Source organism: Paenibacillus lutimineralis (genome assembly GCF_003991425.1).
GTDB classification, from domain to species: Bacteria; Bacillota; Bacilli; order Paenibacillales; family Paenibacillaceae; genus Fontibacillus; species Fontibacillus lutimineralis.
Map to the genome: position 1 here is coordinate 5,205,001 of NZ_CP034346.1, position 115,343 is coordinate 5,320,343.

General features: G+C 48.1%; 103 protein-coding genes, 3 tRNA genes, 1 pseudogene and 2 other annotated features (2 of these 109 only partly in view). Of the genes and pseudogenes, 19 read left to right on the forward strand and 88 right to left on the reverse strand.

The features are described from left to right. From EI981_RS30040 to EI981_RS23055, 12 genes are all read right to left on the reverse strand, one after another. Window positions 1-1,564: the 5' portion of a LysM peptidoglycan-binding domain-containing protein gene (locus EI981_RS30040; RefSeq protein ID WP_127002218.1), read on the reverse strand. It extends 131 nt beyond the left edge of the window; the window shows 1,564 of its 1,695 coding nt (coding positions 1-1,564); it begins with the start codon at window positions 1,562-1,564; the stop codon falls past the left edge of the window. A gap of 168 nt (window positions 1,565-1,732) precedes the next feature. Then, window positions 1,733-2,611 carry a branched-chain-amino-acid transaminase gene (ilvE, locus tag EI981_RS23005; RefSeq protein WP_127002220.1) on the reverse strand — a complete coding sequence of 293 codons (879 nt, stop codon included), beginning with the start codon at window positions 2,609-2,611 and terminating at the stop codon, window positions 1,733-1,735. Continuing rightward, window positions 2,611-3,501, reverse strand: a complete 891-nt coding sequence (gene pheA, locus EI981_RS23010; protein WP_127002222.1) for a prephenate dehydratase — start codon at window positions 3,499-3,501, stop codon at window positions 2,611-2,613. Before pheA ends, ilvE begins: the two co-directional genes overlap by 1 nt. Then, on the reverse strand, window positions 3,498-4,466 hold the full coding sequence (gene thrB / locus EI981_RS23015) for a homoserine kinase (protein ID WP_127004929.1): 969 nt from the start codon (window positions 4,464-4,466) through the stop codon (window positions 3,498-3,500). Before thrB ends, pheA begins: the two co-directional genes overlap by 4 nt. 79 nt (window positions 4,467-4,545) lie before the next feature. Then, complete coding sequence (locus EI981_RS23020) at window positions 4,546-5,832, reverse strand: homoserine dehydrogenase (RefSeq protein ID WP_127002224.1); 1,287 nt, start codon at window positions 5,830-5,832, stop codon at window positions 4,546-4,548. Window positions 5,833-5,878: 46 nt separating this feature from the next. Next, window positions 5,879-6,316, reverse strand: a complete 438-nt coding sequence (locus tag EI981_RS23025) for an ACT domain-containing protein (RefSeq protein WP_127002226.1) — start codon at window positions 6,314-6,316, stop codon at window positions 5,879-5,881. 239 nt (window positions 6,317-6,555) lie between these two features. Further along, window positions 6,556-7,869: a GTPase ObgE gene (obgE, locus tag EI981_RS23030; RefSeq protein ID WP_127002228.1), complete on the reverse strand. Its 1,314-nt coding sequence runs from the start codon at window positions 7,867-7,869 to the stop codon at window positions 6,556-6,558. Further along, the gene (locus EI981_RS23035; protein ID WP_127002230.1) at window positions 7,860-8,636 is read right to left on the reverse strand and encodes a Spo0B domain-containing protein; all 777 of its coding nucleotides are present in this window, start codon (window positions 8,634-8,636) and stop codon (window positions 7,860-7,862) included. Before EI981_RS23035 ends, obgE begins: the two co-directional genes overlap by 10 nt. A gap of 191 nt (window positions 8,637-8,827) precedes the next feature. Further along, window positions 8,828-9,139 carry a 50S ribosomal protein L27 gene (rpmA, locus tag EI981_RS23040; RefSeq protein ID WP_068697198.1) on the reverse strand — a complete coding sequence of 104 codons (312 nt, stop codon included), beginning with the start codon at window positions 9,137-9,139 and terminating at the stop codon, window positions 8,828-8,830. A 19-nt stretch (window positions 9,140-9,158) separates the two neighbouring features. Continuing rightward, window positions 9,159-9,491, reverse strand: coding sequence for a ribosomal-processing cysteine protease Prp (locus EI981_RS23045; protein WP_127002232.1), 333 nt, complete (start codon window positions 9,489-9,491; stop codon window positions 9,159-9,161). A 13-nt stretch (window positions 9,492-9,504) separates the two neighbouring features. Then, window positions 9,505-9,816, reverse strand: coding sequence for a 50S ribosomal protein L21 (gene rplU, locus EI981_RS23050; RefSeq protein WP_068778114.1), 312 nt, complete (start codon window positions 9,814-9,816; stop codon window positions 9,505-9,507). 13 nt (window positions 9,817-9,829) lie between these two features. Beyond that, window positions 9,830-9,913: a sequence feature (ribosomal protein L21 leader region), on the reverse strand. Between the two features lie 115 nt (window positions 9,914-10,028). Next, complete coding sequence (locus EI981_RS23055) at window positions 10,029-10,814, reverse strand: DeoR/GlpR family DNA-binding transcription regulator (protein ID WP_127002234.1); 786 nt, start codon at window positions 10,812-10,814, stop codon at window positions 10,029-10,031. 447 nt (window positions 10,815-11,261) lie between these two features. Between EI981_RS23055 and EI981_RS23060 the strand changes: the two genes are divergently transcribed. Beyond that, window positions 11,262-12,206 carry a metallophosphoesterase family protein gene (locus EI981_RS23060; protein ID WP_127002236.1) on the forward strand — a complete coding sequence of 315 codons (945 nt, stop codon included), beginning with the start codon at window positions 11,262-11,264 and terminating at the stop codon, window positions 12,204-12,206. A 21-nt stretch (window positions 12,207-12,227) separates the two neighbouring features. Next, the gene (locus EI981_RS23065; protein ID WP_127002238.1) at window positions 12,228-13,085 is read left to right on the forward strand and encodes a DMT family transporter; all 858 of its coding nucleotides are present in this window, start codon (window positions 12,228-12,230) and stop codon (window positions 13,083-13,085) included. Window positions 13,086-13,231: 146 nt separating this feature from the next. On the opposite strand, the gene EI981_RS23070 is transcribed toward EI981_RS23065, so the two are convergent. The 21 genes from EI981_RS23070 to EI981_RS23170 form a co-directional block, all read right to left on the reverse strand. After that, on the reverse strand, window positions 13,232-14,425 hold the full coding sequence (locus EI981_RS23070; protein WP_127004931.1) for an Rne/Rng family ribonuclease: 1,194 nt from the start codon (window positions 14,423-14,425) through the stop codon (window positions 13,232-13,234). Window positions 14,426-14,489: 64 nt separating this feature from the next. Continuing rightward, window positions 14,490-15,347 (reverse strand): M50 family metallopeptidase, encoded by an 858-nt coding sequence (locus EI981_RS23075; RefSeq protein ID WP_127002240.1) that lies wholly within the window; start codon window positions 15,345-15,347, stop codon window positions 14,490-14,492. Next, entirely contained in the window at window positions 15,340-16,428 is a 1,089-nt protein-coding gene (locus tag EI981_RS23080; RefSeq protein ID WP_227011553.1) for a M23 family metallopeptidase, read from the reverse strand. The genes EI981_RS23075 and EI981_RS23080 overlap by 8 nt, the downstream gene beginning before the upstream one ends. A gap of 44 nt (window positions 16,429-16,472) precedes the next feature. Beyond that, the gene (minD, locus tag EI981_RS23085) at window positions 16,473-17,267 is read right to left on the reverse strand and encodes a septum site-determining protein MinD (protein ID WP_127002242.1); all 795 of its coding nucleotides are present in this window, start codon (window positions 17,265-17,267) and stop codon (window positions 16,473-16,475) included. A gap of 3 nt (window positions 17,268-17,270) precedes the next feature. Beyond that, window positions 17,271-17,930, reverse strand: a complete 660-nt coding sequence (minC, locus tag EI981_RS23090; protein ID WP_127002244.1) for a septum site-determining protein MinC — start codon at window positions 17,928-17,930, stop codon at window positions 17,271-17,273. Between the two features lie 77 nt (window positions 17,931-18,007). Continuing rightward, window positions 18,008-18,535 carry a rod shape-determining protein MreD gene (mreD, locus tag EI981_RS23095; RefSeq protein ID WP_127004935.1) on the reverse strand — a complete coding sequence of 176 codons (528 nt, stop codon included), beginning with the start codon at window positions 18,533-18,535 and terminating at the stop codon, window positions 18,008-18,010. A gap of 2 nt (window positions 18,536-18,537) precedes the next feature. Beyond that, window positions 18,538-19,413 (reverse strand): rod shape-determining protein MreC, encoded by an 876-nt coding sequence (gene mreC, locus EI981_RS23100; RefSeq protein ID WP_127002246.1) that lies wholly within the window; start codon window positions 19,411-19,413, stop codon window positions 18,538-18,540. Between the two features lie 275 nt (window positions 19,414-19,688). Then, entirely contained in the window at window positions 19,689-20,723 is a 1,035-nt protein-coding gene (locus EI981_RS23105; protein ID WP_120463177.1) for a rod shape-determining protein, read from the reverse strand. Between the two features lie 39 nt (window positions 20,724-20,762). Further along, window positions 20,763-21,452: a RadC family protein gene (gene radC / locus EI981_RS23110; RefSeq protein ID WP_127002248.1), complete on the reverse strand. Its 690-nt coding sequence runs from the start codon at window positions 21,450-21,452 to the stop codon at window positions 20,763-20,765. A gap of 129 nt (window positions 21,453-21,581) precedes the next feature. After that, window positions 21,582-22,187 carry a Maf family protein gene (locus tag EI981_RS23115; RefSeq protein ID WP_127002250.1) on the reverse strand — a complete coding sequence of 202 codons (606 nt, stop codon included), beginning with the start codon at window positions 22,185-22,187 and terminating at the stop codon, window positions 21,582-21,584. A gap of 211 nt (window positions 22,188-22,398) precedes the next feature. Next, window positions 22,399-23,694 carry an SPOR domain-containing protein gene (locus EI981_RS23120; RefSeq protein WP_127002252.1) on the reverse strand — a complete coding sequence of 432 codons (1,296 nt, stop codon included), beginning with the start codon at window positions 23,692-23,694 and terminating at the stop codon, window positions 22,399-22,401. A 193-nt stretch (window positions 23,695-23,887) separates the two neighbouring features. After that, the gene (gene murC, locus EI981_RS23125; protein ID WP_237172679.1) at window positions 23,888-25,210 is read right to left on the reverse strand and encodes a UDP-N-acetylmuramate--L-alanine ligase; all 1,323 of its coding nucleotides are present in this window, start codon (window positions 25,208-25,210) and stop codon (window positions 23,888-23,890) included. A gap of 59 nt (window positions 25,211-25,269) precedes the next feature. Continuing rightward, a complete protein-coding gene (locus EI981_RS23130; RefSeq protein WP_127002256.1) occupies window positions 25,270-26,646 on the reverse strand; it encodes a bifunctional folylpolyglutamate synthase/dihydrofolate synthase in 1,377 nt (458 codons plus the stop codon). Between the two features lie 399 nt (window positions 26,647-27,045). Next, complete coding sequence (locus EI981_RS23135; protein ID WP_127002258.1) at window positions 27,046-29,718, reverse strand: valine--tRNA ligase; 2,673 nt, start codon at window positions 29,716-29,718, stop codon at window positions 27,046-27,048. Between the two features lie 111 nt (window positions 29,719-29,829). Next, window positions 29,830-30,101, reverse strand: a binding site (T-box leader). A gap of 504 nt (window positions 30,102-30,605) precedes the next feature. Further along, window positions 30,606-31,871, reverse strand: coding sequence for a LysM peptidoglycan-binding domain-containing protein (locus EI981_RS23140; RefSeq protein ID WP_127002260.1), 1,266 nt, complete (start codon window positions 31,869-31,871; stop codon window positions 30,606-30,608). A 231-nt stretch (window positions 31,872-32,102) separates the two neighbouring features. After that, entirely contained in the window at window positions 32,103-33,008 is a 906-nt protein-coding gene (locus EI981_RS23145) for an RluA family pseudouridine synthase (RefSeq protein ID WP_127002262.1), read from the reverse strand. Continuing rightward, window positions 33,005-34,306 carry a glutamate-1-semialdehyde 2,1-aminomutase gene (gene hemL, locus EI981_RS23150; protein ID WP_127002264.1) on the reverse strand — a complete coding sequence of 434 codons (1,302 nt, stop codon included), beginning with the start codon at window positions 34,304-34,306 and terminating at the stop codon, window positions 33,005-33,007. The genes EI981_RS23145 and hemL overlap by 4 nt, the downstream gene beginning before the upstream one ends. A gap of 46 nt (window positions 34,307-34,352) precedes the next feature. After that, complete coding sequence (gene hemB / locus EI981_RS23155; protein ID WP_127002266.1) at window positions 34,353-35,357, reverse strand: porphobilinogen synthase; 1,005 nt, start codon at window positions 35,355-35,357, stop codon at window positions 34,353-34,355. A 29-nt stretch (window positions 35,358-35,386) separates the two neighbouring features. After that, window positions 35,387-36,943 (reverse strand): uroporphyrinogen-III C-methyltransferase, encoded by a 1,557-nt coding sequence (gene cobA, locus EI981_RS23160; RefSeq protein ID WP_127002268.1) that lies wholly within the window; start codon window positions 36,941-36,943, stop codon window positions 35,387-35,389. A gap of 7 nt (window positions 36,944-36,950) precedes the next feature. Next, on the reverse strand, window positions 36,951-37,916 hold the full coding sequence (gene hemC, locus EI981_RS23165) for a hydroxymethylbilane synthase (protein WP_127002270.1): 966 nt from the start codon (window positions 37,914-37,916) through the stop codon (window positions 36,951-36,953). A 3-nt stretch (window positions 37,917-37,919) separates the two neighbouring features. After that, window positions 37,920-38,567 carry a precorrin-2 dehydrogenase/sirohydrochlorin ferrochelatase family protein gene (locus tag EI981_RS23170; protein ID WP_127002272.1) on the reverse strand — a complete coding sequence of 216 codons (648 nt, stop codon included), beginning with the start codon at window positions 38,565-38,567 and terminating at the stop codon, window positions 37,920-37,922. Here EI981_RS23170 and EI981_RS29105 point away from each other — a divergent pair. After that, on the forward strand, window positions 38,559-38,837 hold the full coding sequence (locus tag EI981_RS29105; protein WP_162616253.1) for a hypothetical protein: 279 nt from the start codon (window positions 38,559-38,561) through the stop codon (window positions 38,835-38,837). The genes EI981_RS23170 and EI981_RS29105 overlap by 9 nt on opposite strands. 52 nt (window positions 38,838-38,889) lie before the next feature. Here the strand turns inward: EI981_RS29105 and hemA are convergent, their stop codons facing one another. The 11 genes from hemA to EI981_RS23225 all read right to left on the reverse strand — a co-directional run bounded on the left by hemA (window position 38,890) and on the right by EI981_RS23225 (window position 52,873). Then, on the reverse strand, window positions 38,890-40,281 hold the full coding sequence (gene hemA, locus EI981_RS23175; protein ID WP_127002274.1) for a glutamyl-tRNA reductase: 1,392 nt from the start codon (window positions 40,279-40,281) through the stop codon (window positions 38,890-38,892). Between the two features lie 256 nt (window positions 40,282-40,537). Continuing rightward, window positions 40,538-40,936 (reverse strand): adenosylmethionine decarboxylase, encoded by a 399-nt coding sequence (gene speD, locus EI981_RS23180; protein WP_127002276.1) that lies wholly within the window; start codon window positions 40,934-40,936, stop codon window positions 40,538-40,540. A gap of 308 nt (window positions 40,937-41,244) precedes the next feature. Next, a complete protein-coding gene (locus tag EI981_RS23185) occupies window positions 41,245-41,832 on the reverse strand; it encodes a non-ribosomal peptide synthetase module (protein WP_127002278.1) in 588 nt (195 codons plus the stop codon). A gap of 205 nt (window positions 41,833-42,037) precedes the next feature. After that, complete coding sequence (yihA, locus tag EI981_RS23190) at window positions 42,038-42,655, reverse strand: ribosome biogenesis GTP-binding protein YihA/YsxC (protein WP_227011554.1); 618 nt, start codon at window positions 42,653-42,655, stop codon at window positions 42,038-42,040. 16 nt (window positions 42,656-42,671) lie between these two features. Further along, window positions 42,672-45,008, reverse strand: coding sequence for an endopeptidase La (lon, locus tag EI981_RS23195; RefSeq protein WP_127002282.1), 2,337 nt, complete (start codon window positions 45,006-45,008; stop codon window positions 42,672-42,674). Window positions 45,009-45,132: 124 nt separating this feature from the next. Beyond that, window positions 45,133-46,854 carry an ATP-dependent protease LonB gene (gene lonB / locus EI981_RS23200; protein WP_127002284.1) on the reverse strand — a complete coding sequence of 574 codons (1,722 nt, stop codon included), beginning with the start codon at window positions 46,852-46,854 and terminating at the stop codon, window positions 45,133-45,135. A 237-nt stretch (window positions 46,855-47,091) separates the two neighbouring features. Next, window positions 47,092-48,237: a flavodoxin-dependent (E)-4-hydroxy-3-methylbut-2-enyl-diphosphate synthase gene (gene ispG / locus EI981_RS23205; protein WP_127002286.1), complete on the reverse strand. Its 1,146-nt coding sequence runs from the start codon at window positions 48,235-48,237 to the stop codon at window positions 47,092-47,094. A gap of 114 nt (window positions 48,238-48,351) precedes the next feature. Beyond that, window positions 48,352-49,608 (reverse strand): ATP-dependent protease ATP-binding subunit ClpX, encoded by a 1,257-nt coding sequence (clpX, locus tag EI981_RS23210; protein WP_127002288.1) that lies wholly within the window; start codon window positions 49,606-49,608, stop codon window positions 48,352-48,354. 19 nt (window positions 49,609-49,627) lie between these two features. After that, window positions 49,628-50,212 (reverse strand): ATP-dependent Clp endopeptidase proteolytic subunit ClpP, encoded by a 585-nt coding sequence (gene clpP / locus EI981_RS23215; RefSeq protein ID WP_068778145.1) that lies wholly within the window; start codon window positions 50,210-50,212, stop codon window positions 49,628-49,630. Between the two features lie 283 nt (window positions 50,213-50,495). Further along, complete coding sequence (gene tig / locus EI981_RS23220; RefSeq protein WP_127002290.1) at window positions 50,496-51,842, reverse strand: trigger factor; 1,347 nt, start codon at window positions 51,840-51,842, stop codon at window positions 50,496-50,498. A 197-nt stretch (window positions 51,843-52,039) separates the two neighbouring features. Next, entirely contained in the window at window positions 52,040-52,873 is an 834-nt protein-coding gene (locus EI981_RS23225; protein ID WP_227011555.1) for a hypothetical protein, read from the reverse strand. A gap of 235 nt (window positions 52,874-53,108) precedes the next feature. Between EI981_RS23225 and EI981_RS23230 the strand changes: the two genes are divergently transcribed. Beyond that, window positions 53,109-53,182 (forward strand) — tRNA-Arg (locus tag EI981_RS23230). A 1,847-nt stretch (window positions 53,183-55,029) separates the two neighbouring features. Beyond that, entirely contained in the window at window positions 55,030-56,490 is a 1,461-nt protein-coding gene (locus tag EI981_RS23235; protein WP_127002294.1) for a phospholipase D-like domain-containing protein, read from the forward strand. A 77-nt stretch (window positions 56,491-56,567) separates the two neighbouring features. Here the strand turns inward: EI981_RS23235 and EI981_RS23240 are convergent, their stop codons facing one another. From EI981_RS23240 to EI981_RS23305, 14 genes are all read right to left on the reverse strand, one after another. Further along, window positions 56,568-56,885 carry a cupin domain-containing protein gene (locus EI981_RS23240; protein ID WP_127002296.1) on the reverse strand — a complete coding sequence of 106 codons (318 nt, stop codon included), beginning with the start codon at window positions 56,883-56,885 and terminating at the stop codon, window positions 56,568-56,570. 58 nt (window positions 56,886-56,943) lie between these two features. Further along, window positions 56,944-59,250: a DUF4962 domain-containing protein gene (locus EI981_RS23245; protein ID WP_127002298.1), complete on the reverse strand. Its 2,307-nt coding sequence runs from the start codon at window positions 59,248-59,250 to the stop codon at window positions 56,944-56,946. A 64-nt stretch (window positions 59,251-59,314) separates the two neighbouring features. Then, window positions 59,315-60,082, reverse strand: coding sequence for an SDR family NAD(P)-dependent oxidoreductase (locus EI981_RS23250; RefSeq protein WP_127002300.1), 768 nt, complete (start codon window positions 60,080-60,082; stop codon window positions 59,315-59,317). Further along, entirely contained in the window at window positions 60,079-61,884 is a 1,806-nt protein-coding gene (locus EI981_RS23255) for a sensor histidine kinase (protein ID WP_227011556.1), read from the reverse strand. The genes EI981_RS23250 and EI981_RS23255 overlap by 4 nt, the downstream gene beginning before the upstream one ends. A gap of 50 nt (window positions 61,885-61,934) precedes the next feature. After that, a complete protein-coding gene (locus tag EI981_RS23260; RefSeq protein ID WP_127002304.1) occupies window positions 61,935-62,972 on the reverse strand; it encodes a response regulator in 1,038 nt (345 codons plus the stop codon). A 77-nt stretch (window positions 62,973-63,049) separates the two neighbouring features. Beyond that, window positions 63,050-64,675, reverse strand: a complete 1,626-nt coding sequence (locus EI981_RS23265; protein ID WP_227011557.1) for an extracellular solute-binding protein — start codon at window positions 64,673-64,675, stop codon at window positions 63,050-63,052. Between the two features lie 113 nt (window positions 64,676-64,788). Continuing rightward, on the reverse strand, window positions 64,789-65,631 hold the full coding sequence (locus EI981_RS23270) for a carbohydrate ABC transporter permease (protein WP_227011938.1): 843 nt from the start codon (window positions 65,629-65,631) through the stop codon (window positions 64,789-64,791). A gap of 56 nt (window positions 65,632-65,687) precedes the next feature. Beyond that, entirely contained in the window at window positions 65,688-66,614 is a 927-nt protein-coding gene (locus EI981_RS23275; protein ID WP_127004939.1) for an ABC transporter permease, read from the reverse strand. Between the two features lie 466 nt (window positions 66,615-67,080). After that, the gene (locus tag EI981_RS23280) at window positions 67,081-68,382 is read right to left on the reverse strand and encodes an MFS transporter (protein WP_127002308.1); all 1,302 of its coding nucleotides are present in this window, start codon (window positions 68,380-68,382) and stop codon (window positions 67,081-67,083) included. A 59-nt stretch (window positions 68,383-68,441) separates the two neighbouring features. Continuing rightward, window positions 68,442-69,599, reverse strand: coding sequence for a winged helix-turn-helix domain-containing protein (locus EI981_RS23285; protein ID WP_162616254.1), 1,158 nt, complete (start codon window positions 69,597-69,599; stop codon window positions 68,442-68,444). Between the two features lie 203 nt (window positions 69,600-69,802). Beyond that, entirely contained in the window at window positions 69,803-71,392 is a 1,590-nt protein-coding gene (locus EI981_RS23290) for a multicopper oxidase family protein (protein ID WP_127002312.1), read from the reverse strand. Between the two features lie 120 nt (window positions 71,393-71,512). Next, on the reverse strand, window positions 71,513-72,391 hold the full coding sequence (locus EI981_RS23295) for a M15 family metallopeptidase (RefSeq protein ID WP_127002314.1): 879 nt from the start codon (window positions 72,389-72,391) through the stop codon (window positions 71,513-71,515). Between the two features lie 101 nt (window positions 72,392-72,492). Next, window positions 72,493-73,602, reverse strand: coding sequence for a HAMP domain-containing sensor histidine kinase (locus EI981_RS23300; protein ID WP_127002316.1), 1,110 nt, complete (start codon window positions 73,600-73,602; stop codon window positions 72,493-72,495). Beyond that, complete coding sequence (locus EI981_RS23305) at window positions 73,595-74,290, reverse strand: response regulator transcription factor (RefSeq protein WP_127002318.1); 696 nt, start codon at window positions 74,288-74,290, stop codon at window positions 73,595-73,597. The genes EI981_RS23300 and EI981_RS23305 overlap by 8 nt, the downstream gene beginning before the upstream one ends. Window positions 74,291-74,514: 224 nt before the next feature. Here EI981_RS23305 and EI981_RS23310 point away from each other — a divergent pair, with 224 nt between their 5' ends. From EI981_RS23310 to EI981_RS23325, 4 genes are all read left to right on the forward strand, one after another. Beyond that, window positions 74,515-74,715: a DUF6199 family natural product biosynthesis protein gene (locus EI981_RS23310; protein WP_127002320.1), complete on the forward strand. Its 201-nt coding sequence runs from the start codon at window positions 74,515-74,517 to the stop codon at window positions 74,713-74,715. A gap of 86 nt (window positions 74,716-74,801) precedes the next feature. Beyond that, window positions 74,802-75,284, forward strand: coding sequence for a glutathione peroxidase (locus EI981_RS23315; RefSeq protein WP_127002322.1), 483 nt, complete (start codon window positions 74,802-74,804; stop codon window positions 75,282-75,284). Window positions 75,285-75,336: 52 nt separating this feature from the next. Further along, window positions 75,337-75,410, forward strand: a tRNA-Gly gene (locus EI981_RS23320). A 155-nt stretch (window positions 75,411-75,565) separates the two neighbouring features. Continuing rightward, window positions 75,566-76,243, forward strand: coding sequence for a phosphatase PAP2 family protein (locus tag EI981_RS23325; protein WP_127002324.1), 678 nt, complete (start codon window positions 75,566-75,568; stop codon window positions 76,241-76,243). A 58-nt stretch (window positions 76,244-76,301) separates the two neighbouring features. On the opposite strand, the gene EI981_RS23330 is transcribed toward EI981_RS23325, so the two are convergent. The 5 genes from EI981_RS23330 to EI981_RS23350 all read right to left on the reverse strand — a co-directional run bounded on the left by EI981_RS23330 (window position 76,302) and on the right by EI981_RS23350 (window position 79,870). After that, window positions 76,302-77,243, reverse strand: a complete 942-nt coding sequence (locus EI981_RS23330) for an ROK family protein (RefSeq protein WP_127002326.1) — start codon at window positions 77,241-77,243, stop codon at window positions 76,302-76,304. 99 nt (window positions 77,244-77,342) lie between these two features. Then, complete coding sequence (locus tag EI981_RS23335; RefSeq protein ID WP_127002328.1) at window positions 77,343-78,023, reverse strand: N-acetylmannosamine-6-phosphate 2-epimerase; 681 nt, start codon at window positions 78,021-78,023, stop codon at window positions 77,343-77,345. 992 nt (window positions 78,024-79,015) lie between these two features. Then, window positions 79,016-79,089 (reverse strand) — tRNA-Arg (locus EI981_RS23340). Window positions 79,090-79,157: 68 nt separating this feature from the next. Further along, window positions 79,158-79,538, reverse strand: coding sequence for a hypothetical protein (locus tag EI981_RS23345; RefSeq protein WP_127002330.1), 381 nt, complete (start codon window positions 79,536-79,538; stop codon window positions 79,158-79,160). A 23-nt stretch (window positions 79,539-79,561) separates the two neighbouring features. After that, complete coding sequence (locus EI981_RS23350; RefSeq protein WP_127002332.1) at window positions 79,562-79,870, reverse strand: hypothetical protein; 309 nt, start codon at window positions 79,868-79,870, stop codon at window positions 79,562-79,564. A 154-nt stretch (window positions 79,871-80,024) separates the two neighbouring features. Between EI981_RS23350 and asnB the strand changes: the two genes are divergently transcribed. Beyond that, entirely contained in the window at window positions 80,025-81,866 is a 1,842-nt protein-coding gene (gene asnB / locus EI981_RS23355) for an asparagine synthase (glutamine-hydrolyzing) (protein ID WP_127002334.1), read from the forward strand. An 89-nt stretch (window positions 81,867-81,955) separates the two neighbouring features. On the opposite strand, the gene EI981_RS23360 is transcribed toward asnB, so the two are convergent. From EI981_RS23360 to EI981_RS23375, 4 genes are all read right to left on the reverse strand, one after another. Then, on the reverse strand, window positions 81,956-85,720 hold the full coding sequence (locus tag EI981_RS23360) for a glycosyl hydrolase family 18 protein (RefSeq protein ID WP_227011558.1): 3,765 nt from the start codon (window positions 85,718-85,720) through the stop codon (window positions 81,956-81,958). Window positions 85,721-86,248: 528 nt separating this feature from the next. Next, on the reverse strand, window positions 86,249-86,881 hold the full coding sequence (locus tag EI981_RS23365) for an XTP/dITP diphosphatase (protein WP_127002336.1): 633 nt from the start codon (window positions 86,879-86,881) through the stop codon (window positions 86,249-86,251). Beyond that, the gene (rph, locus tag EI981_RS23370) at window positions 86,881-87,639 is read right to left on the reverse strand and encodes a ribonuclease PH (protein WP_127002338.1); all 759 of its coding nucleotides are present in this window, start codon (window positions 87,637-87,639) and stop codon (window positions 86,881-86,883) included. The genes EI981_RS23365 and rph overlap by 1 nt, the downstream gene beginning before the upstream one ends. Window positions 87,640-88,011: 372 nt before the next feature. Further along, window positions 88,012-89,076 carry a GerMN domain-containing protein gene (locus EI981_RS23375; RefSeq protein ID WP_127002340.1) on the reverse strand — a complete coding sequence of 355 codons (1,065 nt, stop codon included), beginning with the start codon at window positions 89,074-89,076 and terminating at the stop codon, window positions 88,012-88,014. Between the two features lie 144 nt (window positions 89,077-89,220). Here EI981_RS23375 and EI981_RS23380 point away from each other — a divergent pair, with 144 nt between their 5' ends. After that, window positions 89,221-89,790: a phosphatidylglycerophosphatase A family protein gene (locus EI981_RS23380; RefSeq protein ID WP_418789081.1), complete on the forward strand. Its 570-nt coding sequence runs from the start codon at window positions 89,221-89,223 to the stop codon at window positions 89,788-89,790. Window positions 89,791-89,839: 49 nt separating this feature from the next. Here the strand turns inward: EI981_RS23380 and EI981_RS23385 are convergent, their stop codons facing one another. The 3 genes from EI981_RS23385 to EI981_RS23395 all read right to left on the reverse strand — a co-directional run bounded on the left by EI981_RS23385 (window position 89,840) and on the right by EI981_RS23395 (window position 93,023). Next, window positions 89,840-90,850, reverse strand: coding sequence for an MBL fold metallo-hydrolase (locus EI981_RS23385; RefSeq protein ID WP_193556398.1), 1,011 nt, complete (start codon window positions 90,848-90,850; stop codon window positions 89,840-89,842). After that, the gene (locus EI981_RS23390) at window positions 90,847-91,599 is read right to left on the reverse strand and encodes a class I SAM-dependent methyltransferase (RefSeq protein WP_127002345.1); all 753 of its coding nucleotides are present in this window, start codon (window positions 91,597-91,599) and stop codon (window positions 90,847-90,849) included. Before EI981_RS23390 ends, EI981_RS23385 begins: the two co-directional genes overlap by 4 nt. 176 nt (window positions 91,600-91,775) lie before the next feature. Next, entirely contained in the window at window positions 91,776-93,023 is a 1,248-nt protein-coding gene (locus tag EI981_RS23395; protein ID WP_127002347.1) for a peptidyl-prolyl cis-trans isomerase, read from the reverse strand. Window positions 93,024-93,233: 210 nt separating this feature from the next. Between EI981_RS23395 and EI981_RS23400 the strand changes: the two genes are divergently transcribed. Further along, entirely contained in the window at window positions 93,234-94,589 is a 1,356-nt protein-coding gene (locus EI981_RS23400) for a dipeptidase (protein ID WP_127002349.1), read from the forward strand. Window positions 94,590-94,840: 251 nt separating this feature from the next. Here the strand turns inward: EI981_RS23400 and EI981_RS23405 are convergent, their stop codons facing one another. After that, window positions 94,841-95,065, reverse strand: coding sequence for a helix-turn-helix domain-containing protein (locus tag EI981_RS23405; RefSeq protein WP_009225122.1), 225 nt, complete (start codon window positions 95,063-95,065; stop codon window positions 94,841-94,843). A 282-nt stretch (window positions 95,066-95,347) separates the two neighbouring features. Here EI981_RS23405 and efeO point away from each other — a divergent pair, with 282 nt between their 5' ends. From efeO to EI981_RS23420, 3 genes are read left to right on the forward strand one after another with little or no spacing between them, the layout of a single operon-like run. Next, window positions 95,348-96,220: an iron uptake system protein EfeO gene (gene efeO, locus EI981_RS23410; protein ID WP_127002351.1), complete on the forward strand. Its 873-nt coding sequence runs from the start codon at window positions 95,348-95,350 to the stop codon at window positions 96,218-96,220. Window positions 96,221-96,223: 3 nt separating this feature from the next. Continuing rightward, window positions 96,224-97,564, forward strand: coding sequence for an iron uptake transporter deferrochelatase/peroxidase subunit (efeB, locus tag EI981_RS23415; RefSeq protein WP_193556399.1), 1,341 nt, complete (start codon window positions 96,224-96,226; stop codon window positions 97,562-97,564). Window positions 97,565-97,615: 51 nt separating this feature from the next. Then, window positions 97,616-99,451 carry an FTR1 family protein gene (locus EI981_RS23420; protein ID WP_127002353.1) on the forward strand — a complete coding sequence of 612 codons (1,836 nt, stop codon included), beginning with the start codon at window positions 97,616-97,618 and terminating at the stop codon, window positions 99,449-99,451. 65 nt (window positions 99,452-99,516) lie between these two features. Here the strand turns inward: EI981_RS23420 and EI981_RS23425 are convergent, their stop codons facing one another. Then, window positions 99,517-99,975 (reverse strand): MarR family winged helix-turn-helix transcriptional regulator, encoded by a 459-nt coding sequence (locus EI981_RS23425; RefSeq protein ID WP_227011559.1) that lies wholly within the window; start codon window positions 99,973-99,975, stop codon window positions 99,517-99,519. Between the two features lie 208 nt (window positions 99,976-100,183). Between EI981_RS23425 and EI981_RS23430 the strand changes: the two are divergent. The 3 genes and pseudogenes from EI981_RS23430 (at window position 100,184) to nagA (ending at window position 102,954) form a co-directional block, all read left to right on the forward strand. Next, window positions 100,184-101,048, forward strand: a pseudogene (locus EI981_RS23430) (MurR/RpiR family transcriptional regulator). Between the two features lie 2 nt (window positions 101,049-101,050). After that, window positions 101,051-101,779 (forward strand): glucosamine-6-phosphate deaminase, encoded by a 729-nt coding sequence (gene nagB / locus EI981_RS23435; RefSeq protein ID WP_127002357.1) that lies wholly within the window; start codon window positions 101,051-101,053, stop codon window positions 101,777-101,779. Further along, window positions 101,779-102,954 (forward strand): N-acetylglucosamine-6-phosphate deacetylase, encoded by a 1,176-nt coding sequence (nagA, locus tag EI981_RS23440; protein WP_127002359.1) that lies wholly within the window; start codon window positions 101,779-101,781, stop codon window positions 102,952-102,954. The genes nagB and nagA overlap by 1 nt, the downstream gene beginning before the upstream one ends. A 65-nt stretch (window positions 102,955-103,019) precedes the next feature. On the opposite strand, the gene EI981_RS23445 is transcribed toward nagA, so the two are convergent. After that, window positions 103,020-104,078, reverse strand: a complete 1,059-nt coding sequence (locus EI981_RS23445) for a YhcN/YlaJ family sporulation lipoprotein (protein ID WP_127002361.1) — start codon at window positions 104,076-104,078, stop codon at window positions 103,020-103,022. A 209-nt stretch (window positions 104,079-104,287) separates the two neighbouring features. On the opposite strand from EI981_RS23445, the gene EI981_RS23450 reads away from it, so the two are divergent. Beyond that, entirely contained in the window at window positions 104,288-104,650 is a 363-nt protein-coding gene (locus EI981_RS23450) for an NAD-dependent epimerase/dehydratase family protein (RefSeq protein WP_127002363.1), read from the forward strand. A gap of 183 nt (window positions 104,651-104,833) precedes the next feature. On the opposite strand, the gene EI981_RS23455 is transcribed toward EI981_RS23450, so the two are convergent. The 15 genes from EI981_RS23455 to EI981_RS23520 form a co-directional block, all read right to left on the reverse strand. After that, window positions 104,834-105,169: a hypothetical protein gene (locus EI981_RS23455; protein ID WP_127002365.1), complete on the reverse strand. Its 336-nt coding sequence runs from the start codon at window positions 105,167-105,169 to the stop codon at window positions 104,834-104,836. Window positions 105,170-105,391: 222 nt separating this feature from the next. Continuing rightward, a complete protein-coding gene (locus EI981_RS23460) occupies window positions 105,392-106,507 on the reverse strand; it encodes a CgeB family protein (protein ID WP_127004945.1) in 1,116 nt (371 codons plus the stop codon). A gap of 205 nt (window positions 106,508-106,712) precedes the next feature. Further along, window positions 106,713-106,979: a hypothetical protein gene (locus EI981_RS29810; protein WP_162616041.1), complete on the reverse strand. Its 267-nt coding sequence runs from the start codon at window positions 106,977-106,979 to the stop codon at window positions 106,713-106,715. Between the two features lie 32 nt (window positions 106,980-107,011). After that, entirely contained in the window at window positions 107,012-107,362 is a 351-nt protein-coding gene (locus EI981_RS23470) for a hypothetical protein (protein ID WP_127002369.1), read from the reverse strand. Further along, window positions 107,356-107,667 carry a hypothetical protein gene (locus tag EI981_RS23475; protein WP_127002371.1) on the reverse strand — a complete coding sequence of 104 codons (312 nt, stop codon included), beginning with the start codon at window positions 107,665-107,667 and terminating at the stop codon, window positions 107,356-107,358. The genes EI981_RS23470 and EI981_RS23475 overlap by 7 nt, the downstream gene beginning before the upstream one ends. Further along, a complete protein-coding gene (locus EI981_RS23480; RefSeq protein ID WP_127002373.1) occupies window positions 107,664-108,011 on the reverse strand; it encodes an alpha-helical endospore appendage domain-containing protein in 348 nt (115 codons plus the stop codon). Before EI981_RS23480 ends, EI981_RS23475 begins: the two co-directional genes overlap by 4 nt. A 22-nt stretch (window positions 108,012-108,033) precedes the next feature. Further along, window positions 108,034-108,321, reverse strand: coding sequence for a nucleoside-diphosphate sugar epimerase (locus EI981_RS23485; RefSeq protein ID WP_127002375.1), 288 nt, complete (start codon window positions 108,319-108,321; stop codon window positions 108,034-108,036). 115 nt (window positions 108,322-108,436) lie between these two features. Beyond that, window positions 108,437-109,738 (reverse strand): glycosyltransferase family 2 protein, encoded by a 1,302-nt coding sequence (locus EI981_RS23490; protein WP_227011561.1) that lies wholly within the window; start codon window positions 109,736-109,738, stop codon window positions 108,437-108,439. Window positions 109,739-109,754: 16 nt separating this feature from the next. Beyond that, window positions 109,755-110,717 carry a GT-D fold domain-containing protein gene (locus tag EI981_RS23495; RefSeq protein WP_227011562.1) on the reverse strand — a complete coding sequence of 321 codons (963 nt, stop codon included), beginning with the start codon at window positions 110,715-110,717 and terminating at the stop codon, window positions 109,755-109,757. Then, complete coding sequence (locus EI981_RS30030) at window positions 110,683-110,817, reverse strand: hypothetical protein (protein WP_257792000.1); 135 nt, start codon at window positions 110,815-110,817, stop codon at window positions 110,683-110,685. The genes EI981_RS23495 and EI981_RS30030 overlap by 35 nt, the downstream gene beginning before the upstream one ends. A 214-nt stretch (window positions 110,818-111,031) precedes the next feature. After that, window positions 111,032-111,760: a sugar phosphate nucleotidyltransferase gene (locus EI981_RS23500; RefSeq protein ID WP_127002380.1), complete on the reverse strand. Its 729-nt coding sequence runs from the start codon at window positions 111,758-111,760 to the stop codon at window positions 111,032-111,034. Window positions 111,761-111,789: 29 nt separating this feature from the next. Beyond that, window positions 111,790-112,536: a glycosyltransferase family 2 protein gene (locus EI981_RS23505; protein WP_127002382.1), complete on the reverse strand. Its 747-nt coding sequence runs from the start codon at window positions 112,534-112,536 to the stop codon at window positions 111,790-111,792. Continuing rightward, a complete protein-coding gene (locus tag EI981_RS23510; protein WP_162616255.1) occupies window positions 112,533-113,654 on the reverse strand; it encodes a glycosyltransferase in 1,122 nt (373 codons plus the stop codon). Before EI981_RS23510 ends, EI981_RS23505 begins: the two co-directional genes overlap by 4 nt. Before the next feature lie 10 nt (window positions 113,655-113,664). After that, a complete protein-coding gene (locus EI981_RS23515) occupies window positions 113,665-114,480 on the reverse strand; it encodes a glycosyltransferase family 2 protein (protein WP_227011563.1) in 816 nt (271 codons plus the stop codon). A gap of 138 nt (window positions 114,481-114,618) precedes the next feature. Further along, window positions 114,619-115,343, reverse strand: partial view of a glycosyltransferase family 4 protein gene (locus EI981_RS23520; RefSeq protein ID WP_227011564.1) — the 3' portion only. 466 nt of this gene lie beyond the right edge of the window; the window shows 725 of its 1,191 coding nt (coding positions 467-1,191); its start codon lies beyond the right edge, outside the window; its stop codon occupies window positions 114,619-114,621.

The following is a 115,343-nucleotide window of genomic DNA, read 5'->3' on the forward strand; positions in this document are numbered from 1 at the left end:
TGACTTCTTTTTTCCCTTTTGGCCTGGTCTGTACTTGAGGCTTCGAAGCTTCCGAGGTTTCTGTGTTTTCTTTTTGCTCCGAGATTATCACCTCTTTGAAAGCTTCTGTCTGCTGTTCTCGTTCATTGTTAATCTCATTAAAGGTACCAAATCCACCTTCAAACCAGACGGGCTGTTGTCCCCCTGGAGCTGCAAAATCCGGGTTAAAATTATAATTCGTAGGGTAGGCCTGGAGTGAAGAGCCATAAGAATGTACTGGATATTCATATCCATAAGGATATCTATAGTGACAGCCACAATGCATTGGCCACACAGGTCCTGGTCCACAATGTTGTGGAGATACTCCTGGATAATGGCTGTTCGGCGCCATATTAGGAGACATATTAGGCCCCACATTAGAGCTCATATTTGCGTGTGTATTATTATCACTATAAGGCATAGGTGTTACCCAATCGCCCTGGCCCTGCACCCATGGCTGATTGTCTGAATAGCCCATAGGGTCCCATCCCATACCCATCATTTCATGGCCATGATGCATTTCATGGCTATGATGCATTTCATGACTATGATGCATATGATCATTTCCAATCCCAGGATATCCTCCAATAGAAGCCCCATTATCCATCATATTCCCCATCGTGGACGGCCCTTGGTTAGGAAGCTTCGGAAAATCATAGAAGGATGACACATTCCCGCTTGGCATTTCCTCATGCATAGACATATTTTCTTTCATAGGATGAGTATGGTGCCCGTGTTGAGTCATATGTCCAGTATGCTCGTCGCATCCACATGGAGAAGATGAATGCATCATCCCCCCGCCCCCAAAAGGCTCTACGGAGTAAAATGGCGAAGACCATGGATCCGGGCATTCAGGAACCGGCTTGCATGGCGGCTCTTCTTTTTTGATAGTTTGGATTTGAATCTGCTCCACGAATTCTACTTTGATTGGCGGAAGTGGCGGATTTGGAACTGGCATGGGTGGATTGGGATTCGGCATCGGTGGGTTAGGATTTGGCATTGGCATTGGCATTGGTATCGGCATTGGAGCTGGCGGATTCGGATTTGGTTTCGGAGCTGGAGCGATTGGCTTCGGTTTTGTCATTTCCTCCTTAGGCGGAGCCGGCTTTACTTCTGGTACTGGTGCCGGCAATGGTGTTGGCTTAGGGGCTGTATTCTTCTTGCCTCCCGTTCCTGGAGCAACATTCGAACCACCATGCCCCGGCGGATTCGCCGCGCCTCCCCCCTTAACTGGGATCAAGACGACATCTCCTACCTTCAGTACATTTGGATCACTGATTTGCGGGTTCGCATCGATCAACGTCTGTAGAGGGATCCCCCAGGCTTTGGACAGCTTCCAGAGCGTATCCCCTTCCTTGGCAACATGCTTGTAGCCTTCGCCTTCAACCTGCACTGCACCAGCCGGAATCTTAACCTTCTCTCCGATGCTCAATTGATCTGGATTAGCGATTTGCGGGTTGGCTTCAATTAACTTCTGCAGCGGTACATTGTACTTCTGAGATAGCTCATATAATGTATCGCCTTTTTTCACGATGTGTATTTTCACGCGCTAAAGACCTCCTAGGTTTCTTCTCCGGTACGTGATATTCGCCCGGGGCCCAATTAATACATCCTATGCAAAAAAGCCCAGATTTGACATCCGCGAGAATAAAAAAAGCAAAACAAAAAAAGCCCCGCCATCCACTAGGGATGCGAAGCTCTTCTATGAATTGAATTACCAGACTTTCAATCCGTCTTGATCAACGATGCTGCGGAACTCTTCAAGCAACTTCAGGGTTACAGGGCCGGCCTGACCACTGCCGATAATCCGTCCATCGACTTCACGAACAGCGATAACCTCAGCCGCCGTACCCGTCAGGAATACTTCATCGGCCACATAGATATCGTGCATTGTGAACGGCTCTTCCTTCAGCTTGTAGCCCCTTTTCTCGCAAATTTCAATAATCGCTTGACGAGTGATCCCATCAAGTGCTCCAAGATAGCAAGGAGGCGTCGTAATAACCCCATTTTTGATAATGAAAATATTATCCCCGGATCCTTCAGTAACATAGCCTTGAGCATTCATCATGATCGCCTCACCGGCACCGGCAAGGTTCGATTGAATCTTAACTAGAATATTGTTCAAATAGTTCAGTGATTTGATCTTTGGATTGAGCGCATCCGGGATATTGCGGCGTGTCGATACAGATACCGCCTTAAGTCCATTCTTGTATGCTTCTTCCGAGTAGATAGCGAGCTGTTCCACAATAATAATGACAGAAGCCTTCTCACAACGATTAGGATCGAGTCCCAGATTGCCCGGACCACGTGAGACAATGAGGCGAATGTAGCCATCGCGCATCTCATTGCGACGCAATGTCTCTACCAGCGCTTCTTCCATTTCCTCGTAGCTCAACGGAATTTCCAGCATAATCGACTTCGCCGAATCGTATAGACGATCCAAATGCTCTTTGCATTTGAAGATATTGCCGTTATAGATACGAATACCTTCAAAGATTCCATCACCGTATAAGAAGCCGTGGTCATAGACCGAGACGGTTGCCTTTTCCTTCGTTACATATTGCCCATCTAGATAAATCCATTGTTCTGCCATTAATATTGCACCTCCGAATTTAGTACTTTGCTAGAAAAACTAGGATAGCTTCCAAGCACTCTGACTTGGCATCCTAAGGCCTCGATCTCTTCTATAGCAGAGGGAAGCAACACCGCATCCAGTGCGGCCAACACATCCATATAAAAATAATAACTGCCTAACCTCTTCTTCGTTGGACGCGATTCAATTCTTGATAGATTCAGCTTGCGCCAGGCAAATGCAGATAACACCTGATGCAACGCACCTGGGAAATCCTCAGGCAAAGTGACGAGAATACTCGTCTTCATTTGTGCGCCTTCTTCTAAAACCGGCAGCGGCTTAGGACCAATCAACACGAAACGGGTGTAATTGTTGTCATGATCCGTCACTTTACTCGCAAGCACATCGAGTCCATGCCGCCTGGCTCCAATCGTAGTCCCAATGGCTGCCCAGCCTTCTCCTGGATTATGCTTCACCAGTTCAACAGCCTCCGCTGTACTCCCCACATTCTCCAGTTCTGCATGCGGCATATGCGCTTTAAGAAATTTCATGCATTGCGCCATCGCCACCGGATGGGACAGAACTCGGGAAACCTTGGAATAATCCATTTCTCCATCAGCGTCAACTAACTCACTACGCCGTCCAATCAAATTCTGAATGGAAGGATAGACCCATTCGACCTGCATCGGAACGTCAACCTCGTGGACAAGCCAATCCATATGCAGACTCACTGAACCCTCAATAGTATTCTCCATCGGAATCACGCTGTAATCCGTAAGACCCTTCTCGGTTGCCAGAAAAACATCGGAGATCTGTTTGTAATGAAGCAGCTCTACAGGCTCGTCGCCGAACAATCGAAGAACCGCCTCATGAGACACCGTCCCCTCAGGCAACAATGCTATTCGTATCATGCCTTGACTTCCCCTCTTACATAATCCAATAATGAACTTTCTTTATCCATAGTAAGCTCCTTAGCTCCATGTGTGCAAGGTTTTAACCAAAGCGTTCTTGCTGTTATATCATGGGACTTAAGCACCTTCAGAAGAAAAGCTTCCAACTGCTCCCCCTGTCCTGACTGTGCATTGACTAAGGCGAGTAAAGTAGGTCCAGCCCCGCTAAGCGCTGTACCTAAAGCTCCATGCTGCGTAGCCTCCTCCAAAATTTGCATCATTCCGGGAACGAGTGAAGCCCGGTAAGGCTGATGCAACCGGTCCTGCATAGCCGCGGAGATAAGATCAAGTCTCCCCATGGCCAGAGCCGCGGCAAGCATCGAAGAATGACTGATATTATAAACCGCATCACCCAGACTTACTTGCTTAGGAAGAGCCTCGCGCGCCTTGGATGTGGACAATTGAAATTCAGGGATTGCAACCAGAACTTCCAAATGCTGCGGCGGCTCAATCCGCAATATAACGGCGTGGGTCCCGTCCCATACAGCCGTAATAATTCCGCCGTATAACGAAGCTCCTACATTATCGGGATGGTTCTCCAGTGCCGTGGCCATATCGAGTAGACGGGCAAGTGGCAATGGAGAACCTATCAATGCATTAGCAGCATATAACGCTCCAACAATTGCCGATGCACTACTCCCGAGACCACGGGTCAGCGGAATATCAGAGCACATCGAGATTTCCAGTTCGGGAATCTGGACTCCGGCTTCTGCAAATACGGACTGCGCCACAGTATATATGAGATTACTTTTATCCTTCGGAAGGCCATCCAAATTGTCACCGTATAGATGAAAAACCGTCGTATCGGCCGGCTTCATCTCAATCCATGAGTAGAGGGATAATGCCATGCCTAGCGTATCAAATCCCGGCCCCAAATTGGCTGTACTCGCCGGAACCTGAACCCGGACGCCTGAGCTGCGAACCATACTCATAATCTACCACCTTCATATCTGTCAACAATCATCGTCATCTTGGAATCATTCATGATCTATAAGCTCCTTACTCTTAGCCCTCTACGCGGTACACGCTCTTCACCTTGCGGATAACATCCAACGATTCAAAGTGACTCAGTACCTTATTCATCGCCGCTTTGCTCGCATTATGTGTAACAATAATAATCTCCACATCACTCATACTTGCATTTGGAGACTGTACGACCGATTCCAGGCTTACGTCATATTCAGCGAATACCTGAGTGATCTTCGACAGCACCCCTGCCTTATCGGCTACCTGAAGCAGCAAGTAATTTTTATAAGCAACTTGTTCATCATCCTTCAGCTTCTTCGGTTTGTATGGACCAATTGCTCTCAGGCCATTTACACCGAGCTTCTGATTCTTGATTACAGCGACCAGGTCAGCAACGATCGAAGTCGCCGTCGGCATTTCTCCAGCACCAGGACCGTAGAACATCGTCTCTCCCACTGCTTCGCCATACACATATACTGCGTTAAATACGCCACTAACAGCAGCAATCGGATGGCTATGCTTCACCATCGTCGGCTCAACACTAATGCTGTACTCATCATCTTGCCGTTCCGCGATGCCGAGCAATTTTATCTCATAGCCCATTCTCTTGGCATACAGTATATCTTCCTTAGAGACTGTAGTAATCCCGCGGACCGCTACGTCCTGCAGATCCACATTCGTCCGGAAACCGAGCGAGCCGAGAATAGCCATCTTACGAGCGGCATCCAGTCCCTCGACATCCGAAGTCGGATCTGCCTCGGCATAACCGAGCTCCTGTGCTTCAGCCAGTACGTCATCATAAGAAGCGCCTTCCTGACTCATTTTTGATAAAATATAGTTCGTTGTTCCATTCACGATTCCCATGATCTTCATAATACGATCCGAGGAGAAACCCTCAATCAGCGTACGGATAATCGGAATTCCTCCAGCCACGCTCGCTTCATAGAATATATCGCATTGTTTCTCCCTAGCCACATCCATAATCTCCGCTCCATAGAGCGCCATCAGATCCTTGTTGGCTGTGACGATATGCTTGCCGCGGTTCAGTGCTTCCAGAATGTACTCTTTCGTCTGGTCCACGCCGCCCATAACTTCAACGATGACGTCGATCTCGGGATCACAAATCACTTCCCACGGATCCTCCGTCAACTTGCTGCGTTCGATATCTATGCTGCGGGTCTTCTCTATGTTCTTCACCGCAACCTTCTCAATGACGATCGGCGATCCTACTTGACTGCTCAAGTCCTCTTGATGTCCTTCCACGATACGGACGACGCCAGTTCCAACTGTACCGAGTCCAAGCAAACCTACCTTTACTGATTTCACTCGCTGTCCCCTCCTATATCCCATAATTGGGTAAATTGATTCATTCCTATCCTTGACCGACGATTTCCGTCTTTCTTACGCCGGGAGTTCCTTGTAGCATCTTAATCATCTCATCCAGTTCCTCTGTCAAGCGCGAGGTCTCTACGGAAATAACCACATTCGCCTTGCCTTGCAGCGGGATACTCTGATTTATCGTAAGTACGTTACCCCCAGAGCCTGCGATCAGCCCCAGAACTTTGGATAAAATACCGGAACGATGCTCCAGGTCGAACGATATCGTGACAATGCTCTCACGTTCAATCTGATTCAATAGATGGATTCCGTCCTTATATTTATAAAAGGCGCTCCGGCTAAGTCCAACTCTCGCCACCGCCTCATTGACCGTCTTAACGTCCCCTGAGGCCAGCAGTTGCTTAACCTGAAGCGTCTTGATCACAGCATCCGGCAGAATATCCTCACGAACCAAATAGTAGCGTTCCTTCACAAACGTCCTCTCCTTAGAGACTTCTGTTTTTGTATAGTGGACATTATAACGGAAATCTACCATTTCGGCAATCCATTTTTCGCGTAATTTATGTAGGTATGCATCCAAAAAAATAACTTATAGTGAGTTTTCAAATAATCCGATTTTCAGCACCAAGAAGGTTGGATGCAGCTAGGTATACAGAAAACGGCTACTGTCCCCCTCCAGGGAACGTACCCGTTTCTGCATCCATTTTATGATTAATAATAGTAGCTGCTGCCTTCTACAAATTCAAATTCAAAATCGCCGATCCGCACAATCGTACCGTCTTCAGCTCCACGTTTGCGCAATTCTTCATCCACACCCATATGGCGGAGCGTGCGAGCCAGCTTAAGAATTGCCTCATGCGTATTCAACTGCATCCGCTTCATCATGCGCTCAATCGTCTCACTCTCAACGACGAACATTTCGTTCTCACGGCGGATAGTGAAGCTGTTGTCTTCCTTCTTATCCAGCTTATAAATCTTACGTTCCGTCTGCTCAGCAACCTCTTCAACAGCTGGCTCCTCAGGGATCTGATCCAGCAGATCAGCGGCCTTATACAGTACTTCCTGAACACCTTGCCGTGTCAGAGAGGACATCTCCAAGATTTCAAGCTCTGGGTGAATCTCCCCAATCTGCTTGCGGAATTCTATCAGGTTGTCCGCTGCCTCAGGGATATCCATCTTGTTAGCAACAATAATCTGTGGACGCTTCGCCAGTTCAGCGTTATACTGATCCAATTCAGCATTAATCTTCTGCCAATCATCGAAGGGATCGCGCCCCTCAGAGCCAGCCATATCAATCACATGAACAATCAGCCTTGTACGCTCAACGTGGCGCAGAAATTCATGTCCCAGCCCGACCCCTTCATGCGCGCCTTCAATCAGACCCGGCAGGTCAGCCATAACGAAGCTTCGGCCATCACCAACATCCACAACACCAAGATTCGGTGTAATCGTCGTGAAATGATAGGCTCCGATCTTTGGCTTCGCAGCGGATACAACCGAGAGCAGTGTAGATTTACCTACGCTCGGGAATCCGACCAAGCCAATATCAGCCATGACCTTCAGTTCCAGCACGATCCAACGCTCTTGGCCCTCTTCTCCATGCTCAGCGAGTTCCGGAGCTGGATTATTCGGCGTCGCGAAGCGGATATTTCCGCGTCCCCCGCGCCCGCCTCTGGCTACAACAACCTGTTGACCATGGCGTGTCAGGTCAGCGATGACTTCCTGCGTATCATCATCAATAACGACAGTACCTGGAGGAATTCTTACGATCATATTCTCAGCATTAGCACCGTTCTGGCTCTTGTTGCGTCCCTTCTCACCGCGTGGCGCCTTGAAGTGGCGCTGGTAACGGAAGTCCATCAGCGTACGCAGACCTTCATCTACGCGGAAAATAACGTCCGCCCCTTTGCCGCCATCTCCGCCAGCCGGACCACCTTCTGGAACATACTTTTCACGTCTGAAAGCAACGATCCCGTCTCCGCCGTCGCCCCCTTTTACATATACTTTCGCTTTATCTACAAACATGCGTTCACCTCATTATTATTTTGCACTGAAGCCTTCAGCGGTACTCTTAATCTACAGGAGAAGCGACTTGATTCCATCCGCTCTACTTGAACCCGTCTGTCACGCTGCCATTCATCGATATATCGTTGCAATTTCTCAGCGTTGTCCGCCTCTATCTCTGGATAGAAAGCTGCGATAACCTCACCATTCTCCTGATATAGGCTCATGTGAAGCTCCAACACTTCATCCCATGAAGAGCGCCCTATGAACTGGAACTTCTTAATCGTCTCCACAATCGCTTCCGTCAACTCTTCAGCATCCTCAACCTGAAGCATATGATCCAGCTGCAGTTCATCCCTGATCTCAATTTTGAGATCGATTGATCTGTTCACCTCACGGAAGGATTGCAGGAAGAATACGAGCGCTGGAATGCCCAGCCTTGATATTTTACTCTCCAATGCCATTTGTTCTTTTATTCTTTCCACACAGCTACCCAGTTTATCATATTTTCCAAGCTTCAAATAGCCGTAAATAAGCTGAAGATCATTCATCCAGTCATGGCGATGATGACCCAGCGTAGCTGTGGCCGTTCTCTGTACCGATTCCAGTAAATGCTTGCGCTCATCTGCGGCCCGTCTTTGGATATATCTGACATAGCCCTGAAATAACACTAACAAACATAGACTGATAATGATAAATCCGGTTATAGACTGAATGAAATACATGGACGTTAGACAAGTCAGTACAATCACTGCGAAAAGAGTCGGAATCGCGAATCGATGTTTCATAACCTTCCTCGTTTCTGCACAGATTAAGTAAAATCATTACAACTCGATATATACACAGTATATCACAATCCTTGTCCGAAAACGCTTATTCTCCAGTCGGCCCTGGCAGAAAATGCCGTCTATAAAATCAAAAAATCCTTGGCACCTAGATGCCAAGGACTTTGTAAACCTTCGCTATATTAGCAAAGTTCTTAAGCTTCGACTGCAGCTGCTACTGGAGCAACTTCCACTGGGTAGACGCTCACTTTTTTACGGTCGCGGCCCCAACGTTCGAACTTCACTACGCCGTCAACTTTTGCAAACAGCGTATCGTCTTTGCCGATGCCCACGTTAGTACCTGGGTGAATTTTCGTTCCACGTTGACGAACGAGAATACTTCCGCCAGTTACAACTTGACCATCCGCACGCTTAACGCCAAGGCGCTTAGCGATACTATCGCGTCCGTTCTTTGTGGAACCTACGCCCTTCTTCGAAGCGAACAACTGAAGATCCAATTTCAACATTGTCCATCTACCTCCTTCTTCAAATAATAACGTTCTGTATCTGAATATACGTTCCGTATGAATCCTCGATACTCTTCAGCATTACGACCATAGACGAGAGCAACAGTTGTACCTGCTCCAACACCTCTGTCTTCAGATCAGTTGGCAGCTTTGCATTCAGAAAGCCACTCTTCACCTTCGATTTCATCACAGTACCTGTAAGTTCCTCGATAGAATTAACTGTTCCAACAGTGATGGCCGAGACTCCCGCACACACTATATCTTTCCCACTATCGGCGTAATTAGCATGACCAGACACTTTAAAACCAACGATGTTGTCATCCTTTTGACGCAATATGGACACGATAATCAATTACCGCACCTTCTTACGCTTGGATTTTCTCGATAGTTACTTTAGTGTAAGGTTGACGATGACCTTGTTTCTTGTGGTAGTTCTTCTTAGGCTTGTATTTGTAAACGACTACTTTTTGGCCTTTGCCGTGCTTCTCAACTTTCGCTGTTACACTAGCGCCGGATACCAACGGAGCTCCCGCTACCAAACCTTCACCTTTGGATACTGCCAATACACGGTCGAACGTCACGCTAGCGCCGTCCTCAGCATTCAATTTCTCGATGTAAAGAACATCGCCTTCTTGAACGCGGTATTGTTTACCACCAGTTTCGATAATTGCGTACATTTTCTTGCACCTCCTCATGTCTCAGACTCGCCTAATTCAGGTGCCGCTCTTCAAGAAAGCGGACTTGCATACCTGATCGGAGCGGTTACAGCATGTGTACAAGACTCACTCATAACACATACCATAGTATGATAACATGAGCCAAAACGAAAATCAATTATTTTTAGAGTGCTGAAAACCAGACTTTTTAAACGTCATTTTAGTGTGACTGTTCACCCCGTCACTTCGCTGCTGCTGATTAGCACTTCGACATCCAGCTTATTTAACGCATCGATCCATTCCTGCGAGCAGCCGGGATCGGTAACAATCATGGAAATCTGCTCAAGTGGGGCGATTTGCGCAAAGGTGGTAACCCCGAACTTGGAGTGATCGGCTACGAGAATAGCTTCTTCTGTACGCTGCATCATTTTCCGCGACAATTGCGCCTCTTCCAGATTGTATTCGGTAATTCCATCAACCATCGATATACCCCCGGCAGAAATGAAGGCTTTGTTGACTTTGAACTGGTCAAGTAATTGATGAGCAATCGCATCCGTGGATGCCTGACAGAGCTTGCTAACCTCCCCGCCAGCGAAAATAATTCTTCCCTGGAATTCTTCCAGCGCACAGGTGAGTACAGGCACGGAGTTAGTAATGACGGTCACATCTGCACGATGCTTCAGCTCCCGCATAATCTCCAGAGTCGTTGTTCCATTATCAAGAAGAATGGTCTCCCCTTCTCTAACTAATGAAGCCGCAAGTCTACCGATCGACTGCTTCTCAGCGTGATGCATTTGCGACCGCTTCATAAAGGTCGGTTCTATCCATTCGGAACGAGTCTGTACAGCACCACCGTATACCTTGCGTAATTTTCCTTCCCTTTCTAGTCGATCCAGATCACGACGAATGGTCTCCGTAGAGACATTAAATATTCCCGCCAAATCATGTACCTGGACCTTACCTTCTTTGCTAAGCTGTGCGAGAATGGTCTGACGGCGTTCCTCATAGGTTAAGGACATGTCGTTCCCTCCTGTATTCAACAAGCTATATGATTTAAGAGGTTGTTCAAAAAGTCTGCTTTTGATCACGAAGTAACACTGAGAGCTTATTCGACATCGATCTTGAATTCAGCCTGGCCTTCCGGTGCTCACGTACAAACTACGTACGTTGCGCTCCTCACGCCCTGCTTCATCCAACCTTCTCGGTGCTGAAAATCGGCCTTTTTGAACTCGCACCTTAATGTGTTTTGTTGTTGTTTTTGTTTTAAGTGTATCGTTTGCTTGGAAATTTTGTCAAACTTCAATCTTCAGCTTGCAGCTCGTTTCTTTAATACAGCTTCCCAATATTTACAGAGATTTTACAAACTTCTATAAAAGCATTGACAAAAGTGTTATCAAGGCATAGAATCAACACGAAAACAACATCAATAAACAAGAATCAACATCATAACAATGAGGAGGGGCATTATGAGCCGCCGTTTATCTTATCGTCAGGATGGAACGTTTACGATTGTACAATTTACAGATCTCCATTGGAAAACTGGAACGGATGCCGACCGAAGCACCCGCAAATTAATGGAGCTGGTATTGGACACCGAAAATCCTGATCTGGTCGTATTTACAGGGGATGTCATCTACACAGGGCACAATACTGATTGTGAGGATCCCGTTCAGGCTTTCAACGACGCTGTAGCTGCTGTGGAAGAACGCAGCATTCCGTGGGCCGTTATCTTTGGCAACCACGATACCGAGAGTTTGATTACCCGCAAAGAACTTATGCAGTTAATACTATCTCATCCGCATACCGTGACCGAGGCTGGCCCTGAAGAAATTTATGGTGAAGGCAATTACACCATTGAATTGATCGACTCCAAAGGTAAACCTGCATTTAATTTATATTTCCTGGACTCCGGAAGCACCTCGCCACTGGAGCATGTCCCATACTACAACTGGGTACGCCGAGATCAGCTGAATTGGCTTGCCGGTGAATCGGCTCGGCTTAACCCTGCGGATCAGGCTGAGAAAGTGCCAGCGCTCGCGTTCTTCCATATTCCTGTTCAAGAGTATCAGCAGATGTGGGATACACAGGTCTGCTACGGTAATAAATTTGAACCCGTTTGCAGTGCCCCCGTCAATTCAGGTCTTTTCACCACATTACTTGAAATGGGAGATGTAGTCGGGACCTTCTGTGGCCATGATCATGTTAATGACTATCATGGCAGTCTATATGGCATTCGCCTCTGCTATGGCAGAGCGACAGGCATCAATACCTATGGCCGTGATGGATTCCAGCGCGGCGCCCGAGTCATCCGTCTTACTGAAGGAGAGAAGGACTTCGCGACATGGCTGCGTCTTGAAGACGGTACAGCAGTGACCGAGCAACCTATCCATCAACCTGAAAATGCAAAATAATAGAGAGGCTGCTGTATACACATGTTGATACCTATTTTACTAGTTTTGGCCTCCGGAATGTGTCATGCAGTCTGGAACCTATTTACGAAACGCAGCATTAATAAGGGCGTCTTCCTATGGACGATCATGATGATCCCGTCGGTGCTTCTCCTGCCCTACCTTATTGTGGAACTTTGGAGAACTCCATTATCCTGGGGTAGTTATGGACTATTATTGTTATCCGTTATTTTACAAGGTGTGTATTCCTGGCTATTGTCTAAAACCTATGAACTCGGTGACTTGTCGCAGATTTATCCGATCATGCGGGGTACGAGCACACTGCTCATTCCTCTAATCGGAGTCGTATTTCTCAAGGAATCCCTATCCGTATTTGGATGGACCGGTATAATACTTATGATCTGTGGGTTCTTCGTACTTAGCGGGGCCAGCTTTGGAAAAAGGCAAACGAATAGACAGCCGCAAAGTCTGAAGCCTTTCGCCTTGGCACTGTGTGTAGGACTATGTACAACTAGCTATGTATTTGTAGATAAACTGAACCTTGGCAATATCTCTCCCTTGGCCCTGCTCGAAGTGACCAATATCGGCTTTGTTGCCGGATTGACCCCGCTCGTATTAACTTCGAAGGCGTTGAAGCGAGAGTGGAAGGCCAACCGTAATACAATTCTTCTTGGCGCCATTTTGAACCCCGGCTCATATCTGCTCTTCCTATTTGCCATGCAGCAGGCACCGATGGCTCATATCAGCCCGTTGCGAGAGATTGGAACAGTATTCGCTACTTTCCTCGGAGTTCTAATTCTGAAGGAGCAGCAAGGTTTAAAAAGAATCGCCACCTCCATCATCATCTTCTGCGGAATTTTGATGATAGGAGTATTAGGATAGTAATCACTGTTTCTATGATTTACTTCAGCTATTACTATCCCCTTAAGAATGACGATGATAGAATATTTTTAGCACACAAAGAAACCACATTTCTATTTGAAGTGTGGTTTCATGGTTTTCATATCGTATTAACGATCAGGCACTTATTAATCATTTTGCAGCAATACACTTTCTTCTCGCACCCGCTTGCGGGTCATCTCCAGCAGGCCCAGCTTGGTCCAGCCCAGAACATGATGCTGTGTCCGATCCCCATCCAATGAAGATTCCAGCATGTCCAATACCGCACCCTGATGCTCTTCCCGATCCATATCAATGAAATCGATGATAATAATACCGCCGGCATCACGAAGCCGTACGAGTCTGGCAATCTCCTGCGCAGCTTCCATATTAGTCTGGAATACCGTCTCTTCCAGCGTCTGTCCGCCGGTAAAGCGGCCGGTATTCACGTCAATTACGGTCATCGCCTCAGTATTATCCCATACTATGTACCCGCCGCCTGGAAGCCAGATCTTGCGCTGGAAATCCTTCTCCAACTGCTGACGAATTCCATAATGCTCAAATAATCCGTCCCCCCCCTCATACACCGTAAGCTTGGGGAATTTTCCCGGAAGCATCGTACCAAGAAATTCATTCGTCTGTTCCAACTGCTCTGGACAATCCATAATCAACTCATCCGTCTCAGGACTATAGATATCGCGCATAAGCCGTTGAACCATTCCAAGATCATGATGTAATAGGCTTGGCGCACCGATCTTCTTCGCCGTGGCCTGGATATGGCTCCAACGGTCACGAAGCATACCCAGATCCTCTGCGATTGAAGCTGGATCTGCATTTTCCGCAACCGTCCGCAGAATAAGTCCCTCATCTTCTGTGCGCAATTCCTCGCCAATCGTTCTTAGTCTTGATCTCTCGTCTTCGTGTCCGATTTTCTTAGATACAGCAACATACCCTGCAGTAGGCATATAGACGAGCCATCTACCTGGTAATGAATAATGAGTCGTAACCCGAGCTCCCTTGTTGCCTAACGCATCCTTAACAACCTGGACAATCAGTTCTTGTCCTGCTTTGAGCAGGCTCGTAATCGCTGGCTTTTGCCGCGGCTGTCTCTCCAAATGCGGGTGAAGCAAGTCATCAATATAAAGAAATGCATTCTTCTTCTGTCCAATATCAACAAAAGCAGCCTGCATACCAGGAACAACATTCACAACCTTGCCCTTAAAAAAGCTGCCCACCAGTCCCCGTCTCTGAGAACTCTCTGCTGCATACTCCACCAATCTGCCATCTTCCAGCAGCGCCATTTGGGTGGAATCAGGGCCGCAGTGAACAATCATTCGCTTCATCATCTCACCCTTTGCCTTACTTTCTATCAAAACTGCTCTACCATTATAACATGATATAGTCCTACTAATCCCTAGGCTTGCCCCGTAAATAAGAGGAAATAATTCTCTGTTCTGGCAAGACAGCCACAATATCGCCCTGCCGGTTCATGACATATATAAAATGGTACTTCTGTCTTCTAAATAGACGTAAGATTTGTTCTAAAGGTTTCGCTTTATTCGCTACAATTGGCTGAGCGAGCCCCCCGGTCATCCAGTGGCGAACAAATGACTGGTCCCGATTAACGAGAAAACGCATGAACCGATAAGGGATATTACGGTAATCCGTCCAATTTGAATAGAGCAGAAATAATCCTACCAGCAGTAAATTTAAATTCAGCATACCTTGTCCATGCAGAGGCGGGAGCACAGAGTAGACAACCACCATGAGGCTGAATAACAAGCTTATTCGCAAGGAGTAGACTAGTGTCAGATGAAATGGCAGTATTAAACTGATTAGAGCTTGCGATATCTTTCCTCCATCCAATGGAAGAATCGGAAGTAAGTTAAATAGGGCGATGATGAGATTGCTATTTATAAAATAGAGAAAGAAAGCCCCTTCCCATAATCCACAAACATGTAGCAGCAGCGACACTCCGATTAGAAGAATATTCTGCAAAGGTCCGGCCAAGGCGATTACGATCTCCCTTCGTACCGTGAGGTGGCTCGTGTCCTCCATTTCCGCAACCCCACCGAAGGGTAGCATCTGAATCGCCAACACTTGAACGCCAAAGCATCGGGCGGCGAATACATGTCCTATTTCATGAATGAATACAATTGTAAACAAGGCGATGAGCTCCAGAAAATGGCCAGTTAGTACCGAAGCAAGCATGATGATAACAAAGAAAGGATGTACCGAAATCTTGATGCCGTTCCACTTAATCAAACGAGATCACATCCGCCGGATCGATAAATCGATCATTCTTTTTTAATGCGAAATATAGGGTTGGAAGTGTATCCCCTTCTCCAGAATCAAGGCTTCCGATGGAGTCGCCCCCTTCAACCCAATCGCCCTTGTTGACTATAGCCTGTTCCAGATGTCCATATATGGATTTATAGCCGTTCGAATGCTGTATCGTTACAGTCATTCCGGTCAGGGCGTCTAGCTTCACGTCCAGCACACGTCCAGTATCAACACTTCTCACCATCGTACGATCTGCTTCCAGCTCCTTCGGGATGACCTCCACCCCTTTCAGACTGAGGGCGAAGGGATTGGCTAGATGCCCGGTTAACGGCGATATAAATCCGCCAGCTGCGCCAACCTTCATACCTTTATCCTCATTATGCTTGAAGATGGGAATGAAGGATGGAGCACCGCCGATATTCCTCTCATACCAGGCCTCGATAGCGCCAAAATCAATTTCCTCTGTTAAAGCCCTGGCTACAAAAGCCCTTACCGGAAATGCCCAATCGGGTTCATATCGTTCGATACCCCAAATGCCTACAAATATAAGCGCACTCAACATAAGTCGAAGAAACAGTGATGTCCAGAAGCTAGGCCTCCGCCTACCTCCGAAATAATCATCTCCTTCGCGCCCTCCGGAATTATTGCCGCCAATATCTTGCCAGCGGCCTTGTCCTCTCTTCCAAAGCAATTCCGGATCGGGTTCTACCTCATCCGACACGCTGCTATAGCCGGCAATGTTCCCTTGCCCGGACTGGACGGACGGCCGGTATGGATGATCGTTGCGTATTCTATCCTGGAGAACCGGCTTGTACGCCTCTACCGAGGTTAGCTGTCTGATCCTCTCTTCACGCCGCTTCTTAACATTCGACTTCACATCCATCGTTCTCATTCCTCCGCTCAGGCTGCTTGCTTCTGATAAATGATCTTGCTTCTGCTCCAGCTTAGAACAGCAGCCCGCTTTGTCATACTCTATATTTATGAACAGCAGCGTCAGAATATGAACAAGCTTATCTTCAGTACGAATGAATACTTGCGTAGGGAGTACCTGCAGCCAGGACAAAAAACCGATGCCGCTGGCACCGGTTCATTCATGTATATATAAGATCAGCCCATTCCAAAAAACTTCTTGAAACGTTTGAATCTACCCTGCTTCTGTTCCAAAAGCATCAGCGGCACGGTATCCCCCAGAATTCGACGTGCGATGTTACGGTAGGCAATCGCGGCCATCGATTCCGGATTCATTACCGTAGGCTCGCCTGAATTGGCCGCCTTGATTACAAGCTCATCGTCAGGGACGATACCGAGCAAATCGATATTCAACACTTGAAGAACATCATCGATATCCAGCATGTCACCCGATTTCACCATATTCGTGCGAATTCGGTTCACCACCAGCTTGGGAGAAGAAATTTGCGAATTTTCCAGCAGCCCGATAATACGGTCCGCATCACGTACTGCTGCATTCTCCGGCGTCGTAACTACGATAGCCTGATCAGCGCCAGCAATCGCATTTTTGAACCCCTGCTCAATACCCGCAGGACAATCGATAATGACATATTCATATTCCTTCTTCAATTCCAGAACGATATCCTTCACTTGCTCAGGCGACACAGAATTCTTATCCTTCGTCTGCGCTGCAGGAAGCATATACAATTCATCGAACCGTTTGTCCTTCACAAGTGCTTGATTCAAGCGGCAACGTCCTTCTGCCACATCGATCAGGTCATAGATAATCCTATTCTCCAGACCCATGACGACATCCAGATTTCTGAGACCGATATCTGTATCGACCAGACAGACCTTCTTGCCGAGCAACGCAAGTGCTGTGCCAATATTAGCTGATGTCGTCGTTTTGCCGACGCCGCCTTTGCCAGACGTGACAACGATAGCTTCTCCCATCAATTACACCCCTTTGAACACGTTTAAATCCGGCCTGACCCGGAGCATATTCGTAATCTTGTCTATCTGCATTTTCCCTTCACGTAAAAAAGCGAACTCCATACTTGTCTCTCGATTCTCCCACTCGTCCGGTGGCCTGCTGATGATCTCTGCGATCCTAAGCTGCGTGGGTGCCAAATAAGAGGCGGCTATGACCGCCTCCTCATTGCCAGTATAGCCGGCATGGGCCATCCCTCTAAGAGCTCCCAATATTAAAATATCTCCGGTGCACGTGATCGTCCCCCCGGGATTAACGTCTCCTAGGAAGAGCAGATTGCCTTCATGATGCAGCACCTGCCCGGAACGAATCATTCCGCACATCGTCGTAATCTTCGCCGTATCCTCTTCAGTTACCACGCCCGGCGTGTCTACGGAACGAATGAGCAAGTTTCCTTTTTGCTTCAATATATCAAGCAGCGCTTCCTTCTCTTCGTCCGAGATCACTCTCATTCCGAATTTCACATCAACATGAATAATCGGACCGGTTAGTATGTTCTGATGGCTGTGCTCCAATTTATAACGTAATTCTTCAAGAAGAGCTTCGAATTCGCAATTATCGTCAAACAGGAAAACCAGGCCATCCTTGATGCCCTTAATTGTCACATGGTTGGATTTCACCGTCATAAGCCTGTCCCTCCCTCTTATTCAATTCGCGCAGAGGCAAACAAGTTCCTGCTTGCATTCATTGAAATATACGAAGTTTAGGACTTCTGTTCCGGAGAACGGCGCTTCGTAATAATCTCAAGCTGCCGTCTTAACGGCACATAAATCGCCAGTGCAAATACAAATTGAACGAACAGGTTCGGAATAATGTGATTGACGAACGCCCACGAATAAGGTTGATGAGTGAGCTCGAACAAGGAATAGATGCCAAACAGCGTGGAGTCCAACAACAGACTTCCAAGTATAATGACGATCAGTACCATGGGGAGTGGCATCGGGCGCGACCGCGACGGAACCCCGACCAGATAGCCCGTAAATCCCATCGCAAAAGAATACGACCCGATGATAGCTCCATAGAAAACAATATCATGCAACAATCCGAAGATAATACCAAGAACCAACCCAGTATGGCGGTTCTCAAAGATAGAAAAATACATAATCACGACAAAGACCAGATGAGGAAATAGGCGCGTCTGCCATGAGTAAGGGATCAGCCAGGGGATGATCGTACCTTCTATAATGAACAGGACGAACAGCAGCAAAATCAATACAGATTTCCTATTCATCACTATTCCTCAACCTCCGGAGCAAACACCACGAATAGTTCCTTCCAATCGGTAAAGCTTGCTGCCGGTTCCACCGTGGCTGTATATGTCAGACCATATTGACCAACATCAATGTTTTTCACTGCACCGATCACCATTCCCCGAGGGAATACACCACCGACGCCCGAAGAGACGATCAGATCGCCCTCGGTAAGTGGGGAAGGCGAAGTAATCCGAGACATGAGGAAATTGCCGGTTGCCTGATCATAAGATTCAATGACTCCAAACACATCATTTTCCTTACCTTGAGCAGTTACTGCAATGCCATTGGAATTCGGGTCCTTGGCATCCATCGTTGTCGCTAACTTGACGGTAGAAGTGAAGTGACTCACATGGCTAATTACGCCAACCAATCCTTCTGCAGACGATACAGCCATTCCTTCCTTAACGCCCTCCCGCTCGCCGATGTTCACGACAATCGATCGGTTAATTGGATCATCATTGACGCTTACAACCTGAGCAATCTTCCAAACATAGTTAAATTGTTCTTTCTGGGCCTTGGTAAAATCAAGATCCTTCTTAAGTTGCTCATTCTCCTGCTCGAGTCGGTTAAATCTAACTTTGTCGCGCGTGTAATGAGATAAAGCAATCTTCAGTTGTTCATTCTCTTCCTGGAGAGAGCGCAGGTCGGAGATGTCCTCTACAATACCTGCTATATATGAGGTAGGTTTATAGAATATATATTGCACGAAGCCTACCGTATCCTTCACAAACTTCTCCGGCCAGGATAAGCCTGCTCTTGATCCGAGGGTAAAGCCCATCACCGCAATAAATAGAATAAGTCCTATCAACAAAACAAATAATCTTTTGTTGCCGAGCAGCTTAAACAGTGTAAGCACCCTCCAATCCTTCGTATTTCTTCTAATTGTACCTTGCCACAGGTCGTCTTGAAACAAACAAATTTCCAGAAACACTAATAACAGAGTAACTTCTTTGGCAACCTGGCCGTAAGATATACGGCAATCATGAAATCCGCAATCTTAAACAAGCAGAAACGGCCCCTCGTCTATGACGAACGAATCCGTTTCTGGCAATGGATACAAATAGAAAAGCGGCTTGGCCGCCCAAAATGGACGGCGCCGCTAATCATTATCATCTTCACATTCGCCCGATCTTAACGTCTGGAACGAAGTGTCGAACTGTTCTTGGTCTTAAACAGATGAATATTATCGAGAGCCCGGCCCGTACCAATCGCTACGCAATCCAGTGGATTATCTGCAACGATGACAGGCATTCCTGTCTCACTAGCAAGCAGCTTATCCAGATTGCGAAGCAGCGCGCCTCCGCCTGTAAGCACAATACCGCGATCCATAATGTCGGCCGCAAGCTCTGGCGGACATTTCTCAAGCGTTACTTTTACAGCATCGACAATCGCACTTACCGTATCATTAAGTGCTTCTGTAATCTCATCGGAAGTAATTGTGATCGTCTTTGGCAATCCGGTAACCAAGTCGCGTCCACGGATTTCCATCGTCTCAACCTTCTCCAACGCGAGCGCAGAACCGACATCCATCTTAAGCTGCTCGGACGTTCTCTCCCCGATCATTAAATTATATTGACGTTTAATATATTGAATGATCGATTCGTCCATTTCATCACCGGCTACACGTACCGATTTGCTCGTTACGATCCCGCCGAGGGAGATGACTGCAACCTCTGTCGTACCGCCACCGATATCCACGACCATACTACCTGTCGGTTCCCAAACCGGGAGATCGGCACCAATCGCTGCAGCAAAAGGCTCCTCGATTGTATAAGCCTCACGGGCACCCGCCTGCTTCGTCGCATCTTCTACAGCACGCTGCTCCACCGCTGTAATTCCGGAAGGAACACACACCATTACGTTAGGATGGCGTTGGAACATCGAACGCTGTTTTTGTGCCGAACGAATAAAATATTTAATCATCGTTGCCGTCGTATCGAAATCTGCGATAACTCCGTCCTTCATCGGACGGATCGCACGGATATTGCCCGGAGTTCTGCCGATCATCTTCTTAGCTGACTCCCCTACGGCTACGATATTCTTATTATCAGTATGGATGGCAACCACCGAGGGCTCCCTCACAATAATTCCTTTGCCACGGATATAAACAAGGGTATTCGCAGTCCCCAAATCAATTCCTAAATCCTTCGAAAAGCCACCAAACATGCTGTAATCTTCCTTTCTTCCTGTATCTAATCAATTATATTACATCAAACCCTGCTCCTTCAAACTTACGAATTGACCGTCTCCAATCACGACGTGATCGAGTACATCAATTCCCACAATCTCGCCAGCTTCACACAAGCGACGCGTCATCCGGATGTCCTCCGGGCTTGGTGTCGGATCTCCACTTGGGTGATTATGAGCACAGACGATCGATGCACTGCTGCATTTAATAGCAGCACGAAACACTTCGCGAGGATGAACAATCGATGCGTTCAGGCTTCCTACGGAAAGCGTCTCTTGAGCAATGATATGATTTTTCGTATTCAAAAAAAGACATACAAAATGTTCCTTAGATAAATACCTAAGCTGTTCCATCAGTATATTGGCCGCATCCTGTGGACTACGAATACTTACCGTCTCTGGCAAGCGCGATTTGGCCAGCCTCTGTCCAAGTTCAATCCCAGCCTTGATCTGTACAGCCTTCGCCATACCGATCCCCTTCATCTTGGTCAATTCCTCCAGGCTAAGATCTACCAGAGCGCGAATACCGCCGATATCGGCGAGAATCCGCTGCGCCATGTGGACGGCCGACTCATTCTTCGTTCCGATCCGCAGCAATATCGCTAATAACTCAGCTTGACTTAGCGCCCCTGCTCCATTGTTCATCATCCGTTCACGCGGGCGCTCCTCGCTAGGAAAGTCACGCAGCATATACGGTGTCATATTCATAAATGAATCCCTCTCTTCCGAATATTAGTTGCCCAGTCCTTAACGGACCATTGACACAAACTCAATTCGAAAGGATATGCTTTATCACTTCCTAGAATAAACGGATTTTCAATTGTTTTTGTTACATTTCTACAATACTCTTACTCCAAATTGGCCAAGCATATCTACAAGTAACGATAACGGTAAGCCGACAACATTGAAATAGCAACCTTCTATACCTGTAACAATCGTTGCTCCTAAACCTTGAATCGCGTAGGCACCGGCTTTATCGAGTCCTTCTCCGCTAGCTGCATAAGCTTCAATCTCGCGCTCATTCAGCGGCTTCATCGTGACGATCGTTGAACGATAGTCAACGAGGGCCTCTCCGGTCCGGCTATCTATGCAAGCGACTCCTGTATACACGATATGGCTCCTGCCCTGAAGAGAACGCAGCATCGCAGCAGCTTCCTGCTCATTCTGCGGTTTACCTAGCACGGTCCCATCCCTGACGACAACCGTATCACTCCCGACGATAATTCCTGCAGAATCTCCGTCGAATGATGTAGAATGATATACCGCTTCGGCTTTCCGTCTGGCAAGTTCCTGTACAATCTGCTCTGGTGTCAACTTCTCCGATGTGCTCTCATCAGCATGGCTAGGAACAATGTCAAAGGGAATACCTAAGGTAGCAATCAATTCCCGACGACGCGGTGAGGTCGATGCCAATATAATATGGCGTGGTACATTGGATTCCAAGACTAGGTCTCTCCTTCAAGCATTAAAATAGGGGTAAATATCAAATAATGACGATATAACATACTAATCTGTTGTCAACCTCGCCATTTTTTGACACTTCATTATTATAAGGTTATTTCACCCGCAATACAAACACAAAAAAGGCAGGGGGAAGTATTTCCAATTCCCTTTCCTGCCTGATTCATCATTATTCCTATGCTTTCCATCTATTTTAACTATGAAGCAGTTCTTGCTCGCTTAGAATGAAGTGCATCAGTTCATCTTGTACTTCCCACAAAAGCGATTTGGAAGGCTTCTTGTTGTATTCGGACAACGCTTCAATAGCGCTGTTCATCGCCTTATCCATGGTGCCCGTCATCGCTCCCGAATTTGCCGATATATTACCACGAACCACTGCAGCGCTCTCTGTCCACAGCTGATGCTTTTGGCTTAGCTCCGTAATTTCGTTCGCACTTTGCGGACCTGGGTCGGCTTCACTTAGTCTTGCAGCCGAGAATGTACTGAGAAGCTCCACTAGTTCAGCACTCTGTGCCATATATTGTTCAAGCGGCTTGGTATCCCCCTCATACTCCATCATCGCTGAAGCTGGTAGGGTTATCTCATGCAAGATCAGATTGACTCCCGCTGATTTAAGCTGACTGCTCAGCAGTTTGGCCTGTTCCCGGTCGACGGATAACCCTGCATACACCCGCTTAGTATCTACCGTATCTCTCGCCGCTGCGACTCCCGAAGATTGTAGTTCCTTCTGGGCTAGCTCAACGCCTTGAGCCGTACTGAACACACCATATTGAAGGAAATAATATGTCCCGGACGGCAAGGCGATATTCACTAGCTCCTTGGGGTTAGCATCCCCCTGCTCTTCTTCAATGATCTGTCCCATGACAGGAATATCTGTGGATTGCCCGGCTGCCGACTGCTTCGGCACATTAATGCCGGGAATCGGCAGAGTTATCTCCTGATTGAAGATGGATAGAACTACAAAACCGAATAATGCTCCAGTTACAATGGCTCCAGTTACCGATCCGGCCATCTTCCACCAAGAATTTTTAGGAGGTCTGATAGAACTGGAGGGGACAACGACTCCTCCTGCCCCGGTGTATTCTGAAAATGGGTCGCTATAGTCTACTAGGGTCTCGACAGTACGGAATGTACCCTGTGTATGCTCGAAGCCATATTCGTCATACTCTGAATCCGAATGCTGCGATTCCTCTCGATTAGCTTGTCCCAATACGGGGTAAACCTCGGTGCTGCGAGGCGCTGGCGTCTGGTCTTCTAGGCTAAGATTCGTAGGTGTACGAGCTGCTGATGTTTGAATATACCTATCTTCATCTTGCTCTCTTTCCTGCACTTCCTGCGTCCTATCAAACATTGATGCTTCATCATTCTTATGAATCCATGCCTGATACAATGGTTCCTCAGCTACGATCTCCTTGCCCTGCTTGTCAAACCGAAAGGTCATTTTCGCCTTGTTCACGATCCGCACGCTCCTTGTCCATTCTCCTAACATACCTTATGTCCTGGAGCCGGAATATATGCTCCCCAAAGGACAAGTTGCGAAAAAAAGAACGGTTCCGGCGGCGCAAAAATCTTATAAACGGATACACAAAGTGCAAGCACATATCAAAGAACCTCCATATTCATATGCAAACATATGAACATGAAGGTTCTCTCTCCGAATCAATTTTTCAAATGCGAATAAGCTATTGGGAGATTCGCTTGGATAATTCGTCCCCAACTCTCCAGATATCGCCAGCCCCCATGGTGAGCACAAGATCCCCAGGTTGAAGTCGGTTCTCCAGATCAGCAATCACGTCCTGCTTCGTAGGCAAGTATCTTGCCCCGGCATTGCTGTTCTCCTTAATCAATTCGACCAGCTTCGAGGAGTTAATCCCCTCGATTTGCTTCTCTCCGGCTGGTGAATAAATATCGGTAATGATTACCTCATCCGCACCACCAAAGGCTCTGCTAAAGGCATCTAGCAAGAAGAAGGTTCTCGTATAACGCTGCGGCTGGAACACAGCGATAATCCGCTTGCCGGTCGCTTTAGAGGCAGCGATCGTCGCCTCGATCTCTGTCGGATGATGGGCATAATCATCGATAATGAGGATGCCCTTACTATCGCCAAGGACCTGAAAGCGACGCTTGGCTCCATGAAAATGCTTGATTGCAGCAGCGATCTCCACAAACGGAACTCCTGCCTCCAGACAGACAATAACCGCTGCCATGGAGTTATACACATTATGCTTACCTGGAACCGACAACTCTACCGTTCCAAGCTTCTCGTCGCCACGTTTCATTGTATACGACACATATCGATCGCCAAGCTCCATATCTTCAGCGTTATAATCACAGACAGAGTCAATTCCATAAGTGATGATGTTGCAGTTCAACTTAGGCAATAATTCGCCCAGAATATCGTCATCGCCGCATACGATAGCTGCCCCGTCCGGCTTAATCTGATTAAGGAATTGCACATACGCTTCCTTGAGCCGTCCGAAATCCCCGCCATAATTCTCTAGATGATCCGCCTCAATATTCGTTACAATTCCTAGCGAAGGATGGTATTGAAGAAATGAGCCATCGCTCTCGTCTGCCTCGGCAACGACGTATTTCCCTTGCCCTGCCTTAGCATTTGTACCGATATCCAGGATTTCTCCGCCGATAATATATGTTGGATCAATTCCACATTGCTCCATCACAAGTGCGATCATCGATGAAGTCGTCGTCTTTCCGTGCGCTCCGGCAACCGCCACTCCTGTCCGTTCGTTAAGCAGACGGGCCAGCATTTGTGAACGATGCAGAACCGGGATTCCCCGTTCCTGCGCTTCAACCCGTTCTACATTGTCCTTCGGAAGAGCTGTCGAATATACGACCAGATCGGCGCCGTCAACTTGCTCAGCCGTATGGCCGATATAGACCTTGGCCCCCTTCGCCTTCAGCTTCTCGATCAATTCCTGGGAAGCTACATCCGATCCGGTTACCGTGTAGCCCATCTCCAGCATTACACGTGCAATGGCGCTCATTCCGTAACCGCCGATACCTATAAAATGTACATGTTGTTCTCTAGTATTTAACAATATGGTCACCAGCCTTTTTCAGAATCGGTGTGATGTAAGAGAGTCGCGCGCACGTCAGAAATCATGTACAACGTACCTGTAACCACTCCTAAATCCTCCCGTTCCGTCCGCGACATCAATAGCTCTAAAGCCTTTTTCCAGTCGCGTTCTACGATAATTTCCAAGTTTTCTTTTGCTTTCGTTACTTTAAGCTGCTCCACAATACTATGGAGCGCCTCCACATCCATTTTCTTACGAAAGTCAGGCTCGGTCAAAATAAGCGTATCCACTATTGGTAATATATGCTCCAAGTAGCCACGATGATGCTTATTTGCCAGCATGCCCATCATCAAATTCAGCTTGCGATACTTATAGATGTCCGGAATGCTTCTAGCTAACATCTGAGCTCCTTCCGGATTATGTGCCCCATCGAGCACAATACGAGGCTCACTGTTCACCTGTTCCATTCTTCCCGCCCAAGCCGTACTGTGGAAGCCAGACAGGATCGCTTCATCCTCAAGCACAAAAGCCATATACTGACGAAGCACCTCAAGCACCATCATGACTCCGGCCGCGTTCTTGCATTGATGTTCGCCAAGCAGCGAGAGCCTCAGCACAAGCTCCCGGAACGGACCATGAAAGTTCATGGATTGCTCATGATCATCACCCTCTAGCCGTTCGCAGGTGAACTGTTCTCCAAGCAAGTATAGGGTAGACCGTTGCTCTTGAGCTGTTCTGCGTAGCACTTCGATCGCTTCCGGCTGTTCTACACAGCTCACGACAGGAACACCGGGCTTGATGATCCCGGCCTTCTCTCTAGCAATCTGCTCTATGGTATCGCCTAATACATCGGTATGATCCATGCCGATATTTGTAATCAACGAGACGATAGGCGTAACAATATTTGTTACATCCATCCTTCCCCCGAGACCTGTCTCCCATACTACGACATCAGGATAACATTCTTCTGCAAAATATAAAATCGCAATCGCTGTACTTACCTCGAACATCGTTGGCGAACCTAGCTCAGAATCGGCGATTTCCTCTACGAGAGGCAGGATCCGATTCGATAATGATACCAGAGTAGCCTCCGGAATGTCCTGACCATTAAATTGAAATCGGTTCGTAAACTTGGTGATATAAGGAGAAGTAAAGGTTCCTATATCAAAGCCGGCCTTCATTAATGTAGATGTTAGAAAAGCGCATGAAGACCCCTTGCCATTCGTTCCTGCAACATGGATAAATTTTAACTTGCGCTGTGGGTTGCCGAGACGCTCCATCATGAGCTCAATACGCTCCAGTCCTGGACGGATCCCGAACGCAATTAGCCCATTAATCCATTCTACCGCTTCGTTATAATCCTGCAGAGATTGCTTGTTTCCTTCCTCAGTATGAGCCCCCATGAAATTCACCTTCGTCTATGATTTATAAAAAGGTAGTTCAAAAAGTCCGCTTTGATCACGAAGCAAAATCAGTGAAGTGATCTCGACATCGAATCTTGAATTCAGCGGGGTTTAAGCGAATGCTTACGAAGGAATGTTTCCTCCGGAAACATTCCAGGTGTCCACTACGTACGCTCCGCTCCTCAGACCCTAGCTTCATCCAACTGAAGCGTTTTGAAAAAACGCACATCGGGAGCCTAAGCTTCGGTGCTGAAAACCGACCTTTTTGAACCTATATAGTTAAAATTATGGATTGCCTGTCCCCTGATCCAAATCCTTACGCCTCAGCGCAGAACAATCGGACTGTTACCTCTGATAACAATCCGATTGTTCTATTGCAAGGACGTAGAGGCAACGGCACTAGGCTTTTAATTCATTGATTCGTGCAAGCACCTTGTCGCGTTTGGCAGAGTAATCATCCATCTTGGCGCGCTCTTCTTCAATCACCTTGGCAGGTGCTTTGGAGACAAAACCTTGATTGGACAATTTCTTCTCCACACGTTCTACTTCTTTATTCAAATGGTCAATTTCTTTCTCCAGACGAGCGATTTCCTGACTAATATCAATCAGGCCGGCCAGCGGCAAATACAATTCCGCTCCTGTGACAATCGCTGTCATTGCTTTATCCGGTGCTTCTATCTTCAGTGAGGCTTCGTAATCAGATGTGTTACAGAACCGGCGAACATAATGCCCGTTACGGTTAAGAATGTCAAGCAGCTCGGAGGAGCCCGGCTTAACGATCAACTCGATTTTCTTGCTCATCGGTACGTTCACTTCAGCACGAATGTTGCGAACCGAGCGGATAATGTCGATGAGTAGATTCATCTCCTGAACTGCATCCGGTGCTTCCAGCGCAGGGTCATACTTAGGCCATTCAGCCAAAGTAATCGTATCGCCACTGTGCGGCAAATGCTGCCATATTTCCTCGGAAATATACGGCATGAACGGATGGATCAGTCTCAGCGTACGATCGAGCACATAAGCAAGCACCGATTGTGTCTTGCGCTTGGCATCCGCATCTTCACCATAGAAGCTCAGCTTCGCGAATTCAATATACCAGTCACAGAGATCATCCCAGATGAAATTGTACAATACACGGCCTGTTTCGCCAAATTCATAGGAATCGATTAGACGCGTTACATCCCGAGCCGTCTCATTAAAGCGATGTAAAATCCAGCGATCTGAAGTCGAAAGGTCCCCGTTAATGTCGATGTCCTCATAGGATACTCCTTCCATGTTCATCAGAGCGAAGCGTGAAGCATTCCAGATCTTATTGGCGAAATTGCGTGCTTGTTCTACGCGCTCCCAATGGAAGCGAACGTCCTGACCAGGCGTACTGCCCGTCGAGATCATATAGCGCATTGCATCAGCACCATATCTCTCGATAATATCGAGCGGGTCTACCCCGTTGCCCAGGGATTTGGACATCTTCTTGCCTTCGCTGTCACGAACGAGACCATGCATTAACACATGCTTAAACGGCATTTCGCTTGTGAACTCAAGCGAAGTAAAGATCATACGAGCTACCCAGAAATAAATAATATCATATCCGGTAACAAGTACGTCTGTTGGGAAATAGCGTTTAAAATCCTCGCTCTCCTCATTTGGCCAACCTAGCGTCGAGAACGGCCACAAGGCAGAGCTGAACCATGTATCCAGTACATCCTCATCCTGCTTAAGGTCATCCCGTCCGAGCTTGGCGCGGGCTTCTTCCTCGCTGCGGGCAACAACCATCTCTCCGGTCTCCTCGCTATACCAGGCCGGAATACGATGCCCCCACCATAATTGTCTGGAAATACACCAGTCGCGAACATTCTCGATCCACTGCAGGTAGGTTTTCTCGAACCGTTCCGGAACGAATTCTACACCTTTGCCCGAGTTTTGCGCTGCAATTGCAGCCTCAGCGAGCGGCTTCATTTTGACGAACCATTGCAGGGACAAATACGGCTCTATAACTGCTCCGGTCCGTTCACTATGGCCTACCTGATGCAGGTGGTCCTCAATTTTAATCAATACGCCCATATCCTGCAAATCTTTCACGATCTGCTTACGGCATTCGCTGCGATCCAGGCCCACATACTTGCCAGCTGCCTCGTTCATCTTACCGTTCTCGTCCATGACGATAATCTGCGGCAGATCATGGCGCTGACCTACCTCGAAGTCATTCGGGTCATGAGCTGGAGTGATCTTAACTGCACCGCTACCAAATTCCTTGTCAACATATTCATCAGCGATGATCGGAATTTCGCGGTCTACAATTGGCAGAACAAGCGATTTGCCGATCAAATGGCTGTAGCGCTCATCCTTAGGATGAACCGCGACAGCTGTATCGCCGAGCATCGTCTCCGGACGTGTCGTGGCAACCGTAATATACCCGTCCCCATCCTTAAGCGGATATTGCAGATGATACAAATGTCCGTTAACTTCCTTGTATTCTACTTCAATATCGGACAAGGCCGTACGAGCGACTGGGTCCCAGTTGATGATATATCTGCCTTTATAAATCAGCCCCTTCTCATACAGCTTCACGAATACTTCGCGAACAGCCTGAGACAGACCTTCATCCAGCGTAAACCGCTCGCGTGAATAGTCAAGCGACAGCCCCATTTTGGCCCATTGTTCATGGATCGTATTGGCATACTGCTCCTTCCATTCCCACACTTTCTCAAGGAACTTCTCACGGCCCAGATCATAGCGGCTTATCCCCTGCTCACGCAGCTTCTGCTCCACTTTGGTCTGGGTAGCGATTCCCGCATGGTCCGAGCCTGGCAGCCATAAGGCATCGTAGCCCTGCATCCGCTTGGTACGGATCAGAATATCCTGCAGCGTGAAGTCTAGCGCATGTCCAATATGCAGCATACCCGTTACGTTAGGCGGTGGAATTACGATCGTAAAAGGCTCAGCTTCAGGCCGCATGCCCGCTTTGAAGAACTCATTCTCCATCCAGTAACGGTACCATTTGTTCTCCGCGGCTTTTGGATCATAAGTCGTTGGCATTTCTGCCGTAGTTTGTGATGCTTGGTTTTCCGTCATTTTTGCTTCAACCTCCATTACAATTCAGCGTAGCCTAGGCGAATTCAGGCCAACAAGTTCAAGAAGCCTGTAATGATTCGCGACGGCAGAAAACACAAAAAGCCTCTCGTCTCAAAGGACGAAAGGCTTTATCTTTCGCGGTACCACCTTTGTTTCGCAAGTTGCCTGGCATTGGCCTGGCAATTCAGTCAAGCATAGCTTGTCGCTTGCGACACTTATACAGATAACGGCTGCAACCGGCCCGCTCTAATGGTGAGACATCACCAGTTCAAACGGACGACTCCCGGGCGACTTCGGATAGCAGTATCCTGCGGAATCTTCCAGCGATACAACTCCGCTCTCTGAAGGGCTCACTTCCTACTCTTCCCGTTCCAAGTCTTTACATTTAGTGTGTTCAGAAAATCTTATTTTGATAACAATAGGTGTCTTAGAAAATAAGAAATAGCATATCTTTGTAAAATCTATATTATCATAACGTGGATAAGGCTATGAGTCAATATGACAAACGCACAATTAGCTATCTTCTCTCTAGTTGCTCTCTAGTTCATCCTCAGGTTCATCTCTTAGCTTGTCCCTTAAACTCCCAACTCATTTTAACGGAAATGACAGCCGTTATTTCAGCCATATTGATCGATTTGAAATTTTAACGGAAATGTGGTTCTCTATTTGTTAAAAATCAACCAATTACAGCGAAATCCCCACCATATAATTACACTCATTTCCGTTACGTTTTATATCGCCGTTTATTTGCCGAAATAGCGTTCGTAGGTTTCGTTAGAAGTTGGCTGAAGCAAAAAGGACCATTCAGATCCGACCTTAATGGTCCTCTGAATAGTCCTGCGAACACTCTTTCAACTGACTGTGCATTGCCGAGCTTCAGTATAATATCAAGGGATATATAACACTTGTCCTTCAGCCAGATTATGCTCGGACAGACGGTTATACAGCTGTAGTTCGCGTGTGCTAAGCTGGTAGCGCTCCGCAATATCATCCAGCGTCTCTTCCCGCTGCACGATCACGAGACGAACCTTACGGAACGGAGTTTGATCCTCTGTTCTGCCCAGGAACAGGCTCTTCCAACGAACCTCTTCTCCTTCTTCCTGATCCGGGATGACAATAGTTTCCTCGAAGTAATCTACACCATTATCCTTATCTGGACGATTGTTTATCAGCTTGCTGATGCCAAAGCCTTCATCGCGATCCTTGCTTTCATGCTTCTTGCTGCCAAAGGCAACCTTTAGCTCCTTCTTCTCTTCCTGAGCATGCGCTCCTTCTTCCTTCTCTTGTTCAACACTTTCCTCAAATACTTCTACAGCTCCTGCATCTTCAACATCCGTGTTAACATACTCCGCTTCAGTCTCGACATAGCTGTCTGTCTTCAGCACGGCCTCCGTCTCATTCACTCGTTCAGAATGTATATCCATTGGATCCTGATCTTCAGACCATACTGCCGAATCAGGCTCCTCTGCCTCTTCCCACTCCACAGTCTCCAACGGACGCTCTACTTCATTAAGCCCCTTGTCCGCTGTAAATGTCGGTGTCAATAACGGAGCTGAGTCAAGCCAGGATAACGTCTCCTCATTCTGTTCTTCGTGCTGCTCACGGGCCCCGTCCTGCTGTTCGGATGAGAAAGCTTCCTGTACAACATATGAATGATCTACCGAAACTTCAGGCAACTGATACGAGTAATTATCCTGCTGGGACTGAACCTCTTCCACTTCTTCCGCTCCAAGAACCGGTTCATGCGCGGCTACATACTCCCTGTCCATCCATTCTTCCGCCTCTGAACGCATAGTGGCCGTCTCAATTCCCTGCAAAGATAGAACTCCCGTAATATTCAAGCTGCGAGCGCTAAGCAAATCTACGTCGAAATTTTCGATTTCGACCGTAATCTCCTCTAGCTTATTAACCCGACTGAGTGGAATCGTAATCTCAACAGGGATCCAATGCTCCAGCTCCCGACTCTCTCCCTCACCGCGATAAAGGCCTGATAACAGTAAATGACCGCGCAGAGCCGCATATTCATCACCGGGATATACTTGGATTTTCGGAAAAAGTTCAATCTCCTCCAGTTCCTCGATGCCGATCACATCTTCGGATAGATGGACGCGCTCGTAAATATCAAAACGCAGGCCGTAGGAATGATCAACCAAGAACACTACCTCCTTTTTTAGCAAATCCGAATATGACCCACATCCCCTTAAGAGGTTGTTCAAAAAGTCCCTTTTGATCACGAAGCAAATCATATAGCGGTATTGAAAACCGAACTTTCTGAACACGTACATAAAGATGGATGGTCCAAATCTTCGCTCATTCTATCTATATGCTAAAAAAAGAAGAGCATGCCTTCTATTTCCCGGCATGCTCTTTCAATCAATATATAACTAGGACAAAGCTAACTGCTCTCGCAACCGAAGCCACTCCTGAGGCCAAGGATCATCTACTCGAATCAATTCTCCTGTAAGCGGATGGGCAAAGATTAGACTCTCGCCATGCAACGCTTGGTAGGGAAGTAGCTTTGTGCTGCCTCCATATAGAGCATCTCCAAGTAGAGGATGCCCGGCATAACTTAAATGAACGCGGATTTGATGCGTTCTTCCGGTCTCCAGTGTCAATCGGACCAAGCTCGCCTGATTCAGCGTCTCCATCAGTTCAACATGCGTAACCGCTCTTTGACCGGAAGGAGAGACACGCCGGCGCTGATTGTGGTGCCGATCCCGCCCAATCGGCTCATCAATGATTCTAAGCGTAGGACTTACTATCCCTTGTACTAGCGCAACATATACCCTAGAGATCTCTTTCCGTGCCATCGCCGCATCAAGCTTAAGCTGGGCATAAGCATTCTTCGCGTACAGCACAGGACCAGACGTATATTCATCCAGCCGATGAATATGGAGCGGGGCGATCTTCTCTCCACGTTCCGCATAAATAGCAGATACTTGGTTCGCCAGTGTAGGTTCGCGGCTCTCTCCGTCCGGATGAACCTTAATCCCCGTAGACTTATGTACGACGAGACAAAAGTCATCCTCATACAAGATCTCCGTAGGAGTACCCATTGGCTCAAAAGAAGATTGCTTCGGCGGGAACAGAAGCAGTCGGAGGCGATCCCCCGCCAGCTTGATGCCGCCCTCAGCTTCAAGCGTCTTCAATAGCTTGGGCGGCGCTGCTAGCTCATTGTGCAGCCAGGCCATAACCGCTTCATACCGTCCGCCATGCTCCGGCACGGGTAGCCTGCCAGGCATCAGCTCCAGCCATTCACCCCGCCTCTGGCCTGCCACCTTCAGACTCACAGCCGTTTCAACGCATTGCGATGCGCTTCAATGGTTAGCTCGATGTCTTCATCTGTATGCACACCTGAGATGAACATGCCTTCAAATTGAGATGGCGCAACATTAATTCCTTCCTCAGACAGCGCCGTGAAGTAGCGGCGGAACAGGTCGAGGTCACTGGTCTTAGCCGTCTCAAAGTTGACCACTGTCTGGTCTGTCAGGAAAGGACACATCATTGAACCAACACGATTGATCGTGCAAGGGAGTCCACGCTCCTTCGCGTTTGCCGTAAAGCCTGCCTCCAATTTGGCCGACAAGTTCTCAAGACGATCATATACTTCTGGAGTCAAGAGAGACAAAGTCGTGAAGCCAGCAGTCATTGCCAGCGGATTACCGCTCAATGTTCCTGCTTGATAAATAGGACCAGACGGGGCAATCTGTTCCATGATCTCCTTCTTACCACCATATGCGCCGACAGGCAAGCCTCCTCCGATGACTTTGCCCAGACAGGTCAAATCCGGTGTGATGCCGAAGCGACCCTGTGCACAGTTCAAGCCTACACGGAATCCAGTCATGACTTCATCGAAAATAAGCACGCTGCCATACTCTGTAGTCAGACGACGCAGACCTTCAAGGAAGCCTGGCTGTGGCAGTACAACGCCCATATTACCGGCTACCGGCTCAACAATGACACCAGCAATCTCTTCGCCAAAGCGCTTGAATGCCAGCTCAACCGATTCCAGATCATTGTAAGGCACAGCAATCGTGTTAGAAGCAACCCCTTCTGGAACGCCAGGACTGTCCGGGAGGCCTAATGTCGCAACTCCGGAGCCAGCCTTGATCAGCAGACTATCCGCATGACCGTGATAAGAGCCTTCGAATTTCAAAATCTTGCTTCTGCCTGTATATCCCCGAGCTAGCCGGATAGCGCTCATCGTCGCTTCCGTACCGGAGTTAACCATCCGTACGATATCGATGGATGGTACGCGCTCTACGACCACCTTCGCCATCTCAGTCTCTAGCAAAGTAGGCATGCCGAAGCTCGTCCCCTTGGCAGCAGCCTCTTGGAGCGCTTTTACCACTTCAGGATGAGCATGACCCATAATGAGTGGTCCCCAGGAACCCACATAGTCGATGTAGCTGTTGCCGTCGATATCATATACTCTTGAACCGGAGGCATGCTCCGCATAGATCGGTGTTAATCCAACGGACTTGTAAGCCCGTACTGGACTATTCACACCTCCAGGCAAATATTGCTTTGCTTCCTCAAAAGCCGTATAGGAACGTCCATCCTGCTTGCGTCCGAGCATTTCATTCATTGCAGCTTCACTCCTCACCTTATTCGGTAGAATCTATTGGAATCAATTATTTGCCTTCGCGCAGCCAGCGCGCAGCATCCTTGGCAAAATACGTAATAATGATATCCGCGCCAGCCCGCTTCATGCCAAGTAGCATTTCCGTTACAATTGCGCGTTCGTTAATCCAGCCCTGCATCGCTGCAGCTTTTACAAGTGAGTATTCACCGCTTACATTGTAAGCGACAAGTGGCAGGTCAAATTGATCGCGAACGACACGAAGCACATCGAGGAAGGCCAGAGCCGGCTTCACCATCAGCATATCCGCACCCTCTAGCACATCAGACTCGGCTTCACGCAGTGCTTCCCGAACATTGGCTGGGTCCATCTGATATGTCTTGCGGTCTCCGAACTGCGGAGCCGAATCAGCTGCCTCACGGAATGGACCGTAGAATGCAGAAGCATATTTCACGGAATATGCCATAATCGGCACCTGACTGAAACCTGCTTCATCCAACCCTGCACGGATCGCTGCGACATAGCCGTCCATCATGTTAGATGGAGCGATAATGTCCGCGCCTGCCTCCGCTTGGGAGACCGCTGTACGAACCAATAATTCCAGCGATTCATCATTCAGTACATCGCCGCATACATGCCCGTCGCGCTCATAGGTATGTACCATACCGCAATGCCCATGATCTGTGAACTCGCATAAGCAAGTGTCAGCCACAACGAGCAGATCCGGATACAGCGATTTGATCTTGCGTGTAGCCTGCTGCACAATGCCGTCCTCGGCGTAAGCTCCCGAGCCTACACTGTCCTTGGACTCCGGTATACCGAATAGCAATACTGCACTGATTCCCAGTTCGGCAATCTCCTTAATTTCTTGTTCCAACGTATCCAATGAAAATTGATATACCCCAGGCATCGAAGTGATTTCATTCTTAATACCATTGCCAGGAACGACAAAGATCGGTTGAATGAAATCATCCACAGTTAATACCGTCTCACGCACCAGGCCACGAATGCTCGCAGTTTGGCGCAAACGGCGATGTCTTACAATTGGAAAAGCCATATATAATTCCTCCTAGTTCTATAAGTAGGTTAACGTCGTATTGAATTTTGCGCTTGCTTCCAGGTACATAGCCCGGCCACCAGGCTTGGAATCGTAGACTCCTCAGCGATTACCGCCACGTTCAATCCAGCTTGCTCTGCCGTCTTCGCAGTAACTGGACCTATACAGCATATTGCTGCACCTGCAAGCGCCTGAACAGGATCAGCCACTCCCATCCTGCCGAGAGCCGACAGGAAATTAGTCACCGTCGACGAGCTTGTGAAGGTAACAGCATGAATTCCGTCCTGCTCCAGCAGCTTAAGCAATTCATCGTCCTCATCCCCGATCGGCACGGTCTCGTACATCACCGCATCCGTCACGCTGAGTCCTCTGTCCTGAAGCACCTCAGCCAGCCAGGCGCGAGCCAGGTTGCCACGAGGAAGAAGCACTTTCTGGCCGGCCAGCAATTGCTGATCAAAAGCTTCGAACAAACCTTCAGCCTGAAATTGGCTAGGCAGCTCCTCAGCAGCAATTCCGTAACGGCGCAGCACTTCCTTGGTCGCTGGACCAACCGCGGCAATGCGGGCAGAGTGCAGTGTTCGAATGTCTTTTCCAAGTCTGTCCAGGTGCCTGAAGAAATACTCTACCCCATTGACGCTCGTAAAGAACACCCAATCATACTGATCCAAATCCTCTAGGGCCTTTGCTGTCGCATTTAAATATTCCGGACTCGGCATCACCGTCTCAATGACCGGAAATTCATAGGTTTCTCCGCCCAGCTCCTCGATCTGCTTTACTAATTCGCTTGCTTGGGAGCGGGAACGGGTCACCAGAAATCTCGCGCCGAAGAGAGGCATATCCTCGGCCCACTTCAGCACCTCGCGCTGCAGGACCGCCTCGCCGACGACGATCACAGCGGGTGATTCGAATTTTGCGTTGAATACCTTCTGTTCGATATCTTCCAGCGTGCCGATCAATACGGCCTGCTCCGCGCGGGTCCCCCAGCGTATAAGAGCAACTGGTGTCTCCGGCGGCCTGCCATGTTTGATTAGCTGCGCAGCGATATGGCCGATTTTAGCTAATCCCATCATAAAGACGAGCGTACCCGTAGCCTGGGTCAACTTGGCCCAATCAATCGATAGATCCAGCTTGTCTTGACTCTCATGCCCTGTAATGATAGATAAGGATGAAGCAATATCTCGATGGGTAACGGGAATACCCGCATAAGCTGGGACAGCAATCGCTGCGGTTATTCCTGGAACGATCTCATATGGAATCTTATGCTGCCTCAGCAAACCGGCTTCTTCACCGACGCGACCAAAGATCGTCGGGTCTCCGCCCTTGAGACGGACGACGATCTTGCCTGACAACGCGAGATCAACAAGCAGTTGATTAATCTCTTCCTGCTTCATCGTGTGTCGGTTCACTGTCTTGCCTACATAAATCTTCTCGACGTCACGCTTCGTCCGCGTCAAGAGGCTCGGATTCGCCAGACGATCATATACGACTACGTCCGCTTTCTCTAGGCACTCCAGCCCCTTCAGTGTAATTAAGCGCGCATCACCTGGGCCTGCGCCAACTAAATATACTTTACCTGCTCCAGCCATTCCTCCATCACTCCCTGACCGCGGCCAATATTCGATCTGCACCTTGTAAAATTAATTTCTGTGCTACATCTTCCCCAAGCTGGACCGGGTCGTCTCCGGTAAGACTTTCTTTTAGGATCAGGCTTCCGTCAGGTGCACCGACCATTCCGGTCAAAGTAATCAATCCTGTACCCGATCCAGCCGCCACATCGCCAGCAGCTTCGTTCCACACCGCAAAGGCCCCAATCGGAACCTGGCAGCCGCCGTTCAATACAGCGAGGAAGCGCCGCTCCGCAGTAACGGTGAGCGAAGTAATGTGATCGTTATACAAAGACAGCAGAGCCATGAGTTCCGCATCATCTTCACGGCACTCCAGCCCAAGAGCCCCTTGTCCAACCGCCGGAAGACAGACATCGACCGGCAGCAGTGAAGAAATTCGATCTTCCCAGCCCATCCGTTTGAGCCCGGCTGCTGCTAGAATAATCGCGTCGAAACCTTCTGTCTCCAGCTTCCGCAGACGGGAATCAATATTTCCACGAATCGACTCCAACTGTAAGTCAGGTCGCTTCGCACGAAGCTGACTGGAACGACGCAGGCTGCTCGTACCTACCTTAGCGCCATGCGGTAGTTCTTCCAAGGAGAGCCCTTCTTTGGAGATTAACGCATCCCTGGGTTCAACCCGCTGCGGAATGGCTCCATTGATGAGTCCCTCCGGAAGCTCGGAAGGCATATCCTTCATGCTATGTACAGCAAGGTCAATCTCCTTGTCGAGCATAGCCTGCTCGATCTCTTTGACAAACAAGCCTTTACCGCCTACCTTGGACAGAGTCACATCTAGAATACGGTCACCCTTCGTCATGATCTTGCGAATTTCAAACTTGAACGGGAGCCTATGCTCCGCACAGAGCTTCTCCAGGGCATCGATAACCTGTCCTGTCTGGGTTAGAGCTAATTGGCTCTGTCTCGTTCCGACAACTATCGTACGCTTCGTCATTCCTTACTCCTCCTGCTGAACATTTATCCAAGATAACAGTTCGTCCTCACTGCTTAGTGAGAACTCACCGGTCCGTATTTCCTTCAAAACATCGATCGTAGCCAATTTCTTAAATAACAGCTTCCTTCGAGAGACATCCTGTACTCGCTTCTTAATCACCAGTCTGGCCCATGACAAAAAACGGATATATTCCTCATACTCATCCCCGAACTGCTCCTCGATCTCGGTGCTTACTCTCTTGGCTGCTTCTGGCGCCGCACCGGAAGTAGATACGGCAACGATTAGTTCTCCTCGCCTGAAAGAGCTAGGCGTAATAAATGATCCCCTCGCGCCCTCCCCAGCGTGGTTAACCAGAATCCCCAACTTATGAGCCTCAGCGACAATCTGATCGTTAACGAACGGTTGATCCGTTACGGCTAAGACCATAAAAGCTCCATGCAAGTCACCTTGCTCATAACAGCGCTCGTTCCAGGCAATCTGCCCCTGTTTCCAAGCTTGATGAAGCTTGGGTGTTAGCCTCGGGCTGACGATCAGAATCTCAGCTCCGGCGGGCTGTAGTATCGCCACCTTCCGCTCTGCAACAAAACCTCCACCGACCAGAACGCATTTGCGGCCTTGAAGATCAAGCATAATAGGGACATAATGCGCCATCCAGCACCCACTCCCGAGTCCACTTTTGATAAGCAAACCAATAATCGAGTTCAGTTTTTTCGAACTCGCAACGCAAAATATGATAATGAGTATAGGATACCCTACCCTGTTGTATTTTTCCATCGAGCTTTTGCGGTCGAAGAATCAGCCTGTGAATCTTCTTCGATAAAAAAACAAGCCCCGTTGCCGTTCCGCCTGACCCTCCTGCCTGCAAATGGTGCGGTGGCAATCAGAATCAAAGCAGTGGCCTCAGGGCAAAGCATTCTTTAAGAGGTTGTTTAAAAAGTCTCCTTTTAAACATGCACTTTAAATTTATAAATGTTCAGACCGAAGCCTTCATCATCGGAACAGGCACCTTATCTGGACTAACTTCCACGCTAACTGTTATTGTCTCCGGAACCGGGGCCTCTACTGCCGGCGTCTCCATAGATGCGCTCTGCTCTTCAAGCTGCTCCTCCAGAGCAAATATCTTGGTGAACATATCCAGCGCCGCCAGACCGTTCTCCTCCCCGCTCATTTCCTTGATCCGTTTAATTGGATCATGCATCATCTGATTCACGATGCTCTTCGTTAGACGGGTAATTACTTTACGCTCCCGTTCATCCAAGTCAGGCAGCTTATTGAACAAGCTGTCCAATGTGCTTGCATGAATCGCAGACGATTTCTCCTGCAAGGCTCGAATAACAGGCTGAACACCCAAAGTCTGCAACCAACTGGTAAATACAGCAATCTCCTCTTCAATCATCCGCTCGATAATGATAGCCTCCCCACGGCGCATTTCCATATTACTCTCAACGATCCCTTCCAGATCATCAATGTCATAAAGGAACACATTCGGAAGCTCGCCAATCGACGGCTCGATATCACGCGGTACAGCAATATCAATAATAAACAACGGACGATCCGGACGGAGCTCCATACTCTTGGTCACCTGTGCTGAAGTGAGCACATATCCTTCTGCCCCAGTGGAGCTAATCAGAATATCCACTTCAGATAATCGCCGCAGCGCCTCCTGCATCGTGCATGGCGTTCCGTCAAACTTACTAGCCAGCTCCTGCGCCCGAGTAAAGGTACGGTTTGCAACGAGCACTTCTTCCGTACCCCCGCCGCTTAAATGCTTCGCTGTCAGTTCACTCATCTTCCCCGCACCAAGGATCAGGACCCGCTTCCCAGAGAAGCTGCCGAACACCCGCTTGCCGAGCTCCACTGCCGCATAGCTAACCGAGACCGCACTCTCGCCAATCGCCGTCTCTGAGTGAGCACGTTTGCCTAGAGTAATCGCCTGTTTGAACAACATATTAAACCATTTGCCGGTAGCCTTCTCACCTTGTGCAAGCAGAAAAGCACTGCGTACCTGGCCAAGAATTTGAGTCTCCCCAAGAACCATGGAATCCAGCCCGCTAGCCACTCTGAACAAATGACGAACCGCTTGCTCCTCTTCGTACATATATAAATGCTTGGTAAATTCCTCACGCGGAATACCAAACCACTTCTCCATAAAACTACGGATGAAATATCCGCACATATGCAGCCGGTCAACAACCACATAAATTTCCGTGCGGTTGCAGGTCGCAAGGATTACTCCTTCCATCACACTTTTGGTACGTGTTAATTCCAGCAGCGCCTGCGGCATATCCTGTTCTGAAAATGCAAAACGTTCTCTGACTTCCACAGGTGCCGTCCGATAATTTAGTCCGACAACGACAATGTGCATAGAAGTTCACCTGCCTCCACAAGACTTAAAGAGGATACATTCAAAAAGTCCACCTTTTTGAACTATTACTTAAAGCATGATCACAACACAAACAATGTTAATTATATCACAGGGCCAGTCTGTTACCCGGTAAAATAAGCAGAGATTTTTGAATTATTTATGAATTTCCACAAATAAACAAATAACCATGGAAATGTCCCATGGTTATTCTATATTTCCCATTTCTAGCTTTTATAGAGCAGGATTAAATTTATCTTTAGACGAATTCCACCTTATTGATCTCAGGTGTTGCAACTTCCATCTCACCCATGCCGCGAACCAATTTCTTGGCAAAGGTCTTCTCAGGCTTCAAAACGGACACCAGATAATCAACAGCTAATTGTGGATCAACCCACTCTCCGCAGGTGTAACAATCAATTGCAGCAAACCCTCTCTCAGGATACGTGTGAATCGAGAGATGGCTCTCCGACAGTAATACAAGCACTGTAGCCCCTTGAGGCTCGAACTGCCTAGATTGCATGGATAACACGGTAGCACCACAAGCTTCAGCTGCTTCCACCATATACTCCTGAAGAAGCTCGGCATTATTCAGCAACTCAAAATCTACTCCCCAAGTATCAACAGCAACGTGTCTTCCGAAAGTTGAATACTCCATCTTCCGGTTCCCCCTTCCTAGGAATAAAATGTTTGAAAAAATTTCATCCGCTAGGACCTACGTCATTCACTGCTCGAGGGAAAAATGTCTTCTCCATGTCCTGAGTGAATCCTGGTTCCTATATTGTTTTCAACGAGATTAAAAATACCATCTATTGTAGACAATTGCAACACTTTTTTTTACAGCTGTGCCCAGTTCGTGTCAGCAAAAAAGCTACCCTAACTAAAGGGTAGCCTACATTAGTAATTTATGTGATTGCAGTTCTGTTGGTGACTAGGTCAAAAAGATGATCATACCCCTTGAAAGCTCTAGGCTTCCAGGACGAACAACCGCCGTGAATGCTCGCGAAGCTGATCGTCAATTTGATTAACCACCACGGGATCATTCGTTACAAAACGCGAGTCAAGCAAAGCATTGATGCTCTCTTGAATACCACTAATCTCCTGCTCCACATCATTGTTGTGGTACAGTCGCTGCAGCTTACCCGCCGTATCCTTATGCTCAAACACGAGCTTATAAGAGTCCCGGGAATATTCCACGATCTTGCGAACGCGGCCTTCTTGATAATAATACATCATCATGAATCCACTATATACTCTGGTTACCAGGCCAGAACCTTTAAAAGCTGAGAACAAAAGTCTCATTACGTTCGTTAAATGTGGTTGTTCCAAGCGGAAAGACAGTTCACAGACGTAATAACCGTCCCTACGGTCAAAAGGCAGACAGACTTCTTCACCCCCGTCATCCTCAAGTACAACCTCGTGGCTTCCGTTCTCAAGTACTTTCACTTTCTGACGGACATGGGGATCATAAACCTTATGAACAAACTGTGACATCTGAGCTTCTGACAAACGCAAACTGGCATTGACATATTCTGTGGCTAACCGCTGAGCCATAAAAATCTCCTCAATTCTTTTAACGATTATAATAATTATACACTACTCGTTAAAGAATTTGCTCAGCCATTAAACCGTGAATTCCAGCCATTTTTCAGAAAAAAACGGAATAAGCAGTTTTTAACTGCAAAAATCCCCCAGCATTCTCACTTTCCTACCGCGTGTTCTCCGAATCCCTTCTTAATCCATTGAAAATGGCATTCGTTTATTCTTCGATTTTCTCTGCCTCAGGCTCGTTCGGATGGGTAAGCCCGGCAATATGTGCCCATAGCTCGTCTTTACCGATCCCCGTCTCTGAGGAGAACATAATCAGCTTATCGCCACCGCGCATGACAAGTGCTTCCTTGATGATCTTGATATGCTTCTGCCAACGAGAACGCGGGATCTTGTCTGCTTTCGTGGCGACGATGCACACCGGCGAATCATAATGCTTGAGCCAGTCATACATCATCTCGTCATCCTTGCTAGGCGGATGTCTCAGATCGATTACCAGTATGATCAGACGTAGCGTCTCACGCTCAAGCAAATACTTCTCGATCATAGCTCCCCATACCTGTCGCTGGGTCTTGGAGACTTTGGCATAGCCATATCCTGGCAAGTCAACGAAGTAGAGCTCATTATTGATCCGATAATAATTCAGATGCTGGGTCTTCCCTGGCGTCGAACTCGTTCGAGCCAAATTCTTGCGATTAATCATCTTGTTAATAAGCGATGATTTGCCCACGTTGGAACGCCCTGCCAGAGCAATCTCTGGCAAGGCGTCCTGAGGATAACCACTCGGGCCTACAGCGCTAATCACAAATTCTGCATTCGTTACTTTCATTCGTTCAAATTCCTCTCTATTGCAATCCGCTTTGTTCGACGAGCGCATGCCTCAAAACCTGGTCCATATGCCCCACGGGCACAAATTCAATATCTTCCTTCACGCTGTCTGGGATATCGCGCAGATCGCGTTCATTATCCTTAGGCAGCAATATTTTCTTGTAACCGGCCCGATGAGCTGCTAATGACTTCTCCTTCAATCCACCGATTGGCAGAACCCGGCCCCTCAATGTAATCTCGCCAGTCATCGCAATATCCTTGGAGACATGGCGACCGGTCAGTGCTGAGATCAGAGCCGTTGCAATCGTAATTCCTGCCGAAGGTCCATCCTTAGGAATCGCCCCCTCCGGAATATGGATGTGAACATCATTCTTCTCATGGAAGTCAGTTGGAATCCCCAATTCCTCCGCTTTGGAACGGGTATAACTAAAGGCCGCTTGCGCCGACTCCTTCATCACATCGCCCAGCTTCCCGGTCAGAATCAGCTTGCCGCTACCAGGTACAACTGTAACTTCGATCAGTAGTGTCTCCCCGCCAACCTCGGTCCAGGCTAATCCGGTCACCATACCAATCTGATCCTCCAGCTCGGCTACACCATAGCGGAATTTGGGAATCCCCAAATAATCCTTGATCTGATTCTCCGTAATCTCCAGACACTCGATCCCCTCGGAGACGATTTTCTTGGCAGCCTTACGGCACAGAGCCGCTACCTGCTGCTCCAGATTTCTTACTCCAGACTCCCGTGTATATTCACGGATCGTCTTCAGTAATGCGGACTCATCAATCTTCAGCTGCTCTGGTTCTAGCCCGTGCTCGCGCTTCTGCTTCGGCAGAAGATAGCGTGTAGCAATCTGCAGCTTCTCCAGCTCCGTATAACCAGGAATGAACAACATCTCCATACGGTCGAGCAGCGGCCGTGGGATGTTATGAGCTGCATTGGCTGTCGTAATGAACATCACGTTGGATAGATCGAATGGTACTTCGATAAAATGATCGCTGAACGTATTATTCTGTTCTGGATCGAGTACTTCCAACAGGGCTGCTGACGGATCACCACGGAAATCCGAGGCCATCTTGTCGATCTCGTCAAGCAAGAACACCGGATTTAGCGTACCCGCCGTCTTCATTCCTTGAATGATTCTGCCTGGCATAGCACCTACATAGGTTCTTCTATGTCCGCGAATCTCCGCCTCATCACGCACGCCGCCGAGAGAGACACGTACGAATTGGCGTCCGAGTGACCGGGCAATCGAACGAGCCAGCGAGGTCTTCCCGACCCCTGGCGGACCAACAAGACATAGGATAGGGCCTTTCAGCTTCTTGACGAGCTTCTGCACCGCCAAATATTCAAGCACCCTCTCCTTCGGCTTATCCAGGCCGTAATGGTCTTCATCAAGCACCTGCTCTGCCTTGGCAAGATCCAGATCATCTTCACTCTGCTGATCCCAAGGCAGGCTCAGCAACCAATCGACGTAATTGCGGATTACTCCGCCCTCCGCAGAACTGATTGGCATTTTCTCGAGCCGATCTATCTCCTTGAGTGTCTTCTCACGAACCGCATCCGGCAAAGTCTTCGCTTCAAGTTGAGAGCGAAGCTCCTCGACTTCTCCGGCACGGCCTTCCTTCTCGCCGAGTTCCTTCTGGATCGCCTTCATCTGCTCGCGCAGATAATATTCCTTCTGCGTCTTCTCCATCTGCTTCTTAACGCGCTGGCTGATCTTCCGTTCAAGCTCAAGCACCTCGCGCTCATTATTCAGAATATCGAGCAGCTTCTCTAGACGTTCCCTTACATCGATCGTCTCGAGGATTTCCTGCTTATCCTTGATTTTGAGAGACAGGTGACTCGTAATAACATCAGCTAGCCGCCCAGCCTCCTCAATATCGGAAACTGCCGCTAGAGTCTCGGGTGTTACTTTCTTGGATAAGTTAATATAATGTTCGAATTGAGTCAGCACCGTGCGCATTAGAGCATCCACTTCAGGCTCCGCAGGCTCGATTTCCGGTCTCTCAACCGCAATGACCTCGTAATACTCTTCATTATCCAAATATTCCATAATCTCAGCACGTTCCATCCCTTCAACCAGAACTCTGATTGTTCCGTTGGGGAGCTTCAGCATTTGCCGGACCTTTGCTACTGTGCCGATTCGAAATATATCTTCTTGCGTTGGTTCTTCAATGTTCACTTCAGATTGAGAACATAGGAGAATCAAATTGTCGTCAACCATCGCTTTTTCTAACGCTTTCACGGATTTCTCTCGTCCAACATCCAGATGCAGTACCATGCTTGGGTAGACGAGTAGACCACGCAAAGGCAATAGAGGAAAACGACGGCCTTTGTTTTTATGAGGTCCCATCGCTTTCGCACCTCCAGTCGTTCTCGTAAGATATCATTCATATTTTAGCAAATGTTACATGAAAACACCAATGAAGAACGGCTGCACAAAGGCAGCCGCCAAGAGGAAAGTGGCTCAGGCTCATTCACATGGAAGTGTTCGGAGAAGGCGACTCAGCATGAAGGAATGGAGCTGGCGATGCCACAGGAGCGAAGATCTCCTCTTCTCCAGATATAAGCCCCAGGTCCTTCTGCATTTCTGGCCCGAATACATGCTGGAACACCTCGTTAATTGACTCAACAGGTATTACTCTCAGCCCATCCAAACCTTCAAATAAAGACTGCCAATTCTCTTTCGGAATCAGAACTGTCGTGGCTCCTGCTTGGAACGCAGCCTCTACCTTAGCAACAACACCGCCAACCGGTTTGGCGTTTCCGTAGATACCCAGTTCCCCGGTCATCGCTATTCGATGATCCACCGGGATCGATTTGATGGCCGAAGCGACAGCCGTAGCAATAGCAAGCCCCGCGGAAGGACCATCGATCGGTGTTCCTCCAGGGAAGTTGATATGAATATCATACTTGCTGATATCAAGACCGATTCGCTTCATAACCGTCAAGACATTCTCAACCGAGCCCTTGGCCATGCTCTTGCGACGCAACGTTCGGCTTCCACCGCCAAGCTCCTCCTCATCCACAACACCCGTGATTGTGAAGTTTCCTTGCCCTTTCTCAACTGGTATTGCGGTTGCCTCAATCTCCAGCAGCGTACCCTGGTTTGGCCCGTAAACAGCCAGGCCATTCACAACGCCTACCTCGGAGCGGGACGGAATCTTCCTTTCGGGTCTTGGCGATAACTGACTGCTGGTTGCCACCCACTCCAAGTCAGAGGCGAGCAAATGATCCCGCTTCTCCGTTAACGCCAGCCCGACGGCAAGCTGCACCATATTAACAGCTTCGCGCCCGTTGGTAGCGTATTTCGTAATCACCTCAACCGCCTCAGGACAAGGCTGGAAGCCAATTCGCTTAATCGCATCGTCAGCAATTTGCGCAATCTCCTCAGGTAGAAGCGGGCGAAAATAAATTTCCATGCAACGTGACCTGAGTGCTGGCGGAATCTCTTGCGGCGAACGGGTCGTTGCTCCAACCAGCCTGAAATCTGCGGGCAGCCCATTTTGAAAAATATCATGGATATAGGCTGGTGTATTCGAATCCTCAGAGCTGTAATAAGCACTCTCCAGGTAAACCTTGCGATCCTCTAGTACTTTTAGCAGTTTATTCATCTGCATCGAATGTAATTCACCAATCTCGTCTATGAACAAAATTCCACCATGCGCCTTCGTCACTGCTCCCGGCTTAGGCTGGGGAATCCCTGCTACCCCCATAGCGCCGGCTCCCTGATAGATCGGGTCATGAACCGAACCGATTAGCGGATCGGCAATGCCCCGTTCATCAAACCGGGCGATAGTCGCATCAATTTCAAAAAATTTAGCATCCACCTTGAAGGGAGAGACAGGATTCTTCTTGGCCTCTCCCATCACAACGCGAGCAGCGGCCGTCTTGCCAACTCCAGGCGGCCCATAGATAATCACATGCTGCGGATTCGCACTGCACAGCGCCGCTTTCAGCGCGCGAAGCCCGTCCTTCTGACCGACAATATCACCTAATGAAGCAGGCCTTGTCCGTTCAGCCAGCGGCTTCGTTAACGAAATCGCCCGCAGCTTGCGCAGCTTCTCCATCTCTTTCCGCGACTCGCGGTCAACCGCACTGCGATTGCCCTTCTGGCTGCGCAACTGATTCCAGAAGTATAGCCCGATCACCACCGCAAAAAACATTTGTACGGACATTAGAATGACACTCAGTTCCATAATTCGTTAAGCCTCCCACACTTCGACTGATACATGAGGTAGTTCAAAAAGTCCATTTATCTAGCTTCCTCCAACCTTATCGGTGCTGAAAACCGGACTTTTTGAACTTACATTATAAGGATAGTATTGCCCTTTCGCTCAGTCATAAAACGCAGATAAGCATTAAAATGTAAGTAAAAGCAAAAGCCGTAAGCTGCAATACCGCAGCTTACGGCTAATAATCGATTCTATTTTATATTATACACCGGCGCTTTCCTTCAGCTTGGCAGCGATCTTCGCCTGATGTTCTTTGCGTCCAGGAATCTCTCCTGTCTCTTCAAATACCTTAGCAATATGGTCGATCTCCTTCTTCAGCTCAGAGACTAGATCCGCCTCCGGAACCTTGCGGACCATCTCCCCATAACGGAATAGCATTCCTTCGCCGCGCGCTCCGGCGATCCCGATATCCGCTTCACGGGCTTCACCAGGGCCATTGACCGCACATCCAAGCACCGATACCTTGATCGGCACCTTCAGGTTCGAGAGATATTCTTCTACTTCGTTAGCAATACTGAACAAATCGATATCCAGTCGTCCACAAGTCGGACAGGATACAAGTGTAGGCGCATTGGCAATGAGACCGAATGACTTCAGCAGCTCACGTGCTACCTTGACTTCTTCTACCGGGTCCGCACTAAGCGAAATCCGCAGCGTTGATCCGATTCCACGCGAGAGCAAAGCGCCAATCCCTGCTGCACTTTTCACGGTTCCTGCGAACAAGGTACCCGCTTCTGTGATACCCAGATGTAGTGGATATGGAATGACTTCAGCCGCCTTCGTGTAAGCCTCAATCGCCATTGGCACATCCGAAGCCTTCAACGATACGATAATGTCGTGGAAATCCAGTTCCTCCAGAATGCCGATATGGTACAGTGCACTCTCCACCATAGCTTCCGGTGTCGGATAGCCGTATTTATCAAGTAAATGCTGCTCCAGAGATCCGGCATTTACGCCGATACGAATGGGGATCCCCTTCTCCTTACAGGCATTCACGACCGCTTCAACCTTCTCGCGACGCCCGATATTGCCGGGATTAATACGGACCTTATCAATTCCGTTCTCAATAGCTTGAAGCGCAAGCTTGTAGTTGAAATGAATATCAGCAACAAGAGGAATATGAATCTGCTTCTTGATCTCCTTGATTGCAGCCGCCGCTTCCTCATTATTGACGGTTACACGTACCATTTGGCAGCCTGCTTCTTCGAGACGGAGAATCTCGGCTACCGTTGCGGCTACATCTGCCGTCTTGGTCGTGCACATACTCTGAATGATTACTTCGTCGCTACCGCCGATCGTCAAATTACCTACTTTGACCAGACGCGTATCTTGTCTCAAGAATGTCATTTCACGTCTCTCCCATAACGTCAAATCTCCACCCCTGTTAAGGGACGCGCCCGAAATACAAAGGTGGAGGAATTGACTTTTATTTAGCAGCGCGGAGGCGCTGTATTATTCTGATTATGCACTCTCTTCTTGCTTCTTGTTCTTCTTCGCTCCGAGTTCAGGAATCGTCTTCTCTTCAACGACCTGCTCGGTAATGATGCAATCCTCGACATCATCTCTAGACGGAACCTCATACATAACGTCCAGCATGATACCTTCAATGATTGCCCGCAGTCCGCGCGCACCAGTATTCCGCTTGATTGCTTCACGCGCGATCGCTTCCAGAGCCTTCGGCTCAAAACTCAGATTCACGTTGTCAAGTTCCAGCATCTTCTGATATTGCTTCACGAGTGCGTTCTTTGGTTCGGATAGAATACGAACTAGAGAGCTCTCATCGAGTGGCTCTAAAGTCGAGATAACCGGCAGACGGCCGACAAACTCTGGAATCAATCCGAATTTAAGCAGATCCTCTGGCAATACCATGGTCAAATATTCGCCTGGCTTGAGGTCCTTTTGACCTTCGCTTGCCGCATTAAAGCCGATGACCTTCTTGCCAATCCGGCGCTTGATCATTTGCTCGAGGCCATCGAAAGCACCGCCGCAAATAAACAGGATATTCGTTGTATCAATCTGAATGAATTCTTGATGCGGATGCTTGCGCCCACCTTGTGGCGGAACAGAAGCAACTGTACCTTCAAGAATCTTCAAGAGTGCTTGCTGCACACCTTCACCAGATACATCGCGAGTGATCGAAGGATTCTCGGATTTGCGTGCTACTTTATCGATCTCATCGATATAAATAATTCCGCGTTCTGCCTTCTCTACATCATAATCAGCAGCCTGGATCAGCTTGAGCAGAATATTCTCTACATCTTCGCCAACATAACCAGCTTCGGTCAATGAAGTAGCGTCCGCAATAGCAAACGGAACGTTCAAAATTTTGGCCATTGTCTGTGCGAGTAATGTTTTACCGGAACCCGTAGGTCCCAGAAGCAGAATGTTACTCTTCTGCAACTCTACATCTTCAATCTTGCTCTGCGTATTAACACGCTTGTAGTGATTGTAAACTGCTACAGATAGAGATTTCTTCGCTTGCTCCTGACCGATAACATACTGATCAAGGATTTCACGAATTTCTCTCGGTTTTGGGATCTCTTTGAGGTCCAATTCCTCTTCATGTCCCAATTCTTCCTCAACGATCTCCGTGCAGAGTTCAATACATTCATCACATATATAAACGCCAGGTCCGGCAACGAGCTTACGAACCTGATCCTGCGATTTGCCGCAGAACGAACATTTCAACTGCCCTTTCTCATCGTTGAATTTAAACATGTAAACACCCCTTTAACATTTAATGGGCTTGATAAATCACCTTATCAATAATCCCGTAAGCCTTCGCTTCTTCCGCGCTCATGAAGAAATCGCGGTCTGTGTCGCGCTGAATTTTGTCCAGGGGTTGACCCGTACGATCTACATAGATCTGATTCAACTTCTCTCTGGTCTTAATAATCCAGTCAGCATGTATTTTGATATCAGTGGCTTGACCACGAACTCCACCAAGCGGCTGATGAATCATTACCTCGCTGTTCGGCAGCGCAAAGCGCTTGCCAGGCGCGCCTGCTGTAAGCAACAATGAACCCATGCTTGCAGCCATTCCCACACAGATCGTGGAGACGTCAGGCTTAATATATTGCATTGTATCATATATACCCATTCCGGCTGTAACTGATCCACCGGGCGAGTTAATGTACAGATGGATGTCCTTCTCAGGATCTTCCGCTGTCAAAAACAGCAATTGGGCAATCACGAGATTGGCAACTTCATCATCTATCGCGCTGCTTAGAAAAATGATGCGATCCTTGAGCAGTCTTGAGTAAATATCGTAAGACCGTTCACCCCGATTTGTTTGTTCAACGACCATTGGAACCAGACTCATGCGACCAACCTCATTTCTTTTTCAATTTTCTTTGCTGCTCTCATCAAGTATTTTATCACGTTCAAAGGTCTATGTCATTTTTCACACGATACAGTTTATGACCTCAGAAAGGAAATATATACCCTGGAGCTTGTCTGAAAGTAATTGGAAATAAATGTATTACAAAAAGGTGAAAAATTAAGGCACGCATTTAATATACGTGCCTTAACATTTAAAGGTTGCGGTGTTATGTTACGACGAATTATCGCCGTTATCTAGATGCTCAAGGGAATCGGTATTCGCCTTAGTTTTCTTGGGCCGCTTCTTCTTTAGCTTCTGACTTAGCAGCCAGTTGATCAGCTGGAACTTCCTTGCTGTTAGCAAGAAGGAATTCGATCGTCTTGCGCAAGAGCACTTCTTCGTTCAAGCTGCTCAAAGCACCGTTTGCTGCAAGAATGTTGCGGATTTCTTCTGGGGAGCGTTTGTATGCATCGGACATGTCCGCAAGTTCTTTAGTAATTTCTTCTTCAGTTGCTTCAATCTTCTCAGCCTTAGCGATTTGCTCAAGAACGAGATTGTTGCGAACGCGTTTCTCAGCGTCAACTTTCATTTGTCCTTGCAGATCTTCGATCGTTTGGCCGGAGAAGTTCAAGAACAGGTCAAGGTTCATACCTTGAGCGCGAAGACGGTTGTCGAAGTCGCGAACCATGTTCTGTACTTCTGTTTGAACCATAGCTTCAGGAATTTCAACCTCAGCGTTAGCTCCGACAGCTTCTACAACGGCTGATTCACGAGCTGCCTTGCCTTCATTCTCTTTACGAGCGGCGATTTGTTTCTTCAAATCTTCCTTGTACTCGTCGAGCGTATCAAATTCACTAACATCCTTAGCGAACTCATCGTCAAGCTCAGGCAGTTGTTTACGTTTGATTTCATGTACTTTCACTTTGAATACAGCTTCCTTACCAGCAAGCTCTTCTGCATGATAAGTCTCAGGGAAAGTAACCGTTACATCCTTGAAGTCGCCAGTTGCCATGCCAACAACTTGGTCTTCAAAGCCAGGGATGAACGAGTTGCTTCCAAGCTCAAGCGAATAACGCTCGCCTTTGCCGCCTTCGAAAGGAACTCCATCAACGGAACCATCGAAGTCGATTACTGTAACGTCGCCATTTTGTGCTGCTTCTTCATCGATAACAACCAACTCAGCGTGACGTTCTTGCATACGAGTAAGTTCTTCGTTCAACTCTTCTTCGCTAACTTCAATGTTGATTGCTGCTACTTCGACTCCTTTGTAGTCGCCAAGAGTAACTTCTGGTTTAACCGTTACTTTTGCTTTGAATTTGAAAGGTTGTCCCTTTTCAAATTGCTCTACGTCAACTTCCGGACGATCTACTGGGAAAATGTTAGTTTCATCGATCGCTTCTGTGTACACTTCTGGAAGTAAAATATCGATTGCATCTTGGTACAAGCTTTCTACACCAAAACGAGATTCAAAGATCGCCCGAGGTACTTTACCTTTACGGAATCCAGGAACGTTGATCTTCTTCACTACTTTTTGAAAAGCTTTATCCAATGCAGAGGCTACGCGTTCTGCCTCAACTTCAACCTCGAGAACGCCGAGGTTTCTTTCTATTTTCTCCCAAGTTGCTTTCATTTATGCCTTCCCCTCCAAAATTCATATATACTAAAGTACTGAAACCGAATCGCGATAAAGCAGCTATCAAGGTTCCAGTATAGCTGTCCTTATTCCACGTTCAGAATAACCATTCCATTATAAACAACAATGTATCTTTTTACAAGAGCCTGCAAAAGACTGGAAAGGATCGCCACTGCGCTTAAACAAACCTTGTCTTATTTTAGCCCGAAACTTGCAAACTGACGCATCGAACGATACGCCTGTTCGAAGCGCAATCTTAAATGATCCGTGATCCCATATAAAGCGCGAATTTCCTCATCACCTTGACCACCTGGCAAGGTATCCGATACGATCTGATGCAAAGCAGCAGCCCAAATATCGATGATATCATCCTCTTCGGCCAGCATGGAGCGATAATCCATGGTCCCGTAAATAGCCATCACGAACTGGAACCACAGCTCCTGGGCGAAGTAGAAGAGTGTTGGATCATGAACCTGTGTCTGGTCACCAACCCGCTCCAAAATGCTCTGAATCGAGGGCGGAAAATCCTCCGGCCTTAGCGGCACGGATTCTACATCGATCTCGACCCGCTCTCCTGTGCGCAGAAATGTAACATGTCCGGTCTTCCCCCTACGTCGCAGGGTTTGTAGAACTCTATATTGCAGCAAAGGATGTAGCTTCTGGCGTCCAAGCCATTGAACGAGAACTTCATCCACATCAGACGACTCCAGGTAAGAGAGCTGATCCAATGCCAGAAAGGTCTGTTCCGACAACGGCTGACCTGTTACGGTCTGAAGCAGCTTGGCCGCATATTCCTTATCCTCGGCCGCTTTGGCCTGAACATGCTGTCTGGCCATTTCTTCTTCGGCCTGGTCAGCAAATCCGGTCTCCTCGTCCTCCAGTGATTCTTCCTGCAATCCTGGAAAAGCGCTGATCAGCCAGTCCAGCAAAGCCTGCCACTCTTCATAGTTCCTCTGTTCCATTCCTTGACACTGCAGTAAAAAACGCAGAAGGCCTGCTGCCTCTTTGTATTGTTCCCGTTCCAACATCCTGGTGAGTTCGATTTGGTAATAATCTAAAGTTTTCGGGAATAGAAAAACATTATCCTTTTCATCGGGCCGTAAGTTGTTAATAGCAGCAGCCCCCTTTCTTCCGAAGCAATTTATTTGAAATTATAGCATAGACTTTGTATAGGACAAAAAAATAGCTTCAGAATTCGTTTAAAATCTATTGTTGCCTAATTCCCCCTCGATATGTTATGATACTTTTTGCTTGCTTTGTTTTGTCCCAGTAGCTCAGCAGGATAGAGCAACGGCCTTCTAAGCCGTCGGTCAGGGGTTCGAATCCCTTCTGGGACGTATAGTGAAAGCTCTCCAAATTTGGAGAGCTTTTTTTTGCGTCCTTTAGGATGAGAACCCCTTGGGGGTTCGTCGAAGCGAAACCTTCTGCGTTAGCTAGATAGGTTGAGCGCAGTCTCGCGCCGAGGCGCGAGTACCCCGACTGGGACGGCCTTTTTCCTCTTTGCGTCCTTTGGGATGAGAACCCCTTGGGGGTTCGTCGAAGCGAAACCTTCTGCGTTAGCTAGATAGGTTGAGCGCAGTCTCGCGCCGAGGCGCGAGTACCCCGACTGGGACGGCCTTTTTCCTCTTTGCGTCCTTTAGGATGAGAACCCCTTGGGGGTTCGTCGAAGCGAAACCGTCTGCGTTAGCTAGATAGGTTGAGTGCAGTCTCGCGCCGAGGCGCGAGTACCCCGACTGGGACGGCTTTTTTCCTCTTTGCGTCCTTTGGGATGAGAACCCCTTGGGGGTTCGTCGAAGCGAAACCGTCTGCGCCAGTTAGATAGGTTGAGCGCAGTCTCGCGCCGAGGCGCGAGTACCCCGACTGGGACGGCCTTTTTCTTTTTTGCGTCCTTTGGGATGAGAACCCCTTGGGGGTTCGTCGAAGCGAAACCGTCTGCGTTAGTTAGATAGGTTGAGCGCAGTCTCGCGCCGAGGCGCGAGTACCCCGACTGGGACTTAGCATGACAAGGGGGTGTCTTAATAGTTGGATCTCCGACTTTGAGATGGACTTTTGCATGCCCCTAAATATAGACATTTCCATGTTTAGCTTGATCACTCGGACATTATTGACCGTTAGCGCCAATTTTTTAGTTCGCTGTTCTTGTAATGGACATAATTGTCCGTTGCAAGGGGGATTCGCCGTAGAAAACCACATTTTTGTTTCTAATGGTCAAAAGTGTCCGTTAGAAACGCGTAGTATGTTTTTTCTTGCTGTAACGGTCATTTTTGACCGCTTGATGAGTGCGATCTCACTAAGGCGATGATCTCATTCTGGTTCCAGGATTTCTGAGCCTAAACTTACAGAAATTTTCACGTTAAGGGAGAATCCTGAGCGTTTTTGTCTCGTACGCTCGACGATCTAAGCTGGCTTTGGTGACTAAACTAATTAATGTATATTTACGCATATTTTCAGTTATCACTTTCTGCTTTCGCCCTTACCTTTTCGCACTCTATTTTACCCCCGCCCGTCCTACTTTTCTGGGACCTTTTCTCGGTTTCTCCGTATTACCTAATCGTAGGCCTTATTCCTGGCAGTCCAATCCCCATCTATATAGACCAAGTGATTCTGATAGAAAGAGCACGAGTAACAAACCATTAGCGTTAACTTTCTACCGATCTATCGGCACGAATAGCCGCTTCCAATCGGAAGTATAACTAAAACCAAGCAGACCACCTCTAACGAAACACCCTATTGCCATTTAAGCTTAACAGCAACTTTTCTACTCGCGTCCATTATGAATGAGATTATCGCCTTGGATGGCAATTTTATAGAAGCGATTAGCAAAGACTTTTGGAAAATTAGCCGTGTAAGTACTGTAGTGATTCTAATGGACAGAGCAGTCTCTTAGAATGCTTATCTTGAACATCATGACTTTTAACGGACACCGCTGCATCTTATCTGATAAAGACACCCTTTTTGTGGAAGTTTGAAGCAATTAAGCGTAGGTGGTGACCGTTAAAAATTGATGACGACTGTTTTTCGCATATAAGCTAAACTATGTCCGTTACGAACACAGTCCCTAACCCGACATAGTTTAGCTTAAATTTAACGCTATATTTGGGAACAACGCCATCTCTAGTTCTATTGGGGGCTAAGAAGCTGTATTTTCCCACCCAGGTGATCATAAAGAGAAAGGCAGGATACTATGAAAAAGAAAACATGGCAGCGACGGACTCTAAAATACGGACTGATCGGTTTGGCGCTGTACTTATTCTATATAGCCGCATTCGGCCTCATACCTTATGCTTCTTTTTCTGAAGTGAATCAACAGTTTAAGGACAGCTTCGATCCAACATCTTTTTACGGATCTGAAGTCCCTTCCGTGGACAGAGCGGGAATTATGGAGATGGGAGAAGCTGGGCTGGAAGCGCGTATCGGCATGATTCATGCTGCTCAAAGCAGTCTAGATGTATCGTATTACTCCACCCATTGGGGCGACAGCACCCAAGTCTTCTTCGGCGCCCTGCTTGATGCTGCGAACCGAGGAGTCAAAGTCCGCTTCCTGATCGATGGGGTTGCCCATCATCTGACAAGACAAGCAAAGACTACGGCCTATGCATTGGTGCAGAATCCGAATGTCGAACTGAAATTTTATAACCCCGTTCAATTGCTTAAACCATGGACTTTCAATGGTAGGCTGCATGACAAGTACATCATTGTTGATGATAAGTTTGTACTACTTGGCGGACGCAATATCGGGGACAAATACTTTGAGACGGAAGGGTACAACAGGTCATACAGTCTGGATCGTGACGTGCTTGTCTACAACACGGCTTCCGGAACATCTAATTCAGCCCAAAGTGTTATCCCACAGGTAAAACAGTATTTTGAGGAAATATGGGGCCTGAACACCTCCAAGCATACTTACGGCAAATTCTCGGCGGTGCAAACCGCTGCTGGACTGACGCAAACGGAGAGATTGGTTGAGACTTACCAGCATTTCATTGATAACAAACCCTATCTCGTATCCGAACATATCAATGCGGAGAAAATCACCGTACCTACAGCAAAAATCAGCTTCATCCACAATCCAAGCCATACTCAGAAAAAGGAACCTCTTCTATGGTATCAACTTAGTGAACTGATGCTCAACGCCGATCATAAAGTTACCATCCAAAGTCCTTATACCGTTCTGAATCGGCCCATGGAAAATACCTTGAGACAGGTTGGAGATAAACTTGAACAATTCAGTCTGCTTACGAATTCACAAGCTTCTTCACCTAATGTGCTCGCTTATTCCAGTTACTTGGCCTCACGGACGGTTCTGGCAGATACTTTTGATGAAATCTATGAATATCAAGGCGATCATTCCCTACATGGGAAGTCTTATTTGATTGATGACGATCTATCCTTGGTCGGCTCCTACAATTTGGATCTAAGAAGCACCTACATTAATACCGAGGTAATGCTAGTCATTCACGGGCGGCAGTTCCATGATCGGCTTGAAGATCATATGAGTACTTATCAAACCGCCTCTCTGGTATACGACAAAAAGAACGGCTATTCCGAGAACCCGCAAATTTCCCCAAGAGACATCCCGTGGTACAATAAATGGATCTCCTACCCGCTGCAGAAAATATCATGGCTGTATAAGTTCTTACTATAAGAATCAAACAAGGGGGCAGACGCCCCCTCTTTATTGATCCTCCTGTACTAATGATTTATTCCAGTATCTACTTGAACCTATCTCCTAACCAAATCCTCCCGTACTGGTGTAAAACAATCCAGTAGAGTGCTTGGCTCCAATGCTTTGGCACCATGTCTCGCTCCGCTCGGAATAACAATCGTCTCACCGGCCGCAATAACCGTCTTCTCTCCTTCAATCGTGAATTCGACTCGGCCCTTCAAACAGTAGGACATCTGCTCATGTGGATGCGTATGCTCATAGCCCTCCGCGCCCGTTTCGAAATGAACCTCCATCATCATCAGCGCTGCGCCTGGCTGCATAATTTTGCGTGTGACACCCGGTTCGGCATTTTCCCATTTCCCGATGTTACTCATCTCACATGCTCCCCTCTATACGTAATTCCTGTGCATGGACACTTGATTAATGCCTCTATTAAAAGGCCTTGCCGATCTCGATTTTCTGCGTCCGCCCCTGATCCGTAAAATAGAGATTGTAGCTGAAGCCTTGATCATCCATAAAATAGGACACATATTTCCCGCGCTCACTATGCCGCTTTGGCACAAGCAACGTGGCGATCCGGTGCGAGGCCGCAGCCGGCGTCTCGGCTCGCAGATGCCAGTGCCTAGCGAGACCTTCAATTTCCGCAGGATCAACACCTGTGAACTCGTCAGACTGGGTCAAAGTCAAATCCCCTGCGGAGCTGAACACAAATCGGCCCTCCATATCCGCCTTGCATCCATGAACATGAAATGCCTGACCCTTCAGCTCCATTTCATAGAGTGTGTGAAAGAGCCACGCCACACGTCCCGGGTGCTCTAGATCTATCGAATCTACGATCACAAAATAAGCGTTCTGTACAAAATAAATTTCCCTTTTATACTGTTTCAAATAGGGCACATGCTCAAGATAAGCCTGCGTCGGATTCATCCGTACATAGCAATAGTCCTTGTGGCGGCGGGCGTCCTCCACTTCTCCTCGGGCAGCAATATTCAGCGGCTTGTTCATGTCCGCAAACTGACCTTGACCGTCGATCAGAATGGCGTTCTTGGAATGCGTCTGCCTGCGCCAGTTCACATGCATAGAGCTGTTAAAAGCGATGTAATACCCGCTCTCTATCGCCAGCGGCTCGCCGAAGGCGTGCAGCAGGAACGCCCCTTGATCGCCGTGGCTGTGGCTAACAGAGCCGTAACGACTGCTCTTAGCGATCAGCGCTATTTGCTCCGCAGGATCATGCATCCGATGATGTAGCGCTACCCAGCCGATATCTCGGAACCATTTGACCGGCTCAATCCCTTCAGGCTCTACCGCCGGAACTATCGGATAGTTATAGCGGTACAGCAGCTCGTCGAAGCGGAAATCCCACCAACCATAGTTATAAAACATTTCATCCGCTTCCGGATTCTGGTCCTTGAGCTGTTCATAATACCATTGATACCAACCGTTGCCGGTCACCCCGGCATACTGACGCATGTTATAGCCCGCTTTCTTGATGAAGCCGTCCCCCAGCGAAGAATTATCACCGAACGAAGCACGGGTCGAGGTGACAGGGCTATAGCAGTATAGCGGAAAATCCCCTGTACGCTGAAAAAATGGCCGCCGGAATACGTCCAGCCCAGCAAAGTTTCTCAGCAAATCGAGCGCTTCGGTCAGATAAGCCATACCTGTGGTCCAATAATGCGGCCCTTCGGCCCAACCGCCGTCTTCCCCTCCCCAAGGGGAGAACAGCGTGTAGTAATACTCCACCGTATAATCGAGCCACTCCCTCACCTCCGGCTCATCATCTAATAAGGCGATGCAGCAAGGAATCAGCACAGACGAAAGAGAGCGAACAGCATGGCTGTCATAAGGCACATGATGGATTTTGGAGCGTTCTATCACATGTACAGCAACCTGGCGGGTGCGGCGCAGGAGCTGGCTCCGCACAAGTCCGCGCTCATCCTCCGACAGCTCTTCATAGAGCCAGTCGTACCCCCAGGCGAGCGCACCGGCGATACGGAAGGCGGCCTCGTCGTTATAATCGCGGCTAGTTGGGCCATTGGGATCCCAAGATGTGGCATGCAGCAGCCAGCGTTTGGCCTGATCAGCCAGACGTTCGTCCTTCAGAACGACAGCGGCGATACTCAAATGCCGGATCGCATACAGCACCTCCTGGCAATCCAGATAGCTCTGTCGCCACAGCGCAGCCGTCCGCTGATTGCCCGGGTATGGCTTCGGCTCCGCGATCAAATCCCGGCTGACCCAGGGCAGAACTGACCGTTCGTAAAATTCCGACCAGCCAGCGCCCACTGCGTCATGCTCTATCCTTTCACGGAAAGCTTCCAACTGATCGGCCTGAAGCCATAACCTGGGATGTGCAGGCTGAGCCTGTACATATCGGTCGACCCGTGAAGCCAGAGGGGTCTCCGGCAGCCCGGCAGGAACCTCGAACCTCCGTACCTGGCTCCACTCCGACAGCTCGCCCGTGCTCTCTATCAATGCATAACGCCAACAATAATTCCCTGGCGACAACACCGCATCAGGGGTAAAAAAATTATAAGAAACCGGTCCATACGATCGAGTGTGCTCCCGGCTGAAATCCGGAGTAGTGGAAATCTCCAGCATATATTTATCCTCTTCCAGCTTAGCGGGAATCCAGGTGAATCGCGGCGGATTCTCATAGAGCTTCGTCTCTTCGTCGGGCTGGTATTGAACCGTCAAATCTCCACTTAAAGGCTGGTACAACGCATTCGTGGTGCTCATAAGAAAGCATGCCTCCATCCTCTTATTTGATATAAATTGAACTAATGATTCATTAGTTCAACATCTAGCGCATAAATAATCCGCCATTAACCTCGATCGTCTCTCCGGTCAGGTAATTGGATAGGGATGAAGCCAGATACAAGGCTGTATCTGCCACATCCTGGGGGGTTCCTTCCCGGCCAAGAGGGATTTTAGCCACGGTTGCCTCTCTTCCCTGATCGGAAGTATGTGTAGCATGAAAAGCTGTCCGTCCAATAAATCCTGGTGAGATACAATTTACATGAATGCCGTGCGGAGCAAGCTCTTTAGCCAGGCCTTTGGCATAAGCAATGACCGCAGCTTTACTCGCTGCATAGATCGAAGCCCCGGGACCTCCCCCGTCATGCGCCGCTACCGAGGTTAAATGAATGATTTTGCCCGCGCCTTTGGCTTGCATACCCGGAATCACAAGCTTGCTCATAAACACACAGGATTTGAAATTCACATCCATGACACGGGTGTAATGCTCCTCGGTCATATCGCAGTTAGATACGCGCTTGATTAAATCTCCGGCATTGTTTACCAAAATATCTACCGTTCCGCCAAGCCGATCCTGTACCTCCCTAACCAAAGAGGTCATATCCTCTAGCTTCGTCAGATCGGCATAACATGCTATCGCGCGGCCGCCGGCTTGAATGATCTCTGCGGCTGCCGCCTCCGCTTCTTCTCTGCCCTTGCGATAATGCACGGCGACGGCTGCTCCTGACGCAGCCAGCGTCCCAGCAATCTGCCGCCCGATCCCAGCGCTGGCGCCGGTGACCAGGGCTATTTTCCCTTGCAACTGAATCGTCATCCCGTTCCCTCCTCATATCTGCAAACGATGCTGCCATCAGATGGCAGCGACATGATAATCTTCGTTCCCTGACCAACGATACTATCGATTGATAAGCCATATGTCTCGCCATATACCATTTGAATCCGACGATGCACATTCATCAGCCCCAGTCCCCCTTGATGATACGTCGTCTGCGGATCAGCTTCGGCCAACTGATTCAAGCGCAGCTTCTCCCTGACCGCATGCAGCTTATCCTCAGACATACCTGCCCCGTTATCGGCTACGGCCAGAATAAAGCGGCCTTCTTCCATATATCCACGAATCCCGATGTGGTGATGATTTTGAATTCCGTTCGAAAAAGCGTGCTGGAACACATTTTCGATCAGCGGTTGCAAGGTGAGACGCACCATTCTATGAAGCAGCAGATCCGGAGGTATATCCACCTCCAGCTCAAATTGTCTCTGCGTACGATACTGCAAAATCTTCATATAATTCAGCACATGCTTAAGTTCATCAACGACCGTAATCTCCGTCAAACTCGTCTGAATAGCATAACGCAGCATCGATGCCATCGCCTCGACCATATCCATAATCTCCTCGGAGTCCTGTACAACCGCATAGCATTTAATCGTCTCCAGCGTGTTGTAGAGAAAATGAGGGTTAATCTGCAACTGCAGCGCCTGGAATTCTGCCTTATGCTGTTCCAAGGCGATCCTTTGCACATTCAGTTCAGCTTTCTGGGATTTTAGCTCGGCTTCATAGACCTGCTCAATCATCTCCGACAGTCGGGTTAGCATTTTGTTATAGTTCTGGATCAAATAACCGAATTCATCCTCGCGGTCGCCCGGATCGATCGTTTGCCATTCGCCCTTTTCCATCAAACGCATATTCCGTACCAGCTTCTTCAGCGGCTGCACCAGTGACTTGCCAAAACGACCGGCAATCCACAGCGCAACGAGCAGGGTAACTGCCCCAGCAATAACGGTCGTGTAGCGAATATTCATAATCGGCTGGCGAAGCTCGCTGACCGGAACAGATATGACCATACGCCAATCGGCGGCCTGCAGCTGCTTCGAGACGTACATCCGTTTCTTTCCGCCTATCCGCTCGGTAAAGGTGTCCTCTCCGGTCAGCAGTCTATGCTTTATTGCTTCGTCCATATATTCGCTGGCCTCTGCCTGATGCGGTTTGTCGACGAAGTTCCCCTTCGCATCAATAATGAAGGAATAGCCCTGCTCCCCCAGATCCATCTGTCCCCATAGCTTGGAGATCTCCCGCGTATTCAACTTCATGCCGAGGATTCCTCTTGGCTTATGCGTTACAATGCCGCGCACCCGCCGAACAAATGTAATGTACTGCTCATCCTTCGGGGCAACAGAAGCCGAATTGATGAGCGCCCCCATACCGTTTTCCGGGAGATTTTGTTCTATCAACTCATAATAGGATTTATAATCCTTCACTTCGCTCTGGATCATATCTTTCGTCGTGATTGCTTTGCCATCCTGATTAATGATATAGATCAGATCGATTTGCGGATAAACGATAAAGGCCGAATCGAAAACCTCGCTCTGGATTTTCTGCGACAGCTCGTAATACTGATAGCCATCGTCCGGGTCCATCTCCATGAACTTCAGGACATCGCTACTCGACAGAATCGTCTTGCTTGCATTATCGAAGGTCTGCAAATATAGATCCGTATGATAGGCCGCATGAGTAATCATTTGTGACAAATACCGTTCGAGCTGACGGTCCAGAAGCTTGGACGATTGGAAATAGGTAATGGTGCCGACCACCGATAAAGAGATGACGATTAGAATCATGAAATAACCGAAAATACGGTTGGAAATACTTCTGCGAAAAAAACGCGGCATCAGATTCCCAGCTTCTGACGGTATTCCGAAGGCGAGATGCCTTCGTATTTTTTGAAGGTCTTGGTGAAGTTGGAGTGATCGGCATACCCAACCGCATAGGAAATATCCGTAATTCGATACCGCTCTTCGCCCAGCATCCGCTTGGCATGCTCCATACGACGTTTCGTCCGGTACTGCACAAAGGTCTCGCCGGTCATCTGTTTGAACATGACGCTAAAATAATTCGGATGAAGCCCGAGTAGCTCGGCGGCCTCCTCCAGCGATATTTCACTGCCCAGATTTTGTTCAATATATTTCTTCACTTCTTCTATCGGATCCCTCAGCTTTCCCTTCCGCCGTTTCTGCAGAAAGCACAAGGTTTCTCGGATTCCATCGGCAAAATAGCGGTAAACGGTGGAGAACAACATGCCTTGCTCAGGTTTGAACGGAGGCAGCAGAATATTCACATCCCGGGCCTTCAGCTTCTTCTCCAGCAGGACATGGAGCTCTACCAGCATCTTCGTTCGCTCCGTATCCGGCCATTGATAAGAGCCCATTTCCTGTTCCCGGATCCGCAGAAGCTCCCCAACCCGTTCCTGGTTCAAATAATAGACCGCTTGCTCCATCTCCTGGATCCATTCATCGGCTTTGGCGACAGACAGATAGGAAGAAGCAGTCTTGACAGCTTCCGCTCGCTGTACAAGCTTGCGCAGCGTATCCTGCAAATCTCGCTTACTGATTGGTTTGAGTAAATATTCCTTCACCCCGTAACTGATGCAGGTCTGCGCGTACGTGAAATCGCCGTAGCCCGAGATGACCACCGTCTGAATCGGTACATTCATCTCCTCAATCCGTGCGCACAATGCCAGACCATCCATCACCGGCATCCGGATATCGGTAAACACAAAATCGGGGAGCCCCTCCTGAATCGCGGCAAGTGCCTCCTCGCCATTCGCGGCCTGGCGGATCGAAGCGATGTCCATGCCGGACTGCTGCAAAAATACCGCCAATCCTTTTAGAATCATAGGTTCATCGTCCACAATGAGAATTCGGTACATGCTTGAGTAGCAGCTCCTTTCGATTTCGTATTTTGATCAGTAGCTGTCCAGATAACCATCCGCGAGGTGGTCCAGATTTATTTTCTCGGTAGGAATGCCCCCTCTTTGGACTGGTAACGATCATTCGCTTCCTTGAGGACGTCATTTCCCCCTTTGGACTTCCATTCCTCGATGACTTTAGGCCAATTCTCGATCGGCTCCTGGCCGTACACCATCTTCACCATATGAGTAATGAGCAATGGCGGAGGCGTATCAGACAACGGCGTAATATCCGGGTTCTTCTTCAACGCTTCTAGCCGCGGATCGAATTCGATCCCATCCCGGCCCTCATTGGCCAGCGTATTGTCGAACACGCTCATCAGATTTCTGCCTTCCTCTGTTAAGCTTAATGAGCCTTTATTGTAGGTTGTATCCTGAACCATCCACAGAAATGCCTGGCGATAACGCTCTTCGTCAACTGCCTGAACATCGGTTGGCTGTTTGTAATCCATTTTGTCTCCATCCTTCGTGTAATCCTCTCCTTCAACTCCGAAAGTGAAGAACTGCTCGGCTTCATCCGATATCATCCAATCGAAGAACTGAATGACCTTCTCCGGATGCTTATATTTCGCATTAATAAAGTAGGAACGGGCCACATCGCCATAGAGATAATATCCACCCTTTCCGTCCGGTCCGACCGGAGAAGGAATGATGGCAAGCTCAGCCTCCGGTACACTCTCCTTCAGCTGCGTCTTCCACTGGATCAGCTCATTGGCATTCATTGACCAGATGCCCGCTTTGCCGGCCAAGATCGTATTCTTGAATGTCGTCGGGTTGATCGTGGCGAACTCCTTATTGATCAGCCCTTCATCAAACATTGTTTTATAAGTAGATAGCGCTTTCATCATATTGTCTGCGTCAAGGAATTTCGGCTGTATCTGGCCATCTACTTCCTCGAACTGACTCAGATACGGAAACACATCATAAGCTCCGAAAAACGTATCGGCATATTTAAAATCCTGCCGTCCCATATACGGATTCTCAACCCCCAATTCCTTGAAGGCACGCAGCACATTCAAATAATCGTCCACCGTCTTAGGCACAGGCAGTCCCGTCTTGTCGAGCAGATCCTTACGGATCCACGTAGCGCGGCGGGAAGGATTTCCCAGCCACTCCGGGATACCATAGATTTTACCTTGATAGCTCATACGATTCCATGCTTCTTGTGGAATTTTCTTGAGCAGATTCGGACCATATTGCTTCAGAAGATCGTCCAGCGGCATGAATACCCCCGCCTCCACAGAGCCGGCCATTTCTTTGCCGGTCGTGCCGCCCTGGCCCTGCACTACGTCCGGAATATCATTGGTGGCGAACATTTGCGCCATCTTCTGCTCATACTCCTTATGCGGCACGAGACGGATGTCCATATCGGTATTTGTTAGCTCCTCCAGCCGTTTCACCCATTTATCCGCATTGATGTCCGGCGATTGCTCTACATACCCGAAATTAAGCGTCCGCAGCGATATCGAGAATTTCGTCACCGTGTCCCCCGATTCTGCCTGTTGTTCGGCAGCTCCTGGAGCCTTCTCCTTCGCTTCGTCTTTCCCCCCGCATCCTGCCAATAAGCTGATGGCGAACATACAGGTTAACATCAAGCTTGCCCACTTCTTCAAACCGATCCCCTCTTTCCCGATAATTGAATTTACATTTGCGGGTAGCTTCATTTTGTAAGAAGATTGTATCCTTAAAATTCTAGCAAGCGTGAGGTTGCTACTTCATGTTTACCTGTCATTTTTTAAGATTATAGAAAATGAGAACTCTAAAAGTCCAGAACAGATCAAGCTTTTACCGCCCCTATTGTAAGCCCTTTCACAAAATGTCTTTGTAAAAATGGGTAGATCATAATGATCGGCAGCGTCGCGATAATGATCGTTGCCATCTTAATTCCTTCTGGCGAGGTATGGGCCAGATCGCTGAATTGCGAAGCTCCCGGATCAATGCTGATGTCATCCGTCTCGAACATTCGCTTCAGCTTGACCTGCAGCGGCCACCATTTTGGTTGATCAATATAATAGAGCGCCCCCATATAGGCATTCCAATGGCTAACGGCATAGAAGATACCAAGCGAAGCCATCACCGGCTTGGACAACGGCGTCACCATACGGATCATGATGCCCAGCTCTCCGCAGCCGTCGATTCGTGCGGAATCGATAATTTCCGGCGGCAGCTGCTTGAAGAACGAATGCATGACGAAAAAGTTAAATGCGCTGATCGCGCCGGGAAGTATTAATGCCCACGGTGTATTCATTAAATGTAGATTTTTGATCAGCAGAAAATTCGGAATCAGCGGTGCGCTAAATATCATCGTCACCAGAACCATAAGCACAATAACCCTTCGGCCCACATATTCTTGCCGCGATACCGGATAAGCTAGCGTCGCTGTGGCGATCAGATTAATCATCGTGCCAACTAAGGTCACGAACACGGATACTCCAAATGCCCGCCAGATTGAGACATCATTGAACACATATTCGTAATTGATCAGGGTGAACTCTACTGGCCAGAAGCTTACCTTCCCTTCGGTAATGGCGCTAGATGAGCTGAACGACTGTGCGATGACATTCAGGAACGGCAGAAACATCATCAGCCCGATCAGAGTCAAGAACAGGATATTCAACATATTGAATACTTTATAGCTTGTCGATGATTTCGGATACACTCTGTTCTCCCTCCCCATCAGTACAGGCTCTCGCCCGTCGTTTTCCGGCTGAAGAAATTCCCGGTCATTACCAGAGCCAGACCAACAAGCGACTTGAATATTCCAACCGCTGTCGTATAGCTATACTGCTGCGACAGAAGCCCCGCCCTGTAAATATAAGTATCTAGAATTTCACCATTTTCGGTATTCAGCGCATTCAGGAACACCCACACCCGTTCAAAACCGAAATCGAGGAATTTCCCGATATGAAGCAAAAATAGAATCATGATCGTCGGCAGCAGTGCCGGCAGGGTGATTCTTAGCGTCTGCTTCCAGCGGTTAGCCCCATCGATTTGCGCCGCTTCATACAGTTCCGGATTGATACCCGCCAAAGCTGCTAAATATAGAATGGTGCCATAACCGGTGTCGCGCCAAACTCCGGATCCGATAAGTACACCACGGATATAAGCATTATCCCCGAGAAAATATAGAGGGTCGAAGCCAAACCAGCCTAACAGCTGATTTAAAATCCCCGTCGTTGGCGATAAAATCGCTACTGACATACCGGCAATGACCACCCAGGAGAGAAAATGCGGCATATATACCACGGTTTGTACAACCCGTTTGAACATCACCAGCCGCAGTTCATTAAGTAGGAGCGCTAAAATAATCGGTGCGGGAAAAGCAAAAACTAGATCGTACAGCCCGATCAGCACCGTATTTTTCAAAATCCGCAGAAAATCATAATGCCTGAACATTTCAGCAAAATGAGCGAACCCCACCCACTCGCTGCCGCCGAAGCCTTTGAAAATGTTATATTCCTGGAATGCAATGATCGAGCCGCCCAGCGGAATATATTTAAAGATCAGAAAATAAAGGATGCTGGGGATGGAAATCAGATAAAGCGCCTTATACTTCCATATCATGCGCCATATGTTGCCATCCTTGCCTGGCCTAGGCGCCATGCCAGCGGGTAGCCGCGCTGCCGTGTCCACTTTGTTATGCATCACTAGTCTTCTTTGCCTCCTTCCTAGCTTTTCTTAATAGTACTGCCGAGAAGGCCGACGCTGCATGGCGTCATATGCTGTAGTCTGGTGATTTTTTAAGGTGTTTCTAATCCCCTGCAGATCACCAGTTCAAAGAAAAAGCCGCAGAGACCGATTGGCCCTGCAGCGCAGAGGTGAGAATCATTTAACTAGACTAATATTTCTCTAACGAAACCCCATATCGCTATTTCCCTTAAATTGATCCGCTGAAAATTATAACGAAACTGGGTATCGTTATTTAGGTAAATCCGAGGCTTAGAAACTCTATTTCGCTCAAATAACGTTCTGTAGTTTCGTTAGATTTAAATGGTACCCCTGTTTTTTAGGGAATAACGATCTGTAGTTTCGTTAGTAATTGGTGGATCGCCCCCATTTGTAGCAAGCTTTAACCGGATACCTCTCTGATCTCCTGCCGCTGTAAGGACTGAAGCTCTACGGGCCACAAAATCCGCTGCATAGCCAGACTAATAATGCCGATGATGAGGACGACCAACCCTAACCAGAAAAACACACTGCTGACTCCTATGCTACGAATCAATATCCCCCCGATTAAGGGCGCACCGATCATCAATGTGCTGGTGGACATATTTTGAATACCAAAAATCCGGCCTGTCATGCCCTCAGGTGTTTCTTTCTGCAGCAGATAATTATAAGTTACAATACTAAGCCCGTTACCGATACCTATCAGAAGGCCCAGGATGATACTCCATATCTCATGCGAGCCTGCCGTCAGCAGTCCCATACTTCCAAAGGCACCCCCAATAAGTACGGCCCCTCCTCCGATGCCAATCCCGTAACTCGCTTTACCAAGCCGGTTCAGCAGCAGAATGGTAATAAATGCTCCGACTCCGGTAGCCGCCAGCATCCACCCCATCAAGGATTCGTTATGGGGAGCAATCTCCCGATACAATGTCGGAAATTGAAAATCAACCATCAGAATGATCAGCATTACGAGCATATTAACGATAAAACTACTATATAAAGCACGGCTCTTGACGAGCGCTGCCCAGCCCTGCTTCCATAACGGAATGAATCCGAGCTTATCCCCCTCTGTTTCTTCAGCTTCCTCGTGCTTCCCAGCCTGCTCATTCTGATCGATATGCCGCAGTGTAAACAGTAGGAGGCAAGAGATTAAGCGCGTTACAGCATTCACCAGAATACATAATTGCGGAGAGATCATCGTCAAAGCTACCGCTCCAAGAAGAGGGCCGACAATTTTGGAGAACTGATTAACAAGCCCATTGTATGAAGTCGCCTTGAGCAATTGATCCTCTCTGACAACCTGGCGTGTTAACGCCTGATGCGCAGGAACACGGAATACACCCATGGTAGCCCGAAGCGCAAGCAAAGGTAACAACCAGTACATACCGGGGGCGAATAGTAACGCTATGGTGAGTAGTGTCTCGGCTGCATCGGCCAGCATCATTAGATTGACTTTCTTCCACCGGTCAGCTATAACACCGGCAAATGAACCGAATAGAATCCCGGGCAGAGCGATCATGACCGGGATCAAGGCGATCATGAGTGGATCAGCACGCCAACGAAATGCTACCAGAATCTCAATGGCAAAGGCATCGAACCAATCGCCAAAGGATGAAATGGCATAAGCCGAATACATTTTCGTAAAAATCCGATTACGCCAGACAGAGGTCTGGGGCCCCGTTGAGATAGAGACAGATGTAGACATGTATATTCCTCCGTTAATAAGAATTAAATCCACTCTAACGGAGAAATATCAGAGGAATATCAGACAGGACCCAAAATCCGTTCGATCCTCTGTTCGATAGGTCGCTTATATGCTGCAAGTTTATAGATTCTTTCCAATTCATCATACCGGGCTTGGAACATCTTGAGCAGTTTTGGATCCGTATATGTCGTCTGTAAAAAATGAAGCATGCCTACGACCAACCCGATGAGTAACGGTATATTATGCGCTGTCTCAGCCGCCTTCAGACCATACTCCAAGGCTGATAAGGCCTCTTGGCGCTGATCCTGAAGAAGTAGCAATCTGCCCTTTATACTGTAGTAAGCGCCGATTTCCCGCAAATAGGGGGTCTGGACCAACATCTCTTCAATATGTATAGAACAACATTCTGCCTCGGCAATATGGCCTGCGAGCAGATGAATCTGCATCTCCGATGTTGCAATATGAATTTTGAAAATATCCAAGTCGCCATTTTCTTCTTCCACAGCGCGATACGCTTCCTGCACACGCAGCAGATCCTCTTCAACCCGTCTGTTTTTGGCATATAGACCAAGAATATTTAATATTTTCAGCTCCCGATGCATCTTAAACGGCAATATCTCCAGTTCAATGGTCCGTTCATAATAATCCAGGCATTTCTCCGGTTCGATGTAAAAAGCACAATAAAAATTCAGCAGCCAATATAGTTTTCCATACTCTTCCTCATCACTCTCCAGGAACCAATCCAGATCCGCGCGTACAAACTTCAGGAACATTTGATGCATGGAGTCGATACTCACGCCAAGCATTTCTTGCTGATTGACAAGGGCCTGCATCGATTGGCTCTGCCCCAGCCGCAGGTAAGTGTCGAGTAATTCTCCAATCTGCTGCTTAACCCCGCTATCCGTCAAGGAAGGTATCGCAAGTCCTGACGATTCTTCAAGCGTAAGGCTGTATCCAAGCCCTCGAACCGTGTGGAGATGCACCTTCCCACTCCATGCCTTCAGTTTTTTACGGAGCCGGTATACATGATCATCCACGGTACGTTCCCCCGGATATTCCATCGGCCACACCTGATCGAGCAACTGCTCCCGGCTGAAGACCTGACCGCGATTCTGGTACAGAAACTGCAACAGCGCGTACTCTTTTGCAAGCAGATGAATGTTCTCCCCCTGAAAGCTGACGGAATAATCCCGAGGTTCAAATTCAAGCGCGGTCATATATCTCCTCCTCCCTAACTCTGATATAGAAGTTCGTCTCATATTCTTCTTAATCCTATTAAAGCACGTTTAAGAAACGCCCCTCAACCTGTAGAGAGGAATTATTACATCCGACAAGGGCAAAAAAAACGCTCGCACTTCAAGTGCAAGCGGCATTCCATATTACGGTATGCATTTTGAGATCCATTCACCATTATATTACGTTATTCCGGTATGTTATCTACATTCGGATCAGGCGTGTATCCACTCTGATAACCGTTATATTTCACATCGGTGACCATCCCCGCCGAAGCATGATGCAGATCATGGCAGTGGAACATCCAGTCCCCTGGGTTATCTGCCTCGAAGGCAACTACATATTTCTCGCCCGGCTTCACATTAAGGGTATCCTTGATCACAGGCGCTCCTTCAAGCGGTTGTCCATTTTTGCCGAGCACTTGGAAGAAGTGGCCATGTAGATGCATCGGATGATCATCTTTCGAGGAATGGTTGATAAAAGTGACTTTGACCTTCTCTCCTTTATCAACCTGGATCGGATCGGTATCTGGAAATACTTTGCCATTAATGGTATAGACCATCTCGCCACCCTTCATCGCCGTGTTCAAGTTCAGCAGAACTTCCTGATCGAAGGATTGATCAAGAGAGAAGCGTGTCTCTGCCTGTTTGCCGTACTTAAGCAGATCGAATTGAGGCAATTCCTCAGGAGCATTAGATGCGTCTGTCTGCTTATTCTCCGCGCCCTCATAAGCGATGACTGCTCTCATATTCTGTACCCGAGCTTCATTTCCATGCTCCTCCAACAGCCAGTTCCCCGGATTGTTCGCTGTAAACTCAAGATCATATCTCTCACCCGGAGCAACAGCAATCCCTTGATCGGTAATCACAGCTGGGCTGTTCACAGGTTGTCCATCAGAGGAGACGATCTTGAATTCATGGCCATGCAGGTGCATCGTATGTGTCAGATAACCGGCATTAATCAAGCGGATTCGAACCTTCTCGCCCTGTTTGACTGTCAGTTTATCGATCGCGTCACCTGTCTTGCCGTTGATGGTATAGAGGTCGTACATGCTCATGTCATGTCCCATTCCACTCATGTCCCCCATATCCATTTGACTGTGATCCATTCCTTCCATATCACTCATATCCATGCTTCCATGATCCATGCCTTCCATCCCGCCGTTCTTCGCGTTGTTAGCATGGCTCCCCATATTCATGCTGTCAGCGCTCATCCACTCATCCAGTACTAGTGTATAGTCACGGTCGTAATTCTCATCCGGACCCTCCACAATTAACGATCCATAGAGTCCCTTATCCAATTGATTAACGCTATCCTGATGGGAGTGGTACCAATACGTACCTGGGATCGTTGCCTTGAATTCATAGGTAAAGGCTTTGCCGGGTACGACTGCATCTTGTGTAACCCCAGGAATTCCATCCATCAAATTCGGTACAGGATAACCGTGCCAATGAATAGAGACGGGTTCCTCGAGTTCATTCTGCAATTTAATCTTGACGGTGTCACCGACCTTCACACGAATTTGTGGACCTGGTACAGAATTGTTGAATGTCCATACCGGCAGAGTCTTACCTGCGGACACCTGCAGATTGCTGGCTTTTGCTGTAATCGTGTATTCCTTACCATCGACAACTGGCGTTTCTCTAGTTAGAGTTAACGGACTTGACGGGCTGTCCGCAGGCTTGCTGGCGGTTTCCGTAGCCTCGGACTTGGCACAACCCACAGCCACGATGCTGATCGCTCCAATCGCCAACCAGATTTTCAATTTATTTTTCATCCTTCCAACCCTCCACTTTGAATATCCTGTTAAATGTTACTTTACCCAGAAAATGTGTGGAAATGATGGGGAATGCTTATTTTTTAATTACTTCTATTAAATTATTTCAATTTGCAGCCATCACTCTTGCACCGTCATAATAAGCCCGCCTTCATTATCGCCAGAGAGCTCATACTCCTTACTCCCTGGAAGTTCAACCGTCTTGTTATGAGACTTCGGATAGTAGGTTACCGTATACTTCTTCCCCGCGACCTCGGCAGATATCCTTCCTTCCTCCTGTAAGAAGCTGATATACTCTTCAAGCACGAAGTTCTTCTCATGCATAACAGCGCTATGAGGTAGGCCAACATACCGGATATGCCACGGCTCGTATGCGATACCGGTGATATCGATCTTATCCTTCGGATAGCGCAGAATGAATCCATATTTCCAAGCGTTCTTCTCAATCCATCGCCCCTCGGGAGCCTCGGACATCTTCGATTTAGTCGATCCAACATCAAGTGATAATCCTAGATTATGCTCACTATTCCCTGCCGGCAGAGCATACTCCGAGCCCATCTCTTCATATAATACGTCCTGCTGCTCGAAATCCCGATAGCCGCTGCTGATCAGAAAATGGTTAACTCCATCCTTAGATGCTGCCGCAACCATATCCATGAACCTCTGCGCCACTTCTTCGGACAGACGAATGTTACGATCATACACCCCATAGCCCTCCATCAGGTTAGGGTAATCGAATAAATTAACAATATCTGTTCTGACACTCTCCTGTCGTACTGCGAATTGTCTATTAACCAGAAGCAGATTTCCTTGGTATATTTGGCTTCTTTCAACTTGCATTTTACTCGTGGTCTGAGACACCAGACGTGGAGACGAATTAGAATTATAAGTCTGCCTAAGACTTTGGATCTTCACATTATCTTTCAAGACCGGCTCTATTTTAATGAGTAGATAGCATAACCCCAGCATGAACAGTACGACAAATACCCTCTTCTTCATTCTCTAGCTTCCTCCTTGAAATCTGCTTGCCTATTAAGAATAGAGGAAACTTATAAAATAAAGATTAGGGTATTCTTTAAATATTTCTTAAATTATCCGCATTATTCAGTAGCTTTGCTCTCTTGCGGCAAGCGCACCTCAAACACGGTTCTAGTCAAGCTGCTTTCCGCAGTAATCGTTCCCTGATGCTGTTCTACGATATTTTTGGCGATAAACAGACCAAGTCCTTTACTGTCCTCCTGATGCGATCGTGCTTTATCCCCATTAAAGAACATGTCAAAAAGATGTGGCATATCATCAGCGGGGATACTCTCACCGTAATTAACAATTTGTACAACGATCGTATCTCCGTCCTCCATGAAGCCGTTAATATCTACGAATTGACCGTCCGTTCCGTACCGGCTCGCATTGGTCAGGAGATTCTCAAATACGCGAGCCAATAAATCTCCATCACCGATCATAGCAAGCTGTGTAGCCATATCTAGGCGAACCGTTAAATCATTCTTCTCAAAGACGGGATACAATTCCTCGCTCAGCTGAATCAGCAGTTCATTAATATTGATAGGCGTCTTCTTGAGCTTCAGCACCCCATAGTTCATCCGCGTGATTTCAAACAGCTCGTCAATCAACTTCTCCAGACGTTGGGATTTGGTAAAAGCAATCGTTAAGTAATGCCTGACCTGCTCTTTTGTTAACTGCTCTTCCTTCAAGATTAAATCGAGATAACCCAGAACCGATGTGAGCGGCGTACGCAAATCATGCGCCAAATTGACGACCAATTGATCCTTACTGCTCTCTGTGAAATCTCCTCTCTCAACGGCTTGTCTTAGCTGCTCACTGGCCAAATTAATGTCCTCCGCAATAGCTCCGAATTCATCATGGGACGGAATCTGGACCCTCTGTTTGAAATCGCCACGGGCAAGATGATTGATCCCCTCGGAAATTTGTCTGAAGTAGATCGAATATGGCCTTGAGAGTAGATAAAAAAACAGGATGGAAAGCGGTATAAATAGGATCAGGAAAAAGTTCACATCACCGATGCTCCGGATCAATTTACGATAATATGCCATGGAATCCTCAAGCCGTACGTTATTGCGGTAATAAATTTGCAGAATCTTATAAACGGTATAAGTGATAGCTCCAGACATCCCCATGCTTGCTGCAAACAACATCAGCATCTTTGAACGGAAACTACGTTTGACTCTAGCCATTGAACGAATACCCTACCCCCCACACCGTTTTGATCCACTTGTCTTTTTGTTTATCCTCCCCCAGCTTTTTACGCAGGGTACGGATATGAACCATGACTGTATTACTCCCCTCAAAATAGGCCTCGCCCCATACCTGTTCAAAAATATTTTCAACACTGAATACCTTCTTCGGGTGGCGGGCCAGTAAATACAAAATATCAAATTCCTTCGGCGTCACGACGATATCCTCACCATATAAAGTTATAGTCCGGCGGTCGACAGAGATCACTAGCCCACCGAATTCAAGCGCCGCAGATTGCTCTATCCTGGGCTGGTTTAGCTTCGTGTATCTGCGCAGCTGTGCGTTAACACGGGCCACCAACTCGATTGGTGTGAACGGCTTCGTCATATAATCATCGGCTCCAATCACAAGACCATGCACCTTATCGAAATCGGATGTTTTCGCACTTAGAAAGATAATCGGCATGTTATATTGTTCGCGTACCTGACGCGTTACTTCATAGCCGTCCATTTTCGGCATCATAATATCCAATATGAGCAGATCGACCGGCTGCGACAGAATGACCTGCATCGCTTCCAGTCCGTTATAGGCTGTGATGACATGGTAACCTTCCTTCTCCAGATGGATCGAGATCAGATCAGCGATCTCCACTTCGTCATCGGCAACCAGAATCGATATATGTTCCACTATTCCACTCCCTCATTAAGTTACATCTACATCTCTCACTATTCTCTATGATTTCTCAGGCTTATTCAAGACAAATGGTTGGTTGGATGCATTTACACGGAGCATTTTACACGGATACCTTCATCCTTATCTGAAATAATCACTTCTGGAAGCGAACATCTGAGGTACGGTGAATATGATGTAACAATAGCGCCTATTTACAACACCGCAAAGGTGGAGAAGAAATGAATTGGATAATTGCAGTCCTATGTATCGCTCTGGGGGCCGTGTCCACTCTCTTTCCGAGCTCGGCCTGGTACATGTCATACGGATGGAGGTATAAAGACACTGCTCCCAGCCAAGCTGCCCTTGTGACTCAGCGCGTTGGGGGCATTCTGCTGTCTCTGATCGGCTTCGTCATGATCACAGCCAGTTGCTCCTCCTAACCTGTCCGCCTCCTATATGTATAATTTGGCATTCAATGCTGTATTGGTTAAACTGACAGTAGGATGAAAATATAGGAGGCGCGATCATGAGCATATACGATTATGAGGTACGAACCATTTCCGGCGAAGTCACAACCCTGGAACCTTATCGGGGAAAGGTGCTGCTAATCGTCAATACGGCAAGCGGCTGCGGCCTGACTCCCCATTACCGGGGTCTGCAGGAACTATACACAGAATACGCTGAAAGTGGCTTTGTCGTTCTAGGATTCCCCTGCAATCAATTTGCTGGACAAGAACCTGGTACAGAGGCAGAAATCAAATCCTTCTGTGAGACCAATTATCAGGTTACCTTCCCACTATTCAGCAAGATTGATGTGAAAGGCGAGCATGCACACCCGCTCTATCAATACCTTGTGGAGTATACGCCCGAGCCTTACCGCACCGGAGACATCGAATGGAATTTCGTAAAATTCTTGATCGACCGTAGCGGCGATATAATGAAGCAGTACAGCGCTCGTACCGAGCCGGAAGCGATCCGACCTGATATCGAGCTGTTACTTCAGCAATGACCTTCCCCCTTGATCTTCCCGCTGCATAGGATTATAATAAATAATGCTTAATGCGGGTGTAGTTCAATGGTAGAATGCCAGCTTCCCAAGCTTGAGGCGAGGGTTCGATTCCCTTCACCCGCTCCATACTTATACAAGATTCGGCCTCTGGAATTGTCCAGAGGTCTTTTAGTTATTTTTACAAATATCCCCTTATGAAAAGGTTGAAGTAAATAACGGACCGATGTACAATAGATAGCATGCTTTCTAATCATACTATCCTATAGAAAGGCTTTGATGATGTGAATAAGTTGATTGAGCGGCTCCCAGAGAAATGGAGAGGCTGGCTTCCCTTGTTGCTCATGCTGATTTTTCCAGTGCTCGGCGCTCTGTACAAACTTGTAAATCGCCCGAAGGCGCAGGTCTACTATCTTGGCACCTCATTCGATCAGGCGACGCCATTCATTAAGTATTTCGCGCTTCCGTATGGAATCTGGATATTTTTTATTTATGTATGTATTGTTTATTTCTTCTTCAAAGACCGCAAGTCATATTACCGATCCTTACTGCTGTACACGGTCTCGGCCTTATCTTGTTACGTTATCTACTTAATGTTTCAGACTACGGTACCTCGGCCAACAGTAACCGGAAATGACCCGTTCAGTCTAATTGTAAAATATATATATAATCGCGACCTGCCGTTCAACTGCTTCCCAAGCATTCACTGTTTCTCCAGCTATATGGTGATGCGCTTGATCTGGACCAGTCCGGCCCGCAACCGTGTAAATACGCTTCTCATCAGCAGCATGTCCTTGATCATTATCGCTTCAACATTACTTATCAAGCAGCATGTCATTGTCGATGCGTTCGCAGGTATCGCCCTTGTTGAATTCTACATCTTGGTATTATTCCGTCTTCCAAGCCTATACCGCAGCCGTTCTTCCAAAGGACAGGTGCATCAGCGCGGTATCAATGCCTAACGTCAGGTATAGAAGAAGCTCTCCGTCATTGGAGAGCTTTTTGTTTTTTTATATGATTTTAAATAAAATAGCCTGCTACAGCTCCAACGACTCCACCATTATCCCCCAAAGATGCCGCTACAACTTCAATCTCCTCTGCTCTCTCCCTAAAAACGGGGAGCAATTGCTGCGATAACTGATCACGGACGGGATTCAGCAGGAAGTCTCCTTGCCTGGTAATGGCCCCTCCAATGACGATTCCTTCCGGATTAAAGATATGGACCATATTCGCCAACCCTGTCGCTATATACCGCGTATACTGCTCCAGTACGTGAATGGCCGCTTCGTTCCCGCTCTGCGCGAAGGCGAATACCATTTCCGGCTTATGGACTTCCGCCAATGCTAATCCAGCTTCCTTCACCAAGCTCATCAAGCCTGTCGCAGAAGCATACTGCTCCCAGCAGCCTGTTCTTCCACAATTACATGGATAGCCATCAAAGTTAATAACATGATGTCCTATCTCTCCAGCAAACCCGTCGCGCCCCGGATATGGCCGGTGATCGATAATCAGACAGCCTCCTATTCCTGTACCCAAGGTAACACAAATGAAATCCTTCCAGCGTCTTCCTGATCCTACCCATGCTTCCCCGAAAGCCATCGCATTCGCATCATTATCAACCAGTACAGACAAGCCTGTTTGGGATTGCAGCCGTTCACCAAGCTCCATTCCGGACCACCCCGGTAAATTGGCTGTTGCCCCCATAACAATCCCTGTACGGCTATTAACTTGTCCCGCCGTTCCAATGCCAACCCCCGCTACCTTCCAACCTTTACTGTCCGAATAAAGCTCCATTTCTTTCGTAATTCCAGCAATTCGGCCTAATAATGCCTCCCCACCTTCATGAGCCTTCGTCGGAAGGTTTAAGTGATGGACAACCTCTCCCTTGGCATTTACAATTCCTGATTTAATGTTTGTACCGCCAATATCCAAACCGATGGCCACTTCTTCAGAATGCCGCATCCATTCAGACCTCCATCTCTATCGATTCATCATGCATTCTTGATTGGTATCAATCTCTCCGCGCATAATATACCTATGAGTTAGATATAAAAACTATTATTATCGTAAAGCCTCGGTAAATTTCTTTGTAATTAATTGTGGCCTAGTAATAGCCCCACCAATGACAACGGCATAAGCTCCTGCTTGGATACACTGTGATGCCTGCTCAGGAGTATAAATCTTTCCCTCAGCTAACACAGGAATACTGACTTTCCGGCTGAGTTCTGCAACTAATTGAATATCCGGTTCTTCACTCTGCGGGCTATAGTCCGTATAACCAGACAAAGTGGTAGAGATGAGATCGAACCCTAATTTTTCTGCCTCTTCTCCTTCCACAACGGTGGATACATCTGCCATTAATAAAACCTGATGCTTCTCCCTGATCTTATTCACGATATCCGCTAGATTCACACCTCCTGGTCTGGTACGCAAGGTTGCATCCATGGCTACAATATCTGCTCCGGCCGCGATTACACCTTCGATCTCTTGCAGCGTAGGGGTTATGTAAACGTCAAAACCGCTATATTCTTGCTTCCATAAGCCGATCAAAGGTAAATGACTCACCTTCTTGATGGCCCTGATATCCTGTGGCGTATTTGCTCTAATTCCTACCGCGTTGCCCATTTCAGCCGCTATAGCAAAGCGTGCCATATAGTCGCTACCGTAAAAAGGTTCACCCTCAAGGGCCTGACAAGACACAATAAGCCCTCCCTTAAGAGATTGAATGATGGAATGCAGCATAGTACAACTCTCCTTAATCGATTTTTTCTTTATCTTGGATCCCAATGCTTCATTAATTTTAGGATATAATCTCCTTTTGCAAAATAAATAAAGGTTATTTTCTTCAATTATAGTTGTGTACCCCTGCTTTGTAAACACCTATTCACCTATCAACCTTCTCTAATTCAGACAAAAACACTCCATAAAGGTGAAGGATAACGAAGGGGCAAACAGTTGTTCATTGGAAAACATATATGGTCGACAGCCATCCAAGCGTGCCCGGACCCCGCACCTAGCGCAAAGGGAGAAGTGCGCACGATGAGGTTGAACGGGGCTCTCATCCCGTGGGATGCAATAGGGGCATGCCCCAGTATGGGCAAACATATGGGAATGCGGAAATTAAAAATATAGGATATATCCATATTATTGAGCCACCAAAGCCAGTTTAGCTCGCGAAGTGTTCGAGACAAAACGGTCAGGATTCTCATCTGACACAGGACGCAGGAATCCTGGAACTAGCGTGATCGTCCTTATCAAACGGTCAAAAATGACCGTTTGAGCAAAAAATAATCAACTGGGCTCTTCTAACGGACACTTTTGACCATTAGAAGAAAAAAATGCGGTTTTCCACGACATCTCTCCCTTGTGATGGACATAATTGTCCGTTACAAGGGCAGCGTACCAATGGATCAACGCTAACGGTCAATAATGTCCGAGTGATCCGGCAAAACATGGGGTTGTCCCATCAGGGTACTCGCGCTCCGGCGCGAGACTTCGCTCGCCCCCACTTGCTGATGCAGTTAGGCTCACTTCGACGAACCCCCCAAGGGGTTCTCATCCCAAAGGACGTAAAACCTCTAATTCCGTCCCATCAGGGTACTCGCGCTCCGGCGCGAGACTTCGCTCGCCCCCACTTGCTGATGCAGTTAGGCTCACTTCGACGAACCCCCAAAGGGGTTCTCATCCCAAAGGACGCAAAAAAAGCTCTCCACAATGGAGAGCTCTTTACATTACGTCCCAGAAGGGATTCGAACCCCTGACCGACGGCTTAGAAGGCCGTTGCTCTATCCTGCTGAGCTACTGGGACAAAAAAGAATGCGATATTTATTATATCGCATCTGGCTTATTTTTCAAGAGGTTTTATTTTACGATTAATTACATTTTATGGGATGCGGAGTGGGAAGTGAACTTCTCACTCAAGCTTTCGGTGATCCCTAAATATCCAAGTAATAGCTGTTTGAACTGCTCCCGCTGTACCGCAGGCTCGGGCCACCCCTCATCCCCGAACTGCTCCTCAGTAATGACGCCATATGCTTGATGCAGATCATTATTGAACCAATCAGTCTCCATCCTCGCATCACTCCGTATCATTCTGATGATCTTATACTGTTCCTCACTGCCATTCTCAGCAGAACGAGACACATACACCAGCAGTTCGGGATCATCCACCGCACCTGGACTTACTGCGATTTCCGCACATACAACTCCATCTACTTCTGTTAGCCGGGTAACCTTCGCATCTTTTATATAATACATTTCACACTGATCCTCTCGGCTCCTTAGTTCTCATATCCTATACGACTCAGTAGCTGCCTAGTCTCCTCCGTACCAAGTCGGTAAATCTCGCGGTATAAGTCGTCCAGCACGCTCTGATAGCTGCTATTGACCGTATCCTCTGGGCTGTCTGGCCATGGATAGGTATAAGCGAGGAAGGTACTATCTTCCTTCTCACCGAGCAACTCCAGCATATGACTGATCGCATCAACCTCCTCCGGTGTCGCACGGACCACCCATTCATAAGAGGTCGCCTGCGGATCATCAAGTACCGAACGTCCATGCACAGACACATAATACGTTTTTTTCTCCATTTATTCCGCTCCCTTCAAGCCTGGTCATCTATTTTAGTCATAGTTTTCCGTAAGGGACAGACATTTTATGCCTCCTTCCGGCATAATGTGTTATTACTTTTCGCCCGGTTTGACGAACGGGAACGGAAGGCATCATAGAGAGGAGGAACCACATATGTGCGGAATTACCGGCTTTATCGAATGGAACCGGGATCTGAGCGAAGAGCTGGATCTGGTTCTATCCATGACCTCCTGCCTTGAGGCAAGGGGCCCCGATGCACAAGGCACATGGATTTCCGGTCCCTGCGCCTTCGGTCATCGCCGCCTAAGTGTCATGGACCCGGAGAACGGGGCTCAGCCGATGACCATTCAAGAGGAACAAGCAGTCTATACCATTGTATATAACGGAGAGATTTACAACGCTCCTGAGCTTAAAGAAGAATTACGACAACGAGGACGCTATTTCAGAACCAACTGCGACACCGAAGTTCTGCTCCAGGCATACATCGAATGGGGACCTGATGCTGTAGAGCGCCTTAACGGAATATTTGCTTTTGCCATATGGGATAGTGTTCACGAGCATATATTATTTGCCCGGGATCGACTGGGTGTGAAACCTCTCTTCTATAGCGAAGCAGGGGATACTCTGGTGTTCGGGTCCGAACCAAAATCCTTGCTCCAACACCCGAAAGTAGAGGCTTCGGTCGGCCCTGAAGGGTTAGCGGAAATATTCGTTATCGGACCGGCCCGAACGCCTGGACACGGGGTTTACCGCAACATCAAGGAAATGCTGCCTGGACAGGTTATGATCTTCAACCGCTTGGGACTGCGTCGCTTCTCGTATTGGAAGCTTGAAGCACAGGCTCATGAGCACAGCATAGAGGACACAGCGGCCCATGTCCGCATGCTGCTGCAGGACACGATGGATCGACAGCTCATCTCTGATGTCCCGGTTTGCACTCTTCTGTCCGGGGGACTCGACTCCAGCGCCCTGACTGCGTTGGCCGTCGATTACTACCGTAGAAGCCAAGGACAGATGCATACGTACTCGGTGGATTACGAAGGGAATGACCAATATTTCAAGGCTCACAGCTTCCAGCCTGGAGCGGACGCCCCCTGGATTAAGCGAATGGTAGAAGAGCTTGGAACCGAGCATCATTGGATTACCTTTGATACTCCAGAGCTGGTTGATGCTCTGAGGGATTCTACTCTGGCCCGCGATCTGCCTGGCATGGCCGACGTCGATGCCTCGTTGCTGTTATTCTGCAAGGAGATCAAAAAAGGAGCGACCGTCGCGATTTCCGGCGAAGCTGCCGACGAGGTGTTCGGCGGATACCCTTGGTTCCATCGTAAGGAATTGCTAGAGTCTGGTACCTTCCCCTGGTCAGTAGCCACCGATCTTCGTTCAAGCCTGTTGTCCCCTGAAATTAGAGACTGGATTCGCCCCGAGCAGTATGTAGCGGATAGATACAGCCAAGCCGTGGCGGAAGTCCCTCATTTAAACGGGGAAAATGAAGATCAAGCACGCATGAGACTGATGTCATATCTCAACATTACCCGCTTCATGCCCACGCTGCTGGACCGTAAGGATCGGATGAGCATGGGCGCCGGACTCGAGGTTCGAGTCCCCTTCTGTGATCATCGCCTCGTCCAATATGTCTGGAATATTCCATGGGAGATTAAGACCGTTGGCGGGCGCGAGAAAGGCATTCTACGCAAAGCGCTTGAGGGCATTCTTCCTGAGGATGTCCTCTACCGTAAAAAGAGTCCCTATCCGAAGACGCATCATCCCGACTATTTAGCTAAAGTAAAAGGACAGTTGCTCGACATTCTCGATAATCCAGCATCGCCGATTCTTCCTCTAATTGATGCGGATAAAATTCGCACCATCGCCGCATCGCCAGAAGCGTCCAGCAATCTGCCCTGGTTCGGCCAACTGATGTCCGGACCTCAATTATTCGCCTATCTGACACAGGTGAATTTCTGGCTATCCCATTACCGTGTCTCCATCCGTTAATGAAGGACGAGAATTCAAAAGGGACTGTCCCCGACCGAGTTCATGATGAACTTAGCCGGACGGACAGTCCCTCTTTATGAACGATTCAACTAATTCGATAAGCCAAGTGACCGAAGCATTCTCATGACTGTTACGGCCATTTGTGCTTTCGTCACATTCGTGCTTGGTGACAAGGAGTTGGCGGAGACTCCCTTCATAATGTTCTGCTCTACCATCAGTGCCATAGAGCTCTGCGCATAGGCTGAGATCTCTTGGCTATCTTTAAATCCTGCCAGCACAGAGGTATCAGCTGTGCTACTCTTGCCAGCGTATTTCATCGCATTGGCCAGCATCACCGCCAGTTCCTGACGAGTAATCGCCGCATTCGGATCAAAGCGATCTGCGGATCTCCCCTGGACCAGGCCTGCCTGCTTCGCTACTGCAATTTCCTCAGCATATAAGGAATCCAGACTTACGTCAGCGTAAGGCGCTGTACTGTTCTCTTGTGGAATAAGTCCCAGCCCTCTGACGATCATGGCGATCACTTCGGCACGTGTAATATTGCGTTTCGCTCCGAACTGGTCAGTGGAATCGCCAGAAGCGATCATCTTCGTGACAGCCGATGAAATATCCTGAGCCGCCCACTCCAGATTATCCTGGAAGCCGGAACCTCCATTATCGATCAGTGTGAAAATACCGTTAGCATTTAATTTCAGCTCGGCCGTAATCGAATCGGCATTTTTCCCGAACAAGGCCGGTACAGCATGCAGATGATCCTTCCCCGGAATATAGCCTACCCCTGCTATGCGTCCGGTATTAACGCCCGTTGCATTGAAGCTCACTTTGCCACTCACATAAATATTACCGAAGGAGAGCGGTTCAGTTGTCTTGCCATCAGCAGATATCTTCTCGAGCTTGAGCTCGAAAGGTTGCCCATAGGTTTTCTTACCAGCTAGTAGTGCTTGCAATGCTCCTTCCAACGAAGGATCAATCGCACCTAACGTCAGCTTAACCATAGTCCCGGTAGGGAACATTGACACCGGGAAGCTGAATTCCATTCCGTTCAAGACAACGGTTAGACTGGAATTATCGAGTTCGGCAAGTGCCGCGATCACCTCTTGCGGCAACGTAATTTCCGCCTGCTTCAATCCTTCCTCAATGATGAGCTTGAAGGAAGTCGTCTGTGCATTTTTAATGGATTTTACCGTATCTGCGACGGGAAGGGTGACGATAGCTTTCTCGCCTTCCTTAACGATCTTCAGCGGTAACGTTCCCTTGTCTTTGGATTCTGGTTGAGGTGTAGGTGTAGATCCTCCCCCAGAGCTGGAACCGCCGCCCGATGGAGAGGACGGTCCGGAAGGTGAACCCGAATCCGTATCTGTCTTCACATTAAGACTCTCAGACGCTGCGGAAACTCTATTAAACTTCTCGCCATCCCGATCGATCGCCAGAACATGAATATTATAATTGGTAGCAGGTGTTAATGCTCCTACCGTATAGCTTGTTGTGTCGGAATAGCCCGTGAATTGGTTATCTACATAAATCTCATAGGCATGTGCCCCTTCTACGGCATCCCATTTCACCTGTACAGACTTAGAAGATTTAGACACGACTGTTGGCAGCTTTGGTGCTGGTAATTCTCGATCGTTTACCTTGCCATCAATCGGCAGGGCTTCGTTCAACACGGTAACCAGCTTATTGTCCCGGTCACCGCTAATTTCCCAGTTCATCGTCCCGGCGATATCAAGCGATTTTACCAGTGAGGCAGTATATAGCATGGAGTTTTCATCATTGTAGGTAATAAAAATTTGCTTCTCCGGATTGTACAGATACGCCACCTTGGCCGCTTCATTCCAATAACGGTCATAGCCATTCTTATTTACGTAATTGCTGTCCAGATCTGAGTAATCAAATATTCCCGTTTCCCAGCTGCCGAAGGAGGTTGAAGGCTTGGCGCAAGTCTGATATTCACCGCCTGTAGGACAACCTTCCCAACCCTTCCCATAAAAAGGGATACCCACAACCAGCTTATAATTCGGCACGCCGCCGTTCAAGTGACCCAGCAGCCCGCCTCTTACGTTATTTCTTGGCGCGTTTTCTGTAGGCAGCTTCTTGTCATAATACAGCGGAGCATTATGGTTCGCTATCGTCTGCCAGCTGCCGCTGAAGTCATATGTCATAATGTTGATGTAATCGAGATAAGCCGCTGAATTGGCAAAATCGGCATTGATCACAAAGTTATCGCCTTGTCCCGAGGCCATGGACAGCAGATAATACTTCCCGTCCTCAGACCCTGCCGCATCCAGTGCCTCCCGCAGTGCAGACATCATCAAGGTGAAATTTTGCTTGTCTTCCGGCCTTCTGGAGTTCGACTCTTCCCCTCCTTCAACCGGATACTCCCAGTCGATATCAATTCCATCCAGCTGATATTCTCTTAGGAACTCCACTACAGAATTGGCAAAAGCACGGCGGGTAATTTCATCCGCAGCCATATTGGAGAAATTTTTCGACCAGGACCAGCCTCCGACAGATGCCATCAACTTCAGGTTCGGATGTGCATCACGGATCGCCCGGAATTTCGCAAAGTTCTCCAGATCGACTTCAGTATCACCTACGATAATCTCACCGTCGAAAACATAGTCCTGCTGTAGTGGAATATCTTCGTTCTGGCATTCAACTCCCCCAGAGCCAGACTTCTTCCAGCAAAGATCTGCGAAAGCGTAGTTGATATGAGTCATCCTCGATACATCAACATCTTCCGGATAGTACTCTCTCTCGTATACGGACCATGCCATATAATAGCTCACTAATGTATAATCGCTGCCCGGTACGGCCGTTGTCGCGGCGCTCATAGGAGATTCCCACAGCTTGTTCTTGGCCACTACGGCAAAAGAGTAAGACTTGCCTTCCACAAGACCACTCGCTACATAGCGATTAACCTCACTGCTGCCTAGGAAGGTGCCATCCATATAGACATCATAAGACGTTGCTCCCGGAACGGGCGCCCATCCCAAGGAGACGGTCTGACGAGTCGCCGTGATCACTTGTAGATCCTGCGGAGACTCCAGCGTTCCCCAGGTGATCGTCACCGCATTGCTGTCAACAGACGGCAGAACCCCCGCTTTCTGAGCCCCGACGGTGAAGGTGAACTTGGTGCCTACTTCAATCTGATTACCAAGCGAATAGGTGACAGAAGTTGCTGTATTCTCCCAGGTCCCCGTTTTCCAAACGCCGTTCACATACAGATCATAGCCAGTTGCCTCAGGGCTGGCACCCCAGTTCAAAGTTACAGCTTGTTCATTGAGATCGGTTAATTTCAAATAACTTGGCGGAGTCAAAGGAGGGTCCTTGTATTCACTCATATCGGCGGGTGTAGTAAATTCTAGAATATTGCTCTTGTACTCTTTCGAGGGCCTATCTTTATTCCAGGTAATATACACCCTATACGTAGTCTCCGGTGTAAGACCGGGAATAGATCTGGTCCAGAGGTTTCCCCAAGTGATATAGCTCCCCGTATCAGCATTCCAAATATCGATATCATTAGCTTCACCTTCGATGAAATCCCACTTTAATACGACTTGGTTATGGGACAACTCTTCTATCGCAAGATTCGTTGGTCCCGACTTTACTTCGGAATCTGAATCACTGCTTAATACTGTGGAAGCATCAATAGCTTCATTCTCAGGTTGGGTAAGTTCTACAGCTGGCTCGGAAGGTTCTTGCTCTTCAGGCTGGACAATTTCAATCTGTGAATCTGTAGGCTCTTGCTCAGTAGCATAAACTTGCGAGGAATCAAGCAATGGCCCAAAGGCCAAGAGGAGGGCTAGAAGAAAGATAGCAGCCCTAACAAACTTTTTACGAAAACGAAAAAGCAATCCGGTCACCCCTTTATTCAACTAAATTTCGAAAATAAGTGCTTGTTCAAGTAAAAGTGTTATTCTTGGAAGTATTGTAGAGTCTGTCTACGTAAGCCTTGAAAGAATAAAGTCTTTGCCTGCTGCACGCGATCTCGTTCGTATCATCATTTTCAAAATCCAGCACCTTGAAAGCGGTTACCTAAAGCGGTATATTAATGCCATCGCCCCTCCCTCATTATGTAAATCTTACTTTGAATTCATTGCCCCTTCTCTTTGTTCATGAAGACGATGAAGATAAGAGTACCTGAGAAGTGATATGAGTTATATTACATCATGGGACCTCCAGGATAAGAACGGAAGGGATAAATTTATATCATTTGGGGATAAAAAATTATTAAATCGAGTTTTTGCGACAAACTTCATATCATTTATTAATAACACAACAATTATTGCAGCCAGAAGAAAGAACCTTCCCAAGAAATATAAAAAGGCCCGACTCGAAAGAAGGTATCCTCTCGAATCAAGCCTTATCGTAAATTCATATTATTAACGTGAACGTTGTTCCAACTTCTCAGCCAGTTGTCTTAGTGCCGCACCGCGATGGCTGATCGCCTGCTTCTCCGCGATGCTCAATTCCGCCATCGTCTTCTCGTACTCAGGCAGATAGAACAGCGGATCATAACCGAAGCCTCCTGAGCCTGCACGTTCCGCCGTAATCCAGCCGTCTACCGAGCCTTCCGCCTCAATAAATTGATCGGTAGCCGGATCGTATAAGGCCAGATGGCAGACGAACCTCGCCGTGCTGAGCAGCGGCTGATCGGTATCCTCACCCTGTTGGATGCGTTCCAGCGCCTTCAGCAGCTTCTCATTATTGGCTTCATCCGAAGCCGCTTCCCCGGCATAGCGGGCTGAATAGACGCCTGGTTCTCCGTCCAATTGATCCACGCACAGGCCAGAGTCATCTGCAAGCACAGGCTGCCCAAGCCGGTCGCCTACCTCCTTGGCCTTCTTGCGCGCATTATCCGCGAACGTCTCTCCATCCTCAATGACCTCTGGCACATCGGGGAAGTCGTACATGCTCTTCACCGACTTGTTCAGGAATCCAAGCGCATGCGCAAACTCACGAACCTTGCCCTGATTGCGGGTGGCTACAATAATTACATTTCCGTCCAAGCCCACTATGCTTGTCCTCCAGTCTCATCTCCGCGAATTTTGAGGGCAATGGACCCTAGGACTTCTTGCTGTTGCAGTATCATCTCGTTAATTCCTTGCTCCGCTAATTCCAACATACGATCAAGCTCCTGCCGTGAGAATGGATTCTCTTCTCCGGTTCCCTGTACTTCAACGAACTGACCTTGTCCAGTCATAACCACATTCATATCGACCTTGGCTTTGGAATCCTCTTCATATTCGAGATCCAGTACTATATTCTCTCCGACAATCCCGACGCTGACAGCAGCCAAGAAGTCCTTAATCGGGAACGTAGTCAGATTATGCTTCTGTACAAGCTTATTAATAGCAAATGCCATCGCGACAAACGCACCGGTAATCGATGCGGTCCGCGTACCACCATCCGCTTGAATTACATCGCAGTCAACCGTAACGGAGCGCTCTCCAAGGGCATGAAGATCGACGACCGAGCGCAGTGAACGACCGATCAGTCTCTGAATTTCCATTGTCCGGCCGCTAAGCTTGCCGCGCGCCGATTCACGCTGATTCCGGGTCTGCGTCGCCCGAGGCAGCATCGAATACTCTGCTGTAATCCAGCCTTTGCCCTGTCCTTTCATGAACATGGGAACCTTCTCATCAACAGTCGCCGTGCAGATTACCTTCGTATCGCCAACCTCAATATACACAGAGCCTTCTGCATATTTATTTATGTTTACGGTCAATTTCATTGGCCGCCGCTCATTCACTTTACGTCCGTTAGGTCTCATAATAATTGCCTCCTACATTTTTCATGCTGTCTGTTTGCTTCCCTATTCTACCAAAACATAAACATAAAAGCATCTTTTCGACTTCATTTTTGGAAAGCTCCCTTCCAGACCATTCTTTACCATAACCAATTATCCAGCGATTATCCGAAGCAGAACCATCTTCCCAAGATCAGATCCTAGACTGTTCTGCAAAAATAAAGGAGGGACCTATATGGCGCCCTCCTGAGCTTCAAGTTTTTAACACTTATACAGGTTGTTCAAAAAGTCTCTCCTCTCCTCAGGCCCTACCTTCATTCAACTGAAGCGTTTTGAAAAAACGCACATCGGAAGGATATGCTTCGGTACTGAAAACCGGCCTTTTTGAACACGCATTTATAACGGTATATCGTTGATCACCTGTGGCCGCAGCACCGGTTGCCCATAGTCCTGATTGTCCGTTCCGAATACTTCCTTCTCCCCGTTGAACCATATCCGGACCTTGTCCTGAGCTGAATTCTCCGATACCGTGAGCACAAGCGACTGCATCATTTGCGCCGGCAGCTTCTCCCCAGGATCGAACATATCATCCTCAATCGATACGGTGACTACCCCGTTGTCAGAACGTTCAACCCCATCAAACGATGTATTTTGGGTTACTACATTCTCAAGTCCATCCCCCTTGAGCGGTCCTTTGATCAGTTCATCGACAGCAGAAGCAACAAGGTCGCTACCATAAGGTACGAACCGTGTAACCGGAACGAAGTAAGCTGTCCCTTCCTGTGTTGCTGCGGAGAAGAAGATCGTTACCGGACTGGATTGCGACAAGTTGATCTCATTGTCGAGCTGCAAGTTGATTCCGAGCGAGCGATTCAGCGGTCTGTCCAGCGGCATACCACCTACCGGCATTTCGTTCAGCTTGGCGCCATCCATCCATACCTGTACATTCTGAATCTCGGGATTGTCGATCAAGGTCCATGTTAGCGCCTCGGCAATTTTTCGCTCATCTGCAGCGGAGTAATTGGCGAATTCTTTACTGAACTCAACGACTGCCAGCTTCTCATCCGGCTTCAGCGTCACCGCCTTCACTTCTGTGCCCTTCGGGAGCACTCCCTTGAAGCCGGCGGGAAGCAGCTTGGCATAAGTTCCCTCACTGACTAGTGCTTCCAGCGCCGCCATCGTCTTCGCCGTAGCATTCTCTCCCTGCGGCAAATGCAGTGAGACCGGGGCGAGCAGACCATGATCATTCTGCAAATACACCGTCGATACTGCTCCTCCTGCCGTAAGGCTTGTCTGACCGTCAATGCCAGCCCCTTGCATCATTTGCGCTTCAATATCTGAAGGCGGAGGGTCAATCTGTGATGAGGAGCCTGTACCAAACATGCTGCAGCCTGATAACACGATCGGCAGGGCCAGCATGCTGACCATGGCCGAATTTCGAATCTGGCGGTTCCATTTCATAACCTGGGTTCCTCCCTAACAATTTACTAAGGTTTGTATTACTATATATACGAGCCCTCCCTGCGAAAAATAACTATATTTTTCCGGGAACTGGACATACTGCATCATGCAATTGTGTGATGGAACTATTAAGGAGTAGAGGTGATAGACTTGGAACAACCAAAAGCAAGAACGCCTTATAGTCTTAACAGTAAAAAAGTCGCTGACGCCACCAAAGCTTGGCTGCATAAACGCGGCGTAAAGATGGAGGAGATTGCCGAATTGGTCTTTTTCCTCCAGCAGAAATACTATCCGAATCTAACGATGGAGGAATGTATCCATAATGTTGAGCAGGTGCTGACCAAGAGAGAGGTTCAGAACGCAGTGCTGACAGGTATTCAACTGGATATTCTTGCTGAACAGGGAGCCTTGATTCCCGAGCTCCAGGATATGATCTCCAATGATGAGGGCCTGTATGGAGTGGATGAGATACTAGCCTTCTCCATCGTCAACGTCTATGGCAGCATCGGCTTCACCAATTATGGCTACGTCGATAAGCTGAAGCCGGGAGTTCTGGAACGGTTGAACGATAAATCGCTCGGTCCAGTCCATACCTTCCTGGACGATATCGTCGGTGCCATCGCTGCTTCCGCCAGCAGTCGTATTGCCCACCGCAAACAAGCGGAACGAGAGCGTGATAATGGCGAGGAATTCATTGAAGAGGACCATAAATAAGGAAATAAAGGCTGCTCGTGGAATCGGTTGATTTCACAAGCAGCCTCGTTTATTTTTTAGCAAATAAATATGTCTCACTTGCTCCGTATGAATCATCACGCACACGATCACCGGGAATCTGTACAGCTAGTTCTCGTCTTACCAGTTCAATCAGATGAGCAAGCGCCTCTGACATGGCAAATCGCATCTGATGAATCCCTAGCTCAGTTCCGAACAATGCGCTGCATACCGCAAATCCACTCATAGGCTGCTTCGCTAGCATCGCCTGTACAGTCTCAAGCCGTTCCTCATGATGTCTGATCAACATGACGGTCCGTTCAGTAAAGTGCGTAAACGGGCGGCGATGCCCCGGAAAAGCTTGAGCGACTTCATATTTCCCCAGCTTCCTTAGTGAATTTATGAATGACTCCAACGGCTGTGGGTCACTCCCAGGCATCAGGCTTACGTTCGGAGAGATCTGCGGCAGAACTGCATCTCCACACAGCATCAAGCCTCGCCGAACATCATAGAAGGACAGATGTCCCGGCGCATGTCCAGCACTCTCGATGGCCCGCCATCCCTGCCCGCCCATGATAAGCTCGTCCCCTTCATGAATATATGTCACTTCTGCAGACGGACTGACCTGAGTTATAAAGCTCTCCATATGCGCCGGGAGCTGCCTAATCCATTCAGATGGCATTCCATGAGCCTTATACAATTCTGGCAGAGCCATATTCATTGTGCTATCAGGCCCCCACATCCGCTGCGTCTCTTCATGCGCACGGTGTGACATGTAGACAGGAGCCCCACTCCACTGCTGCAAATAACCGGCTAGCCCATAATGATCCGGGTGGTGATGAGTTATTACGATCGAGCAGATATCCTGTGGCGCAAGCTTCAATTCTCGCCGAATAGCTTCCCATGCAGCTCCCCCCTCCTGAGTATGCGGTCCAGGATCAATGATCGTTACGCCCTCCTCGCCATGAAGGACATAGCTGTTGACGTAGCGCAGCGGAGGCGCCATCGGAACAGGGATACGAGTGAGGCTGTAATCTTCCCATACTTCAATCTGTGAATTCATGATGATACATCCCCCACCATGATCATCCTAGGCGAGACCAGCGGATCGAAGGAATCCTCGTCATAGCTACCATAGATCTCCTTCAGCCCCAAGCCGGCTTCCTCCAACATTGCCGTAAAGTCCTCCAGGGAATAGAGTTTGATTCTCTCCAAATAATGTCTGGGCCCTGTCCTTAAGTCCGCGGCACCTGTTTGATCGATAATCTCGATTCTTTTTTTGACATATCCGTCATCAATTACGCGACGCTCTTTAATAAGCTGGCCATCATAGGTTCGTTCCGATTCAGGAACCAGATGCGCCATCGTATACTCGGGGTTCAGGAAATCTATAATGAATTGTCCACCCGGCTTCAGCATTCTCCGCACTTCCTTTAACACCTTAATATGCTCAGCATCTTGATCGAAATAGCCAAACGAAGTGAACAAGTTAACGACCGCGTCAAAGCCTCCTGATAGCGGCAAATTCCGCATGTCTGCATGCATCCAGGTAACCCGCTGGTCGGGATCATTTCTCCTTGCTTCTCGCAGCAGAACCTCGGATAAATCAACGCCGATCACTTCATATCCCGCTTCTTCAAGCGCCATGGCATGACGTCCCATTCCACAGCAGAGGTCCAGAATTTTGGCACCGATGGGTAGCCCAAGCCAAGAGATCATTTTATGTACTTCATGCTTTGCACCCTGAAAATCGCGATGCTTATATACGACCAAGTAATCCTCACCGAAGCTCTGTTCATACCATTCTGCCATTTCTGTCTTTTCTCCTCTCTAGCAGCTCCATTCCAACACTGGTCTTTGTTTTCCCTCCATTGTACCGGATCTTGTCTAGAACTCAAGCGAGGGCTAGCCATTATAAGAGCCCCTCCACATGATATGCAAAAAAAGAGGGGACATAATGAATATGCCCCCTCTGATGATCTAATACTCTATTTCGCGGCTGTCTTATCTTTGTCAGCTGCATCTGCGCTGTCGGCAAGTTTATTTGTAATTTTCGCCTTGCCGCGTACTTCTTCTAGCCATGATGAAGACATTTGCGATACTTGCTGGGAGACAAGACCCTTGCGAATCTCATCCTTCTTCTCCTCAAGGGTAGCCGTATGCGCTTCTTTGCGATCGGTCAACTTGATGACCTTATATCCATCAGCCGACTTGATCGGTGCGCTAATCTCATCCTTGGCTAATTTAAAGGCAGCCTCCTCAACCGCTTCTTCACCACTCTCGCCTTTACCGAAGAATCCGGTATCACCACCGCTATCCTTCGTAACTGTATCCAGCGATTTGCTCTTCGCCAGTTCAGCGAAATCTGCACCACCGTTCAGTTCCTTGATGATGCTCTTCGCCTCATCTTCTGTTCCTACAAGAATAACGGATAGACGGACTTCCTCCGGCGTATTGAAGGATTCCTTGTACTGCTCAAATGTTTCTTTCACTTGTTCATCCGTAACATTAATTTTCGGCTCGAGCAGCTTCGTCAGCTTAAGCTGCATATCAAGACGCTCTTTGAACTCATCCAGTGTCATACCGGAAGAAGCTAGCGCTTGATTGAATGCATCTTCTGAACCGAAGGACTCTTTGTAGGTTTCAATTTCTTTATCAATATCAGTAGCGGTAATCTGAATGTTAGCCTTCTTCGCTTCCTGGTTCACCAGTTCACGGTTAATGAGGTTATCGAGAGCTGCTTCCCCACCTCCGGAAGTGGCCAATTCATCAAAGAGGATATCCTTGGAAATCTCAACTCCATTGACGGTAGCGATCGCCTCGGCCTTATTGCTGGCAAACGGCGGCTTAATGAGCACGATGATCAGCAATACGGCAAGCACCAGCGATACGATCGGCCAGACCTTAGATCCTGAATTCCCGCCGCTCGCAGGTTCTTGGGACGGAGTCCAGCTGTAATGCTCGGCAGGCTTCACCTCATCACTGTTACTAGCTAGCTCTTCCTTCACTTCATTTTCTTCCGCCGCTTCACCTTCGTTCTCAGCTTGCGGTTGTTCTTCTATATCTGTCTGATTATTCTCTGTAGTCTCTGCCGAAGCATTAGACTCTGTTGTAAAGTTTGCTTCCTCGCTATCAGGAACAGCTTGTCCGGCCGGATCCTCGTGACCATTCTCTGGTTCGCCTGCCGTGTCCTCTTGCTTGCCTGTTAGCTCAAGATCTTTCTCTTTGTCTTCCATTCAGCTTGTGACTCCCTTCTTCAATTGGAAACTCTTTCACTTCTATGACTTTAACAGATTTGTCCGTTTTTAACCTTAAAGAATGATAAAATATTGTTTTTTTGATTGCTTTTTGTGAACAATCAATATGTATGGCAGAGCTATCATTTCTGTTCTGGCTCAAAAAGTAGTAAAATGGTAAGGAAAACACGTTCGGGAGGAACTGACAAAATGGATTATCAAAATTATTTCCAAAATAACCGCCAGACTCATCTGGATGAACTGACGGAACTGTTGAAAATTCCTAGCATCTCGGCACTGTCTGACCATAAAGGTGATGTGCAGAAGGCGGCTGAATGGATTGCTGGCGCGCTCCGTCAAGCGGGAATGGAGAATGTAGAGGTTAACCCTACGGCTGGGCATCCTATCGTAACTGGCGAATATTTGCATGCCCCAGGAAAACCAACTGTACTCGTATACGGGCACTATGACGTGCAACCTGTAGACCCACTCAATCTGTGGGATACACCGCCATTCGAACCTTCGATCCGTGACGGCAAGCTATACGCCCGCGGCGCTACAGACGACAAAGGACAAATGTTCCTACATATCAAAGCTGTAGAAGCGATCCTGAAGCAGGAGAAAGAGCCTCCTGTAAATATTAAATTCTGCATCGAAGGTGAAGAAGAGGTTGGCAGCCCGAATCTCCCTATTTTCCTAGAGAAAAATCAGGATAAACTGGCGGCAGACGTCGTTGTCATCTCCGATACTTCACTGCTTGAGCCTGGCAAGCCAGCGATCTGCACCGGACTTCGCGGCCTTTGCTCCCTGGAAGTTAGCGTGCATACAGCAAATACGGATCTGCACTCCGGTACTTTTGGCGGTGGAGTTCCTAATGCGCTGCATGCGCTCGTGGCCTTGCTCGCTTCTCTGCATGATGACAAAGGGCGCGTAGTTGTGGAAGGCTTCTATAAAGGCACGCCTGAGTTGCCTGCCGAATTGAGAGAGGAGATCTCCAAGCGCGGACTTGATGAGAATAAACTCGCAGCAAGCCTAGGCCTGGAGACACTGTATGGCGAAGAAGGCTACAGCTTTGCAGAACGTACCGGCATCCGTCCAACCTTGGAACTGAATGGTGTATATGGCGGTTTCCAAGGCGAAGGCAGCAAGACCGTTATTCCGAAGGAAGCTCATGCCAAGATTACTTGCCGTCTAGTTGGCGATCAAGATCCGCAGGATATTCTCGATAAGATTGATGCTCACCTGCAGCAGCGCGTACAACCTGGCGCCAAGCTGGTCGTGAAGCAAATGGAGAAGGCTCACGCCTTCAACATCGATCCGGAAATTCCTATGCTGCAAAAGGCTGCCGACGCTTATGAGAAGGTGTATGGGACGCGTGCTTTGTTCACCAAGGATGGTGGCTCGATCCCGATCGTAGAGACCTTGTCCCGGGTACTTGAAGCACCAGCCGTCATGATGGGCTTCGGGCTTCCTGACGAGAACCTGCATGCACCGAACGAGCATTTCAACCTTGAAAACTTCGACAAAGGTCTGCTGACTATCGTTGAATATCTCAAGTCCCTGTAATATTAGGGATGAGATGAGACAATAAAAAAGGCTATCCTCCAGATCATTTGAAAATGACGGATGGATAGCCTTTTTTAAATTGCGGAGGTTTCCCTTGCATTAGAAGCAAATTGTGTGCTTAAAAACGTATTACATTGGAGATGGTTTTGAAGCACGCAATCAAGACGACCATTAAAACAAAAAACCTCCCCTTTCTTCCCGCTATCGGAGGAAAAAGAAGGTCCATGTTCTCTGCGCCCTTGGTAAAACCGTCAGATTTTTAGCTCCCCAAGCTTGATCAGCTCAACAACCGCCTGCGCGCGACCCTTGACATTAAGCTTTTGCATGACATTAGAGATATGGTTCCGGACGGTCTTCTCGCTGATAAATAATTGGCCGGCAATGTCGCGGGTCGTTTTATCCTGCACGAGGAGTTCGAAAACTTCCCGTTCACGATGAGTTAACAGAAATTTGCTGTTACGATCGCTACTTTTCAAAATGCGTCACCCCTCCTTGCTCGGGTTTTATGGTTTACAAGGTTAAGGGATACAGTCAACACATTTTATGAAGAGATCGGATTATTGGTGCCGTAAGGAAATAAAATAGGCGCTTTATTTCCTGGCCGTATCTATTCTGCAGTTCAACTCTGTCCAAAGCTGCCGCGAAAATTCCTATTGACGGGTGAAACCCTTCCCATTAATATATGTAATCGAAAGTGATAATCATTATCAATTAGACTAGTTAACTTTCGATACTTATATCAAGGGGTGTCCATGGTCATGAAAATATATTATGCGCTTCCAGCAGCAGCCATATCGGCGATTCTGCTACTATCCGGCTGCAACACCGGAGATAAGAATGCGAACCAAGGAGCGGCGGCCAACAACAACGTAGCTAATTCGGCGGCTGCTTCGAATTCGAATGAAGACGACTTCAAGCAAGCGATCGATCAATACCGCGAGTATGTAATCCAGCAATGTGATGCCTTCGTTACTGAGACAGCCAAATTTACGGCTGCGATTAAAGACGCAGATATTGAGACTGCTAAGTCTCTCTATGCTCCGGCACGCATGTATTATGAACGAATCGAACCAATTGCTGAAGCGCTGGGCGATCTTGATCCAAATATCGATGCCAGAGATGGCGACGTAGATAGTTCAGAGTGGCGCGGCTTCCACAAGCTGGAACAAGCTCTGTGGGAGAATAACACAACAGCCGGACAAGAGGATATAGCTGATCAATTGTTAAGCGATGCGAAGCTGCTTCGTGCCAAAGTAGAAACCGTAGATATCGAAGCTTCCTTGCTCGTTACTGGCGCCGTAGAACTGCTTAACGAAGTGTCTACCTCCAAGGTTACGGGTGAAGAGGAACGTTACTCTCATACAGACCTGTATGACTTCGCCGCCAATGTAGAAGGCGCTAAGAAAATATATGAGCTTCTGGAGCCCCAGCTCAAAGCCAAAGATGCCGAACTAAGCAAAAATATCAGTGAACGCTTCACGGCCCTTGAGCAGGAATTGGCACCGTTCAAACAAGGCAATGACTATGTTAGTTATGAGCAGCTGCAGGATCAGGATGTACGCAAATTAAGCCAGAATCTCGATGCCTTAGCCGAGCCACTATCCCAAATGGGTACTCTACTGGGAGTGTAAAAGATGAGTAACCATGAACCAGGAATGGAACCCAACTCATCAAACATACGCTCTAACCAAGACGCAGCATCCCCAGCACAGGGCCTATTGTCCAAGAAAATAAGCCGCCGTGAAGTGTTGAAATATGCAGGTATTGGAGGGATCGGTCTGCTTCTCGGAGGCAGTGGTGGCTACGGGCTACTTGCCGCTCAAGAGAAGCTGTCACCCTCTTCTAAGAAAAACCACGATCGCGTTGCTTCTATGGAACAGATCCCCTTCTACGATCAGCATCAAGCCGGAATTATCACCCCAGCGCAGAACTTTCTGTGCTTTGCATCTTTTGATTTGACCACGAATTCACTGTCTGAGGTGCGAAAATTATTTCAGTTATGGACAGAATCCGCCTCCCTGATGACCTCCGGTCAGATGCTAGGCAACACCAATAACAGCCAGAATCTTCCCCCTTCCGATACTGGAGAAGCAGCGGGACTAACGACTTCCAAGCTTACAATCACCTTTGGAGTCGGCCCTTCCTTCTTTGATAGCCGTTATGGTCTATCATCGAAGAAGCCTGCTTCATTCGATGAGCTCCCCTCTTTCCGCGGAGATGCTTTGCTGCCGGAGTGGTGCGGCGGCGATATCGGCGTTCAGGTATGTGCCGATGATATGCAGGTGGCCTTCCATGCTGTACGAAACCTGGCCAGAATTGCACGTGGAACCGCCGTAATGCGTTGGATGCAAGAGGGCTTCCAACGCAGTTCTACGGCTGATCCAAGCGGGGGAACGCCGCGCAATCTGCTGGGCTTCAAAGACGGAACTGGAAATCCGGATACTCATGATAAACAGGCTATGAATGAGATCGTATGGGCCAGAGCTGACAACGGAGCGAACTGGATGCAGGGCGGCAGCTACATGGTAGCACGCCGTATCCGTATGCGGATCGAAATATGGGATCGTTCCCCCTTAAGCGATCAAGAGCAGACCTTCGGCCGTTATCGCGACTCCGGAGCTCCGATCGGGTCCAAAGATGAATTTGCTCCGCTTGATCTAGAAGCGAAGGATTCTTCAGGTAAGCCGCTTATTCCGCTTAATTCCCATTCCCGCCTCGCCCATACGGATGGCATCAAAATGTTGCGCCGGGCCTATTCCTATACCGGCGGTATCGACGCAAAGACAGGGCAGCTGGACGCCGGCCTGTTTTTCATCTGTTATCAGAAGGATATCCAGAAACAATTCATATCGATGCAGCAAAAGCTGGCCGCCAGCGATAAGCTGAACGAATATATCGTCCATGTTGGCAGTGCTGTATTCGCTTGTTTTCCTGGCGTTCGTCAGGGCGGATATATCGGTGATACACTCTTCTAGTGAGAGTTTCATCTACCTCTTCTAATTCAATAAGGAGGTGTAGAGAGTCCAATGGAGCTCCCACACATCAAACAGGAAAGCTTAAATACCATACAACATAAACTGGCCACCATACTTATAGCGTTCATCTTGATCATCATAGCCCTATGGTCTGTTCCTCTGTCAGCAGCTGAGGCTGCCCCAGAGAATGCTTCCAACCCGTCCTACGATAAGCTACTTCCGCTGGTCGGCGGCGCGCTCGTCGAAGCAGGGACGCCGAATTGGGACACGGCTGCTGCAGAGCTGAGCGAGTTCAGCAGCATTTGGAATACACTCGATCATTCGGCCTCACCTGAGCTTGCTAAACAGATTGAGGACGAATTAATCAGGGCGAAGAATGCCATTGAGGCGCAGGACCAGGACGAGGCCAAGCAAGCTCTCTCTTCACTGGCTAAGCAGGTGAACGAATATACCTCAGCCTACTCTGCTGAAACAGAGAAGCCAGACGGCAAAGAATCCGCCAGTCAGCTGCTGGAGATGACCGGAAAGACATTATCTGCCCTGGAACAAGGTTCAGTCGAGCAGGCACAAAGAGAATACAAGCAAATTTTGAACACATGGAAAAAGCTCGAAGGGCCAATCCGCGGCGGAAACTTTAACGTATACAGCGATATTGAGACCCAAATGAGCTTAATCAGAATAGCGTTGCAAGCGACACCCATTAAAACAGAGCAGGCCGTAAAAGAATTGACAACACTGAATAGCCTGCTTCAGGATTATACACAAGGTAAATTAGATAGCTTAAGTGATTCTTCAGCAGCACAAAACAAGAACACTCTTGTAGATACACTTCCGCTGCTAGACAAAGCCAAGCAGGCCGTTGCATCCAAAAATGCAGAACAAGCAGCTGAGCAAATGAGCCAGTTCATTCGGCAGTGGCCTTCTGTAGAAGGCGAGGTCTCTGTCTCTTCCGCCAAGCTGTACACGGCAACAGAGAATCGCATGGCAGAAGCGCAGAGCTATCTGATCTCTAATCCGCCGAATTTCAACAAGGCGGAGCAGATTATCGATGCGATGATCCAGGATCTTCAGCCGCTTGCCGAACGTTCGACCTATACCGCCTGGGATGCGGCACTTATTCTTCTTCGGGAAGGCTTTGAGGCTCTTCTAGTGCTTGCCGCCCTACTTGCCTTTGTGAACCGCTCCAAGGATACTGCACTGCGTACTTCCATTTGGGCTGGAGCAGGAACTGGACTACTGATTTCGGCCATTCTAGCTATCATTCTGACCTATACCATCTCTCAAGCCATCGCAGGTAGTGCAAGAGAATTAATTGAAGGCTTCATTGGACTATTCGCGGTCGCTATGATGCTCACGGTCGGCTGGTGGCTGCACAGCAAATCCAACGTCAAAGCCTGGAACCAGTATTTATCTGAGCGGACCCGCGGTGCAATCCAGCGCGGCAGCCGCTGGTCTTTATTTCTTCTATCCGCCCTGGCCATATTGCGCGAAGGAGCCGAGACGGCAATTTTTTATATCGGAATGGTCCCTTCTATTGAACCGCGTCAATTGATTATTGGAATTTTGGGAGCTTTGATCGTTCTGGTTGTTCTAGGCTTCTGCTTGATCCATTTTGGCATCAAACTACCGATCCGGCCGTTCATGCTTTGCGCCACTTTGCTGATCTACTATCTGGTTGTCCGTTTCCTTGGAGAGAGCATCCACTCTCTGCAAATTGCCGGATTGATCTCAGCCCACAGCCGGTCATGGCTTCCTTCAGCAGGTTGGATTGGAGCTTATCCTACTTGGGAGACACTGATTCCACAGGTGGTGGCGCTGCTCTTCATTATCTGGCAGCTAACTAGTCGCAAGTGTACAGACTCACCTGGAACCGCCTCTGCCTCGTAATTTGGACAAATAAAAAACCGCTCTTTGACGACTCAGTCAAAGGCGGTTCTTTATTTACATGAAAATCACTTCATTTTGCATACAGGTACATCAGAATGTCCAGCAGTTCCCAGCTTCTCAACAACCTGGATCAGAACCTCCAGCTCATGGGGCTCCAACTCTTGAAGATAGCTTCGAACTACTTCTCTCGACTTCCTCCCTGCCTCTGCGAATACCTCGGCACCTTTGTCGGTTACCGACAGAAGCACCGATCTGCGGTCCTGCTCATCGTGACGGCGTTGAACATATCCGCTCTGCACGAGACGGTCAACCATAACAGTAATCGCACTAGGCTTAACTTCCAGCGCGTCAGCCAAATAACTCACATTGCACGGATCAGTTCGGGCAATCAGAGCAAGCATATGGAACTGAGGTCCTGTTAATCCAAGCTCCCGGTGCTGCATAATTTCGGTCTGCATCTTCTTGAAAGTCCTAGACCAGGCAGTCATTAGCCGCTCTACATATTCATCAAGATTCGAATCCAATGTTACTCCCCCTCTTCGAATCGTAATGCCTGCTTCAAGTGTATTATGGGAGCGTCGAAAATACAAGGAAAGTGTCATAATTTCCGGCCCGGTGTGCTATAATCGCTTGATTTTATCGGTAAAATAAACTATGATGGAATCGAAATAATTTTCATGTATTTAATGAAAAATGCAAAAATAATTTTCATGATCAAAGAGGGTGATTCCAATGCTCACTCCAATCTTGCATGCGCTCTCCAGCAACCTGGACAATTTACCTCCCCAAGAGCGCAGGCTTGGAGAATATATTTTGCAGACCCCTTCCTCCGTCATTCATCTCGGTATTACCGAACTTGCATACGCTTGCAGCATTAGCCCGTCAACCGTAACGCGTTTTTTGTAAAACATTCCATTTCAAGGGGTTTCCCGATTTCAAAATGAAGTTGGCTGGTGAACTCGGTCAGAAGACGGAGGCTAATCAATATCAGGATTTGAAGGCTGGCAATGACTTGCAGGAAATCGTCAAAGCGATCGAAGCCAATCATCTGGCCTCCATTACGGATACGACGAGGCTGCTCGATATGAATGAGCTTGAGCGGGCTGTGCAAATACTGTGCAGAGCAAAGAGAATTGATCTGTATGGTGTTGCAACATCGTCCATCATCGCCCAGGATTTCTACCAGAAATTAATCCGGATTGGCAAGAACTGCACCGCCTTCTCTGATTCGCATATGCAGATCACTTCTGCTTCCACACTAGGGGAGGATGATGTCGCACTGGCTATCTCCTATTCGGGAGAGACTCCTGAGACCATCGATGCGCTCAGATGCGCTAAAGACAGCGGAGCCATCACAGTCTCACTGACCCAATATGGTAATAATCAACTCGCTTCTCTTGCCGACATATCCTTATTCTCTTCTTCATTAGAGAAAGGTATGCGGCGCGGCGATATGGCATCCCGCATCGCCCAGCTGCACGTCATCGATATTCTGTTCACAGGTATGGTAAGTATAGAATTTGAAGATTTCATTCCCAAGCTGGAAAGTTCTTATCAGAATGTTCAAACCTATAGGAAACGACAAGGAGGTTATTAATAATGATAAATATTATTAAAGTAAACAATGAACAGCAGTTTAATGAGACAGGTGCAGGGATCATCGCGAGCCTGGTACAAACCAACCCGAGGGTCAAGCTTGGTTTGGCTACAGGTAGCACGCCTGTCGGCGTGTACCAGAGATTGATCGAGCTGTACAAGGAAGGCGTTGTAAGCTTCAAGCTGGCTAGCAGCTACAATCTGGACGAATATATTGGGCTACCTGAGGATCATTCGGAAAGCTACAGACGCTTCATGAACGAGAAGCTGTTCAACCATATTGATATGCCGCTGGAGAACACTCACGTGCCTTCCGGCAATTCCAGCAATGCACAGCAAGCTGCCGACGAATACAATCGTCTGCTTGACGAAGCAGGCCAGGTTGACCTGCAATTGCTTGGCCTTGGTCATAACGGTCATATCGGATTCAATGAGCCTGATGAAGATCTGCAAGGCCAGACGCATGTCGTAACCTTGGATGAGCTTACACGCCAGGCTAACGCACGTTTCTTCGATTCCATCGATGACGTTCCGACACATGCCATTACGATGGGTATCGGCTCGATCCTTAAGGCAAAGCAAATTTTGTTGATGGCTAAAGGAAAAGATAAGGCAGAGATCGTCGCCAAAGCGCTCAAAGGACCGATTACAACGAAATGCCCCGCCTCGTTCTTGCAAACTCATCCTAATGTGGTAGTTATTCTAGACCAAGAAGCAGGGAGTCTTGTATAATGAGCAACTATAATTTTCAAATTGTGAATGGCAAAATCGTTTCTCCGAAAGGCATCATCGAGGACGGAGCTGTTACTGTAGAGAACGGAGTTATCACCTATGTCGGCTCGACCGCGGGCATCCCTCAGGATGTGGCTGAATTGGAAACCGTAGATGCAGCTGGTAAATACATTCTGCCTGGATTTATTGATGTCCACGTACACGGCGGCATGCTGGAGGATTTCTCTAAGCCGAGTAAAGCCGGTATAGACGCCATCACCAAGCTGCATGCAAGCCAAGGTACAACTACAATGCTGGCCACGACGATGACTATGCCGAAAGACATTCTTGATGAAGTACTGGCTGAAGTGCAGAGCTACATGGAGAATGATATGCCGTACGCTCAGCTCGGCGGTGTCCATTTGGAAGGACCATTCATCAGCCCGAAATGGCCTGGTGCCCAGAACCCAGCCCATATCGTCCCACCGAATAAAGATTGGATCGAACAATGGGAAGAACAATATCCTGGATTGATCAAGCAAGTCACGTTCGCACCGGAGCGTGAAGGTTCACATGAGCTCATCCGTTTCTTGCGCAAGAAGGGAATTGCCGCTGCTGCAGGTCATACAGACGCTACCTATGAAGACATTATGTCTGCGCAAGCTGTCGGCCTGAACCACTCGGTTCATATGTTCAATGCAATGACTCCGCTACATCATCGCAAACCAGGTACAGCAGGTGCGATTCTAAGTACTCCAGCAATTAGTGCAGAGATTATCGCTGACGGTATTCATGTGCACAAAGCTGCCATTAAATTGCTGGCCAGTGTGAAGACAGATCATAATTTGCTGCTTATTACTGATGCAATGTCTGCAGCTGGATTAGGGAATGGCGATTACATGCTGGGCGACCTACCAGTAGTCGTTAAGGACAATGTATGTACTTTGAAAGAAAGCGAAGGAACGCTTGCCGGTAGTACGCTTACGATGATCCGCGGCTTCCGTTACCTTATACAGGAAGTCGGTCTATCCATCGAGAGAGCTTCTGAAGCAGCTAGTGGCAACCCGGCTAGATTACTTCGTATGGACCATATCACTGGCTCCATTGAGACCGGCAAGCAAGCCGATCTGCTGGTGGTAGACACTGATCTGGAACTTCAGCAAATCTGGATCAAAGGTCGTCAATTTCAGGAATAAGAGGAAATAAGTTAGAGGCTCCTTATACATCATAGGGAGCCTCTTCTTTACGTTGACTTAATAAATTAGCGATTCATATGAGTGCGGTAGCCGTCGGTCGATAACCCGTTCACTCCGCTTGGCGTATACCCGCTAGGACCTGTCATGGTTCCTGCACGTCCCGGAAAGACACGCTCCACCATCCGTTCAAAATCACGTACATAACCATTCAGGGTTGCTCCGTCACGTGATTTGGTTGTATATCCCCCCACACCAGTTACAAAATCAGGGTCCGAAGAGATATAGACATTCTTAATATGAGGCGCTGTTTTCTTAATTTTATTCGTAATTTCATTCTTAACATGCTGTGGAACATGATCCCTTACAGTACCCGTACCATTTGTGCTGAATGGACTTAACGAATTGTTCCTTATACCATGATGGGTACCACTGGACATGAAATTATACGTTCCATAAGTACCACCCATACCGGTATTTCCACGAATACCGTAGGTCCCATCAAATCCATTAGTTCTATTTCTAAAAGTTCCATTAAGCCCGTCCGTATTAACCCCATGCAATCCATTCGTTCCATAAATGCCATTCATCCCGTAGGCACCTGTACCTCTTGTACCATTCAAACCCGTACCTCTTGTACCATCCAGACCTGTACCTCTTGTACCATTCAGACCTGTACCTCTTGTACCATTCAGACCTGTACCTCTTGTACCATTCAGACCTGTTCCTCCTGTAACTCCTGAAGGTGTCAATGGGGCGCCAAGTCCTTTGGCGGAAATTCCAGAGCTACGGTTGACCCCTTGACGATTGTGCATAGTTACCGCGACGTAGGCATCACGATCCGACACTAATACATGTGCGGTCTGCACATCGGATAGTCCGGATATTTTGTTGCTTAATATTGGGCTGGATTTCAGAGAATGAACGCGGTGCGTCGTTCCGTGTCCAGCACTGCGTGTGAACATCCGATTTCCGGGCTTAATGGAATTCACATCATAACGATGCTCGGTCTGGCGTAAGCTCTGCGTGCGGACATTGTTATTTTTCGTCGTCGTACCGCAACCAGTAATACTAACCATCCCAGCGATTAGAGCAGCGGAGAGCGATAAGCTAACGATTTTGCGCATGTAGTCATCCTCCAACAATATAATTTTATGATGAACAGAACTTAGGATGCTCTTTTCGCGGATACGAAATTCAGGTAAACTTAACCGACCGTCATACCTAGCGCCAATAATTTCTCCCCCACATTCGGTACATATATATGATGGTTTTAAGGGAGGACAGGCGGAGCTGGCTTCATTGACTCACACCTGGTACAACGCTTGATTGGGAGGTGCATGTAATCGACGACCTTAGCATAGGTCAAATAGAGCATGTTCATCCGGAAGCGAAGCTGCATGTTCTGGATATTCGTTTGTTGTATGCCGCAGATCTGATCGCGACAATACAGCCCTCGCTCGTGGTGCATTTGGCAGCTCAGGCCGATTTCCAGCGCTTGGTTCTTGAATCAGCAGTAGAGCGTTTATGGAGCCTTGAACATCTTGAATGCTTGCCAGGAAGTCAAGGTTATGGGCTTCCGCTCACTGTGAATGGAGACGGAGAGCAGACACGTGATTCCATCTATGTTGAGGACATCGTAAGCGCGATTATTGCAGCTTACGGCAAGAACTGGAGAAAACTTACCTCTGCGCTATAATGACTCATCTCAACCGTCCGGAGACTGGGTTCTCTAAATCCAATAAAATAAGCCGATCCCTGATACCGATCCAGGGGTCAGCCTTTCACTTCTATATTAGGGTTGACAGATAATACGGACCCGTCATAACAATTTCTAGAATGAATTTCCCGTTATAACCCATCCTGCGAAATCGTTCGAAGCCTAATTAGTTCTGATCGCTTCCTCTTGAGTAAAGATAGCTACAGGATGCACGCCATTCCAGGCTCTGACGGTCACTGCTGTTGTGTCATATTTATTAATGTTCGTCACCATGATCAACTGAAACGGCGAGAATTGAGTCGTAATACGAGGAATGATTACACTAACTTCCTGAGCTAAGTAATATAATCCGCGATACAATAAGCCCTGCGGTGTATAGACTGTAATTAGCATCTCAAATCCTTCGCTACCCAAATTGCATAGCTCCAAGTCAAAGGCTTGAATGAAGCGAGAATCTATTGCTCCATGTTCAACCGAATTCAAACGTAAAATGGACATAATCGTGCCCTCCAGCAATCTTTATGATTTCTATCATCCTATGCTTCCTGAATTTAAATGCATAGGCCATCCATCTATGCTACTCCACCTATTTCTCCAGCCTTTATGCATTGATCCAAGCAATGAAGGCGAAGCATTTAATAGAAACTAACAACCATACTATTCACATGTTGCTGCATGGAATAAAAGGGCAAGTGCATTGCCATGAAACGTTGAATGTCTTTATTTGAAAATATAGCCAAACAGTTGATTTAACCGATGGTTGTACGTATGATCACGGAAGGTTCTCTCTAGAGCTCTCAATGCGATCTGCTGTCGCTCCTTCTCATGGGACAAGTAATAATTCACCTTTTCCATCAGTTCATCGGAATTTGAGAATGTCTCGATTTCCACGCCTGGCTTATAGAACGACGATAGATCCTCACGACTGTCTACAAGCTGCAGCGTTCCGCTTGCTGAAATCTCAAAGGTACGGGGGTTGGGTGAGAGTGCTCCGATCTTGGCAGTATTGTTGTTCACTGTCTCATCAAACGGTGAACGATGCAGATTAATCACGATTTTAGTACCGCTATAGACTTCCGATGTTTCAATTGGCCCCATCCATTTACCAATCTCAATCCCACCTGGGTATTGCTTATATTCCGGTAGTCGGTCCCACCATAATCCATTAATCTTTAATCCCTTCTCCATCAGCCCACCAATGATCGGACGCAGGAACTCTACGCGATTCCAGTAGGCTGAACCGATGAAGCTGATCTTCCGGTTAATCGCAGAGCGGGTTAATGTTGGACGATAATGGCTTACATATGCGGCGAACGGTAAATAATAGACATTGCGACATCCCAGGCCACGGTAGACTTCAATGCAGTTCCGCTCTAATGTAAAGACATAATCATAATGGGGAGCGATCTTCTTCGTCATATCGGTATAATATGGATCATCCGTCAACCAGATCGCTGTTTTAATTCCTAACGCCCGGACCGCGTCGATCTGTTCAACTGGCCGATCCATGCCGTCAAGCGCAAGTACTAGATCAGGCCGATTTTTTTCCGCCAGTTTCTGGATCGGCTCTTTGGTTTCAGCCGTAATTACACTTGCAGTTAAAGTCTTCAAAGTCTCAACAATCGCTTCATCTATCGGCGAATACGGGAAGCCCTTACCAGAGCTAACATATAGAACCTTGATCTTTCTGACCGGAAAGGATGTTTTTGTTCTCTCCACAATGACCTTCGCCTGCCCCCGAAAGTATCCTTCAGCATAACCGTCTCTGAGCCCGTCTTCCCATCCTTTGCGCCTGGAGTCTGAAAGATCCCTTAGAAATGGCCGAGTGGAATGCATCCCTTGTTCTAACACGAACTGTCACTCCTTCTTCAATGGAAATTAGATTACGAATTCAAACAGTTGACTGACCCGATGGACAAACGTATGGTATTACCAGGTCATCCATAGAGAACACCAGGCAATGGCCAGATGCTCTTCTTCATCCTAAAGATAAGAGTCAATTTTGGACTGCAGATCGGAGGCGTCGTTAAATGTTTCAATATTAATCGTGATGCTTGAGCCGATCCCAATGTCCCCCTGCAATGATCACTTTCTTATCCTGCAGGAACTGCGCCAGTAGATCAAACAATTCGACTCTATTCCAGAAGGCTCTGAATGGATTTCCTAGGTCTGTATAAATATATGCTAGGGGTACACGTGCATCATGGACGCTACCCCGCGTCCGCATAAATTGGCGAATGCCTTCTATGTAATAGACATCAAAGCCCCTATCCGGGCTTGCGGCCGAATAAGGGCTTGCAGATTGCACTCTATGGAATCAATTGATTAATAGATCAGTGGCTATACCCGTTCCTTATAACCTACTTTATGCCCATCTTCGAACCCTTGGGTGAACCCGGAATCGAAGCCCTTCTGATAGGCATCATTATAAGAATTCTGATAACCCGATTCATTTGATACTTCCTTCGGGACCGTAACGACTGTAGGATTGGGCGATGAATTTCTTGTACGTCGGCGATTCAAATAACGCGTGCGCTGGAATCTGCCTCTACGTTTCGATCTACGCTTGCGTAGACCCCTACCGCTCAGTTTGCTTCCACGTTTCAGAGCCAATTTTCGCCTGCCAATATTAGCCCGTCTAGGCCGCTTCGATTTGGATCGTCGACTGGCGCGAACCTTCGCTCTTAACATATTTTATCTTCCTCCTGTTCTCCTCGGGTGACATCCTTTGCTGCATAGCAAGAATCCGTGATCCAGGGTGATGAAGGAGTTCCATAATAGACGTGATGCAGTGTTACTCCACATATCGTACGAGCTATGGCCTGCTGATATGCCATCAACGTCTTCACATTTTCCGCCAGATGGCGGGCCGTTCCTTCGGAATGAGTCACATCTGCCATGCTATCCAGAATGCGCGCCAATGCCATTTGGCTCCTGGCAATGGATTCTATGACGCTTATTTTGGCCTTCTCTCTAGCATGAAGATCGATTATCATTTGTCTGTATCCTCCAAATCGAAGCCGTCGCCGAACAATCCTCCAAGGCTTCCTCCCTTAACCTCTTCCTCTTCTGCTGAGGCAAGTACTGTCTTTAAATTACTACATAATCCGTTCTGCAGCTTAGTAAGTCCCTCCAGCACCTCTACAACCTGTTCATGAATGTCGAGCGGCTCGGATAACCGCTTCTCATCCTCATCGAAGCTGGCATGATGGACTTGATTCAAAACCCAGTTGCGCACCTTCTCGGCTTCAAGCGCCTTAGCCTCCAGGATCATAGCGACATTCCACTGGACTTTGGAGGCTGCATCTAAAATATGCAAATAAGCCTGTTCTCTGCTCATAGTTCCCTCCCCGCTTTCAAGCTTACTCCTCATCCTGGCTTCTCAGCTCTTTTAAGACGAAGCCCAAATTCTCAGCCATTGCCTCCTGAAGATCAGCGATAGCATTTAAATAAGAAATTACGCTTTTGTTGATTCGGCCCGTATTCTTGATCAAACCGGGCACTCCTTCAAATGCAGGTTCGTCGTCAGGTATGGCATGGACGATTTGTGCCATACGAACAACAACCTGTCGTTCAGCATCCAACACTCTTGCCATCTGCTGGTGTGAATGAGACATGTGGACAATGATCTCTGTAATTTTCTCCTCCATCCTGATCCCTCCAAGCGAAATATAATCATTGTAATAGACGGCATAAGGCTATGCCCGGCATTTATCTTTGTTCCAGCATATGCACGGCCATAGCCTGTCGTTCCTGTATGACAACCTACAAATCCTCTGCTTTCGACCGGGTAGGCGGCGCAATGGGAAGGCCTTCCGGCCAGTCATTCCAAGCTTCGTGCGAAGCAGTCTGCTTCGGAATAATGAATCCCCAAGCTGTACAAGCATAATGTGATACAAATTCTCTTCTTGCCCCCTGATCGAGCTGATAGATCGTCCCGTCCTCCGCCATTACAACTTTCCCATCCCTGGATGAGTCTCTCTTGATCGCTGCCAGCTCCATTTCTCCATACTCCGGTCCCGTTGGAATCTGCAACAATTCAATGACAGATAATCGCGGCATAGATGCCGTCATCACCTCGTCTCTCACTTTGGCAGCTACAGGATACTTTACGCCATGCTGCATCCAGAACAGCTTCCCGCTGGCGCTTCTGATCCAGATATGTGTTGGGAAGAAATCAGCAGCCTGATGAGAGGAAGCGGCCGATTCCTTCACCTTACTCCTTATCCATTCGTAGCGATTCCCCCATTTCTGAGTATAAAATCGCTCATTCCTATCATTCACAGTAGAGAATTGCTTCGCACCCAATCCCTTCATCGTCACGCTTCCGACATGATGAACAAAAGTATCACCGGCAATTCGCATCCTTTTGCCTTGCAAGCGTAAGCGCCGATTCCAGTCATCATCCTCGAAGTTTCCGACTTCATACCCCTCATCCAGGTATCCTACCTGTTCAAAGGTGCTGCGCTTCATTAAAATACAGAAACCTACGAGGCGACTCGTATCCCGCCATTTGCCGGTATTACGGCGATTATAAGCGGCTGCAAATCGAGGCATCTCCGATAATTCATGATAGGGAACATCTATTTTCTGCTCCCCGCTAATGTAATTCGTAACCGGGCCTACCGCCGCCGTATCCGGGCTTTCAAACAAACAAGCCAGCATCTGGGTTAGCCATCCTTCCGTAACGAATACGTCATTGTTAAGAAGTACGATCGTCTGCCCCCTGGCCATCATAAGTCCAGTATTAATCGCTTGTGCGAAGCCCAGATTAGACGAATGCGCCGCGACACGAAGTGAGCCTCTACGGCGACGCAATGCCTCCACCGTTCCATCTTGTGACCCATTATCAACAATAATAATTTCATAGGGTGACACGGTATGGGCTTCTATATAATCCAAGCATTGAAGCAGTAATTGCTTCTGATTATAAGTCGGGATGATGATGCTTGTTCCCTCGAACCAGGTGCCAAATGTCTCTTTGCCGGATTTAAACCCCTTGTCGTAACCCGTACGATACCCCTGCTGGAAATCGGATTTACGGGCCGTATGTCTGGTATTCCGCAAGAAGCTACCTCCCCTCTCATCTGAGCGATATCTCACCTGAAGTGATTTCATCCGCCAGATGCCCCATGTCTAGAGCAGCCTTTCCCAGCTCATTAGCGATTCTGGCACATAGAATGACAGCTGCAACACCGGCCGATACAAAGGCTATATCGAATTCGATATGTGCGATCTGATTCATCACCCGCTGAATATCAGTGACACCGAGCACCGGAGCGATTACTCCCTGAACCTGAATCCCAAGAGATCGCAAATGCTTGGCCAAGCCGGGAGCCTCATTGCCAATCAGCAGAACGTTGCGCCCAGTCAGCAGTTTCCTCAGCCTTCCCTCTTCATTGAGAGCATAGTTAACGGTAGACGAGGTCATCTTCAGGGTTCGATAATTGATTCCGAAATGCCGCAATACCGGGAACAATAACCCTTGATAGGAAGGATGTCGTGAGTTAGGGATACCGACGATGCTTGCACTGGAAATTGCTTTAGATAACTCCAATCGCACATGGGAATCAGGAAGGTTCACTCCTGCATATGGCAAAAAGCTTCCCCAGCGCCTCACTTCTTCGATGGACATAACCGTATCATGGGCTAAGGTCAGCAGTTCTCCATCACCAAGGCGTACTAATGAGAAGGGTCTAGCGTTCTTAATTGCATCATCCAGCTCTTGAGAGACATCAGCAGTAGTGAGGATCTGTATTAACGATCCTGTCAGGCTCTGTATTCCAGCTTGTATAACATCATCCACTGTCAACTCTGGCAGCACCATCTGTTTCGGTATCCATTTCTCTACCTTGGCCTCTCCGCCATCATACAATCCTTGTCGATAGCCTTCTTCATAGGGTAAAACCTCGATCTTTTGCCGCATTCTGCGCTGATTCGGAAGAACAGAGGCATGTAATGGCGTCTCTACCGGCCTGAATATTCCTTGCTTCTCTACAGCTACATCCGTTTCAGCAATCCGTGTGGGCAGTATTCTTCTCGGCACCTTGTTCCCGTGCTTCCCGGTCATTCTTCTCCCAGCTTGACGGTGGCGCTTCCCCTTGTCCGTTCTGCTCCACAAATACGAGCCGGCCCGTCTCCGCCAATGTCTACGCCATGGCATCCGTCCTCTTCGTGCCGGCGGTCCGTCATGCACGAGACCCGCTTGACGAGGTATTTTCCTGATTTTCCGACTTCTGCCGGCTGTTCGGAATTGATACCCTCTGACCGACATCCTATTCGCTCCTCTCCAAGCAGGTTGAACTATTCTTCAGTAACCTCATTGGCAACTTGAATACGAAATCGCTTCTGCCCCTAGAATCAGGGCAGTACCCCTCTCATATATACTTCAGCTTCACGCAGAGATTCCGGTGTACCTGCATCTCCCCACCACAGCTTCAATATGTCATACCCCAGCTTGCCCTGTTCCGCGTACCGATTGTTCACATCCGTAATCTCCAGTTCACCTCGGGCTGAGCGGGTGATGTCCTTAATCATGCTGAATACCATGTAGTCATACATATATATTCCTGTTACTGAATACCTCGACTTCGGATGCTTCGGCTTCTCCTCAATATACAAAATCAGCCCAGGCTGATTCGGATCGAAGACTGGAACTCCGTAGCGTCTCGGATCATCCACAGGTTTAAGCAGAACTCTTGCACCAATGTGCTGCTGTTTGAACTTCTCTACATAGGGTGTAAGATCATCTAGGAATAAATTGTCTCCAAGCAATACGACGAACTTCTCTCCGGGCGTTATAAATCCTTCTGCCAATTCCAACGCTTCGGCGATTCCCCCGGCGGATTCCTGAATTCGGAAATTCAGCTTTACGCCATAGTTCTCCCCGCTTCCAAAAAAATCGGCATAAAGGCCTGCTGACTGCTTGCCGATAACCATGAGAATATCAGTGATTCCGGCCTGGCGCAGCCGTTCTATGCCATAGCAGACCATAGGATATCTCCCAACCGGAAGCAAGTGCTTATTAACTAATCGGGTCAGCGGGTACAGTCGTGTTCCGGTGCCTCCCGCCAAAATCACACCTTTCATGGGCTCCCCTCCTTAATTCAACTCATCATCTATATAAACTGCCAAGGGTCTATGCCCCATTTCTCGATAAACAATCCTCGGTTCCTCTCGATCAGAGAGTTCCATCCATCGGGATGATGCTGTCTAAAGCTGGCGCTTCCAGCGTGGTAGACTAGTGTATCCCCGCATATCATAAGACGATATCCACGCCGTCTAGCTCTATAGCAATAGTCATCATCTTCATAGTGTCCTGGTGAGAATCGCTCATCGAGCTGGCCGAGCTCAGTGAATAGCTTCCGCTTGAACATGAGACACATTCCGACGAGCCTTGGCACCTCCTGCCATCGCTCAGGGGTAGACTGATTATATTTCTCTGCAAGCGCGTAATACTCCGTTAGTCCCTCCCATTGAATATCCACCTGCTGCCTTCCACTACAATAATTTGTTACGGGTCCGACCATTCCGATGTCTTGTGAACTATACAATGTTGTTAACATATTGCTGAGCCACCGTGGTGAGACGATCACGTCATTATTAAGCAATAGTAGTTGATCACCCGATGCAATGCTCAGCCCTCGATTGCAGGCTGCCGGAAAGCCTGTGTTATCAGGCATGGCTACAAGAATAAGTTCTTCACGCAATCCGTATTCCGTAGTCCCGTCGCTCGATCCGTTATCCACGATAATGATCTCATAGGGTACTTCCGTGAAGCGGCGAATCGCCTCTACACATGGAATCAATAGATGCAGACCGTTATAGGTTGGAATAATGATACTGGTTAAACCGAACTTGCTCAACGTCCATTCCTCACTTTCGCAAGCTTACTGCGAGTCATCCGCGTAAATTTCAACCGCGGACCATAGATCTTCATCACTTCCGCCAATGCCTCTATATGATCGCCAAGGATTAGACCGGCTACCGGGTTCGCTGAACCTGTATTTGTACTGCGAATACGGTTATTCTTCACCACATTCACCGAATACGGTGCTGTTACAGTTAATCCGCGAACTAAGGCAAGTGCATGTGCCTTGGGAGGGATGATCAGGCTGGCATGGCCTAATGCATCGATAGCTCTGCGAGATAGAGCATGTGGAACAGCAGTGAGCGAGTTAGCTAATAAATCCGTGCGTCCAAGCGACATATTTAGAAACATCTTGCTATACGTCACACTATCCTGCTTTGCGAATGAAGGCAGGAACGGTGTAATATCATTGAGAGCCACATCGCTCCCTTGTTCAACAGCTACTAGAAAGGCTCCGAGATCCTCCGCAGGTAGCGCCATATCCCCATCGACGAACAGAACTGTATCCTTAGTAGTCACCGCGGCACCAAGAGCTCTCCCCACATCATGGCCGAGCCGTTCTGGATAATTCAGCTTAATAAGACGAGGATCATGTTCCATAGCTGCGAAGCTTCCATCACTGCAGCCATTCAGTACCACCACGATCTCCCCGAAAGGCAAGCGCCTAAGCTGTGCAAGTACCGCATTTAAAGTCCTTCTCTCATTGCTGGCTACAACTACAGCTGCTGTCGTCCTTCTAAGTGGGAGTGGGATATAATGACGCAGCAGGTTGTCTCCCGCTGCATAACCATGCGCAAAAGCTGTGGAAATACGGAGTATTGAGGAATATCCCCTTCGTGTTCCCGCCGCGTGTGCCAAGTACCATGAATTAAAGCATTGCTGCATGTGTTCACAGGAGCGTTCGCTTTTACTCTTGCCGGCGGCTTCCTTTCTTCCACCTTGCAAAGCCAGCCGTTTCAGCCAGTCTGCACCGTATGACCGTGCTTCCGATCGAGTAGCATTTGCATCATGGAACACTTTCTTCCGCCTAGCAATGTACCCCTTTCTTCTATTGCGTCTGGCTATATTAATTCGTCGGGCTTTACCTTTACCAGCTGCTCGCATTCTTCCCATTCGCATACCATCACCTCACCTTGCCCCGTAGTCGGTTCAAGTCACTGTAGCCTCCACGCTGCCCCTGCTCCTGAATCAGCCAATGCACCGCATCCAGATGGTCGCCGACCACAAGCGAGGCCAGCGGATCGGACCTTCCCACTCTCCGGCGCACAGGATTTATGCTCCCCACCGCGACGGTGTTCGCTATTTGAATATTCAATCCCCTAACCGCTGCCACCGTATGGGCCAGTGGAGGAATCTCTAGCAGCTTAGGGCCTATTACTTCAAGAGCCTGACGGCTGAGCGCATGAGGCACAGCTGTCATTGAGGCACCGTGGAGATCAGGGCGCGACAGCCAAGCATTTAGCGAGTACTTCGCTAACACAACAGGATGAGCTCTTTGTCTGCCAACTGAACCGGAATATCCGTTCAAGGCTACGTCCACACCGGATAATACAGCCCTGACGAATGGCCGCAGCTCAGCAGCCGAAATAATCATATCCGCATCCATAAACAACAGAGCCTGCCCTCTGGCTGCTTCCGCACCGACGCGTCGTCCAACATCATGCCCAAGCGGTTCGGCAAAACGAATAACCCTCGCGCCAATTGCAGCGGCAATCTCAGCCGTTCCGTCCGTCGATCCATTTGCAACGACAATCGTCTCGCTGCGCGGATGAACTTTACTAGCTTCACGCAGTACGGAGGGCAGCCGCGCTCTCTCATTCATAGCCGGAACAATTATAGAAACCATAGGATCGCGATGATTAACGATCTTCGGCAGCTTTGGCCTTGAAGCCTGTTTTCTGGTACTTGGGACCAAGCCTCTCTTCCTTCTTCTGATCAAGCCTGCACCTCCCCGTCTTGTTGTACCAGTCTATATAGAACAGTGTATGTGAGTGTGAAATTGACGCAACGGCAAATGTACATTCATGTGAATATGCAAAAAAAGCGCGTAAGTTCCTTACGCACCATTCATAAAATTCTATTCGATTCCTCTCATTAATTGTCCCCAACGCTCCGCAGTATGCTTCCAGCGAAATCTACTGCGGGCAAGTTCACGCCCCGTGCACCCTATTACCCGGCGCACCTCTTCATGATTAAGCAAATAAGAAATATACTCAGCGAGGCCTTGCTGGAGAGAACCGGGCGGAAGCAGAAGTCCGGATTCTCCATCGGCTACAATCTCCGGAATCCCCCCTGTATTGGTGGCAATAACCGGTATTGCCGCGGCCATCGCCTCGACATTCACTAATCCAAAAGCCTCTTCCTCACCGGAGGGAACGATAACAACATCGGCCAAATTATAGCAATCAGCAACTCTGGGATACTTAATATATGGAAGGAAGACGACATGATCTTGATATGGTTCAGCCAGCTTCTTCAGCTTCCGAACATAGGCGGTCTCACGATCGGTCCCATAAAATGCACTGCCTACAATAACTAGCATTGCATCCGGTACGCGCTTCTGAATCGTTGGCCAAGCACTCAAAATATGGTGTACCTCTTTGGCTCGCTGCAGCCTGCCTACATAGAGAACAACCTTGCGGTTCTCCCAACCGAAATCAGCCAATCTGGCCTGGCGGAGTGATTCTCCAAGTGGAGTCCAGCGAGGTATGAAATCTTCCAGGCTGACCCCTAACGGATTTACTAGGATCGGGACCTGCAGCCCCGGGAATCGAAGTAACAGCTCTGAGCGTAAATACTCGC

Coding starts and splice junctions, on each gene's coding strand:
- EI981_RS23270 (WP_227011938.1), bottom strand. CDS start 65,631: ATGTTGAATATCCTGTTCTTGACTCTGATCGGGCTGATGATGTTTCTG.
- hemL (WP_127002264.1), bottom strand. CDS start 34,306: ATGAATGAAATGCTCGGACGCAAGCAGGATGGACGTTCCTATACGGCT.
- tig (WP_127002290.1), bottom strand. CDS start 51,842: ATGAAAGCAACTTGGGAGAAAATAGAAAGAAACCTCGGCGTTCTCGAG.
- ilvE (WP_127002220.1), bottom strand. CDS start 2,611: ATGGCAGAACAATGGATTTATCTAGATGGGCAATATGTAACGAAGGAA.
- EI981_RS23400 (WP_127002349.1), top strand. CDS start 93,234: ATGGATTATCAAAATTATTTCCAAAATAACCGCCAGACTCATCTGGAT.
- minD (WP_127002242.1), bottom strand. CDS start 17,267: ATGGGAGAAGCTATCGTTGTCACGTCTGGCAAAGGCGGCGTCGGCAAA.
- rph (WP_127002338.1), bottom strand. CDS start 87,639: ATGAGACCTAACGGACGTAAAGTGAATGAGCGGCGGCCAATGAAATTG.
- rpmA (WP_068697198.1), bottom strand. CDS start 9,139: ATGTTGAAATTGGATCTTCAGTTGTTCGCTTCGAAGAAGGGCGTAGGT.
- EI981_RS23375 (WP_127002340.1), bottom strand. CDS start 89,076: ATGAAATGGAACCGCCAGATTCGAAATTCGGCCATGGTCAGCATGCTG.
- EI981_RS23345 (WP_127002330.1), bottom strand. CDS start 79,538: ATGTATTATATAAAAGATGCGAAGGTTACCCGGCTAACAGAAGTAGAT.
- EI981_RS23395 (WP_127002347.1), bottom strand. CDS start 93,023: ATGGAAGACAAAGAGAAAGATCTTGAGCTAACAGGCAAGCAAGAGGAC.
- EI981_RS23060 (WP_127002236.1), top strand. CDS start 11,262: ATGAGCCGCCGTTTATCTTATCGTCAGGATGGAACGTTTACGATTGTA.
- EI981_RS23290 (WP_127002312.1), bottom strand. CDS start 71,392: ATGAAAAATAAATTGAAAATCTGGTTGGCGATTGGAGCGATCAGCATC.
- EI981_RS23240 (WP_127002296.1), bottom strand. CDS start 56,885: ATGAGTAACATCGGGAAATGGGAAAATGCCGAACCGGGTGTCACACGC.
- EI981_RS23235 (WP_127002294.1), top strand. CDS start 55,030: ATGAAAAAGAAAACATGGCAGCGACGGACTCTAAAATACGGACTGATC.
- lon (WP_127002282.1), bottom strand. CDS start 45,008: ATGGGACCTCATAAAAACAAAGGCCGTCGTTTTCCTCTATTGCCTTTG.
- speD (WP_127002276.1), bottom strand. CDS start 40,936: ATGGAGTATTCAACTTTCGGAAGACACGTTGCTGTTGATACTTGGGGA.
- EI981_RS23285 (WP_162616254.1), bottom strand. CDS start 69,599: ATGACCGCGCTTGAATTTGAACCTCGGGATTATTCCGTCAGCTTTCAG.
- clpP (WP_068778145.1), bottom strand. CDS start 50,212: ATGAGTCTGGTTCCAATGGTCGTTGAACAAACAAATCGGGGTGAACGG.
- EI981_RS23035 (WP_127002230.1), bottom strand. CDS start 8,636: ATGAAACATCGATTCGCGATTCCGACTCTTTTCGCAGTGATTGTACTG.
- EI981_RS23310 (WP_127002320.1), top strand. CDS start 74,515: ATGAATTGGATAATTGCAGTCCTATGTATCGCTCTGGGGGCCGTGTCC.
- EI981_RS23065 (WP_127002238.1), top strand. CDS start 12,228: ATGTTGATACCTATTTTACTAGTTTTGGCCTCCGGAATGTGTCATGCA.
- EI981_RS23390 (WP_127002345.1), bottom strand. CDS start 91,599: ATGGCAGAATGGTATGAACAGAGCTTCGGTGAGGATTACTTGGTCGTA.
- radC (WP_127002248.1), bottom strand. CDS start 21,452: ATGAATATGACACCGTATATGCTGCGTGACTTTCCTAGCGAGGAGCGC.
- yihA (WP_227011554.1), bottom strand. CDS start 42,655: ATGAAAGTAACGAATGCAGAATTTGTGATTAGCGCTGTAGGCCCGAGT.
- asnB (WP_127002334.1), top strand. CDS start 80,025: ATGTGCGGAATTACCGGCTTTATCGAATGGAACCGGGATCTGAGCGAA.
- EI981_RS23350 (WP_127002332.1), bottom strand. CDS start 79,870: ATGGAGAAAAAAACGTATTATGTGTCTGTGCATGGACGTTCGGTACTT.
- hemA (WP_127002274.1), bottom strand. CDS start 40,281: ATGCACATTGTCGTTGTCGGACTAAATTATCGGACGGCACCTGTGGAA.
- cobA (WP_127002268.1), bottom strand. CDS start 36,943: ATGGCTGGAGCAGGTAAAGTATATTTAGTTGGCGCAGGCCCAGGTGAT.
- EI981_RS23460 (WP_127004945.1), bottom strand. CDS start 106,507: ATGCATTCCACTCGGCCATTTCTAAGGGATCTTTCAGACTCCAGGCGC.
- EI981_RS23420 (WP_127002353.1), top strand. CDS start 97,616: ATGGAGCTCCCACACATCAAACAGGAAAGCTTAAATACCATACAACAT.
- EI981_RS23330 (WP_127002326.1), bottom strand. CDS start 77,243: ATGCGGCATTCTGAAGAAGTGGCCATCGGTTTGGATATTGGCGGTACA.
- EI981_RS23225 (WP_227011555.1), bottom strand. CDS start 52,873: ATGTTGGAACGGGAACAATACAAAGAGGCAGCAGGCCTTCTGCGTTTT.
- mreD (WP_127004935.1), bottom strand. CDS start 18,535: ATGAATAGGAAATCTGTATTGATTTTGCTGCTGTTCGTCCTGTTCATT.
- EI981_RS23070 (WP_127004931.1), bottom strand. CDS start 14,425: ATGAAGCGAATGATTGTTCACTGCGGCCCTGATTCCACCCAAATGGCG.
- EI981_RS23300 (WP_127002316.1), bottom strand. CDS start 73,602: ATGGCTAGAGTCAAACGTAGTTTCCGTTCAAAGATGCTGATGTTGTTT.
- murC (WP_237172679.1), bottom strand. CDS start 25,210: ATGAGCGCCATTGCACGTGTAATGCTGGAGATGGGCTACACGGTAACC.
- EI981_RS23250 (WP_127002300.1), bottom strand. CDS start 60,082: ATGACGATTCAGTTGCAAGGGAAAATAGCCCTGGTCACCGGCGCCAGC.
- EI981_RS23265 (WP_227011557.1), bottom strand. CDS start 64,675: ATGAAGCTACCCGCAAATGTAAATTCAATTATCGGGAAAGAGGGGATC.
- lonB (WP_127002284.1), bottom strand. CDS start 46,854: ATGGAACTGAGTGTCATTCTAATGTCCGTACAAATGTTTTTTGCGGTG.
- EI981_RS23260 (WP_127002304.1), bottom strand. CDS start 62,972: ATGTACCGAATTCTCATTGTGGACGATGAACCTATGATTCTAAAAGGA.
- EI981_RS23135 (WP_127002258.1), bottom strand. CDS start 29,718: ATGACGGAAAACCAAGCATCACAAACTACGGCAGAAATGCCAACGACT.
- hemC (WP_127002270.1), bottom strand. CDS start 37,916: ATGACGAAGCGTACGATAGTTGTCGGAACGAGACAGAGCCAATTAGCT.
- EI981_RS29105 (WP_162616253.1), top strand. CDS start 38,559: ATGCGCCATCCAGCACCCACTCCCGAGTCCACTTTTGATAAGCAAACC.
- clpX (WP_127002288.1), bottom strand. CDS start 49,608: ATGTTTAAATTCAACGATGAGAAAGGGCAGTTGAAATGTTCGTTCTGC.
- EI981_RS23255 (WP_227011556.1), bottom strand. CDS start 61,884: ATGATTCTAATCGTCATCTCTTTATCGGTGGTCGGCACCATTACCTAT.
- EI981_RS23275 (WP_127004939.1), bottom strand. CDS start 66,614: ATGGCGCCTAGGCCAGGCAAGGATGGCAACATATGGCGCATGATATGG.
- EI981_RS23470 (WP_127002369.1), bottom strand. CDS start 107,362: ATGTTAAGAGCGAAGGTTCGCGCCAGTCGACGATCCAAATCGAAGCGG.
- nagA (WP_127002359.1), top strand. CDS start 101,779: ATGAGCAACTATAATTTTCAAATTGTGAATGGCAAAATCGTTTCTCCG.
- EI981_RS23510 (WP_162616255.1), bottom strand. CDS start 113,654: ATGGGAAGAATGCGAGCAGCTGGTAAAGGTAAAGCCCGACGAATTAAT.
- hemB (WP_127002266.1), bottom strand. CDS start 35,357: ATGGCTTTTCCAATTGTAAGACATCGCCGTTTGCGCCAAACTGCGAGC.
- EI981_RS23280 (WP_127002308.1), bottom strand. CDS start 68,382: ATGTCTACATCTGTCTCTATCTCAACGGGGCCCCAGACCTCTGTCTGG.
- EI981_RS23295 (WP_127002314.1), bottom strand. CDS start 72,391: ATGAAGAAGAGGGTATTTGTCGTACTGTTCATGCTGGGGTTATGCTAT.
- EI981_RS23335 (WP_127002328.1), bottom strand. CDS start 78,023: ATGCTGCATTCCATCATTCAATCTCTTAAGGGAGGGCTTATTGTGTCT.
- nagB (WP_127002357.1), top strand. CDS start 101,051: ATGATAAATATTATTAAAGTAAACAATGAACAGCAGTTTAATGAGACA.
- ispG (WP_127002286.1), bottom strand. CDS start 48,237: ATGACATTCTTGAGACAAGATACGCGTCTGGTCAAAGTAGGTAATTTG.
- EI981_RS23455 (WP_127002365.1), bottom strand. CDS start 105,169: ATGTCCATTTTACGTTTGAATTCGGTTGAACATGGAGCAATAGATTCT.
- EI981_RS23105 (WP_120463177.1), bottom strand. CDS start 20,723: ATGTTTGGTGGCTTTTCGAAGGATTTAGGAATTGATTTGGGGACTGCG.
- EI981_RS23185 (WP_127002278.1), bottom strand. CDS start 41,832: ATGGCTCAGCGGTTAGCCACAGAATATGTCAATGCCAGTTTGCGTTTG.
- EI981_RS23055 (WP_127002234.1), bottom strand. CDS start 10,814: ATGTCCTTAACCTATGAGGAACGCCGTCAGACCATTCTCGCACAGCTT.
- efeB (WP_193556399.1), top strand. CDS start 96,224: ATGAGTAACCATGAACCAGGAATGGAACCCAACTCATCAAACATACGC.
- EI981_RS23130 (WP_127002256.1), bottom strand. CDS start 26,646: ATGGGGGCTCATACTGAGGAAGGAAACAAGCAATCTCTGCAGGATTAT.
- efeO (WP_127002351.1), top strand. CDS start 95,348: ATGAAAATATATTATGCGCTTCCAGCAGCAGCCATATCGGCGATTCTG.
- rplU (WP_068778114.1), bottom strand. CDS start 9,816: ATGTACGCAATTATCGAAACTGGTGGTAAACAATACCGCGTTCAAGAA.
- EI981_RS23475 (WP_127002371.1), bottom strand. CDS start 107,667: ATGATAATCGATCTTCATGCTAGAGAGAAGGCCAAAATAAGCGTCATA.
- EI981_RS23445 (WP_127002361.1), bottom strand. CDS start 104,078: ATGCGCAAAATCGTTAGCTTATCGCTCTCCGCTGCTCTAATCGCTGGG.
- obgE (WP_127002228.1), bottom strand. CDS start 7,869: ATGTTTGTAGATAAAGCGAAAGTATATGTAAAAGGGGGCGACGGCGGA.
- pheA (WP_127002222.1), bottom strand. CDS start 3,501: ATGATACGAATAGCATTGTTGCCTGAGGGGACGGTGTCTCATGAGGCG.
- EI981_RS23500 (WP_127002380.1), bottom strand. CDS start 111,760: ATGAAAGGTGTGATTTTGGCGGGAGGCACCGGAACACGACTGTACCCG.
- EI981_RS23485 (WP_127002375.1), bottom strand. CDS start 108,321: ATGGAGGAGAAAATTACAGAGATCATTGTCCACATGTCTCATTCACAC.
- EI981_RS23315 (WP_127002322.1), top strand. CDS start 74,802: ATGAGCATATACGATTATGAGGTACGAACCATTTCCGGCGAAGTCACA.
- EI981_RS23245 (WP_127002298.1), bottom strand. CDS start 59,250: ATGAGCACCACGAATGCGTTGTACCAGCCTTTAAGTGGAGATTTGACG.
- EI981_RS23120 (WP_127002252.1), bottom strand. CDS start 23,694: ATGTTAGGAGAATGGACAAGGAGCGTGCGGATCGTGAACAAGGCGAAA.
- EI981_RS23480 (WP_127002373.1), bottom strand. CDS start 108,011: ATGAGCAGAGAACAGGCTTATTTGCATATTTTAGATGCAGCCTCCAAA.
- EI981_RS23385 (WP_193556398.1), bottom strand. CDS start 90,850: ATGAATTCACAGATTGAAGTATGGGAAGATTACAGCCTCACTCGTATC.
- EI981_RS23170 (WP_127002272.1), bottom strand. CDS start 38,567: ATGGCGCATTATGTCCCTATTATGCTTGATCTTCAAGGCCGCAAATGC.
- minC (WP_127002244.1), bottom strand. CDS start 17,930: ATGACGGTGAAATCCAACCATGTGACAATTAAGGGCATCAAGGATGGC.
- thrB (WP_127004929.1), bottom strand. CDS start 4,466: ATGGTTCGCAGCTCAGGCGTCCGGGTTCAGGTTCCGGCGAGTACAGCC.